This is a genomic window from Bacillus sp. FSL W8-1202 (assembly GCF_038006165.1).
GTDB classification, from domain to species: Bacteria; Bacillota; Bacilli; order Bacillales; family Bacillaceae; genus Bacillus; species Bacillus subtilis.
On sequence record NZ_JBBOUR010000001.1, the window covers coordinates 1,763,130 to 1,878,472 of the forward strand.

At 45.5% G+C, this 115,343-nt stretch carries 93 protein-coding genes, 10 pseudogenes and 2 riboswitches (2 of these 105 cut by a window edge); of the genes and pseudogenes, 80 read left to right on the forward strand and 23 right to left on the reverse strand.

Annotated elements, in window-relative coordinates; translation table 11 throughout:
- On the forward strand, positions 1–313 hold the 3' end of the coding sequence (locus NSQ09_RS09215; RefSeq protein WP_017697434.1) for a DUF3800 domain-containing protein. It extends 911 nt beyond the left edge of the window; only the last 313 of its 1,224 coding nucleotides appear in the window; its start codon lies beyond the left edge, outside the window; its stop codon occupies positions 311–313.
- Positions 314–503: 190 nt separating this feature from the next.
- Here NSQ09_RS09215 and gutR read toward each other — a convergent pair.
- A pseudogene (gutR, locus tag NSQ09_RS09220) lies at positions 504–3,008 on the reverse strand (glucitol operon transcriptional regulator GutR).
- A 201-nt stretch (positions 3,009–3,209) separates the two neighbouring features.
- Between gutR and gutB the strand changes: the two are divergent.
- The 7 genes from gutB (at position 3,210) to NSQ09_RS09255 (ending at position 10,528) form a co-directional block, all read left to right on the forward strand.
- Positions 3,210–4,271, forward strand: a complete 1,062-nt coding sequence (gene gutB, locus NSQ09_RS09225) for a sorbitol dehydrogenase (protein ID WP_015715423.1) — start codon at positions 3,210–3,212, stop codon at positions 4,269–4,271.
- Positions 4,272–4,343: 72 nt separating this feature from the next.
- Positions 4,344–5,735, forward strand: coding sequence for an MFS transporter (locus NSQ09_RS09230; RefSeq protein ID WP_272515688.1), 1,392 nt, complete (start codon positions 4,344–4,346; stop codon positions 5,733–5,735).
- A 94-nt stretch (positions 5,736–5,829) separates the two neighbouring features.
- Entirely contained in the window at positions 5,830–6,792 is a 963-nt protein-coding gene (locus NSQ09_RS09235) for a carbohydrate kinase family protein (RefSeq protein ID WP_144453547.1), read from the forward strand.
- A gap of 195 nt (positions 6,793–6,987) precedes the next feature.
- The gene (locus NSQ09_RS09240; protein ID WP_069837331.1) at positions 6,988–7,671 is read left to right on the forward strand and encodes a PspA/IM30 family protein; all 684 of its coding nucleotides are present in this window, start codon (positions 6,988–6,990) and stop codon (positions 7,669–7,671) included.
- Positions 7,672–7,736: 65 nt separating this feature from the next.
- Positions 7,737–8,762, forward strand: a complete 1,026-nt coding sequence (locus NSQ09_RS09245) for a TFIIB-type zinc ribbon-containing protein (protein ID WP_038428507.1) — start codon at positions 7,737–7,739, stop codon at positions 8,760–8,762.
- Entirely contained in the window at positions 8,762–9,526 is a 765-nt protein-coding gene (locus tag NSQ09_RS09250; protein ID WP_341031071.1) for a TPM domain-containing protein, read from the forward strand. The genes NSQ09_RS09245 and NSQ09_RS09250 overlap by 1 nt, the downstream gene beginning before the upstream one ends.
- 30 nt (positions 9,527–9,556) lie before the next feature.
- Positions 9,557–10,528, forward strand: a complete 972-nt coding sequence (locus NSQ09_RS09255) for an SPFH domain-containing protein (RefSeq protein ID WP_003234032.1) — start codon at positions 9,557–9,559, stop codon at positions 10,526–10,528.
- Between the two features lie 46 nt (positions 10,529–10,574).
- Here NSQ09_RS09255 and NSQ09_RS09260 read toward each other — a convergent pair.
- Positions 10,575–11,599, reverse strand: a pseudogene (locus tag NSQ09_RS09260) (potassium channel family protein).
- Positions 11,600–12,182: 583 nt separating this feature from the next.
- Here NSQ09_RS09260 and iolT point away from each other — a divergent pair.
- The gene (gene iolT / locus NSQ09_RS09265; RefSeq protein ID WP_341031075.1) at positions 12,183–13,604 is read left to right on the forward strand and encodes a myo-inositol transporter IolT; all 1,422 of its coding nucleotides are present in this window, start codon (positions 12,183–12,185) and stop codon (positions 13,602–13,604) included.
- Positions 13,605–13,652: 48 nt separating this feature from the next.
- On the opposite strand, the gene bdhA is transcribed toward iolT, so the two are convergent.
- Complete coding sequence (gene bdhA / locus NSQ09_RS09270) at positions 13,653–14,693, reverse strand: (R,R)-butanediol dehydrogenase (RefSeq protein WP_327841588.1); 1,041 nt, start codon at positions 14,691–14,693, stop codon at positions 13,653–13,655.
- A 436-nt stretch (positions 14,694–15,129) separates the two neighbouring features.
- Between bdhA and walM the strand changes: the two genes are divergently transcribed.
- Both walM and NSQ09_RS09280 read left to right on the forward strand, forming a co-directional pair.
- Positions 15,130–15,501 carry a cell wall metabolism protein WalM gene (gene walM, locus NSQ09_RS09275; protein WP_341031083.1) on the forward strand — a complete coding sequence of 124 codons (372 nt, stop codon included), beginning with the start codon at positions 15,130–15,132 and terminating at the stop codon, positions 15,499–15,501.
- 65 nt (positions 15,502–15,566) lie between these two features.
- On the forward strand, positions 15,567–16,613 hold the full coding sequence (locus tag NSQ09_RS09280) for a PD40 domain-containing protein (protein WP_167560245.1): 1,047 nt from the start codon (positions 15,567–15,569) through the stop codon (positions 16,611–16,613).
- A 33-nt stretch (positions 16,614–16,646) separates the two neighbouring features.
- Here NSQ09_RS09280 and NSQ09_RS09285 read toward each other — a convergent pair whose 3' ends face one another.
- The 7 genes and pseudogenes from NSQ09_RS09285 to NSQ09_RS09315 all read right to left on the reverse strand — a co-directional run bounded on the left by NSQ09_RS09285 (position 16,647) and on the right by NSQ09_RS09315 (position 22,627).
- Positions 16,647–16,805, reverse strand: coding sequence for a hypothetical protein (locus NSQ09_RS09285; RefSeq protein WP_015382979.1), 159 nt, complete (start codon positions 16,803–16,805; stop codon positions 16,647–16,649).
- Between the two features lie 188 nt (positions 16,806–16,993).
- Positions 16,994–17,203, reverse strand: a complete 210-nt coding sequence (locus NSQ09_RS09290) for a cold-shock protein (protein WP_003234008.1) — start codon at positions 17,201–17,203, stop codon at positions 16,994–16,996.
- Between the two features lie 82 nt (positions 17,204–17,285).
- Positions 17,286–18,101, reverse strand: coding sequence for an alpha/beta fold hydrolase (locus NSQ09_RS09295; protein ID WP_341031091.1), 816 nt, complete (start codon positions 18,099–18,101; stop codon positions 17,286–17,288).
- A 12-nt stretch (positions 18,102–18,113) separates the two neighbouring features.
- The gene (locus NSQ09_RS09300) at positions 18,114–19,103 is read right to left on the reverse strand and encodes a DUF4003 domain-containing protein (protein WP_041337844.1); all 990 of its coding nucleotides are present in this window, start codon (positions 19,101–19,103) and stop codon (positions 18,114–18,116) included.
- 98 nt (positions 19,104–19,201) lie between these two features.
- The gene (gene cotA, locus NSQ09_RS09305; RefSeq protein ID WP_014479048.1) at positions 19,202–20,743 is read right to left on the reverse strand and encodes an outer spore coat copper-dependent laccase CotA; all 1,542 of its coding nucleotides are present in this window, start codon (positions 20,741–20,743) and stop codon (positions 19,202–19,204) included.
- A gap of 151 nt (positions 20,744–20,894) precedes the next feature.
- Positions 20,895–22,304 (reverse strand): annotated as a pseudogene (gene gabP / locus NSQ09_RS09310) (GABA permease).
- Between the two features lie 37 nt (positions 22,305–22,341).
- Positions 22,342–22,627 (reverse strand): annotated as a pseudogene (locus NSQ09_RS09315) (hypothetical protein).
- 72 nt (positions 22,628–22,699) lie between these two features.
- Between NSQ09_RS09315 and mneS the strand changes: the two are divergent.
- The 7 genes from mneS (at position 22,700) to pbuG (ending at position 32,781) form a co-directional block, all read left to right on the forward strand.
- Positions 22,700–23,572 (forward strand): manganese transporter MneS, encoded by an 873-nt coding sequence (gene mneS / locus NSQ09_RS09320; protein ID WP_014479050.1) that lies wholly within the window; start codon positions 22,700–22,702, stop codon positions 23,570–23,572.
- A gap of 150 nt (positions 23,573–23,722) precedes the next feature.
- Positions 23,723–24,685 carry an AAA family ATPase gene (locus NSQ09_RS09325; RefSeq protein WP_341031097.1) on the forward strand — a complete coding sequence of 321 codons (963 nt, stop codon included), beginning with the start codon at positions 23,723–23,725 and terminating at the stop codon, positions 24,683–24,685.
- A complete protein-coding gene (locus tag NSQ09_RS09330) occupies positions 24,685–25,881 on the forward strand; it encodes a DUF58 domain-containing protein (RefSeq protein WP_341031099.1) in 1,197 nt (398 codons plus the stop codon). The genes NSQ09_RS09325 and NSQ09_RS09330 overlap by 1 nt, the downstream gene beginning before the upstream one ends.
- A gap of 21 nt (positions 25,882–25,902) precedes the next feature.
- Positions 25,903–28,116, forward strand: a complete 2,214-nt coding sequence (locus NSQ09_RS09335; protein WP_144453336.1) for a DUF4129 domain-containing transglutaminase family protein — start codon at positions 25,903–25,905, stop codon at positions 28,114–28,116.
- Between the two features lie 162 nt (positions 28,117–28,278).
- Entirely contained in the window at positions 28,279–29,820 is a 1,542-nt protein-coding gene (guaA, locus tag NSQ09_RS09340) for a glutamine-hydrolyzing GMP synthase (protein WP_003233970.1), read from the forward strand.
- 231 nt (positions 29,821–30,051) lie between these two features.
- Positions 30,052–30,831 (forward strand): hypothetical protein, encoded by a 780-nt coding sequence (locus NSQ09_RS09345; RefSeq protein WP_341031103.1) that lies wholly within the window; start codon positions 30,052–30,054, stop codon positions 30,829–30,831.
- Positions 30,832–31,222: 391 nt separating this feature from the next.
- Positions 31,223–31,324: riboswitch (purine riboswitch) on the forward strand.
- A gap of 134 nt (positions 31,325–31,458) precedes the next feature.
- The gene (gene pbuG, locus NSQ09_RS09350) at positions 31,459–32,781 is read left to right on the forward strand and encodes a hypoxanthine/guanine permease PbuG (RefSeq protein WP_041056897.1); all 1,323 of its coding nucleotides are present in this window, start codon (positions 31,459–31,461) and stop codon (positions 32,779–32,781) included.
- 64 nt (positions 32,782–32,845) lie between these two features.
- On the opposite strand, the gene NSQ09_RS09355 is transcribed toward pbuG, so the two are convergent.
- A protein-coding gene (locus tag NSQ09_RS09355; protein WP_087614160.1) for an IS3 family transposase occupies positions 32,846–33,996 on the reverse strand; the annotation gives its coding sequence in 2 pieces (ribosomal slippage) (positions 32,846–33,723 and positions 33,723–33,996; 1,152 coding nt in all).
- A gap of 284 nt (positions 33,997–34,280) precedes the next feature.
- On the opposite strand from NSQ09_RS09355, the gene NSQ09_RS09360 reads away from it, so the two are divergent.
- The 17 genes from NSQ09_RS09360 (at position 34,281) to purD (ending at position 51,079) form a co-directional block, all read left to right on the forward strand.
- On the forward strand, positions 34,281–35,084 hold the full coding sequence (locus NSQ09_RS09360; protein WP_121591489.1) for a hypothetical protein: 804 nt from the start codon (positions 34,281–34,283) through the stop codon (positions 35,082–35,084).
- Positions 35,085–35,211: 127 nt separating this feature from the next.
- Positions 35,212–36,564, forward strand: a complete 1,353-nt coding sequence (locus NSQ09_RS09365; protein ID WP_014478984.1) for an IS1182 family transposase — start codon at positions 35,212–35,214, stop codon at positions 36,562–36,564.
- Positions 36,565–36,819: 255 nt separating this feature from the next.
- A complete protein-coding gene (locus NSQ09_RS09370) occupies positions 36,820–36,987 on the forward strand; it encodes a Fur-regulated basic protein FbpA (protein WP_003244066.1) in 168 nt (55 codons plus the stop codon).
- A 213-nt stretch (positions 36,988–37,200) separates the two neighbouring features.
- Complete coding sequence (locus NSQ09_RS09375) at positions 37,201–37,755, forward strand: DUF2179 domain-containing protein (RefSeq protein ID WP_015482896.1); 555 nt, start codon at positions 37,201–37,203, stop codon at positions 37,753–37,755.
- Positions 37,755–37,952, forward strand: a complete 198-nt coding sequence (locus NSQ09_RS09380) for an NETI motif-containing protein (RefSeq protein WP_003219403.1) — start codon at positions 37,755–37,757, stop codon at positions 37,950–37,952. The genes NSQ09_RS09375 and NSQ09_RS09380 overlap by 1 nt, the downstream gene beginning before the upstream one ends.
- A 79-nt stretch (positions 37,953–38,031) precedes the next feature.
- Positions 38,032–38,133: riboswitch (purine riboswitch) on the forward strand.
- Positions 38,134–38,274: 141 nt separating this feature from the next.
- Positions 38,275–38,763 (forward strand): 5-(carboxyamino)imidazole ribonucleotide mutase, encoded by a 489-nt coding sequence (purE, locus tag NSQ09_RS09385; RefSeq protein ID WP_017695642.1) that lies wholly within the window; start codon positions 38,275–38,277, stop codon positions 38,761–38,763.
- On the forward strand, positions 38,756–39,898 hold the full coding sequence (gene purK / locus NSQ09_RS09390; protein ID WP_041351475.1) for a 5-(carboxyamino)imidazole ribonucleotide synthase: 1,143 nt from the start codon (positions 38,756–38,758) through the stop codon (positions 39,896–39,898). The genes purE and purK overlap by 8 nt, the downstream gene beginning before the upstream one ends.
- Entirely contained in the window at positions 39,895–41,190 is a 1,296-nt protein-coding gene (purB, locus tag NSQ09_RS09395; protein ID WP_017695640.1) for an adenylosuccinate lyase, read from the forward strand. The genes purK and purB overlap by 4 nt, the downstream gene beginning before the upstream one ends.
- Positions 41,191–41,263: 73 nt before the next feature.
- Positions 41,264–41,989 (forward strand): phosphoribosylaminoimidazolesuccinocarboxamide synthase, encoded by a 726-nt coding sequence (gene purC / locus NSQ09_RS09400; RefSeq protein ID WP_341031111.1) that lies wholly within the window; start codon positions 41,264–41,266, stop codon positions 41,987–41,989.
- A complete protein-coding gene (gene purS, locus NSQ09_RS09405; protein WP_003219409.1) occupies positions 41,982–42,236 on the forward strand; it encodes a phosphoribosylformylglycinamidine synthase subunit PurS in 255 nt (84 codons plus the stop codon). The genes purC and purS overlap by 8 nt, the downstream gene beginning before the upstream one ends.
- Complete coding sequence (gene purQ, locus NSQ09_RS09410; RefSeq protein ID WP_003243954.1) at positions 42,233–42,916, forward strand: phosphoribosylformylglycinamidine synthase subunit PurQ; 684 nt, start codon at positions 42,233–42,235, stop codon at positions 42,914–42,916. Before purS ends, purQ begins: the two co-directional genes overlap by 4 nt.
- Complete coding sequence (gene purL, locus NSQ09_RS09415; protein ID WP_129137491.1) at positions 42,900–45,128, forward strand: phosphoribosylformylglycinamidine synthase subunit PurL; 2,229 nt, start codon at positions 42,900–42,902, stop codon at positions 45,126–45,128. The genes purQ and purL overlap by 17 nt, the downstream gene beginning before the upstream one ends.
- Entirely contained in the window at positions 45,104–46,534 is a 1,431-nt protein-coding gene (gene purF, locus NSQ09_RS09420) for an amidophosphoribosyltransferase (protein ID WP_003233947.1), read from the forward strand. The genes purL and purF overlap by 25 nt, the downstream gene beginning before the upstream one ends.
- Before the next feature lie 101 nt (positions 46,535–46,635).
- Positions 46,636–47,676, forward strand: a complete 1,041-nt coding sequence (purM, locus tag NSQ09_RS09425) for a phosphoribosylformylglycinamidine cyclo-ligase (RefSeq protein ID WP_003233945.1) — start codon at positions 46,636–46,638, stop codon at positions 47,674–47,676.
- Positions 47,673–48,260 (forward strand): phosphoribosylglycinamide formyltransferase, encoded by a 588-nt coding sequence (purN, locus tag NSQ09_RS09430; RefSeq protein ID WP_041351479.1) that lies wholly within the window; start codon positions 47,673–47,675, stop codon positions 48,258–48,260. The genes purM and purN overlap by 4 nt, the downstream gene beginning before the upstream one ends.
- Positions 48,257–49,795 (forward strand): bifunctional phosphoribosylaminoimidazolecarboxamide formyltransferase/IMP cyclohydrolase, encoded by a 1,539-nt coding sequence (gene purH / locus NSQ09_RS09435; RefSeq protein ID WP_341031117.1) that lies wholly within the window; start codon positions 48,257–48,259, stop codon positions 49,793–49,795. Before purN ends, purH begins: the two co-directional genes overlap by 4 nt.
- 15 nt (positions 49,796–49,810) lie before the next feature.
- Positions 49,811–51,079, forward strand: coding sequence for a phosphoribosylamine--glycine ligase (gene purD / locus NSQ09_RS09440; RefSeq protein ID WP_128992488.1), 1,269 nt, complete (start codon positions 49,811–49,813; stop codon positions 51,077–51,079).
- Between the two features lie 37 nt (positions 51,080–51,116).
- Here the strand turns inward: purD and NSQ09_RS09445 are convergent, their stop codons facing one another.
- Positions 51,117–51,539, reverse strand: coding sequence for an Lrp/AsnC family transcriptional regulator (locus NSQ09_RS09445; RefSeq protein ID WP_080529010.1), 423 nt, complete (start codon positions 51,537–51,539; stop codon positions 51,117–51,119).
- A gap of 143 nt (positions 51,540–51,682) precedes the next feature.
- Between NSQ09_RS09445 and NSQ09_RS09450 the strand changes: the two genes are divergently transcribed.
- Positions 51,683–52,957 carry an APC family permease gene (locus NSQ09_RS09450; protein ID WP_041056918.1) on the forward strand — a complete coding sequence of 425 codons (1,275 nt, stop codon included), beginning with the start codon at positions 51,683–51,685 and terminating at the stop codon, positions 52,955–52,957.
- A 14-nt stretch (positions 52,958–52,971) separates the two neighbouring features.
- Here NSQ09_RS09450 and NSQ09_RS09455 read toward each other — a convergent pair whose 3' ends face one another.
- A complete protein-coding gene (locus NSQ09_RS09455; protein ID WP_003233931.1) occupies positions 52,972–53,199 on the reverse strand; it encodes a YgaP family membrane protein in 228 nt (75 codons plus the stop codon).
- A gap of 127 nt (positions 53,200–53,326) precedes the next feature.
- On the opposite strand from NSQ09_RS09455, the gene NSQ09_RS09460 reads away from it, so the two are divergent.
- The 3 genes from NSQ09_RS09460 to NSQ09_RS09470 are packed head-to-tail and all read left to right on the forward strand — an operon-like array spanning position 53,327 to position 56,408.
- Positions 53,327–55,069: an adenine deaminase gene (locus tag NSQ09_RS09460; RefSeq protein ID WP_095843541.1), complete on the forward strand. Its 1,743-nt coding sequence runs from the start codon at positions 53,327–53,329 to the stop codon at positions 55,067–55,069.
- A 26-nt stretch (positions 55,070–55,095) separates the two neighbouring features.
- On the forward strand, positions 55,096–56,091 hold the full coding sequence (locus tag NSQ09_RS09465) for a DUF3048 domain-containing protein (protein ID WP_095843542.1): 996 nt from the start codon (positions 55,096–55,098) through the stop codon (positions 56,089–56,091).
- Between the two features lie 2 nt (positions 56,092–56,093).
- The gene (locus NSQ09_RS09470) at positions 56,094–56,408 is read left to right on the forward strand and encodes a YerC/YecD family TrpR-related protein (protein ID WP_003219429.1); all 315 of its coding nucleotides are present in this window, start codon (positions 56,094–56,096) and stop codon (positions 56,406–56,408) included.
- 37 nt (positions 56,409–56,445) lie between these two features.
- Here the strand turns inward: NSQ09_RS09470 and NSQ09_RS09475 are convergent, their stop codons facing one another.
- Positions 56,446–58,023: an FMN-binding glutamate synthase family protein gene (locus NSQ09_RS09475; RefSeq protein ID WP_041333595.1), complete on the reverse strand. Its 1,578-nt coding sequence runs from the start codon at positions 58,021–58,023 to the stop codon at positions 56,446–56,448.
- Positions 58,024–58,286: 263 nt separating this feature from the next.
- On the opposite strand from NSQ09_RS09475, the gene NSQ09_RS09480 reads away from it, so the two are divergent.
- The 5 genes from NSQ09_RS09480 to NSQ09_RS09500 all read left to right on the forward strand — a co-directional run bounded on the left by NSQ09_RS09480 (position 58,287) and on the right by NSQ09_RS09500 (position 65,662).
- Positions 58,287–58,973, forward strand: coding sequence for a heptaprenylglyceryl phosphate synthase (locus NSQ09_RS09480; RefSeq protein ID WP_014479073.1), 687 nt, complete (start codon positions 58,287–58,289; stop codon positions 58,971–58,973).
- Between the two features lie 61 nt (positions 58,974–59,034).
- A complete protein-coding gene (pcrA, locus tag NSQ09_RS09485; RefSeq protein WP_015383008.1) occupies positions 59,035–61,254 on the forward strand; it encodes a DNA helicase PcrA in 2,220 nt (739 codons plus the stop codon).
- A gap of 23 nt (positions 61,255–61,277) precedes the next feature.
- Positions 61,278–63,284: an NAD-dependent DNA ligase LigA gene (gene ligA / locus NSQ09_RS09490; protein ID WP_041333598.1), complete on the forward strand. Its 2,007-nt coding sequence runs from the start codon at positions 61,278–61,280 to the stop codon at positions 63,282–63,284.
- 15 nt (positions 63,285–63,299) lie between these two features.
- Complete coding sequence (locus NSQ09_RS09495) at positions 63,300–64,490, forward strand: CamS family sex pheromone protein (protein ID WP_003242795.1); 1,191 nt, start codon at positions 63,300–63,302, stop codon at positions 64,488–64,490.
- 161 nt (positions 64,491–64,651) lie between these two features.
- On the forward strand, positions 64,652–65,662 hold the full coding sequence (locus tag NSQ09_RS09500) for a phosphotransferase enzyme family protein (RefSeq protein ID WP_341031132.1): 1,011 nt from the start codon (positions 64,652–64,654) through the stop codon (positions 65,660–65,662).
- 37 nt (positions 65,663–65,699) lie between these two features.
- Here the strand turns inward: NSQ09_RS09500 and NSQ09_RS09505 are convergent, their stop codons facing one another.
- Both NSQ09_RS09505 and opuE read right to left on the reverse strand, forming a co-directional pair.
- The gene (locus tag NSQ09_RS09505; RefSeq protein WP_010886431.1) at positions 65,700–66,398 is read right to left on the reverse strand and encodes an MgtC/SapB family protein; all 699 of its coding nucleotides are present in this window, start codon (positions 66,396–66,398) and stop codon (positions 65,700–65,702) included.
- A gap of 105 nt (positions 66,399–66,503) precedes the next feature.
- Complete coding sequence (gene opuE, locus NSQ09_RS09510; protein ID WP_003233905.1) at positions 66,504–67,982, reverse strand: proline transporter OpuE; 1,479 nt, start codon at positions 67,980–67,982, stop codon at positions 66,504–66,506.
- A gap of 413 nt (positions 67,983–68,395) precedes the next feature.
- Here opuE and gatC point away from each other — a divergent pair, with 413 nt between their 5' ends.
- From gatC to gatB, 3 genes are read left to right on the forward strand one after another with little or no spacing between them, the layout of a single operon-like run.
- On the forward strand, positions 68,396–68,686 hold the full coding sequence (gene gatC / locus NSQ09_RS09515) for an Asp-tRNA(Asn)/Glu-tRNA(Gln) amidotransferase subunit GatC (RefSeq protein WP_003219442.1): 291 nt from the start codon (positions 68,396–68,398) through the stop codon (positions 68,684–68,686).
- 15 nt (positions 68,687–68,701) lie between these two features.
- Complete coding sequence (gene gatA, locus NSQ09_RS09520; RefSeq protein WP_003233901.1) at positions 68,702–70,159, forward strand: Asp-tRNA(Asn)/Glu-tRNA(Gln) amidotransferase subunit GatA; 1,458 nt, start codon at positions 68,702–68,704, stop codon at positions 70,157–70,159.
- Positions 70,160–70,172: 13 nt separating this feature from the next.
- Positions 70,173–71,603 (forward strand): Asp-tRNA(Asn)/Glu-tRNA(Gln) amidotransferase subunit GatB, encoded by a 1,431-nt coding sequence (gene gatB, locus NSQ09_RS09525; protein WP_003219444.1) that lies wholly within the window; start codon positions 70,173–70,175, stop codon positions 71,601–71,603.
- Between the two features lie 14 nt (positions 71,604–71,617).
- On the opposite strand, the pseudogene NSQ09_RS09530 reads toward gatB, so the two are convergent.
- Positions 71,618–72,488: pseudogene (locus tag NSQ09_RS09530) on the reverse strand (TetR/AcrR family transcriptional regulator).
- A gap of 131 nt (positions 72,489–72,619) precedes the next feature.
- On the opposite strand from NSQ09_RS09530, the gene srfP reads away from it, so the two are divergent.
- From srfP to rlmD, 3 genes are all read left to right on the forward strand, one after another.
- Entirely contained in the window at positions 72,620–75,757 is a 3,138-nt protein-coding gene (gene srfP / locus NSQ09_RS09535; RefSeq protein WP_341031135.1) for a surfactin resistance protein SrfP, read from the forward strand.
- Between the two features lie 323 nt (positions 75,758–76,080).
- Complete coding sequence (locus tag NSQ09_RS09540) at positions 76,081–76,992, forward strand: diacylglycerol kinase (protein WP_003233894.1); 912 nt, start codon at positions 76,081–76,083, stop codon at positions 76,990–76,992.
- Between the two features lie 309 nt (positions 76,993–77,301).
- The gene (rlmD, locus tag NSQ09_RS09545; RefSeq protein ID WP_341031139.1) at positions 77,302–78,687 is read left to right on the forward strand and encodes a 23S rRNA (uracil(1939)-C(5))-methyltransferase RlmD; all 1,386 of its coding nucleotides are present in this window, start codon (positions 77,302–77,304) and stop codon (positions 78,685–78,687) included.
- A 233-nt stretch (positions 78,688–78,920) separates the two neighbouring features.
- Here rlmD and NSQ09_RS09550 read toward each other — a convergent pair whose 3' ends face one another.
- The 6 genes and pseudogenes from NSQ09_RS09550 to yeeF all read right to left on the reverse strand — a co-directional run bounded on the left by NSQ09_RS09550 (position 78,921) and on the right by yeeF (position 83,720).
- A complete protein-coding gene (locus NSQ09_RS09550; protein ID WP_128473687.1) occupies positions 78,921–79,118 on the reverse strand; it encodes a hypothetical protein in 198 nt (65 codons plus the stop codon).
- A complete protein-coding gene (locus NSQ09_RS09555) occupies positions 79,108–80,235 on the reverse strand; it encodes a Rap family tetratricopeptide repeat protein (protein ID WP_052475757.1) in 1,128 nt (375 codons plus the stop codon). The genes NSQ09_RS09550 and NSQ09_RS09555 overlap by 11 nt, the downstream gene beginning before the upstream one ends.
- 228 nt (positions 80,236–80,463) lie before the next feature.
- Positions 80,464–80,730, reverse strand: a complete 267-nt coding sequence (locus NSQ09_RS09560; RefSeq protein WP_017695620.1) for a hypothetical protein — start codon at positions 80,728–80,730, stop codon at positions 80,464–80,466.
- Between the two features lie 66 nt (positions 80,731–80,796).
- Positions 80,797–80,995 (reverse strand): annotated as a pseudogene (locus NSQ09_RS09565) (bacteriocin immunity protein).
- A gap of 240 nt (positions 80,996–81,235) precedes the next feature.
- Positions 81,236–81,691: a TIGR01741 family protein gene (locus NSQ09_RS09570; RefSeq protein WP_072557181.1), complete on the reverse strand. Its 456-nt coding sequence runs from the start codon at positions 81,689–81,691 to the stop codon at positions 81,236–81,238.
- Between the two features lie 19 nt (positions 81,692–81,710).
- Positions 81,711–83,720: an LXG family T7SS effector deoxyribonuclease toxin YeeF gene (gene yeeF / locus NSQ09_RS09575; RefSeq protein ID WP_129137497.1), complete on the reverse strand. Its 2,010-nt coding sequence runs from the start codon at positions 83,718–83,720 to the stop codon at positions 81,711–81,713.
- Between the two features lie 165 nt (positions 83,721–83,885).
- Between yeeF and NSQ09_RS09580 the strand changes: the two genes are divergently transcribed.
- From NSQ09_RS09580 to NSQ09_RS09725, 30 genes and pseudogenes are all read left to right on the forward strand, one after another.
- On the forward strand, positions 83,886–84,224 hold the full coding sequence (locus tag NSQ09_RS09580; RefSeq protein WP_024571793.1) for a hypothetical protein: 339 nt from the start codon (positions 83,886–83,888) through the stop codon (positions 84,222–84,224).
- Positions 84,225–84,236: 12 nt separating this feature from the next.
- Positions 84,237–85,157, forward strand: a complete 921-nt coding sequence (locus NSQ09_RS09585) for a DUF5655 domain-containing protein (protein WP_024571794.1) — start codon at positions 84,237–84,239, stop codon at positions 85,155–85,157.
- A 156-nt stretch (positions 85,158–85,313) separates the two neighbouring features.
- Positions 85,314–86,474: a lysozyme inhibitor LprI family protein gene (locus NSQ09_RS09590; protein ID WP_069837347.1), complete on the forward strand. Its 1,161-nt coding sequence runs from the start codon at positions 85,314–85,316 to the stop codon at positions 86,472–86,474.
- Between the two features lie 146 nt (positions 86,475–86,620).
- Positions 86,621–87,751, forward strand: coding sequence for a response regulator aspartate phosphatase RapH (gene rapH / locus NSQ09_RS09595; protein WP_017695616.1), 1,131 nt, complete (start codon positions 86,621–86,623; stop codon positions 87,749–87,751).
- Positions 87,741–87,914, forward strand: coding sequence for a phosphatase RapH inhibitor PhrH (gene phrH / locus NSQ09_RS09600; protein WP_003242557.1), 174 nt, complete (start codon positions 87,741–87,743; stop codon positions 87,912–87,914). Before rapH ends, phrH begins: the two co-directional genes overlap by 11 nt.
- Positions 87,915–88,073: 159 nt before the next feature.
- Positions 88,074–88,793: a YebC/PmpR family DNA-binding transcriptional regulator gene (locus NSQ09_RS09605; RefSeq protein WP_003233863.1), complete on the forward strand. Its 720-nt coding sequence runs from the start codon at positions 88,074–88,076 to the stop codon at positions 88,791–88,793.
- A 133-nt stretch (positions 88,794–88,926) separates the two neighbouring features.
- A complete protein-coding gene (locus NSQ09_RS09610) occupies positions 88,927–89,484 on the forward strand; it encodes a spore coat protein (protein WP_341031150.1) in 558 nt (185 codons plus the stop codon).
- A gap of 114 nt (positions 89,485–89,598) precedes the next feature.
- Entirely contained in the window at positions 89,599–90,183 is a 585-nt protein-coding gene (locus NSQ09_RS09615; protein ID WP_014479093.1) for a TetR/AcrR family transcriptional regulator, read from the forward strand.
- A gap of 176 nt (positions 90,184–90,359) precedes the next feature.
- Entirely contained in the window at positions 90,360–90,608 is a 249-nt protein-coding gene (gene cotJA, locus NSQ09_RS09620; RefSeq protein WP_003219489.1) for a spore coat-associated protein CotJA, read from the forward strand.
- Entirely contained in the window at positions 90,592–90,855 is a 264-nt protein-coding gene (cotJB, locus tag NSQ09_RS09625; RefSeq protein ID WP_014479095.1) for a spore coat protein CotJB, read from the forward strand. The genes cotJA and cotJB overlap by 17 nt, the downstream gene beginning before the upstream one ends.
- 14 nt (positions 90,856–90,869) lie before the next feature.
- A complete protein-coding gene (cotJC, locus tag NSQ09_RS09630; protein WP_003233850.1) occupies positions 90,870–91,439 on the forward strand; it encodes a spore coat protein CotJC in 570 nt (189 codons plus the stop codon).
- Between the two features lie 124 nt (positions 91,440–91,563).
- Entirely contained in the window at positions 91,564–92,106 is a 543-nt protein-coding gene (locus NSQ09_RS09635; RefSeq protein ID WP_033885035.1) for a GNAT family N-acetyltransferase, read from the forward strand.
- 22 nt (positions 92,107–92,128) lie between these two features.
- Positions 92,129–92,432, forward strand: a pseudogene (locus NSQ09_RS09640) (YesK-like family protein).
- Positions 92,433–92,546: 114 nt separating this feature from the next.
- A complete protein-coding gene (locus tag NSQ09_RS09645) occupies positions 92,547–93,176 on the forward strand; it encodes a YesL family protein (RefSeq protein WP_103031700.1) in 630 nt (209 codons plus the stop codon).
- Positions 93,173–94,906, forward strand: coding sequence for a two-component system sensor histidine kinase YesM (yesM, locus tag NSQ09_RS09650; protein ID WP_272515677.1), 1,734 nt, complete (start codon positions 93,173–93,175; stop codon positions 94,904–94,906). Before NSQ09_RS09645 ends, yesM begins: the two co-directional genes overlap by 4 nt.
- A pseudogene (gene yesN, locus NSQ09_RS09655) lies at positions 94,906–96,004 on the forward strand (two-component system response regulator YesN). Before yesM ends, yesN begins: the two are co-directional and overlap by 1 nt.
- A 105-nt stretch (positions 96,005–96,109) precedes the next feature.
- Positions 96,110–97,393, forward strand: a complete 1,284-nt coding sequence (locus NSQ09_RS09660; protein ID WP_014479104.1) for an ABC transporter substrate-binding protein — start codon at positions 96,110–96,112, stop codon at positions 97,391–97,393.
- Positions 97,390–98,319 carry a carbohydrate ABC transporter permease gene (locus tag NSQ09_RS09665; RefSeq protein ID WP_017695608.1) on the forward strand — a complete coding sequence of 310 codons (930 nt, stop codon included), beginning with the start codon at positions 97,390–97,392 and terminating at the stop codon, positions 98,317–98,319. The genes NSQ09_RS09660 and NSQ09_RS09665 overlap by 4 nt, the downstream gene beginning before the upstream one ends.
- A 3-nt stretch (positions 98,320–98,322) precedes the next feature.
- Positions 98,323–99,213 carry a carbohydrate ABC transporter permease gene (locus NSQ09_RS09670; RefSeq protein ID WP_072175468.1) on the forward strand — a complete coding sequence of 297 codons (891 nt, stop codon included), beginning with the start codon at positions 98,323–98,325 and terminating at the stop codon, positions 99,211–99,213.
- A 15-nt stretch (positions 99,214–99,228) separates the two neighbouring features.
- Entirely contained in the window at positions 99,229–100,263 is a 1,035-nt protein-coding gene (gene yesR, locus NSQ09_RS09675) for a rhamnogalacturonyl hydrolase YesR (RefSeq protein WP_017695606.1), read from the forward strand.
- A gap of 22 nt (positions 100,264–100,285) precedes the next feature.
- Positions 100,286–102,571 carry a transcriptional regulator YesS gene (yesS, locus tag NSQ09_RS09680; protein WP_328206912.1) on the forward strand — a complete coding sequence of 762 codons (2,286 nt, stop codon included), beginning with the start codon at positions 100,286–100,288 and terminating at the stop codon, positions 102,569–102,571.
- A gap of 13 nt (positions 102,572–102,584) precedes the next feature.
- Positions 102,585–103,283: a rhamnogalacturonan acetylesterase gene (gene rhgT, locus NSQ09_RS09685; protein WP_080031059.1), complete on the forward strand. Its 699-nt coding sequence runs from the start codon at positions 102,585–102,587 to the stop codon at positions 103,281–103,283.
- Positions 103,276–103,938: a YesU family protein gene (locus tag NSQ09_RS09690; RefSeq protein WP_029726631.1), complete on the forward strand. Its 663-nt coding sequence runs from the start codon at positions 103,276–103,278 to the stop codon at positions 103,936–103,938. The genes rhgT and NSQ09_RS09690 overlap by 8 nt, the downstream gene beginning before the upstream one ends.
- Positions 103,935–104,561, forward strand: a complete 627-nt coding sequence (locus tag NSQ09_RS09695) for a YesL family protein (RefSeq protein ID WP_043857962.1) — start codon at positions 103,935–103,937, stop codon at positions 104,559–104,561. The genes NSQ09_RS09690 and NSQ09_RS09695 overlap by 4 nt, the downstream gene beginning before the upstream one ends.
- Positions 104,562–104,699: 138 nt before the next feature.
- Positions 104,700–106,540 (forward strand): annotated as a pseudogene (gene rhgW / locus NSQ09_RS09700) (rhamnogalacturonan lyase).
- 45 nt (positions 106,541–106,585) lie between these two features.
- Positions 106,586–108,424 carry a rhamnogalacturonan exolyase gene (gene rhgX / locus NSQ09_RS09705; RefSeq protein ID WP_341031171.1) on the forward strand — a complete coding sequence of 613 codons (1,839 nt, stop codon included), beginning with the start codon at positions 106,586–106,588 and terminating at the stop codon, positions 108,422–108,424.
- 158 nt (positions 108,425–108,582) lie between these two features.
- Positions 108,583–109,236 carry a rhamnogalacturonan acetylesterase gene (locus tag NSQ09_RS09710; protein ID WP_237983678.1) on the forward strand — a complete coding sequence of 218 codons (654 nt, stop codon included), beginning with the start codon at positions 108,583–108,585 and terminating at the stop codon, positions 109,234–109,236.
- Positions 109,237–109,243: 7 nt separating this feature from the next.
- Positions 109,244–111,234, forward strand: a pseudogene (yesZ, locus tag NSQ09_RS09715) (beta-galactosidase YesZ).
- A 43-nt stretch (positions 111,235–111,277) separates the two neighbouring features.
- Positions 111,278–113,851: an exo-rhamnogalacturonan lyase family protein gene (locus NSQ09_RS09720; RefSeq protein WP_017695598.1), complete on the forward strand. Its 2,574-nt coding sequence runs from the start codon at positions 111,278–111,280 to the stop codon at positions 113,849–113,851.
- 121 nt (positions 113,852–113,972) lie between these two features.
- Positions 113,973–115,343, forward strand: partial view of an extracellular solute-binding protein gene (locus NSQ09_RS09725; protein ID WP_041337838.1) — the 5' portion only. 138 nt of this gene lie beyond the right edge of the window; the window shows 1,371 of its 1,509 coding nt (coding positions 1–1,371); its start codon is at positions 113,973–113,975; its stop codon lies off the right edge, out of view.

The window sequence follows — 115,343 nt, forward strand, 5'->3', positions numbered from 1 at the left end:
TGACCCTATTGTCTTATACGGGGATAGATTGAGTAATTTTGAGTTTATTAATAAGTCTGAAGATAATATATTCATACAATTATCAGATGTATTCGTTGGATTATTGGGTAAAATGCTTATTTTCTTAAATGAGTTAGACATTGATGATATACTCGAAGTAAAGGGTAAGTTAAATAAGGTTCAGAGTTTTAATTTAGAACTATTATCAGAATTACTATTAAGTTCCTTTCAAAAGAATCCGGTATTTAAAAACTTCCCAACAAATTTAGATATTTATTACAAAACCAACCTATTAATAGGCTATAAAAGTTAACTTTTTTAGAGGAAATATATAAATATATTAATGTTTAATTTAACAATCGGGCGATTTATTGTTTCATCTGAACTGCTCATTGCATTCTATCAGAAAGGCCTTATCAGTTTACTCAGCTGATAAGGCCTTTTTTTGTTTATAAATAGAGAAGGTGTGAGAGCGTTTTTCTAAGATGGACCTCACACTTTCCTTACGACAATGTGATTTCACTATTTCCTTGAAGCACCATTTCCAGTTCTTCCACCTCTCCCCGAATCCCAATCGCAGGCTCCCACGAATCAATCAAACGAATCGCCTTCTGATTAGATTCCATCGCTTTCGTTTTCTCTCCTTTACGATACAACAGCTGCGCCATTCCGTAGTGATAGTAGATCAGTTCAACTTGATTGGCGTTATGTTTGTCATAGAGCATTTGCTCAAAGGCTTCTTCCGCTTTTTCAAACTGATCACATTTCACGTAAGCGACACCCAGATTGAAATAGGCTTCTATCGTTTTTTCGCCGCCGTATGTGAAGCTGATTTCATTTGCCGCTTCGTATAATTGAATGGCTTCTACATGATAACCTTTCGCAAAGCTTAAGTCACCGCGAACCAATAGAACTCTGTGTTGAATGGTAGGGGAAATCGGTTGATTTTCGATTTCGTTTAAAATTGTCTCTGCTTTTTCCTGTTGCCCGTCTTTTAAAAACAGCCTTGCTTTGAGTGCATGTCCCCAAACCTTTAGATCATAGGCATCGTGAGCGTCTGATTGTTCAAGAATCTTCAGCCCGGCTTCTATTTGCTGAAGCGCTCCGTCTAAATCATTGACTTCCATCAATGCCCAGCCTGAGGTGTCGATTCGGAAGTACGCTTCTCGTGTGTGTTGGCCTAAGTGATGGGCGGCGTCGGCCGCTTTGCGTCCGTATTCGATTCGCAGGGGCAGGTTGATTCTGCTTAGAAAATGGCTAATGCGGGTGATGAGTTCGATTAGGATTTCTTTTTGAGCAGTTTTACTTGCCCATCTGATGACCTTTAAGATGTTTGGCCAATCTTGTTTCATTTGATCTAAATTCCGTCCCAGCAGGTAGCTCCAATAGATAGAGTTTGGCTGTTCCCGCTTTAAATGGGTTTCGGCATAATCAACATAATAGTGCGCCTAGCGCTTGCGGGCTTCTTTTTCATATTCGTGCTGTTCAGACAAGTGCTGTTCTCCGTAAGCGACAACGGTTTGGTGCTCTAAGTATTGTGTCCTGCCTTCGCTTCGTTCCGGCTGAATCAGCGCATATGACCGCATTTGTTTCATAGCGTAATGAAAACGGCGGGCGTCTAATCCGGCTGCTGCCGCCAAGCTTTTTTCATCAGGCGGCTTGCTGAAAAAGCAAAGCGTCTGCCAGAGCTTTCGTGTATCTTCGTTGCATCTGTCCCAGGTGCGGCCAAAGAGGAATTCAAACAATTCCAGCAGTGAGTAGCCTGCTTTTCCAAGCTCATGAATCAGCTGCTGAGCGGGGATGTCATCGTCTGACATATAGGCGATGCTGAGTGCCATGGCTTTCGGGTTTCCGGCAGTCGCTGAAATGAATTCGTTTTTCAGGTCAGATGATAGATGTAACAGCTGCTCCAGCTTTTCCCGTTTATTTTGAATGTTGCATGTTTGTAAGCATTGGGGCACTTCTTGCTGAAAAAAATCCAAGGCATCTGTTTGGTCAAGTCCGCTCAGCTGAATAGCTGTCATTTCTCCGAAGCTTTCCCGATAGGTTTGCTTTACGTTTTCCCGCGCTGTGAGGAGAACTTTCACGCCTTGCGGAAGGCTGGTGATAAATTCATGAATGTCACGTTCTGCAGTATCAATGCTGTCAACGATCAGCAGGATCGGTTTTTCTCTAGTGTAATTGGCTAACGCGTTGCGGACGACGAATCGTTTTTCATTGATTGATTTATCGATTTGTTCTGTGCGTCCGAGCTGATAGGCGTTCGTATTTAAAAAATCGCTAAAGCTCAATCCTTTCCAATCAGCGCTGACCCAGATGATGCTGTTGAATGCCGGCCAAACTGAAGTATCGTCGACACAGGAATAGGCGGCTTCAAGAGCAATTGTGGTTTTTCCCATGCCGGCCCAGCCGGTGATTAAACAGACTGGTGACGGAGAAAGCATCCATTGCCGTATCGCTTCCATATCAAAGCTGCGTCCGATAAAGCGTCCGGACCAGCGTGAGGGTAAATTATGCGTGATAGGCTGTTCTGTAAGCGTATTCGTTTCTTGGCTTGGTTTATCATGAAACAGCCGTTTTACTACATTTTCAATTTCATCTTCACTCGGAGCCCCGAATGATCCGTCTTTTCTCAGTGTTTTCGCTTTTTTCAAACAAGACGCTGCCCATACAGGCAATGCGGGTTTGATGACTGGGATAGTGGTGGCTTCCAGCAAGTCGGTCAACCACTCGATATCCAAGTCGGTCTTTTCGAGAATGATCCAGATCATTCCGAACAGTTTTCCGTCGTCGATTCTTCCGGGAATGTAGTTTGCCCCCATCTGTCCGATCCAGCTTTTGATCGTGTTTGGGGAGACTCCCAGCTGGAGTGCGATTTTATCTATGTAAGACTGTCCTGTTTTTTCATTCTTTTTCCTTCTGACTTTATAATCAGGATGAAGTTTTAGCGTTTTGACGCCAGGTGCCAGCAGTTGTGCAAATTGTTTTCGGTTTTCAAGTTCAGCCATAAGCCTGCACCTCCTATTAGTACTATTTTATCAATCCAGCGTTTTTTGTATATGAAAAAATAAAAGTACAGTGCCGCTGTCCTTTTATACAGCAGGAAAGGCTGTTGAACGTGTTGAAAAGCAGATAAAATGGGGGCAGTAACAGAGAAAACAAAAATGTATGCACTTACATTTTATTTTCTAAAGAAAGGAACTTGCCAAATGACTCACACAGTACCTCAAAACATGAAAGCGGCTGTTATGCACAACACAAGAGAGATCAAAATTGAAACATTGCCTGTGCCTGATATCAATCATGATGAAGTGTTGATTAAGGTGATGGCTGTCGGAATTTGCGGATCTGATCTGCATTACTATACAAATGGCCGAATAGGCAACTATGTCGTGGAAAAACCATTTATCCTTGGGCATGAATGCGCGGGTGAAATCGCCGCTGTCGGATCATCTGTCGATCAATTCAAGGTGGGAGACCGCGTCGCTGTAGAGCCGGGTGTTACGTGCGGACGCTGTGAGGCGTGCAAAGAAGGACGCTATAATCTTTGCCCGGATGTACAGTTTTTGGCTACACCGCCGGTAGACGGTGCGTTTGTCCAATATATTAAAATGCGTCAGGACTTTGTTTTTTTAATCCCAGACTCACTTTCTTATGAAGATGCTGCTTTGATCGAGCCGTTTTCTGTCGGCATCCATGCGGCGGCCAGAACGAAGCTTCAGCCCGGATCAACGATTGCGATTATGGGGATGGGCCCTGTTGGGTTAATGGCTGTTGCCGCAGCTAAAGCATTTGGGGCAGGCACAATCATTGTCACCGACTTAGAGCCGCTGCGGTTAGAAGCTGCGAAAAAAATGGGAGCGACTCATATTATTAATATACGTGAACAGGATGCACTTGAAGAGATTAAAACGATCACGAATGATAGAGGCGTTGATGTTGCTTGGGAAACAGCAGGGAATCCAGCGGCATTGCAATCCGCACTGGCTTCTGTGCGCCGGGGCGGAAAATTGGCGATTGTCGGTTTGCCTTCCCAGAACGAGATTCCGCTCAACGTGCCGTTTATTGCGGATAATGAGATTGATATTTACGGGATCTTCCGTTATGCCAATACGTATCCAAAGGGAATCGAATTTCTTGCTTCAGGCATTGTGGACACGAAGCATCTAGTAACGGACCAATATTCGCTGGAGCAGACGCAAGATGCGATGGAGCGGGCGCTTCAATTTAAGAATGAATGTTTAAAAGTGATGGTGTATCCAAATCGCTGAGTGAACAGGGAGGATCTTCGTATTCTCCCTCTTGTTTACTGGTAATGAAAACGGATTCTTGGGGTGGGAAATATGATTGAAACAGAAAAAGTAACGGCAATGAATGCGAAGCGTCAGTCAAAATCCAGCACCGGACTGTCCTGGTTTGAACGAATCGGCTATGGATTCGGCGATATGTCGTATAATATTATCTTTCAGTTTGTAAACGCATACTTATTATTTTATTATACAGACGTCGGCGGCATTCAGCCTGCGGTGATCGCAACTTTGTTTCTTGTTGTGCGTGTGCTGGATGCTATTTTTGACCCGATCATGGGATTGATTTTAGATAAAACAAATACAAGGTGGGGAAAAGCAAGGCCATATTTGCTGTGGGTGGCATTTCCTTTTGCGCTATTCACATTCTTATGTTTCACGACGCCTTATTTCGGTGAGACCGGAAATATGGTATATGCGTATGTCACTTATATTCTGCTTGGGATGTCCTTTAGTATGCAAACGATCCCGGTGAACAGCTTAACGGGGCGGATGACGAATTCTGTGGAGGAGCGAACGGTTCTGACCACCACCCGGATGATTTTGGTGTATATCGGCATTCTTTTATCCATTTCCTGTGCGACACCGCTTGCAACTACTATCGGAGGGGAGGATCAGGCGTTTGGATTTCAGATGACGGCGCTCATCTACGCGGCGGTCAGCATTGTTTTGAATCTATTCAGTTTCTTTACTGTCCGGGAGCGGATTCAGCCTAAAAAGAGAAAAAAACAAGGGATCAAAAAGACGTTATCCGTTTTATTCCAAAACAAACCCTTGCTCATGTTAATTTCATCATTTTTGGCTTTTGCGATTGGGTTTAATATTAAGCTCAGCACGATGGTGTATTATTTTACGTATAACGTAAACCATAAAGAGTTCGTGTTTATGGGCACCGTTTTATTTTTCGGGGCAGCGCTGATCAGCAATTTGTTTATTCCTTTCTTTTCTGAGAAGTGGGGCAGAAAACAAGTCATGATCATCACGGCAGCTCTATCGCTTATTTCTTATGCCGGCCTGCATTTTACGCCGTATTCTTCAATTCCACTCATTTTCATTTGGCTTTTCGCTTCGGGATTTTTCACAACGCCTTTAAATACGCTTGCTTGGGGAATGGTTGCGGATTGTGTCGATTATGCGGAATGGAAAACCGGAATTCGCGCGGATGGTGTGGTGATTTCGAGCATGAGCTTTATTAATAAGCTGGGTGTTGCGTTAGCCGGGTCATTTTCGGCCATTTATTTAGGAATCGCCGGGTATGTGGCGAATACAGACCAGACAGTTGCGTCGTTGAATGCGATCAAAAATATGAATGCTTTGATTCCGGGATTTTTCATTTTGCTTTCTATTATTCTTATCGCCTTCTATCCTTTAACGGAAAAAAGATATAAACACATCATCTCTGAGCTGGAGCAAAGGTCTGCGAGATAAATATATGTAAAATTTTTAATATTCAATGTTGTATTTATGGCAAAAAGTAATATACTGAGACTGTAATCTAGACTTTATAAATGAGTGTGATAATATGCGTAGTCATTCTGTAGTTTGTATTGGGGAATTGTTGATTGATTTCTTTTGTACCGATGTTGACGTTGATTTAATGGAAGGGCGCCATTTCCTGAAAAGTGCCGGCGGGGCACCGGCGAATGTGTCAGCAGCGATTGCCAAGCTGGGCGGAGACGCCGCTTTCAGTGGAAAAGTAGGAAAGGATCCGTTTGGGTATTTTCTGAAGCAAACATTGGACGCTGTACTCGTCGATACCTCTATGCTGGTGATGGATGAGAAAGCGCCTACAACGCTTGCTTTTGTTTCATTAAAACAAAATGGAGAGCGTGACTTTGTTTTTAATAGAGGCGCGGACGCTTTGTTTACGCTGGAGGATATTGACCAGGAAAAACTAAACGGAGCGAAAATCCTTCATTTCGGCTCTGCGACGGCACTGTTATCAGATCCATTTTGCTCAGCCTATTTACGGCTGATGTCGATTGCGAAAGACAATGGACAGTTTATTTCGTTTGACCCTAACTACCGTGAAGATTTATGGAGGGGAAGAGTCTCAGAGTTTGTAAGTGTTGCGAAAAAAGCGATCGCTGTAAGTGATTTTGTGAAAGTCAGTGACGAGGAACTTGAGATTATCAGCGGTGTGAAGGATCATGAAAAGGGAGTTGCGATCCTTCATGAGATCGGAGCCAACATTGTCGCTGTGACACTTGGGAAAAGCGGAACGCTTCTTTCCAATGGAAAAGACCGTGAAATCATTCCAAGCATTCCGGTGACATCAATTGACTCAACAGGGGCGGGAGATGCTTTTGTCGGTGCGGCTTTATATCAATTGGCAAACACGGATCAGATTCAATCTGTAGATGCTGATTTTGTGAAACTGCGTGAGATTGTGGCGTTTGCCAATAAGGTCGGAGCTCTTGTGTGCACTAAAATTGGAGCGATTGATGCACTGCCGAGCTTGGATGAGATCGAAGTTTCTTTGTAAATCATTGAAGATGTTTCTTGAAAGTCTTTGGACTTTTGGGGGCATCTTTTTTTATTGCTTACATTTTTGTTCAGGTAAAAAGTTGTATATTTTTTGTTTGAAATGTCATTTTTTATTAAAAAAGTGAAACTTTTAACGATAATAAATAGTATATGTAACAAGGGTTACCGAATTAGCTTTAGGAGGAATGATATAATGAGTATAATTGGAAGATTTAAAGATATTATGTCTGCGAATATCAATGCTTTATTGGACAAGGCTGAAAATCCGGAGAAAATGGTAGATCAATATTTAAGAAATATGAATAGCGATTTGGCTAAGGTTAAGGCAGAAACAGCAGCTGTTATGGCTGAGGAGCAGAGAGCAAAAAGAGAATATCACGAATGCCAGGCGGATATGGAAAAGATGGAAAGCTATGCAATGAAGGCGCTGCAAGCCGGGAATGAGAGCGATGCGAGAAAATTTCTTGAAAGAAAAACATCTTTGGAGTCAAAGCTTTCTGAGCTGCAGGCGGCGAATCAAATTGCTGCAACCAATGCCGCACAGATGAGAAAGATGCATGACAAATTGGTATCTGACATTGGAGAGCTGGAAGCACGCAAAAATATGATCAAGGCGAAGTGGGCAGTAGCGAAAACGCAAGAAAGAATAAACAAACTGGGCGCTTCTGTTTCAAGTACAAGCCAATCAATGTCTGCATTCGGCCGAATGGAGGACAAAGTAAATAAGGCACTTGATCAGGCCAATGCAATGGCTGAACTGAACAGCGTTCCGCAGGATGATATGGCTGATCTGACTGCAAAGTATGACACTGGCGGTTCAAGCCAGGTTGATGATGAACTTGCGGCGTTAAAAGCGAAAATGATGCTCGATAAGTAATACATAGGAGGCCGCAGCTTTCGGCTGCGGCGTCATTTTATCATAAGATGTGAGAGGGAACGGTAATGATAATATCTTATAAGTGTCCGAACTGCGGCAGTGATATGGCATTTGACAGTGAAACCGGCTCGTTATCCTGCAGCAGCTGCGGAAGACAGGACAATATTGAAAGCCTTCCGAAAGAAAACATTGCGGCACGGTTTTCTGATGATGAAGCAAAAGAATATCAATGTGAAAACTGCGGCGCCGTTTTGATCACGGAAGCTGAAACGACAGCAACGACGTGCAGCTTCTGCGGAGGTGCTGCAATACTTGCCGATCGTTTATCGGGACATTTGGCGCCGGCGAAGGTCATTCCATTTACAATCAGTAAACAAGAAGCGGAGCAGGCATTTCGAAAGTGGTGCAAAAAAGGCCTTCTGACACCAAGAGGTTTCATGTCTGCCGATCGCATTAAAAGCATCACCGGCATGTATATTCCGTTTTGGATGTTTGATTTAAATAGTGAAGTACAGGTGAGAGCAAACTGTACCAGAGTCCATCAATATGAAGAAGGGGATTATATTTGCACGGAAACAGAGCACTTTGAAGCGTTTCGTGATATCAATCTCGATTATTTGAAAATCCCTGTCGATGCCTCTGAAAAAATGAAAGACGAATTAATGGACAAATTGGAGCCTTATTCATACGAAGAGCTGAAGGACTTTCAAACGGCATATTTGGCCGGTTATATTGCGGAAAAGTACAATTATACCGATGAGGAGCTTTTTCCAAGGGCAAAAGAGAAAATCAGCAGTTATATAGATTCATACATCCATTCTACTTTTTCCGGATATACGTCAGTCAATGTGAGGGACAAACATATTCACACGAAAAACGTGAACAGCTTTTACGTTTTGCTTCCCGTTTGGATGGTCAGTTACGATTATGAAAGAGCGGAGCATATCTTTGCGATGAACGGGCAAACAGGAAAGGTTGTGGGAAAGCCGCCGATCAGTCGAGGAAAAGTGGCGGCATGGTTTAGCGGAATAGCAGGCGGGACATTTCTTGCGTTGAAGCTCGTCTCATTGATGATGGGAGGCGGATTTTGATGCGTGGATTTTTTGGGAAAGCGATCTTTGTTGTGCTGGCTGTTTTCATCATGATGCCTTTACTGAGTATCGAAGCGGCAAGAGCCTCTGAATCGCAGCAGCATGTGTACGATCGCGCTCATCTATTGTCAAAAACGGAGATCGGAAAACTTGAATCTCTCTCGGCAGAGCTGGGTGCAAAGAGAGACACTGATTTCATTATTATTACGACCAAAAGCACAAATGGTGAAGATATTGTCGATTATGCCGGCGATTTTTATGATCGTTACGGAAAAGGCAGTACAGCTATTTTAACGATTGATATGGCGAATAGAGAAGTATTCATCTCGGGCTACGAAAAAGCTGAAAAGTATTTGGACAACAGCAGGCTCAATAGCATCAGAAATACGATTTCATCTGATTTATCCAATGAAAATTATTTTAAAGCTTTTGAGACATATATTCAGCTTTCCTATAAAGATATGGGCATAAAACCGGGAGTAAACCCCGACAACATATTCTTTACATGGTGGTTTCAGCTGATTGCTGCCATCGCAGTCGGGGGAATTGCGGTTTCAATCATGCTTTATCATGCAGGCGGCAAAGTAACGGTTAATGGAAATACATATATGGATCAGCGTACGTCTGATGTGATTGATCAATACGACACTTATATTAGAACGACTGTAACAAGAGAAAGAAAACCATCAGATAAAGACAGCGGCAGCGATGGCGGTGTTACGAAAGGCGGCACGTCATACAGTGGAAGCCGGGGCAGTTTTTAAATGTAAGAAATAGAGAAAGGGAGAGGCGTAATGTCGTTTTTCAGAAATCAATTAGCGAATGTAGTAGAGTGGGAAGAATTTAGAGATGATATGATTTTTTATAAATGGAACAATCGTGAAATCAAAAAAGGGAGCCGTTTAATCATTCGTCCCGGACAGGATGCTGTCTTTTTGAACAATGGGCGGGTTGAAGGAGTCTTTCAAGATGATGGCGATTATGATATTGAATCAGAAATTATTCCATTCCTTTCAACGTTAAAGGGCTTTAAGTTTGGCTTTAACAGCGGCATGCGAGCTGAGGTGCTGTTTGTCAATACGAAGGAATTTACCGTAAGATGGGGAACAAAACAGGCGATAAATATTCCGGCAGCGGGAATGCCAGGCGGGATGCCCATTCGCGCAAACGGCACATTTAATTTCAAGGTGCAGGACTATATCAGCCTGATTGATAAAATCGCTGGCGTGAAAGATCAATATTTTGTAGAGGATATTAAAACCCGTATCATTTCTATTCTGGATCAGCTTCTCATGAAGTGGATCACAAGAGAAGGGAAAGATATGTTTAATCTTCAAGCAAACGCTTTTGATATTGCCAAGGGAATTCAAGAGGACTTAGATATGCAATTAATAAGCGACGGGATGACGGTCACTGGTTTTCAAATCATGAGCTTTAATTATCCTCAAGAGGTTCAAGATATGATTACAAAGAACGCTTCCTACGGTATGGTTGGGGATGTGAACAGATACCAGCAAATATCAATGACGGATGGAATGGCATCCGGAAAGATGAGCGGAGGCGGAGCGGCTTCGGATATGGCTGGAATGATGATGGGAATGAATATGGCCAATCAGATGATGAACCAAATGAATCAAAATCAGCAGGCACAGTCATCAGGCCCACAGTCAACTGGCAGCGGAAGCAAACCGAATTTCTGTCCAAACTGCGGAACAAAAACGGGCGAAGCCAATTTTTGTCCGAATTGCGGCCAGAAGCTTGTGTAAGACTCATACAGTGAAAAGTCCGGAGTGATCAGCGCTCGGGACTTTTTTATTTAGAAGAATAAGCGTTACCTATTGCTTGCTCCTGAACAGGCCATTTTCGAGCACCCGCTTGGATAATTCCCAGCAGCAATTGACGACGTTCCTTTATTGAATTGACGGCAATTTGAAATGTTTGCTTTGATAAAGCCGGTATGCCTGATTGTTGAAGCTTTGAGATGTCTGGTTCCGGCGGTGCTTGTTCTGCAGGATGGATATAGGCAGTATGAACGGTATCCAGATAGTTTTTGATACTTGAGCGCGCTTCTTTGATATGAAGCTGATTCGGCTGATATTGTTCAGGAATTCCGTATTTGAAAATGGTTAGAGCTTCATCCAATACAGCAACAGCTATAATGGATGATTCCTGATGCTGCGTGCTGTGGTAAAAATGAAGGATGGGGAAGGCGTTATGCTGAGCGGTCAGCTTTCCCAGTTCTGATGAGGCAGCGACAAGAAGAAAATCAATGTCGTGAAAATCTTTGCCATTCCATGCATTATGGACGATTTCTGTTCCGTCATGCCCTAGACTTAATACACTTTGGGCAAAGGAGCGTTTTTGATTAACCGCACTCAAGACGGAAATCAAATACGTGACAGAAAACGTGATCGTAAGCAGTCCTTGAGCTGTTTCAATAATCGTGACAAGCTTCCATAGGCCTCCGTTCGGAGCGAGGTCGCCATTTCCTAATGTAAACATGACATAGCCGGAAAAATAAATTCGGTCTGACCAGGAAGCCGGTTCTTTTGATTGAGTTTCCATAAGTGAGTGAGGGTCACTCGAGTAAATCAAAACCCACCCGCCCCAAAATAGACTGATCCATATCACTAACGTCAGGCATAACAGCAGAGGACCAGCCAAGTTAGAACCTTTGCGTGGTCACCGCTGATTTTGCGGCAGCCCTTCCACAGCCAGGCAGACAGGCATCTTGTGATCGGGCCGGCACCGCTCTCTAACCATAACGTGGTCCATAAAAAATCAATCATCCCCGCTGTCAATAATAAAAGGCCTGCAATGATATAACCCTCATTCATTTTGGTTGCCTCCCTTAAGTCAGCCTTCTTTTATTTTCTTCTCTATTTCCTTTTATCCTGAGTCTGAAACAATTGAACGAATGTTTGATTTTACAGAGAAAAATAGGTGGGAGTTACCCAATACTTACTCATTTTTCGATATGAACAGAAAATCACAGGATTTTTGACTTGATTCACACATTTTCATGAAGAAAAACGTTCATTTTCCCCTTGAATTGGTGATTTTCCTTTTATAGAGTAAAAAATTTTCAGAAATTTATATTGACTGAAAGCGTTTTTATAATTATGATAATATCAGATATAACAAAAATGTCACTATAACATCACTACAATTGAACTATTAAGTGACTAATAAATACCAATGAACGAGGTTATGCACAAAGAAATGACCATTGTTCTTTTAATGAGAAATGAAATCGCTTCCATCGGGATTGACATGCTAAGAAGAAGGGAAGGTTATGAGGTTATTGGATAAAAACATGAACAACTATTTTCTGAAGCCTGCTTACGAAATGTGAGGAAGGCAGCAGCCCTGGAATAAGTTTTTGACATACGCATTTTGAAAAAGACTGGGGGAAACAGTATGAATAAACAAGGCAATCAAATGTCATTTTTACGTACAATTATTTTAGTCTCCACTTTCGGCGGGCTTCTTTTTGGCTATGATACCGGTGTGCTCAATGGAGCTTTGCCGTATATGGGAGAGCCGGATCAGCTTAATCTCAATGCCTTCACAGAGGGCCTTGTCACCAGTTCACTTCTTTTTGGAGCGGCACTGGGTGCTGTGTTTGGCGGCAGGATGTCTGATTTTAACGGCCGCCGCAAAAATATTTTGTTCCTCGCTGTTATATTTTTTATTTCAACGATTGGGTGTACGTTTGCTCCAAATGTTACGGTCATGATTATTTCCCGTTTTGTGCTTGGTATTGCGGTCGGGGGTGCATCCGTAACGGTGCCTGCCTATTTAGCAGAGATGTCTCCTGTGGAAAGCAGGGGACGGATGGTGACGCAGAACGAATTGATGATTGTATCAGGACAGCTTTTGGCCTTTGTTTTTAATGCGATCCTTGGCACAACAATGGGAGAGAACTCCCATGTGTGGAGGTTTATGCTGGTCATTGCGTCACTTCCAGCCTTGTTCCTGTTTTTCGGCATGATCAGAATGCCCGAGAGTCCCCGCTGGCTTGTTTCTAAAGGAAGAAAAGAAGATGCTTTGCGTGTATTGAAAAAAATCAGGGATGAAAAGCGGGCAGCAGCTGAGCTGCAAGAAATCGAATTCGCTTTCAAAAAAGAAGATCAGCTTGAAAAAGCGACGTTTAAAGATCTTTCGGTCCCATGGGTGCGCCGTATTGTGTTTATTGGATTAGGGATTGCGATTGTACAGCAAATTACAGGTGTGAATTCGATAATGTATTATGGGACTGAAATTCTAAGAAATTCCGGTTTCCAAACGGAAGCCGCTTTAATCGGAAATATTGCGAATGGCGTGATTTCGGTATTGGCAACATTCGTCGGAATCTGGCTGCTGGGAAGAGTGGGGCGCCGGCCGATGCTGATGACAGGCTTGATCGGTACGACAACAGCGTTATTGCTAATCGGGATATTCTCACTTGTACTTGAAGGATCACCGGCACTTCCATATGTAGTCCTGTCATTAACGGTCACATTCCTTGCTTTTCAGCAGGGGGCCATTTCACCAGTGACTTGGCTGATGTTATCTGAAATTTTCCCGCTTCGCCTTCGCGGACTGGGAATGGGTGTTACGGTATTCTGTCTGTGGATGGTGAATTTTGCAGTCAGTTTCACGTTTCCGATATTGCTGGCAGCCATCGGGCTGTCCACAACGTTCTTTATCTTCGTTGGATTAGGAATTTGCTCTGTCCTATTTGTGAAGAAGTTTTTACCGGAAACGAAAGGACTTTCACTTGAGCAGCTGGAGGAAAACTTCCGCGCTTATGATTACGGAGGGGCGAAGAAGGATTCTGGGGCTGAAGTGATTGGATAATTTAAAAAAAGAATCCGCACCCGAGTGCGGATTCTTTTTGGTTCCAAATTAGTTAGGTCTGACAAGGATTTTAACTTGGTTTTTCTCTTTTATAAGAGCCCCGAAGCCTTCCTCGATCAAATCATCTAGTACGATTTTTTTCGTTACGAGTTTGTCAGCTGAGAAATAGCCTTCTTTCATTAATGACAGTACAGCCGGGAAGATGTCGCGGTATCCGATAATTCCTTTTACTGTACGTTCTTTGATCACGATATCGTTCGGATGGATTTCAGCACCTTTTTCCCAAATACTGACGATGACGGTTTCACCGGCAATTGTAGTGGACTGGATGGCTTGTCGTAACACCACTGGGACACCAGTGACTTCGAATGCTACGTCAACACCGCCTCCTGTACGTTCTGCAATCTCAGCGACTACATCGTCTGTTTTAGACGGATCTACGATGATCGCGCCAAGCTCCTCAGCTTTTTGCTGGCGTTCAGGAGAAAGCTCAACAGCGTAAATATCAGTTGCACCGGCAGCCTTCAGCGCTTCAATGACAAGAAGTCCAATCGGGCCGCAGCCGAATACAGCCGCTTTGTCGCCTGCTTTGAGTTTGCTTGAGCGAACAGCGTATAGAGCGACTGCCGAAGGTTCAACGAGCGCGCCTTGTTCATATGATAATTCATCAGGAAGTTTGAACAAAAGCTCTTCATCTACAGAGACGTATTCAGAGAAACCGCCGCCTCCGCCTGCTAAGCCGAGGAATCCCATTTGTTCATCAAGGTTGTAGGCGCCTTGGTGGCCGTGTGTAGCAAAAATCGGCTCGACTACGACGCGGTCTCCAACTTTATAATTTTCAACGCCTTCTCCGACTTCGACAACTTCACCGGAGAATTCATGCCCCATTGTGACAGGTGCCGTTTCATTTGTTAATGGGTGCGGTTTGTCAACCGGAATAAAGATCGGGCCGCCCAGATATTCGTGTAAATCACTTCCGCAGATGCCGCACCATTTTACTTTGATCTTTACTTTTCCCGGCTCCGTTTTTGGCTCTTCGATATGTTCAATACGGATATCCTTTTGGTTATGCCATCTTGCTGCCTTCATGGATTACCACTCCTATAACTTTTGATGTGAGTAATTCCGCACCGGTCAATATGAACTGTTCACAAAATCGCCATTTTTAAAACCAAAAAAGAAATGAAATTTTTATATAATATAATCTACGTTTTTTTGAAAAAAGAAACTTTGAAGAAAAAAGGGTCTCGCACACTCTTTTTTCTTTATATGAGAGTATCAATTGTTTACATAGCTATGAATTTGGTTTGAACAATACGGTAATGGTTCGTTCATATTGAATGCGACAACTACTCTATCAATAATTATAACGCTAATACTGCTATTATAATAGGATAATCTTCCATGGTTTAATTTAGCAGAGGTAACTTTTTGACTTTGTAACATTACTGTAAGGATATTGAAATAAAAAATAGCTGGTTGATCGTGTATAATCTTCCTAGATGTTAACAAACAGGGGGACGAAATGTTGAAGAAAGTCATTTTAACCGCTTTTATCTTAGTAGGAAGTACTTTGGGAGCTTTTAGTTTTTCATCAGATGCCAGTGCGAAACATGTGAACGGAAATATTACTTGGTATAATGGAGTCGGGAAAAAAGGCTCTTCAGGTAAGAAACTTGGACATTGGGATTGTGCGACCAAAATCGGATTTGATGTTCCTAGAAACGGGACAAAAATCAGAGCTTATGCAAAAGCGAAGCCTAAAAAGGTGATTACGGTTTATAAAAATGATGTTGGCAGAATGCCTAATGCAGTGCTGGATGTTAGCCCTAAAGCGTTTAAAGCGCTTGGATATCCATTAAGCAAAGGTAAAGTAGCGGGGCATTACAGCTATTAATGTACATATATAATCTGGAAAGCAAGAAGTCACATTCTTGCTTTTTCTATTGGTGGAGATAAAAGATGAAAAAAAGAATCATATTATTGTTAGCAGTGATAATAGCGGCAGCTGCCGCGGGGATTGCGTTTTATGTTACAAAGGATAAAGGCCATGAGAAGGCTGCTGATGTTTCAGTCAATACCGAAAGCGGTGATGAGCTGCTGGTTTCAATTACAGATACGGATCTGCTGACAAAGTATTATGAAAATGACAAGGTGATCCATGAGGAGAAGCTGACCAGCTATCCGGCATTTGCCTTGGATCAAAAACAGCAGGTGCTCTATTATACGGGCAATAATGAACAGAATGAAATGAGGCTTTTTAAACTTGATCTAAAGTCTCATAAAAAAACGATGCTTTATAAAGGCGCGGAGAGTGCGGACAGTTTGTTTTTATCAAAGGACCGTTCAACCATCTATTTCCGCTTAGGAAAAGCGGACGAAAGCAATTTTCGGATCGCCGCTTTTGATCTAAAAACGAAAAAGTACAAAAATCTTTATCCTGCCGCTAATGACCAGGATGACACCGTCAGCAGCTTCTTTTATAACCAAAAAAACGATTCATTTGCATTGCTTCATTATTCTGTAGAAGAAGACTACAAGAAAACAGATGAAGCAAACGAAAAGGGCATCGACCCTGAACCGACAACCATTCATTTTGCGGAAGGCCGCCAACATAAATTTAATGAGCTGAAAAGCCTGAACCAATTTATCAGCGATATTGCTGTTTCTGATGATGATAAACGTATTTTATTCACATCATATACGCAGAAAGGAACGGAGCAAACCGCTTCTATTCAGATGCTCAATGCGGATACGAAAAAGTATGAAAGCATCATCTCAAATCAAAAATCATTTAAGCTGTTAATTGACGCACAGCCGCAGTTCTCTAAGGATGGGAAGAACATTTATTTTCTTGCCGAAGCCAAGGGGGCTAAAAAACTGAAGGATGAAACAGGGCGTGAAGCTAAGGTGCGGACGATTTATTCCTATAGCCTTGAAAATAAGACCTTCAAAAAAGTATGGGAAAATCCGAATGGCATCATCAACAGCTTTTCTGTGATTAACTAATAAAAACCACTCGGCATGAGCTGAGTGGCTTTTTTAATGGATGAGGTGCAGGGCTAATGATCCGAGCCATTTAAAGATATGAATCAGAGGGACCGACAAAAACAGAAGTTCAACATAGAAGTTCATTGCAACATTCAGCTTTTTGAACGCAGCTCTTTTTTTCAAGTCTTTTTGCTGCTGGTTTGAGATCACGTTATCCCTCCTCTTATATCCATATTATACCATCAAAACAGACAAAAAAGCCCTAAACGTTTACAGTTTTGGGCTTCTTTCTTCGTATTTGGCCTCTTGCAATGAGAGGCTTTTATTCTGAAATATAGAATTTTGTCTCCGTTCGGGGTTTGTTGCTTGCGGGAGACTGCATTTGTTATAGGGAAGAACTAGCTTGTTTTCGTTTGGCTGTTGTTTTGGAGATTCACTAATGAACGGATGCCGTCGACCATTTTACTTCCGCACAAAGGGCACAATGGCGTATCACTGCTGGCGAAGTTTTTTCGGGTCCAGCCATTACAGTCTTCTTTTGTGCATTCCCAAGTACTCACATCTTCTTTTGGCAGCGGTTCTTGATTTCGTTTGTTATAGTAAGACATAAAGTCACTTCTTCCCTCATGTATTTTACTGCACATTTCTTATTGTCTCATACTTTTCCCTAATCTCCTAATTCCTTTTTCTTTATGACTTTCCAATAACCCCATCTAAAAAGGAGAGGAGTGTGCTGTTAAAAGCATCTGGCTCTTCTAAAAACGGGCAATGGCTGCTTTTAGGAAAGGTAACGAGTGTCGCGTTTGGAATATTGCTGCGCAAGTGTTCCCCAGCTGCTGTAGAGAAAAATTTCTTGTCTTCCCCGAAGCACAGCAATGTCGGCACATTGATGTTTTGGAGGGTGCCCCGGTAATCAGCGGCCGTTTGGTTAAATAAAATCGTGCTAGAAATGGCAGCCGGCTGTTTGAGGATTTCTGCCAGCATCCATTCTGTTTCGGTCTCGGCAGGCGGTTCTGCGAACATATTCTGGATGAAGCTTTCGTAGAAAGGCAGCGGGTCAGTTTGAATGGCGTGCATCGCTGTTTTTAAGCCGTTAAAATCAAATGGACCGTGTTCCCAGCCCTCCCATTGATAGTCGGAAGCGGATTGATCGATGATCACAGCGGCTTGAATGTTATCATTCCCAAATTGATTGAGATAATCCCATACGACAAAAGCGCCCATTGACCAGCCGACAAGAACGACATGATCAAGCTCCATTACATTTAGAAATTCCCTTATGTCACGGGCATATTGGGAAATGGTGTGGCCGTGAAGCACTTTGTCAGATTCGCCGTGTCCTCTAAGATCAAGACGAATACATTGATAATTAGCAGAAAGCGCCGAAAATTGTTTGTGGAAAAATTGTCCGCTCATCAGCACCCCATGTATAAACAGGATCGGCGTCCCGCTCCCGTGTGTTTCATAGTAAAGGCGTGTCTGATCTTCTAATGTGATGTATGGCATGTTTCTCCTCCTTTAGTTTCCATCATGAGTATGGCTGGCTGCTGTTGAGCTGATGATGGCAGCTGTCGCGGCTGCCTGCTGCGCTTGAATGACTGTTTCGATAGAGGTGTATAGTCCTGATTCCATCAGCAGATTTTTCTCCATATGCTCACTGAGATAGAGGCTGACAGCAATTTTAAAATTCATTTCCTTTTGCCATTTAAAAGCTTTTTCCTGGTTTAATTCGTCAGTGATGCACAAAACGGTTTTGATATCTGGCTCTTCCAGAAATGTGAGGAGAGCAAGGTCTGGATAATGATAATCCTTTGGTTTTTTGACAGATTCAGTGATCGATTGATATATCTGTTTGCAAGCGGAAACAAGCATTTCGGGCTCTTTTTCACTTTGCAAGGCCAGAATATGGCTGACCTGATGTAAGTACTGTCCTTTTTTAAAGCCGTTGGCTGCCAGCAGCTGATAGCATGTTTCCGCCTTCTGTAGCGCCTGCAAACCTTCTCCGTTTTCTCCAAGCAGTACGGCAAGCGGAACATTCTGAGTTGAAGTGAGGAAATAATGATTTTTCTTCATCTGCTGATAAACTGCTAGCCCCATGTTCATCTGTTCTTTTTGGTTTGTCGTTTCAGATTTGCCGGTGAGCAAGATTAGAGCGGAAAGGTATGTGAACATATCCCGCTTGTATCCTAGCTTCACCATTTCATTGTATACATCGATAAAAGTATGAAATGTTTGTTTTGCCTCATGCTGAAAATGAATGTCCAGAATAGATGCAACAGTAAAGCGGTGGTGTGAATTGAGTGTTGAGAAGCTGCCGATGTTTGATTTGATATAGCTGCTCAAATCATAAAAGCGCTGAAAATCAAACTCTCTTTTATTCACAATATATGCTGAAGAAATGAGCATTAATATCTGATCGTGTGAAACTTTCCATTTTAATTTTGATTTTAATTCAGCATAAATGGAAATGTATTGCTTTATTTTTTCATGTAGGTTGTGTGTCAGCATAAAAAGCAGCTCCTTTTTGCTGTTTTTACGTAATACGATAAATAGGGCCAAAGGTTTCATAAAGAAAAAACTTGCCTGCTAGAGGCAAGTTTGTCGGATTATTTATGGGGATCTGTTATATCCATCGGTCTCATCATGTCATAGTCTTCATGCTCTAGAATATGGCAATGCCATACGTATCGTCCGCTGTACGGACCGAATGTCGCCGCGATTCTCAGGACTTCACCTGCATGCGCTTGAATGGTGTCTTTCCAGCCTTTTTCACTTGGCGGCGGCGGGACAGCCGGACCGGTATAGGACAATTCTCCGCTTTCTTGATAACGGGCGATATCAAACGGCCGCCGGTCTAATACACGGAAGGAGACTAGATGCAGGTGAATCGGATGTGTTCCGCGTGTTGGGTTGATAATGGACCATATTTCAGTTGTGCCGACTTTTGGTGCTTCTGTGACGGGATCGTGCCAGCGTTTGTTATTAAGCAGAAGGACGGGTCTGCCGTATTCGTCCTGGGTGCCTGCCAGTTTTAACGTTCTGATGTTTTGTATTCTTTCATGCTGTACCGAAGGGTATGAGGCGAGGTACTTCGGCTTTCTGCTTTCGTCTTTTTGTGCCAATGGTTTTGTGACTCTGAATTGCATGATATTCGCATCTGTTTCAGGATTGACATCACCGCCGCAGCCCGCGCTGTTTGCCAAAATGATCGATTCTCCTTCATATGCTGTGAAGTCAATGATGATATCATAACGTTCAGCAGGCGCAAGGCTGAAAGAATTCAGTTTAACAGATCGCGGCAGGAGCCCTCCATCTGAACCAATCTGAATAAACTCTCCGCCATTATCGAGTGACAGGTTATAGGTTCTTGTATTGGAGGCGTTGATGACACGGAATCGGTATTTCCTTGGCTCGACTTCCAAGTATGGCCATACCTTCCCGTTGACGAGTATGGTTTCTCCGCAAAAAGCCGGAACGATTGAGGGATTAGGCAGTGACGGAGAAGGGTTTTCCGGTGCGCTCGGATAAAACAAAGAACCGTCCTCATTGATCGTGCGGTCTGTGATAAGAAGCGGCACATCGTATTCGTCTGAAGGCAGTTTTAAGCGTTTTTCCTTTGGGTCATGAATGATATAAGCACCGACAAGTCCGGCATAGACATTTAGCCTGGTGAGCGCCATGGCGTGATCGTGATACCACAATATAGCCCCGCGCTGCTGGTTTGGATAATGATAAACCTCTCTTTTGAAATAAGGTCCTGTTTGTTCAAAGTCTTTGGAAAACCAAGCCTCCGGATACCCGTCACTATCATCTGGCGTGACGCCGCCGTGTAAATGAACAACAGTCTTTACCTCGGGCTCTTCATGCTGGCTGTCACTGTGATGAATGGTGTGATCAATCGGAAGGAAATGCGTGGAAGGAAGGTTATTCATCCATTTTACATATACGTTTTCATTTCTTTTAACCTCAATGGTCGGCCCCGGAAATAAGCCGTTGTAGCCCCACAGGCGGGTTGGAGGGAGATCGCGATGGAGCTGATGGGTGCATTCCTCCATGGTGACTTCGTAGTATGTTTTTTCTTTTGATTGCTGTACTGGCTTTAGTGTATCTGGGATTGGGAGAGCATCCACAAATTTTTCAAGTGTCATTTTCATCTGTCCTTATCTAAATTTTCCAAATTGGTACTATAGTTAATGACAATAAGGACGTGATGGTTACAAAAAATCTTCGTGCTGCAGACCGCCCGAAGAAGAAAATAACAAAATCCTAAACGGCAGGCCGTTTAGGATTTGATCAGCATTAAGGCAGGATATCGGGTTGCTGCTGTGTGACTGGGTTGGCAGCCGCTTTCTCGCTCACCTTGCGTTTTCTGAACACAAGGTAAGAAATCAGAACGATTCCCGTGATGACGCCTGTCAGCAGCAGCTCGTCTCTCATGGAATCAATAAACGCCATGGACACTAAAATTCCGCAAATGGCGATGATGGTCAAGTAGGTTAGGAAAGGGAAGAGCCACATTTTGATCTTCAATGCTTCTGGGTTTGTTTTTTCGAGTTTTTTCCGCATTTTCAGCTGGGAAACAGCGATGACAAGATAGACGAGTAAAGCGATTGCGCCTGATGAGTTGACTAAGAATAAAAAGACGGTATCCGGTGAAAAATAGTTCATTACGACCGCGATATAAGAGAAAAATGTCCCGGCCACAATGGCTTGTACGGGAACGCCTTTTTTGCTCAATTTCATAAAACGGCGCGGCGCTTCGTTTCTTTCTGCAAGTGAATACAGCATTCTGGATGTGGTGTACAAACCTGAATTCAGGCAAGAGAGTACAGCTGTGAGGACGATAAAGTTCATAATCTGTGCGGCTGCCGGCACTCCTATATGCTCAAGTACAGCGACGAAAGGGCTTTCTAAAATATTTGCTGAATTTCATGGCAAAAGCGCCACGACAATGGCGATTGAGCCCACGTAAAAGACGATGATGCGCCATACAACGGATCTGGTTGCTTTTGTCACAGATTCGATCGGGTTGGATGTTTCCCCTGCTGCAATGGCAACGATTTCAGTTCCCATAAAAGAGAAGATGACAACGACAATGCCGAGCAATACGGAGCTGATGCCTTCCGGGAAAAATCCGCCTTTGCCTGTAAGATTCGATAAACCGACTGGCTCACTGCCCGGTGCAAAGCCAAAAATAAAGGCGAAACCAACGATTAGAAAAGCTATGATAGTCACAACTTTAATGAGGGAGAACCAATATTCAAACTCACCGAAAGACTTAACGGAGTAGACGTTTGTCAGGGTGAGCACAATGGTCAAGATCAAACTTGTCAGCCACAGCGGGATATCATGGAACAAGTATTGAATAATGCCAGCACCGGCAATGGCTTCGATCGCGATGACGATCACCCAGAAAAACCAGTACAGCCAGCCGATTGTAAATCCCGTCCACGGTCCGATGGCGTCGTGAGCGTATTGAGAAAACGATCCGCTCGTCGGGTTTACGGCAGACATCTCACCGAGCATTCTCATAATAAAAATCACCAATAATCCGGCTAACGCGTAAGAAACAACGGCACCCGGACCGGTCGAGTGAATCACTGAACCGCTGCCTACAAACAGGCCGGCTCCGATTACACCGGCAATCGAAATCATTGTCATATGGCGGGGCTTTAATTCCTTTTTTAATCCTGATTGAGATTGGTTCATAAGTTACCTCCTTTTAAAATGCAATCATTACTGAATATTATGATAATTGAAACTCTATCATAAATATACAGTTTGTCGAAAATTCATGTGAGAAAATATAACGTTTTATTTCAAATTTGTAGTGTTTTGTTTGCGTTTTCAGCAAATGTGTGGAAAAAATGTTTCGATTTTTATTCGCGTATGATTTTGTGTAATATTTACAATTCGATAGAATGCGAGAAGCGCTGGTGTCATTGGGTTTGATAGGCTTTTGGCGGTGCAAATAAATTGGATGGGAGAAAAAGTGTTCCATCGTCACTATTTTTCTGTGGCGGGTGAATCATGTTTCTGTAGACCCACTGCGGTTCAGCTTTGTAAGATAATAATAGGAAAACGTGAGCGGGAGGAGGTTTTGTATGGAGAGATATGATGAATTGAAAAAGGGTGAATCCGGGGCGCTGGTCAGCATTGCCGCGTATCTTGTTCTTTCCGCAATTAAACTGATCATCGGTTATCTTTTTCACTCGGAAGCACTTACGGCAGACGGGTTAAATAACACAACTGACATTATTGCTTCTGCTGCTGTGCTGATTGGCCTGCGCATCTCTCAAAAGCCTCCTGACGAAGATCATCCATACGGCCACTTCCGAGCGGAAACGATTGCATCGCTTATCGCATCGTTTATTATGATGGTTGTCGGACTGCAAGTGCTGTTCAGCGCCGGAGAATCTATTTTTTCTGCTAAACAAGAGACGCCGGATATGATTGCGGCTTGGACGGCAGCGGGCGGGGCAGTCCTGATGCTGATCGTTTATCGGTACAATAAAAGGCTGGCCAAAAAGGTGAAGAGCCAGGCGCTCCTTGCTGCGGCTGCTGATAATAAATCAGACGCATTGGTCAGTATCGGCACTTTTATCGGCATTGTGGCTGCTCAATTCCATCTTGCTTGGATTGATACGGTCACTGCGTTTGTGATCGGCCTGCTTATTTGCAAGACCGCATGGGATATTTTTAAAGAATCATCTCACTCTTTGACAGATGGATTCGACACAAAGGACATTTCCGCTTATAAACAGACAATCGAAAAAATCTCCGGTGTGAGCCGTTTAAAAGATATAAAAGCAAGATACTTGGGCAGCACGGTTCATGTTGATGTGGTGGTTGAGGTATCGGCAGATTTAAATATTACGGAAAGCCACGATATAGCCAATGAAATTGAGCGGAGAATGAAGGAGGAGCATGCGATTGATTATTCGCATGTTCATATGGAGCCTTTAGAACACAAATAATTGAGCTTCCTGCCACAGGAAGCTTTTTTGTGTGTTTTGGCCAGCTTTATTGGAAACAATTTGCTAGAATCGTTTTTTTATACAGATTGCTTTTTGTGGTAAAGTTAGGTTACATTATGATGAATTTTGTAGATGATTAGGAGGAAAAGAATGGCATATCAAGAAGACCTGCATCCTTTGCTGGGGAAAGCAGTTGAACATATTAATAGAGTAATGGTTGGAAAACGAGACATCGCCATACTCAGCTTAGCAGCCCTTCTTGCCAAAGGGCATGTACTGCTTGAGGATGTACCCGGAGTCGGAAAAACGATGATGGTCCGCGCGCTGGCAAAGTCAATCGGCGCTGATTTCAAAAGAATCCAATTCACTCCTGATTTGCTGCCATCTGATGTAACAGGGGTATCTATCTATAATGCGAAAACGATGGAATTTGAATATCGTCCCGGCCCAATTATGGGAAATATCGTGCTGGCCGATGAAATCAACCGTACCTCTCCGAAGACACAGTCGGCTTTGCTCGAAGCGATGGAAGAGGGAAGCGTCACGGTAGATGGCCATACGATGCAGCTTGCCGCTCCTTTTTTTGTGATGGCAACGCAAAACCCGGTCGAATATGAAGGGACCTATCCTTTGCCGGAAGCTCAGCTTGACCGTTTTTTATTCAAACTTCGGATGGGTTATCCGTCCTTTAATGAAGAGCTTGACGTCTTATCTCTTCAGGAAAAAAGCCATCCGATTGAGACGCTTGAGCCGGTTATTGCAAAAGAAGACTTCATCTTTTTACAGAGGGAAGTGCAAAATGTCCGTGCTGATGACAGCATTAAGGAATATATCGTTGAAATTGTGCAGAAAACGAGACAGCATCCTTCTGTTCAATTAGGCGTCAGTCCGCGCGGCTCAATCGCCCTCATGAAAGCGGCACAGGCATACGCGCTGCTGCATCATCGCGACTATGTCATACCGGATGATATTCAATATTTAGCTCCTTTCACGCTGCCGCACCGGATGATGTTTCATCCTGAGGCAAAATTTGAAGGGATTCAGGCAGAAGCGATCGTAAGGGAGATCATGTCAGCTGTGAAGGTGCCGGTTCAAAGGTCGTCGGTCCGCTGATGAATAAGAAATGGCAATGGCTCGTATATGGTTGGAAGCTGATTATATTAACTTTATTGACGGCTGCTGTTTTTTCTTATGCGATGTTTCAGGGCGGCTTTGTCAGCTGGTTTTTGTTTTACGCGTTTCTCCCTTTTGTCTTGTATGCCGGGCTGTTGGCCTTGTATCCGCTCCGTTCTTTTCAGGCTTCAAGGCAAATGGATAAAACACAATTGCATGCGGGGGACAGGCTGGGTGTAACGGTTACGCTGAGAAGAAAGCTGCCATTTCCGCTGATGTATATGGTGATTGAAGATTGCCTGCCAGAAGGTATCGAGTCATTAAATCGAGACGGAGCCGCGGCCAAACGGCTCGTTTTTCCTTGGTTTAAACGGAGCATGACGATGTCGTATGAATTAGCTCGGGTACCGCGAGGAGAGCATCACTTTCATTCTGTCAGGATGCGAACCGGGGATGTTCTTGGCTTGATTGAAAAAACAGCATTTTTTGAGCTGGATGATACCCTGTTTGTTTATCCATTCTTTCAGCGTTTTTCCTATCAGGTGAATGAGAGGCATCAGGAAGACGGTGTAAGCGGTTCTTCTCCTATTCATCAGCACCATTCCTCAGTCGCAGCAAGTGTGCGGAATTATCAGCCGGGAGACCGGTTTGCTGCGTTAGATTGGAAGACATCTGCACGGCGGAGCCAGCTGATGACGAAGGAATTTGAGCCTTCTCGCAGCAAAAATCTGTTTCTGCTGATGGACCGTTTTTCCTCAGACGCATTCGAAGAGGTCGTTTCAGTGACAGCTTCGATTCTTCATTCTGTTTTAAAAAACGGCGCGGGCGCTGGTCTGGCTTCCATCGGGAAGGAAAAAAACATTTTCCCTATTCAGGAAGGGGATCAGCATTTTAAGCACATGCTTCGGCATTTAGCCATCGCTCATTGTGATGCGGCAGACCCGATAAGCCGATATGCACGGGAAGAGCTGGGAAAGCCATCTGTTCGCCAAGCTGATCAAGTTGTTGTCACGGGACAGTTAACGGAAGATATGCTGCACCTCGCAGAAATAGGAGGCGGCCGGGTTACGGTGATACTGGCAAAAGAGAAAGATGCTGAGCTCTCTCAAGCTGAAAATGTCATGATTGAACGCATGATGAAACGCCAAATCAGAGTTCGGATCATGAGGGGCGGGCGAGTTTCGCGTGTTGTTTAGAAAGAGAGGTGACTGGTTCACATGCCGCACGATGATCACAAGGGAAGCCGTTTGAGCTTGCTGTTATTTTATTTTCTGGCTTTTTTATTGCTGTGGGAGTGGCTCAGGCCGCTTGACAGTTTTACTGAAACGAAACATACAGGCTTTTTTAGTGTCTTTATCGGTTTGACGTTTCTGCTGACTTTTTTCAGGATGAGGTGGTTTGTCACAGTTCCTTTTTGTGTCTTATTTACATTGATCTCGATACACCTCCTGTTTTATCAAGGATCTATATTCGACTTGAGCTGGGTCAGCTCTTTTTTGCAGGATGTCTATCTGAATATCACGCTGATTCAATCAGGGCAATGGAATGACATGATTCCTTCATTTCGGACCCTGCTGTTTTTTGTGCTGCTGTGGCTGCTGGTCTATCTCCTGCATTATTGGGTGATTTACCAGAGAAGAATTTTGTTTTTCTTTATGATGACAGTAGCGTATATTACGATTCTTGATACCTTTACGCCATATGATGCCACTTTTGCCGTCATCCGTATCGTACTGATCGGCTTCTTTATGCTGGGCCTTTTATACTTGGAACGCATTAAGCTGATGGAAAGAATCACACTGCCAAAAACATCTGTCCTGAAATGGTTTCTTCCTTTATCTGTATTGGTTTTGGCTGCAACGGGATTCGGACTCGCCGCTCCAAAATCAGAGCCGGCCTGGCCTGATCCGGTGCCTTTTCTTAAAAAAATCACTCATCAAGACCGCGTGTCTGCAGGGGAAAGCAAAATCGGATACGGGAATCATGATGAATCACTCGGCGGCCCGTTCCAGCAGGATGCTACACCTGTTTTTACATGGCAGGGAAAAGAGCGTACGTATTTCCGTGTGGAAACGAAGGATACGTATACCGGGAAAGGCTGGATTGAAACAGACACAGGCATGTCGTATCAGCTTAGCAATGGAAAAGTTGAAAATCTGTGGTTTGACCATAAGGTTGCGACAGAGCGCCGCACCGTCCGTGTAAAAGTCGATAAGCACTACGGGTATAACCATCTGATGTATCCGATTGGTGCGGAAATCATTCAGCCAAAGCAGGCTGTCTCACTTGAAATGAACGGCAACACGGAGCAAATTTCTCCGATCAGTGAACAAGCCGGTGAAATCAGAAATATGGGGAATTATACTGTAACGTACGATTCCCCGGTCTATAAGCTGGATGAACTGAGAAAGGTAAAAGTGAGAAAAAACAGTGAGGAGTACACATTCAGCGATCGCTACATGCAGCTTCCAGATTCACTGCCAGAGCGGGTGAGAACCCTTGCGATCAAACTGACTCAGGATCACGACAATATGTTTGATAAGGTGAAAGCGGTTGAGGACTATTTAGGGTCAAATGCGTTCACATATGAAACAGAAAACGTGACCATTCCGAAGAATGATGAAGATTATGTCGATCAATTTCTCTTTGAAACGAAAATGGGTTATTGTGATAACTTTTCTTCCGCCATGGTGGTGCTCTTGCGCTCGGCCGGCATTCCGGCCCGCTGGGTAAAGGGTTATACGTCCGGCGAATACAAAGAAGCAGGAAACAAAAATGGCAGCATCTACGAAGTGACAAATAACAATGCCCATTCCTGGGTAGAGGTGTATTTCCCGGAACAGGGCTGGGTTACATTTGAGCCGACTAAAGGGTTTACAAATCCGGCTGAATTTACTTCTTCTGACACAAAGGACTCCGGCAGCGATAACAGCAGCTCGCCGAAGAAAGCAAAAGAGAAGCAGAAAGAAGAGAAAAAACAGCCGCAAAAAGAGGAAAAACAAAAGGAAAAGCGGGAGCCAGCTGTTTCTAAAAAGCCGTCCGCTTCACATACCAATGCCGGTGCGGGCTTGTATGCAGCGCTTGCGGTTCTTGCAGTCCTCCTGGTGGCAGCTGTATTGCTGTATGTTTTCCGCTCGTTATGGATTCCTGTTTTCGCCGTGAGGAAATTGAAGCGGCGCAGCGATCAGCACGCGTTTTTTGAGGCATATGGCGCGCTGCTGAAACAACTGAAGAGAAAAGGGCTGCCGAAACGAGACAGTGAAACACTGCGTGATTATGCAAAACGAATCGATGAAAAATACGACATAGAAGACATGTCAAAGCTGACATTAAGCTATGAAAGGGCGCTTTACAGAAATGAAGATTCTTCGGCGCTATGGAATGATTCGAGAGAGTTATGGGAAAATTTAATTAAAAGAAGATGGTCTTGACCACTTATCGACGTGTTGTTAGAATTAGTGAATATTATCGGAGTCTGGGAGCGAGTTGGCCTGACTCCGGCAAACGGCCTTGCCAAAGAGGGCGGAGCGAGCTTCATATCTGTCCTCGTTTTTTTCTGTGTCAAAAAACTTAGAGGAGATTAGGTGACAACCATGACAAAGTTAGTGAATGAAATGATTCTTGTCCTTGATTTCGGCAGTCAGTATAACCAGCTGATTACACGCCGTATCCGTGAATTCGGTGTTTACAGCGAGCTGCATCCACATACATTGACGGCTGAAGAAATTAAAAAAATGAATCCAAAAGGAATTATTTTATCCGGCGGTCCAAACAGTGTGTATGATGAAAACTCTTTCCGCTGTGACGAGAAAATCTTCGAGCTTGATATTCCTGTTTTGGGAATTTGCTACGGCATGCAGCTGATGACTCATTACCTTGGCGGTAAAGTTGAAGCGGCAAGCCAGCGTGAATACGGAAAAGCAAACATCCGCATCGAAGGCACACCTGATTTGTTCAAAGATCTTCCAAACGAACAAGTGGTTTGGATGAGCCACGGCGATTTGGTTGTAGAAGTTCCTGAAGGCTTCACTGTTGACGCGACAAGCCATCACTGCCCGAACTCAGCGATGAGCAAAGCGGACAAAAAATGGTATGGCGTTCAGTTCCACCCGGAAGTGCGCCACTCTGAATACGGCAATGATCTTCTGAAAAACTTTGTATTCGGTGTTTGCGAATGCGAAGGCGAATGGTCAATGGAGAACTTTATCGAAATCGAAATGCAAAAAATCCGTGAAACGGTCGGAGACAAACAGGTTCTTTGCGCGCTAAGCGGCGGCGTTGATTCCTCTGTTGTTGCTGTTTTGATTCATAAAGCGATCGGCGACCAGCTGACTTGTATCTTTGTAGACCATGGTCTTCTCCGTAAAGGCGAAGCTGAGGGTGTTATGAAAACATTCAGCGAAGGCTTTAACATGAATGTGATTAAAGTAGACGCAAAAGATCGATTCTTAAACAAACTAAAAGGCGTTTCTGATCCTGAGCAAAAACGCAAAATCATCGGTAATGAATTCATTTACGTGTTTGATGATGAAGCGGACAAGCTCAAAGGCATCGACTACCTTGCACAAGGTACGCTTTACACAGATATCATCGAGAGCGGTACAGCAACGGCGCAAACGATCAAATCTCACCACAATGTCGGCGGACTTCCTGAAGACATGCAGTTTGAGCTGATCGAGCCGTTAAATACGCTCTTCAAAGACGAAGTGCGCGCGCTTGGCACAGAGCTCGGCATTCCGGATGAAATCGTATGGCGTCAGCCGTTCCCAGGACCGGGACTCGGAATCCGTGTTCTTGGCGAAGTAACAGAAGAAAAACTTGAAATCGTTCGTGAATCAGATGCAATCTTGCGTGAAGAAATTGCAAATCACGGCTTAGAGCGTGATATCTGGCAATACTTCACTGTTCTTCCTGACATCCGCAGCGTTGGTGTTATGGGAGACGCAAGAACATATGATTACACAATCGGAATCCGCGCCGTTACATCAATCGACGGCATGACATCTGACTGGGCGCGTATCCCGTGGGATGTGCTTGAAGTCATTTCGACACGTATCGTAAACGAAGTGAAGCACATTAACCGCGTGGTGTACGATATTACAAGTAAGCCGCCTGCGACGATTGAGTGGGAATAATAAATCACATTAATCGTTAAATTATAACTATTTAAACTCTCTTTTATTTAGTTTCAATAACTAAGTATAAGGGAGTTTTTTTATTGTATTTAATAAGGACTACAGGATTCATAAAAATGACGGATTCATGAGTATAGCCTATTTGGAAACGGTATAAGTTAAATACCAATTAGGCAAACATTTTAGTATGAGGATGTTGTCCTCGATTCTGGCTTCATGATAAGGTGATATATGGAAGTAACGTTATTTTCTTTGGAATGGAGACCAGAAAAACTTATGGAGAGGGTTTATACTCGATTTGGAATTAATATTAAGGAAAATGGCTTGATACTGACAAAAGCTTATGATGTTTATCAACCTGAAGAATTATATTATTTGTTGATTGGTTTAGAATTACAAGATTTTAAAAGCTATTTAGATGATATGGAACTAAGTGTAGAGAAAATTAAGAATGACATGCTTGAAAAAGATTTAGACGCATTTAATTTTTTACTATCTGATAACTATGAGTATGCACACCGTATTGATATGAGATACCCTCATTTATTGAAGAATTCTGTATTTCTAAGCTTATATAGTCTTTTGGAAGATGTTCTTTTCAGGTTTTTCGAAACTTGTAATTATCGTTTGAAAAAAGATGTTAAGATAAAAGAAAATGGCAATATACCAATAATTGACAAATATTTTAGAGGCATAGAAGACGTCTTGAAATTTAAGATTCCTAATAATTTAAAAAAAGAATTTTCTAATTATCGAAAAGTAAGAAATTGTATAGCTCATAAAAGAGGATATGTTACTTGGGGAGGAGTAACAGATGGAAAAATTTTAAATGCAATAAGTAACTTATTTGATAAGGGTGTAAGTTTATCTGAGAATAAAAAAGGAATTATTTTAGATGATAAAGCATGCTACATTTTTATAGCTGAGATTGAAAAGATATTTAAGTTATTATGTGAAGTCTTAATAAAAGAAGAGTTTAAAATAGGCATGCACATGGATGAAAAGTCTTAGTTTAAGCTGAATTATTTAATGGTTAAAAAGATGTTGGTTCTGCTTCTTTTTCTAATTTATTAAATACGACTTCAACTCAGTAAGTAATATCCCTCAAGTTTATACTTTTTACAAGCAATTTAAGTATTTATAGTTTGATTATTAACGGCTATATAAGGGCGTTTTAAATCACCTGATTCAACTAAAGCCAATCTCGTTTACTGTACCAGTGCATCAGGTGAGTCAGCCTTCCGAAAAAAAATAATCATAAGTCGAAAAGCCGTATGAAGTCATACATACGGTTTTTATCATTGTTACCAATTTAGTCAATAGACGAATAAACCAATTTTTTTAATAAGTAATGTTCGTTGTTTATATTGTCAATTCAAAATGAAGTTGGTACAATAGACACAGAAATCAAATAAGATGAATTCGTATAATCGCGGGAATATGGCTCGCAAGTCTCTACCAAGCTACCGTAAATGGCTTGACTACGTAAACATTTCTTTCGTTTGATATAAATAAAACACGTTTATTTATTCAAACTGAAATCCGTCTGTAGTCAAGCGTCCCAAAATTATTGGGGCGTTTTTTATTTGGCGATTTCAGGACAGAATAAATAGCAAAGAGTGAAGGGAGTAAAATAGCTTGAAAAAGTATTTTCAGTTTGATGAGCTGGGCACCAGCTATCGCAATGAAATCATTGGCGGATTAACGACTTTTTTATCTATGGCATATATTTTGTTCGTCAATCCGATTACGCTTGCTTTGGACAGCGTGAAAGATTTTCCGGAGGCGCTGAGAATTGACCAGGGTGCGGTCTTTACGGCGACAGCGCTGGCGTCTGCAGCAGGCTGTATCTTAATGGGATTAATAGCGAGATATCCGATTGCCATCGCGCCGGGTATGGGGCTGAACGCGTTTTTTGCGTTTTCTGTTGTCCTTGGTATGGGTATTTCATGGCAGGCAGCTTTGTCCGGTGTTTTTATTTCAGGTCTTATTTTCGTTGCTCTTTCTTTAACAGGTTTTCGTGAAAAAATCATCAACGCCATTCCGCCTGAGCTGAAATTGGCAGTCGGTGCGGGGATCGGCCTGTTTATTACATTTGTTGGATTACAAGGTTCAGGAATCATTACAGCGAATCCTTCTACGCTCGTCACGATCGGAAACATTCACAGCGGTCCTGTGCTGTTAACGATTTTCGGTGTGATTGTCACGGTTATTTTAATGGTGCTTCGCGTGAACGCAGGCGTGTTTATCGGGATGCTATTAACAGCGGTAGCCGGCATGATTTTCGGTTTGGTTCCGGTTCCGACTCAAATTATCGGCAGTGTGCCAAGCCTTGCGCCGACTTTCGGACAAGCGTGGATTCACCTCCCGGATATTTTCTCTGTACAAATGCTGATCGTTATTTTAACATTCTTGTTTGTCGGATTTTTTGATACAGCTGGTACACTTGTTGCTGTGGCGACACAAGCTGGTTTAATGAAGGAAAACAAATTGCCGCGTGCGGGCCGTGCGCTTTTAGCTGATTCATCTTCTATTGTGATCGGTGCCGTGCTTGGTACGTCTACAACAACTTCTTATGTGGAATCAAGCTCAGGTGTCGCTGCGGGTGCCCGTTCAGGATTTGCCGCAATTGTAACAGGGATTCTCTTTTTACTGGCTACGTTTTTCTCTCCGCTCCTATCAGTCGTTACGTCAAATGTAACAGCGCCGGCGCTTATTATTGTTGGTGCATTGATGGTGGCGCCGCTTGGCAAAATCGCTTGGGATAAGTTCGAAGTGGCCGTTCCTGCTTTCCTTACCATGATCATGATGCCGTTAACGTACAGCATTGCGACTGGTATTGCCATCGGGTTTATTTTCTATCCGATTACAATGGTGTGCAAAGGAAAAGCCAAAGAGGTTCATCCAATCATGTACGGGCTGTTTATCGTATTTATCCTGTACTTTATCTTCTTAAAATAAGGAATGAAAAACCAGCTGCACAGGGGACTGACCCCCGTTTTTGAGACAGGGATCAAAACACCTTTTAAACAGCCAATTGCCGATAATTTATCGGTGATTGGTTGTTTAGTTTCGTTTGAATACGAATATTGTTATAATAATGAATGTATTCTATGACAGTGCGTTCTACGATGGCGGTCGTGGTTCGATCAATGCTGTTAAGATAGAACGTTTCAGACTTTAGTGAGGAATGAAACGATTCGATGGAGGCATTATCAGCGGGTGTCCCTTTGCGGGACATGCTCATGGTAATGCCTTTTGTTTTAACAGCTTTCTGATACTCGTAAGATGTATACACAGATCCTTGGTCACTATGTAACACGCAGTTCTCAGGCAGTGTTGGCAGTTGATCAAGTGTGTGTAAGACAAAGTCTGTGTCCTGCTTATCTCCAATCGTAAAAGCAATCACTTCTCCATTATATACATCCAATATACTGGAAAGGTACAATTGTTTCTGTCCATAAGGCAAATACGTGATGTCTGTTACTAGTTTTTCAAGAGGATGATCAGACTGAAAGTTCCTATCTAATATATTGTCGACCACGGCATATGGCTGCCCATTCTTCTTGCGCTTTTTCACCTTAACCCGGCACTGCCACTGATTTTTCTGCATAATACGCTGAACCGTTTTATGGTTAATACACATTCTCTTTTTTAATATAGCTGTGATTTTTCGATATCCATATCGATACTGGTGCTCTCGGCACAACGTGCCGATTTGTTTTTCTAAATGGCGCTTGGGATGATCTTTCTTCAGATTCTTCTTCCAACGATAATAAGACGAGCGAGAGATACCTAAATGAATACAGATATCCTGCACGGTCATTGTGCTGTGCAATTCTTCTACAAGTTCGACTGACGTTTGGCTATCAACTTCCTTTCCAATTCGTTGTACTTTTTTAACACTTCATTCTGTTGTCTCAGATATCGATTCTCTGCCTGCAGTTTCTCTAATTCGGAAGAATACTCCGGACCTTTTCCATAAGTGTATTGCTTACCAACAGGCTGTTCAAATCGATGTGTATCACCAGCCTTATACCATCTGACCCATGTCTTAATCTGCGTATTATTTTTGATATTCAACTCCTGCATGATCTCTTTCATAGGTACGCCTGCCAATCTCATTTCTACAGCCTTCTGTTTCACTTCAACCGGATAACTCACTCTTGTCCCCATAGAAAAAACACCTCCAAGTCTAATTTCGGATAACAATCATCCGTATTCAAACTTGAAGGTGTTTTTATTTGTCTCATCTTATGGGGTCAGTCCCCAGGCAGCTGGTTTTTTTGTTGCAAAAGATAAAACCATTTCATACGATATACCGTCATGTAGATGTGCCGCCATGCTTTACTTAAATGGAAATGACTTGACTGTTCAGGAAGGCTTCGGTACCTTATATAAGTGTTTTATTTTCTTGCTGAATGGTATTCCGCCGTATTTTTTTGATAGGAGTTGCTGACATGACGGAAGAAAGAAAAGAAACGTTTGAAGAAGAAATTAACCAGAGTGAAAGAATAGATGCAGATGAAGAACCGCTATCGAGAATGTCAAGAAAGGCGAGCCGGCAAAGCAAGCAGAAGCAAAAACAAAAGCAGAAACCGCGCCAAGAACGCGGTGAATCAACTGTTAAAGACAAGCTTGCGTCTGTTTGGGCAGCCATCAACAGATATTGCGGTTTTGCGTTCTCGATTTTAAAATCACCGGCGAAAACTGTCGTAACGGATGGTTTTTCTCATTATAAGTACGGTCTGATTTCAATGCTTATATTCAGTATCATTTTTTCAATTGGGAATTGGTTTCAGTTAAAGGCAAGCTGGAATCGGCCGCTCGGTTTCGGAGAACGCCATCATGCTTTCTATGACGGGTTTTTAGTTGTTCTTGTGTATTTGCTGATCTTTTTCGCGGTAATGGTCTTTGCTATATGGGCTGTCTCCCGCTATATGATGAAGCAGAAGGTGACGTTCAGAGAAGCGGCTGCCGTATTGGGTTCATTGCTTGTACCGGTAATTGCTGTTTCAATCCTTTGGCTGATCTTTGCGATCGTGAATATCTCAATGCTGACAGTACTGTTTACGGTGCTGATCTTGTTTTCCATCTTTTTTATCATCGCGCTGTATGTACAGCGTGTGTACCAGGCGGCACAAGATGCACCAATTGATTATATCTATTGTGTATTTGCAGTGGTTGCGATAGCGCTGCTGTTTACGGCAGTGACTTGGCCGTTTATTTCTGAATATTTTACGGCGTCGCTGATTCCGCTTTAATGAAAAAACCGGCTAATCCTAGCCGGTCAGGCTGTCGAGAAAATCTCGTCAGCCTTTATTTTTCCTTAAAATATCCATTCTTCTGTAATAAAATAAAAGAAAGACTTAAAAGGACGGTGTCTTTCTCATGTTCCACACAAGAAACTCTTCTCAAAACACAGCCGAATTTGTTCTGCTTGACCAACTCGTTGAAGAGGATCACCTGCTTCGGAAAATTGATAAACACATAGACTTCTCTTTCATCATTGAAAAGGTGAAACCTTACTACAGTGAAAACAAAGGCCGCCCCTCACTTGATCCGCTTATTTTATTTAAAATGATGTTTATCGGATACCTCTATGGTATCCGTTCAGAAAGACAGCTTGAAAAAGAAATTTACTACAATATGGCGTACAGATGGTTTCTCGGATTGAACATAAACGACCCGGTTCCACACCACTCCACCATCAGCTGGAACAGACGCACACGCTTTAAAGATACAACCATCTTCCAAGACATTTTTGATGAGATCGTTCTTCAGGCCATCAATCATGACATGGTGGGCGGACGAGTCCTATTCACCGACTCCACACACCTTAAAGCCAATGCCAACAAGCATAAATACACAAGAAAAACAATTGCGCAGGATACCCAAAACTATATCAAGGATTTAAATGAAGCCATTCAAGAGGATCGGGAGGAACACGGAAAAAAACCATTAACAGCCAAAGAGGAGGTGAAAGCTGAAAAAGAGATCCGCCACAGTACAACCGATCCGGAAAGTGGCTATCTGTATCGTGAAAACAAACCAGAAGGTTTTTTCTATTTAGATCACCGCACAACAGATATGAAATACAACATTATCACCGATGCCTACGTCACACCTGGAAATGTCCATGATTCTGTGCCTTATCTTGACCGATTAGACCACCAAATCGCACGATTTGGTTTTCAAGTAGAAGCCGTCGCCCTTGATTCCGGATATTTAACGACTCCGATCTGTAAAGGATTATCTGACCGCCAAATCTTTGGTGTCATCGCACATAGACGTTATCACCCTATCCGAGGCTTGTTTCCAAAATGGAAATTTCATTATGACAGTGAACAAGACAGATACATTTGTCCAAATCACCAAACACTTACATACTCAACAACTGACCGAAAAGGCTACCGGTCATATAAATCAAATCCTGAAATATGTTCCTCATGCCCACTGCTTGAAAACTGTACAAAATCAAAGAATCGGCAGAAAGTGATTACTCGACATGTATGGGAAGATCATAAAGAAAAGGTCAGACAAAATCGCTTGTCTGTTTCAGGAAAAAACCTCTACAAAAAAAGAAAAGAAAAAATAGAGCGAAGCTTTGCAGATTCAAAACAGCTGCATGGGCTTCGCTATTGCAGGTTGAGGGGAAAACGAAATGTGAGTGAACAAGTTCTCCTCACAGCCGCATGCCAGAACATGAAGAAGATTGCCACATACCTAGCCAAGCAAGGCTAGGCATGTGGGAGCGCTTTTTCTGCATCTGAAACCTGGTGAATATCTAAAGAAACAGTATAAAACAAAAAAGCTTGTAGAAAAAACATCGTTTTCTCTACAAGCTGACCGGCTAATCCTAGCCGGTTTTTTTATGTCACACTTTTTACAAATATATCTAAAAAACATAGTTGATTTGTAGGATTAACCCGTGTATGATGGGGAAAATGCTGAAAACGTCCAGCGCAAAAACCTTTATGTTTAAGGAGGATGATGGACATGGCTGATGTACTTCGCCGAGCAATTAACCAAAAGAAGCAATTTTTAAAAACCAAATTACTGCTCTCGGAATTTTATCAAGGAAGAGGGGAACAGCTTGCTGACTACACGCTGAGTGAGCTTGAGAAAGAATACAAGTCCCTTCAGAAAATGAAAAAAGAGATCTGACAATAGATATAAAGAGGTGAGTCTGCTGAAAAGCGGGCTTTTTTGTTTTGATTTTGAAAAGGCGAGAAAGAGGGTAAACTACTACTGTTCAACTCATAAAAGCATGTCGAAATATTTTGCTTAAACTTACGGGCGAAGCTGATTGTAAACGGCTCATTTCTCTAGTAGAATATGAATGCTTTGTGCAAGCTGAAGAGTAGGGGGATGAATAAAATGATGCAAACCATCTTATCAAATGGGATAGCCATGGTTCTCATAATTCTCATTATTAATATTGTCTATGTGTCATTTTTTACGATAAGAATGATTTTAACGCTGAAAGGACAGCGTTATTTAGCGGCCGGCATCAGTACGATTGAAATACTGGTTTATGTGACAGGGCTGAGTCTGGTGCTCGATAACTTAGACCAGATTCAAAATGTGATCGCGTACGCGCTCGGCTACGGTCTTGGCGTAATTGTCGGCATGAAAATAGAAGAAAAATTGGCGCTTGGCTATATTATGGTCAATGTGATTACGAAGGAGCTCGATCTTGATCTTCCGAAGCAGCTCCGTGAAAAAGGCTACGGCGTGACAAATTGGGTGGCAGGCGGGCTTGAAGGCGACCGCACAGCCCTTCAGATCCTAACGCCGAGAAAATATGAACTCCAGCTATATGATACGATTAAAACACTTGATTCAAAAGCCTTTATTATTGCGTACGAACCAAAAACAATCCACGGCGGCTTCTGGGTCAAAGCGGTGAAGAAGAGGAGAATTAAAGAATAATGGCAAAGCCGAAGAAGAAAAAGTTTGAAGTGACAGAGCAGCAAACGATTGATGCGGTGCTTCAGCAAATGAAAGAAGAAGGATATCTGCCTGTAAGGCGAATGGAAGAGCCTATTTTTATGGAAAAAAAGGAAAATGGGTCAATTCAGATCGTTCCGTGCGGGAAAAAAATCGTATTTGAAGGGAAATTGATCTAAAACACGAACATTAGTAGAATGAATTTTTGTATCGTTCGATAATATCGTTGACATTATCCATGTCCGTTGTTAAGATAAACATGAAATCAAAACACGACCTCATATAATCTTGGGAATATGGCCCATAAGTTTCTACCCGGCAACCGTAAATTGCCGGACTATGCAGGAAAGTGATCGATAAAACTGACATGGATATATCGCAGAAGCGAACGACTGACGATACATGTACCATGCCCGGTTTGTATTGCTTCCTCATAAGTGCAATGCAGAGCGGGTATTTTTTATTTTCTGAAAACAAAAGCATTAGAAGGTGGGGAACAGAATGCAGCCGCTAGTAGGAATCATCATGGGAAGCACTTCCGATTGGGAGACAATGAAACACGCATGCGACATACTTGACGAACTCAATGTTCCGTACGAAAAAAAGGTCGTTTCCGCTCACCGGACGCCTGATTTCATGTTTGAATATGCTGAAACTGCTAGAGAAAGAGGCATCAAGGTGATTATTGCCGGTGCCGGAGGAGCGGCGCATCTGCCAGGGATGACGGCTGCGAAAACAACACTGCCAGTCATTGGAGTTCCGGTTCAGTCCAAGGCGCTGAACGGAATGGATTCACTTCTTTCCATCGTCCAAATGCCTGGAGGCGTGCCTGTTGCGACAACATCCATCGGCAAAGCGGGTGCTGTGAACGCAGGCCTGTTAGCGGCGCAAATTTTGTCAGCATTTGACGAAGTCCTTGCCCGTAAGCTGCATGAGAGAAGAGAAAATACAAAACAGACAGTGTTAGAAAGCAGTGATCAGCTTGTCTAAACAAATCATCTATCCGGGAGCTGTAATCGGCATTATCGGCGGCGGCCAGCTTGGGAAAATGATGGCTGTGTCCGCCAAACAAATGGGGTATAAAGTCGCGGTCGTTGATCCGGTGAAAGATTCCCCGTGCGGGCAGGTTGCGGATGTCGAAATTACCGCTCATTATAATGACCGTGAAGCGATTCGAAAATTGGCTGAAATCAGCGATATCATCACATATGAGTTTGAAAACATCGACTATGATTCGCTGCATTGGCTAAAAGATCATGCGTATCTCCCGCAAGGAAGTGAGCTGCTGCTCATTACCCAAAACCGTGAAACAGAGAAAAAAGCAATTCAATCCGCGGGCTGTGAAGTCGCACCGTACAGCATCGTCAAAACAAAGGATGAACTGAAACAGGCGGTACAGGAGCTCAGGCTTCCGGCAGTGCTGAAGACATGCCGCGGCGGGTACGACGGCAAAGGCCAATTTGTGTTAAAAGAAGAGGCGCAAATGGAGCAGGCAGCCAGTCTGTTAGAACACGGAACTTGCATTCTTGAAAGCTGGATTTCTTTTAAAATGGAACTGTCGGTGATCGTCGTCAGATCGGTAAACGGTGAAATTTCAACATTTCCGACAGCTGAAAACATTCACCACAACAATATTCTTTTCCAAAGCATCGTGCCCGCACGGGTAGAGAAAGGGATTCAGCAGAAGGCTGCTGATCTCGCAGTTAAGCTTGCAGATGAGCTTAACCTTGTCGGACCGCTTGCTGTTGAGATGTTCCTGACAGAGGACGGAGAGCTTTTGGTCAATGAACTGGCGCCAAGACCGCACAATTCTGGGCATTATACGCTGGACCTTTGCGAGTCGAGCCAGTTTGAGCAGCATATCAGAGCGGTATGCGGGCTTCCGCTTGGGAAGACAGATTTGCTGAAGCCGGGCATGATGGTGAATCTTCTCGGCGATGAAGTGAAGCTTGTTGAGGAAGACCCAGAGCTTTTAAAAGAGGCAAAGCTATATATATACGGAAAACATGAAATCAAAAAAGGCCGCAAAATGGGGCATATTACATTTATGAAGCAGCCTGAAGATGAATGGATTCAGGAGATCACAAATAAATGGATGAATAGAGACGGAGGACAAGCAGAATGATCGAACGTTATTCAAGACCTGAAATGTCCGCGATTTGGACGGATGAAAACAGATTTCAAGCATGGCTGGAGGTAGAGATTCTTGCCTGTGAAGCGTGGGCGGAGCTTGGCGTTATTCCAAAAGAAGACGTAAAGCTGATGCGCGAAAATGCGTCATTTGACATCAACCGCATTTTAGAAATCGAAAAGGACACGCGCCATGACGTTGTCGCTTTTACCCGCGCTGTATCCGAATCACTGGGCGAAGAAAGAAAATGGGTGCATTACGGCTTAACGTCAACTGACGTTGTTGATACGGCTCTTTCCTACTTATTAAAACAGGCAAACGATATTCTGCTCAAGGATCTTGAGAGATTTGTTGACATCATAAAAGAAAAAGCGAAAGAACATAAATACACAGTCATGATGGGGCGCACACACGGCGTACACGCTGAGCCTACAACATTCGGCTTAAAACTTGCGCTTTGGCATGAAGAAATGAAACGTAATCTTGAGCGCTTCAAACAAGCGAAAGCAGGCATCGAGGTTGGAAAGATTTCCGGTGCTGTCGGCACATATGCGAACATTGATCCATTTGTTGAACAATATGTCTGTGAGAAGCTCGGATTGAAAGCAGCACCGATTTCCACTCAAACCCTTCAGCGTGACCGCCATGCTGACTATATGGCAACACTTGCTTTGATCGCGACAAGCATCGAGAAATTCGCTGTGGAAATCCGCGGACTGCAAAAGAGTGAAACACGTGAAGTAGAGGAATTTTTCGCGAAAGGGCAAAAGGGTTCATCTGCAATGCCGCATAAACGAAATCCGATTGGCTCTGAAAACATGACAGGCATGGCGCGTGTGATCCGCGGTTACATGATGACAGCTTACGAAAATGTTCCATTATGGCATGAGCGCGATATTTCTCATTCTTCAGCAGAACGAATTATTCTTCCGGATGCGACAATTGCGCTGAACTACATGCTGAACCGCTTCTCCAACATCGTGAAGAACTTAACGGTCTTCCCGGAAAACATGAAGCGCAACATGGACCGCACTCTCGGCCTTATCTATTCTCAGCGTGTGCTGCTTGCTTTGATTGACACAGGCCTTACACGTGAAGAAGCCTATGATACAGTTCAGCCGAAAGCAATGGAAGCGTGGGAAAAACAAGTGCCGTTCCGCGAACTTGTTGAAGCGGAAGAGAAAATCACGTCACGTCTTTCTCCGGAAAAAATTGCTGACTGCTTTGATTACAATTACCATCTGAAAAATGTTGATCTGATCTTTGAACGTTTAGGTATAGCATAGAAGAAGCTTTTAGCGGCTTCTTCTAAGCCGCCGCAGTTTGAAAATTCCCAACATTCGGGTTAGGAGGCCTTCCGTGAATATTGTGAAGAATGAACTTTTATACGAAGGAAAAGCAAAAAAGATCTACAAAACCGATGACGAAAACAAGCTGTATGTCGTGTATAAAGACTCCGCCACTGCCTTTAACGGCGAGAAAAAAGCAGAAATCAGCGGAAAAGGACGCTTAAATAACGAGATTTCAAGCTTAATTTTCAAACACCTTCATGCAAAGGGCATTAACAATCACTTTATCGAGCGCATTTCGGAAACGGAACAGCTCATTAAAAAGGTAACGATTGTGCCGCTTGAAGTCGTGGTCAGAAATGTTGTGGCAGGAAGCATGTCCAAACGTCTCGGCATTCCAGAAGGCACGGAGCTTGAGCAGCCGATTATCGAGTTTTACTACAAGGATGACGCGCTGGGTGATCCGCTCATCACAGAAGATCATATTTGGCTTTTGAAAGCAGCGACTCCTGAGCAGGTAGAAACCATTAAGTCCATTACAAAAACAGTAAATGAAGAGCTTCAAAGCATTTTCGGCGATTGTCATGTCAGATTAATAGATTTCAAGCTTGAATTCGGATTAGATGCAGAAGGGCAAGTGCTTTTGGCGGATGAAATTTCTCCTGACACATGCCGCTTGTGGGATAAAGACACGAACGAAAAGCTGGATAAAGATTTATTCAGACGCAATCTGGGAAGCTTAACCGACGCATACGAAGAGATTTTCAAAAGACTGGGAGGCATTCATCATGTATAAAGTAAAAGTTTATGTCAGCTTAAAAGAAAGTGTACTAGATCCACAAGGGAGCGCTGTCCAGCATGCCTTGCACAGTATGACTTACAACGAAGTTCAAGATGTGCGCATCGGGAAATACATGGAGCTTACCATTGAAAAATCTGACCGTGATCTTGACGTGCTAGTGAAAGAAATGTGCGAAAAACTTCTTGCGAACACAGTAATTGAAGATTACAGATACGAGGTTGAGGAGGTAGTCGCACAGTGAAATTTGCGGTGATTGTGTTACCCGGCTCCAACTGTGATATCGATATGTATCATGCTGTAAAGGATGAGCTCGGCCATGAAGTGGAATACGTCTGGCATGAGGAAACAAGTCTTGACGGCTTCGACGGCGTGTTAATTCCGGGAGGATTTTCTTACGGCGATTACTTAAGATGCGGCGCCATCGCCCGATTTGCGAATATTATGCCAGCTGTCAAACAAGCAGCGGCTGAAGGAAAACCTGTTCTTGGCGTCTGTAACGGATTCCAGATTTTACAGGAGCTTGGGCTGCTGCCAGGCGCAATGAGACGCAACAAAGATCTGAAGTTCATTTGCCGTCCGGTTGAATTGATTGTTCAGAACGATGAAACCTTATTCACAGCTTCCTACGAAAAGGGAGAATCGATTACAATCCCGGTTGCCCATGGTGAAGGGAATTTCTACTGTGATGACGAGACGCTTGCAACATTAAAGGAAAACAATCAAATTGCTTTCACATACGGCTCTAATATTAATGGAAGTGTAAGCGACATTGCCGGTGTCGTGAATGAGAAAGGCAACGTATTAGGCATGATGCCTCATCCTGAGCGCGCGGTCGATGAACTGCTTGGAAGCGCCGACGGTCTTAAATTGTTCCAGTCTATCGTGAAAAATTGGAGGGAAACTCATGTCACTACTGCTTGAACCAAGTAAAGAACAAATAAAAGAAGAGAAACTGTATCAGCAAATGGGTGTCAGTGATGATGAGTTTGCATTGATAGAATCCATTCTTGGAAGATTGCCGAACTACACAGAAATCGGAATTTTTTCTGTCATGTGGTCTGAGCATTGCAGCTATAAAAACTCAAAGCCGATTCTGCGTAAATTCCCGACAAGCGGCGAGCGTGTGCTGCAGGGGCCGGGGGAAGGCGCCGGAATCGTTGATATCGGTGATAACCAAGCGGTTGTGTTCAAAATTGAATCACATAACCACCCATCAGCTCTCGAGCCTTACCAAGGCGCTGCGACTGGCGTAGGCGGAATTATCCGTGATGTATTCTCAATGGGTGCACGCCCAATCGCTGTATTGAACTCTCTTCGATTTGGTGAACTGACTTCACCACGCGTGAAGTACTTGTTTGAAGAAGTAGTAGCGGGTATCGCCGGATACGGCAACTGTATCGGCATCCCGACAGTCGGCGGAGAAGTGCAGTTTGACAGCAGCTATGAAGGAAATCCGCTCGTCAACGCAATGTGCGTCGGTTTAATCAATCATGAAGACATCAAAAAAGGCCAGGCAAAGGGTGTCGGCAACACAGTAATGTACGTAGGAGCGAAAACAGGGCGTGACGGAATCCACGGAGCTACGTTTGCTTCTGAAGAAATGTCAGACTCGTCTGAAGAAAAGCGTTCTGCTGTCCAAGTCGGCGATCCGTTTATGGAGAAGCTTTTGCTTGAAGCATGTCTGGAAGTTATCCAATGCGACGCCTTAGTCGGTATTCAGGATATGGGAGCTGCCGGTTTAACAAGCTCAAGTGCAGAAATGGCAAGTAAGGCCGGTTCTGGCATTGAAATGAACCTTGACCTGATTCCTCAGCGCGAAACAGGCATGAGCGCGTATGAAATGATGCTTTCTGAATCACAAGAACGGATGCTTTTGGTTATTGAGCGCGGACGTGAGCAGGAAATCATCGATATTTTTGACAAGTACGATCTTGAAGCGGTTTCTGTCGGACATGTGACAGATGATAAAATGCTTCGCCTGACACACAAAGGAGAGGTTGTGTGCGAGCTGCCTGTTGATGCCTTGGCAGAAGAAGCACCGGTTTACCATAAGCCTTCTCAAGAGCCTGCTTACTATCGCGAGTTTTTGGAAACGGACATTCAGGCTCTGCAAATTGAAGATGCGAATGAAACGCTGAAGGCCCTTCTTCAGCAGCCGACGATTGCGAGTAAAGAGTGGGTGTATGATCAGTATGACTACATGGTGCGCACGAATACAGTTGTCGCTCCTGGGTCTGATGCTGGTGTTCTCAGAATCCGCGGAACGAAAAAGGCGCTGGCGATGACGACAGACTGTAACGCGCGTTATCTCTATCTTGATCCTGAAGTCGGAGGGAAAATTGCTGTCGCTGAAGCAGCGCGCAACATCATTTGCTCAGGCGCAGAACCGCTTGCGGTCACAGATAACCTTAACTTCGGTAACCCGGAGAAGCCGGAAATCTTCTGGCAGATCGAAAAAGCGGCATACGGCATAAGCGAAGCGTGCAATGTTCTCAGCACACCGGTTATCGGCGGTAACGTATCGCTTTATAACGAATCAAACGGCACGGCGATCTATCCGACACCTGTTATCGGCATGGTCGGCTTAATTGAAGATACAGCGCACATTACAACACAGCATTTCAAACAAGCGGGAGATCTCGTATATGTGATCGGCGAAACAAAACCAGAGTTTGCCGGAAGCGAGCTGCAAAAAATGACAGAAGGCCGTATTTACGGCAAAGCGCCTCAAATCGATCTTGATGTAGAGCTGTCTCGTCAAAAAGCACTGCTTGACGCGATTAAAAAAGGCTTCGTTCAATCTGCGCATGATGTGTCTGAAGGCGGCTTAGGCGTAGCGATTGCGGAAAGTGTCATGACGACGGAAAACCTTGGCGCTAATGTGACTGTAGAAGGGGAAGCGGCATTATTATTCTCTGAATCTCAATCCCGCTTCGTCGTTTCAGTGAAAAAAGAACATCAAGAAGCGTTTGAAGCAATTGTCAAAGATGCAGTTCATATTGGTGAGGTAACAGCTGACGGAATTCTGGCGATTCAAAATCAAGACGGACAACAAATGATTCATGCGCAAACGAAAGAGCTTGAACGCGTATGGAAAGGAGCTATCCCATGCTTGCTGAAATCAAAGGCTTAAATGAAGAATGCGGCGTTTTTGGGATTTGGGGACATGAAGAAGCCCCGCAGATCACGTATTACGGTCTCCACAGCCTTCAGCACAGAGGACAGGAGGGTGCGGGCATCGTAGCGACTGACGGTGAAAAGCTGACGGCTCACAAAGGCCAAGGTCTGATCACTGAAGTATTTCAAAACGGCGAACTCAGCAAAGTAAAGGGAAAAGGCGCTATCGGGCACGTTCGGTACGCAACGGCTGGAGGCGGCGGATACGAAAATGTTCAGCCGCTCCTCTTCCGTTCCCAAAACAACGGCAGCCTGGCGCTTGCTCATAACGGAAACCTTGTCAACGCCACTCAGCTGAAGCAGCAGCTCGAAAATCAAGGGAGCATTTTTCAAACCTCTTCGGATACAGAGGTTTTGGCTCACCTGATCAAAAGAAGCGGACACTTCACGCTGAAGGACCAAATTAAAAACTCGCTTTCTATGCTGAAAGGCGCCTACGCGTTCCTGATCATGACCGAAACAGAAATGATTGTCGCACTTGATCCAAACGGGCTGAGACCGCTATCCATCGGCATGATGGGCGACGCTTATGTGGTCGCATCAGAAACATGCGCATTTGACGTCGTCGGCGCAACGTACCTTCGCGAGGTAGAGCCGGGAGAAATGCTGATCATTAATGATGAAGGAATGAAATCAGAGCGTTTTTCCATGAATATCAACCGTTCCATTTGCAGCATGGAGTACATTTATTTCTCCAGACCAGACAGCAATATTGACGGTATTAACGTACACAGTGCCCGTAAAAACCTTGGAAAAATGCTGGCTCAGGAATCCGCAGTTGAAGCTGACGTCGTAACCGGGGTTCCGGATTCCAGTATTTCTGCGGCGATCGGCTATGCAGAGGCAACAGGCATTCCGTATGAGCTCGGTTTAATCAAAAACCGCTATGTTGGCAGAACGTTTATTCAGCCGTCCCAGGCTCTGCGTGAGCAAGGCGTCAGAATGAAGCTGTCTGCGGTGCGCGGGGTTGTAGAAGGCAAACGCGTCGTGATGGTGGATGACTCTATCGTACGCGGAACAACTAGCCGCCGGATTGTCACGATGCTTAGAGAAGCGGGTGCGACAGAGGTGCATGTGAAAATCAGTTCACCGCCGATCGCTCATCCGTGCTTTTACGGCATTGATACTTCCACACATGAAGAATTAATCGCGTCTTCGCATTCTGTTGAAGAAATCCGTCAGGAAATCGGAGCCGATACCCTCTCATTTTTGAGTGTGGAAGGGCTGCTGAAAGGCATCGGCAGAAAATACGATGACTCGAATTGCGGACAGTGTCTCGCTTGCTTTACAGGAAAATATCCGACTGAAATTTACCAGGATACAGTGCTTCCTCACGTAAAAGAAGCAGTATTAACCAAATAAAACTTGAAAAATGACATAAAGGCAGCGCAGTTCGGCTGCCTTTCTCTTTCTGCCCTCGTTCGGGGAGATACTTTGAAAAGCGCCTTAAAGGAGTGAATAGGATGTCTGAAGCATATAAAAACGCAGGAGTTGACATCGAAGCCGGATATGAAGCTGTAAAACGAATGAAAAAACACGTGGAGCGCACGAAACGGCTTGGCGTTATGGGCAGCCTTGGCGGTTTTGGCGGCATGTTTGACCTGTCTGAGCTTTCTTATCAAAAACCAGTTCTCATTTCGGGAACGGACGGTGTCGGCACAAAATTAAAGCTCGCTTTTTCCATGGATAAGCATGACACGATTGGCGTGGATGCTGTTGCAATGTGTGTCAATGACGTGCTGGCACAAGGTGCAGAGCCGCTGTTTTTCCTCGATTATTTAGCGGTTGGCAAAGCGGACCCAGTGAAAATTGAACAGATTGTACAAGGTGTTGCGGAAGGCTGTGAGCAGTCAGGTTCAGCCTTAGTCGGCGGTGAAACGGCTGAAATGCCGGGGCTCTATACAGCTGATGAATACGATATTGCCGGTTTCTCAGTCGGAGTGGCAGAAAAGGACGAAATCGTGACTGGAGAAAACATTGAAGAGGGCCATCTGTTGATCGGCCTCAGCTCCAGCGGCCTTCACAGCAACGGCTTTTCCCTTGTCAGAAAAGTGCTTCTGGATGATGCGGAGCTGGACCTCGATACAACATATGAGCCGTTTGAACGCCCGCTTGGCGAGGAATTGCTTGAACCGACAAGGATTTACGTGAAGCCTGTGCTTGCCGCGGTCAAAAGCGGAAAAATCGACGGCATGGCGCACGTGACAGGCGGAGGATTTATTGAAAATATTCCGCGTATGCTTCCGGAAGGCTTAAGTGCGGAAATTGATCATGGCTCATGGCCGATCCCGCCAATTTTTTCTTTCTTGCAAGAGTACGGCAAGCTAAAGGAAGAAGACATGTTCAACGTCTTTAATATGGGGATCGGTTTTGTTTTGGCTGTCAAAGAAGAGCATCTGACAGATGTGATCGGAACGCTTGAAAGCCATGGCGAAAAAGCCTATTTAATCGGGCGTGTGAAAAAAGGTGAAGGCGTCACATTCGGCGGTGCGGCACTTTCATGAAAAAGTTTGCGGTATTTGCATCAGGAAACGGTTCAAACTTCGAAGCCATTGTCACGCGTTTGAAGGAGGAGAACTGGGATGCGTCAGCAGCGCTCCTCGTTTGCGACAAACCGCAGGCGAAAGTCATCGAACGGGCGGAAGCATTCCACATTCCATCCTTTGCATTTGAGCCGAAGTCTTATGAAAACAAGGCTGCATTTGAACAAGCCATCATTGAACAGCTTCGTCTTCACGAGGTTGAATTGATTGTTCTTGCCGGCTATATGAGGCTGATCGGTGATACGCTCCTTCAAGCATATGGGGGAAAAATCATTAACATTCACCCATCGCTTCTTCCGGCGTTTCCTGGAATCGACGCAATCGGACAGGCGTTCCGGGCGGGTGTGAAGGTGGCCGGAATCACCGTGCATTATGTCGATGAAGGAATGGATACAGGTCCGATCATCGCTCAAAAGGCAATCGAAATTGATGAACATGATACATTGGAAACAATCGAACAGCGGATTCACAAGCTTGAGCATAAATGGTATCCGAGTGTGATTAAACAGCTATTAGGATTAAATAACAGAGGTGAAAAGGCATGACAATTAAACGTGCGTTAATCAGTGTTTCAGATAAAACAAATCTCGTTCCTTTCGTAAAAGAACTGACAGAGCTTGGCGTTGAAGTCATCTCCGCAGGCGGAACGAAAAAGCTTCTTCAAGAAAACGGTGTGGATGTGATCGGAATTTCTGAAGTGACAGGCTTCCCTGAAATGATGGACGGCCGGTTAAAAACCCTACACCCGAATATTCACGGCGGCCTTCTGGCGGTTCGCGGCAATGAAGAGCATATGGCGCAGATCAATGAACACGGGATTCAGCCGATTGACCTCGTTGTCGTCAACCTCTATCCATTTAAAGAAACGATTTCTAAGGAAGACGTCACATATGAAGAAGCGATCGAAAATATCGACATCGGCGGACCTGGCATGCTGCGTGCGGCATCAAAGAACCATCAGGATGTCACGGTTATCGTCGATCCGGCCGATTACAGCCCAGTGCTGAATCAAATCAAAGAAGAAGGCAGCGTATCTCTTCAGAAAAAACGCGAGCTCGCGGCAAAGGTATTCCGTCATACTGCGGCATATGATGCACTGATCGCTGACTATCTGACAAATGTTGTCGGTGAAAAAGAACCAGAGCAATTCACTGTGACATTTGAGAAAAAACAATCGCTTCGCTATGGAGAAAACCCGCATCAGGAAGCAACTTTCTATCAAACAGCTCTTCCTGTCAAAGGCTCCATTGCGCAAGCAGAACAGCTTCACGGAAAAGAGCTTTCTTACAACAACATTAAAGACACGGATGCGGCAGTTCAAATCGTTCGTGAATTCACTGAACCGGCTGCTGTTGCTGTGAAGCACATGAACCCGTGCGGTGTAGGAACAGGAAAAACGATCGCAGAAGCGTTTGACAGAGCGTTTGAAGCGGATAAAACATCTATCTTCGGCGGCATTATCGCGCTGAACCGTGAAGTGGACAAGGCAACTGCCGAAGCGCTTCACAACATTTTCTTAGAAATCATCATTGCGCCTTCATTCAGCCAAGAAGCGCTCGACGTCCTGACTGCGAAGAAAAATCTCCGTCTGCTGACGCTTGACGTATCCGCCGCTGTTCAAAAGGAAAAACAACTGACATCTGTTCAAGGCGGGCTGCTGATTCAAGATTTAGATATGCACGGCTTCGATGATGCTGAGATTAGCATTCCGACAAAAAGAGAGCCGAACGAGCAAGAGTGGGAAGACTTGAAGCTTGCTTGGAAAGTCGTGAAGCATGTGAAATCAAATGCGATTGTTCTCGCGAAGGACAACATGACAGTCGGCGTGGGAGCAGGCCAAATGAACCGCGTCGGATCGGCAAAAATCGCAATCGAGCAAGCAGGGGAAAAAGCGAAGGGCAGCGCGCTCGGTTCGGATGCATATTTCCCAATGCCAGATACTGTCGAAGAAGCGGCAAAAGCGGGCGTTACAGCCATCATTCAGCCAGGCGGATCGATCCGAGATGAGGATTCCATCAAAAAAGCGGATGAATACGGCATTGCCATGGTATTCACCGGCATCAGACACTTCAAACATTAAGGGGATGAAAACGACGTGAATGTATTAATTATCGGTAAAGGCGGAAGAGAACATACGCTGGCGTGGAAGGCAGCGCAAAGCAGCCTCGTCGAGAATGTATTTGCCGCTCCCGGAAATGACGGCATGGCAGCTTCCGCTCAGCTTGTAAACATTGAGGAAAGCGACCACGCAGGGCTTGTCTCATTTGCAAAACAAAATCAGGTCGGCCTGACCATTGTCGGCCCTGAGGTTCCTTTAATTGAAGGTCTGGTGGATGAATTCGAAAAAGCGGGCTTACATGTGTTCGGTCCGTCAAAAGCCGCGGCGATCATCGAAGGAAGCAAACAGTTCGCTAAGGATTTAATGAAGAAATACGACATTCCGACCGCAGAATACGAGACGTTTACATCCTTTGATGAGGCGAAGGCATATGTGCAGGAAAAAGGTGCTCCGATTGTGATAAAAGCAGATGGACTTGCAGCTGGAAAAGGCGTTACTGTGGCTATGACAGAGGAAGAAGCAATTGCGTGCTTGCATGACTTTCTTGAAGATGAAAAGTTCGGTGATGCGAGCGCGTCCGTTGTCATTGAAGAATATCTTTCTGGTGAAGAATTTTCTCTAATGGCCTTTGTCAAAGGGGAAAAGGTGTATCCGATGGTGATTGCCCAGGATCACAAGCGGGCGTTTGACGGAGACAAAGGCCCGAATACAGGCGGCATGGGCGCCTACTCGCCAGTTCCGCAAATTTCGGAAGAAACGGTCCGCCATGCTGTAGAAACGATCGTTAAGCCGGCCGCAAAAGCAATGGTACAAGAAGGCCGTTCCTTCACTGGCGTTTTGTACGCTGGATTGATGCTTACTGAAAACGGCTCGAAGGTCATTGAATTTAATGCCCGTTTCGGCGATCCGGAAACACAGGTCGTGCTTCCGCGCATGGAATCTGATCTGGTACAGGTGCTTCTTGATCTTTTAGATGATAAGGAAGTTGACTTAAGATGGAAGGATACCGCTGCTGTTAGTGTGGTGCTTGCTTCTGAAGGATATCCGGAAAGCTACGCAAAAGGCACGCCGATCGGCAGCCTTGCTGCGGAAACTGAGCAGGTCGTGGTCTTCCATGCCGGAACGAAAGCAGAAGGCGGAGAGTTCGTTACAAACGGGGGGCGCGTCGCCAATGTGACAGCTTTTGATGAATCGTTTGAAGCGGCTAGAGACCGAGTGTACAAAGCGGTTGATGAAATATTTAAACCGGGACTCTTTTTCAGAAAAGACATTGGGGCACGCGCTTTACAGGCTGCTCAAAAATAAGTGAGGAAAACCCGCAGATTAGCTGCGGGTTTTTTTGTTATAGAAAAGCGGGATGGCAGCTGGAAGAAGAAAGCACAACGAGTGTGGTCGGTTTTCCATGGGCCATAGAGGCGTCAATAAAATCCTCAAGCGTATGTACCGATTCAGTCACGACCTTTGTCACATAGCTGTACATACCCGTGATGCGGTGGTTTTCTGCTACATCAGGATGCGATGTTGCAAAGGCGGCGTAGTGCTTACAGCTTTTTGGCTCCATGAGAATAAAAGCGGTGACATGCTTGTTTAGTTTTTCATAACAGATATTCGCGCTGTACCCGGTAATCACTCCTTGGTCTTCAAGCTTCCTCACACGCTCCGCCGCGCTTGGCGAACTGAGTCCGACAAGCTTTCCCAGCTCAACCATCGTTAATCTGCCATTTCGCTGCAAATGCGAGAGAATCTGAAGGTCTGTATCGTCCATTTGTCTGGCTCCTTTACATATTTAGGCGAATGAATGAAAATTCCTTTGATCGTAAGGTAATGCTGTTGATTTACCTTCATTGTAGCATATGGATGCCGTCTTATTTTTTCTATAATAAAGCCATCAACGGGAGAGGAGGCATCATGTTGCCAGAATTGCAGCGTTCGATCACTTGGATACAAGGGACGGCGTTAACGATTGGGGCGGTTTTAGGCTGCGGGATATTAATTCTGCCGTCTGTCACCGCGGACACGGCCGGCCCCGCTTCTTTATTTGTCTGGGTGTTCATGTCTTTTTTATCTTTTCTTCTTGTCGGCACGCTGGCCCGGCTTGTGAAAATAGCGCCCAGCGCGGGAGGAATCACTGCTTATGTGCAGCTGGCCTTTCAGAAAAAAGCCGGGGCTATTTTGGGCTGGATCATGTTAGGGTCCGTTCCGATCGGCGTTCCCATCATCGCTTTGACTGGCGCGCATTACGTCAGTTACATCACAGAGGCGGCCGATTGGCAGATTACATTGATTGCTGGTTGTATGCTGGCTATATCTATTTTGCTTCATATGAGAGGCATTCAACTATCAGCAAACATCAGTACACTCGTTATATGTGTCATTGTATTTCTGCTTGTCACTTCTATTGCTGTGTCATTGCCACACGTCACGATAGCAGAATTCAAGCCGTTTCTTCCGCATGGCTGGTCTGCCGCGGGATCTGTTTCTGTTATGATTTTTTTCTCTTTTGTAGGCTGGGAAATGATTACCCCATTGGCTGAGGAATTTCATCGTCCTGAAAAAGATGTCCCGCTCAGCTTGTTTTTGGCAGCGTCTTGTGTGGCGGGGCTGTATATCATGCTGTCATTTGTGACCGTGGGTACTCATTCATATGGAGAGAATGGAGAAATTGCATCGCTTGCCATGCTCATCTCAAAAGGAGCAGGGGAAAGCGGTGTATACGTCACGGTATGTTTAGCGCTGTTTATTACATTCGCCACCATCCATGCCAATATTGCCGGTTTTTCAAGAATGGTGTACGCATTGGCGAGAGAGGGGCACATACCCGTATTTTTTGGAAAACTCAGTGCGACAAAACGTACGCCTATTCGCGTTTTGACAGCGATGGCCGCAGTATTTGGCTTAGTGCTTGCGGCGCATGGCCTGTTTCAAATCGATTTGACGACTCTGTTGAAAGGGCCGAGCGCGGCTTTTATCGCATCTTACATATGTACAATGGCGGCAGCACTGAAACTGCTGGGCAGGAGAGATATAGGCTGGTGGATGGCGCTCGGGGCATTTGCGGCGTGCGCGGTGATTTATTCATTCAGCGGCTGGGCACTGCTTTATCCGGCAGTGCTGGCAGCTGCAGGATATTTCTATATGAAAACAAAGGGTGGGCATAAAAAAAAGCTTGATCACGTTTTATGATCAAGCTTTTCCATTTATCCGTTTTGATGCTCGTTATTTCCAGAATCGCTGTGTTGAAACATGTAGGTCACAGGACAGAAGCGCAAGATTCCCGAACCCGCTTTCATGGCCCCCATAAAGATGTAAAAGAGATGCATTCTGCACCAAGGTTTTTTCGTAAACTTTGCACTGGCGGCTGACATAATCGTCAATCCGCAGGCGATTCTGAACACGGCATTGATGAGACTGATGTTTGGCTTCAAGGAAATCCGCTCCTTTTACTTAAAAAGTTTTTTAACCGAACCTTCAAAAATTTGTAACGTTTTTATCGTGCATGATGAGGAAGGATGTGATACCATGAGTCTAATACATGTAAAGGAGAGTATGTGAATGTCCGAACGCACCTTTAACTGGAAAAACAAAGACATCAGGGCACAGGTTGATGTTGTAGACTCAAAGCTGCTTCCAACGCTCCTTTTACGGAATGCTCTCGTCTTAAATCCATATGTAAAACAATGGCTGAAAAAAAACATTTGGATTTATCAGGACCGCATTGTTTATGTGGGTCATGAACTTCCGAATAGAGCCGAAGAAATTCATACGATTGATTGTGAAGGAAAATACATTGTGCCAGGTTATATTGAACCGCACGCACATCCTTTTCAAATATATAATCCCCAAACACTGGCGGAATATGTGTCTCAATACGGAACAACGACATTTGTGAATGATAACTTATTTTTGCTTTTGCAAAGCGGAAAAAAGAAAGCGCTTACGATTTTGAATGAACTCAAAAAGCAGCCTGTCCAGTATTTTTGGTGGTCACGCTATGACCTCCAGACCGAGGTTCTGAACGAGGACCACGTCCTTCCATTTGACGTCAGAAAACAGTGGATTGAACATCCGGATGTGATTCAAGGCGGAGAAATGACCGGATGGCCTCGCCTGGTAGATGGTGATGATTTAATGCTCCACTGTATGCAAGCTACAAAGAAACAGAGAAAACGCATTGAAGGGCATTTTCCCGGCGCTTCTGATAAAACGCTTACAAAAATGAAGCTGTTCGGAGCGGATTGTGATCATGAAGCGATGACAGGTGATGAAGTGATGAGAAGGCTGGAACTGGGCTATTATGTTTCCCTTCGGAACTCTTCCATTCGCCCTGATGTAAGAAAAATCTTGCAGGAGCTGCATGAGAAGGGCTTCCGCTATTATGACCACTTCTTTTTCACGACAGATGGCGCAACCCCGAATTTCTATAAAGGCGGCATGACAAACGAGCTGATTCGCATCGCGTTAGAAGAAGGCGTACCTGCAATCGATGCCTACAATATGGCATCATTTAATATCGCAAAGTATTACCAAATGGATGATTATTTAGGAGTTGTCGGACCGGGCAGACTGGCATCGCTGAACATATTGGAAGATCCGTTAAATCCGAATCCCGTGACTGTTCTGTCAAAAGGGACCATTCTGCGTGAAGACGGCTGTGATTTGAAGGCGTTTACAAAGACGGACTGGCACAAAGGCGGTCTTGTCCCGCTTGAGCTTTCATATGATATGACGATGGATGACTTGCAGTTTTCTATGCCGATGGGCGTGAAAATGCGGAATGCGGTCATTATGGAGCCGTATATGATTGAGATCGACAATTCGATGGAACAGCTCTCGTTTGACCATGATGAAAGTTATTTGACGATGCTCGACAGACAAGGGAAATGGCGCGTCAATACGATGATAAAAGGGTTTGCCTCAAGCGTGCAGGGATTTGTAAGCTCCTTTACGACGACGGGCGACATTGTCGCGATTGGAAAAAATAAAGCAGATATGCTGCTCGCTTTTGCCCGCATGAAAGAAATCGGAGGAGGAATTGTTTTAGCGGAGAACGGAAACATTCTGCATGAAATCCCGCTTGCGCTGTGCGGCTGCGCCTCTTCGGAAGCGTATGAAGACGTGCTTGAGAAGGAACAAAAGCTGAGAGATCTTTTGACTGAAAGAGGCTATGAGTTTTGCGATCCTATCTATACGCTGCTCTTTTTGCAAAGTACGCACCTTCCGTATATACGTATTACGCCAAGAGGAATCTTCGACGTCATGAAAAAAACTGTACTCTTTCCATCGATAATGCGTTAAAATATAAAAGAGCAGGGAGCCGACATATGAAAAAATGGATGACAGTTTGCGCGCTGTGTTTCGTGTTTTTTCTGCTGGTATCCTGCCAGCAGAAGGATGCTGTCCCGGATACTGCAAAGAAGCTGAAAGCTCCTTTAACGGGGCTAAAGACTGAACAGAAGGCGACTGAACGCCGGCCTGTTGCTGTTGTGGTGAACAATCACCCGAAGGCGAGGCCGCAGTCGGGTCTGTCTAAAGCCGACATTGTCATAGAAGCGCTAGCCGAAGGGCAAATCACAAGATTTCTGGCCATTTTCCAAAGCCAGATGCCTGAAACTGTCGGACCTGTGCGGAGCGCGCGGGAATATTTCGTCACTCTCAGCAATGGCTTTGACAGCATATTTGTCCATCACGGCTGGAGTCCCGGCGCCAAAAAGCAGCTGGAATCCGGAGCTGCCGATTATATGAACGGATTGGATTTTGACGGAAGCTTATTTTGGAGAGCTGATTTCAGCAAACCGCCCCACAATTCCTATACGTCTTATGATTACATAAAAAAGGCGGCGGAACAAAAGGGTTATAAGCTGAAGCAGGAAACAAATCCGCTGCTGTTTCAAACATCAGATGCAAAACCTGCAAATGAATCTTACAATGTTCGGGTAGATTATGGAACAAAAAACGTTACAAATCTTGTCGAATACAACTATGATAAAAAAGCTAAATCTTATACAAGAAGCTCTGATGGTGTCATAACGACAGACCGGGAAACCGGAAAGCCGGTTGCAATGCAAAATATTTTCATTGTTGAAGCCAGCCATCATATTATTGATCAAGATGGAAGGCGGGACATCGACTTGGAATCAGGAGGAAAAGGTCTGTTGTTTCAGCACGGAAACGTCATTGAAACAGACTGGAAACAAGTGAATGGCAGAATTGTGCCGATAAAAGACGGCAAGTGGCTTCCGTTTGTGCCAGGAAAGACTTGGATCAATATCGTACCTGATCTTGATGCGGCTTCCATTAGTAAAGGAGAAGGTGTGTAACGATGCAAATCGATAAATTACGCGGCAAAGAGCTGGACCAGTTATTTAACTCGATCTTATCGCTGAAAGACCTGGAGGAATGTTACCGATTCTTCGATGATCTATGCACAATTAACGAAATTCAATCGCTGGCTCAGCGCCTTGAAGTGGCGCGCATGCTTCGCGAAGGAAACACGTATCATAAGATTGAAACAGAAACAGGCGCTTCCACGGCTACGATTTCCCGTGTGAAACGCTGCTTAAATTACGGGAATGACGCTTATGAAATGGCGCTTGACCGTGTGAAAGAGACGGAAACTGAGTCTTCTTCAAAATAATAAACAACCGCCCTGCCGTTCGGCAAGGGCGGTTTCTTTATGAAACAAATTGATGGATCAGGTTGTCGATATCGATGAGACTGCCATCCTCTTTCCGATAGACAACATGCTCCTTGGAAAAATGAATCGGCGAATTGATCCCTGCTGCGGCTGCAAGGTTAAACAGCCCCTCGCGCAGGGAAATAACGTAGTTGCAGACACGATGCTGTTTTTCCTCAACGCTCAACGCTTTTTGCAATTTCGGATCTGTCGTCGCCACACCTGCCGGACAGGTGTTGGTGTGGCAGACGAGAGCGCGGATGCAGCCAACGGAAAACATCATGCCGCGTGCGATGTTGACAAAGTCAGCGCCGAGGGCTAAGGCTACCGCGATTTTATCAGGAGTCAGGAGCTTTCCGGAAGCAAAGATTTTCAGCTGGCTGCGCAAGCCGTACTGTTTAAGAAGCGTGTCAACAATAGGCAGCGCTGTCATAATCGGAAGGCCGACTGTATCCGCGAGCTCGTAAAAGGAAGCTCCGGTACCGCCTTCACTTCCGTCGATCGTGATAAAATCCGGATGCTTTCCGCTTTTCTGCATATAAGAGAAAAGCTCATGCAATTCTTCAGGATGCCCTGCGACAAGTTTGATGCCGACTGGCTTTCGCCCGACATCTCTAAGTTTTTCAATAAAATCGAGCATTTCAGGAGGGTTTGAGAATTCATAAAAACGGTTCGGGCTGTCAATCGACTTTCCAGGTTCGACATTCCGAATGTCTGCCACTTCCTCTGATACTTTGGCGCCGTCCACATGGCCGCCGCGGGTTTTCGCTCCTTGTGCCAGCTTTAGCTCAAACGCTTTAATCTGGTCAATCCTGCTTTTTCTTTTAAATTCCTCCCATGAAAATTCCCCGTTTCTTTTGCGCACGCCGAATAGGCCCGGTCCGATTTGGCAAATGATATCGGCGCCGCCCTTTAAGTGATACTCAGACAATCCTCCTTCACCTGTATTCATCCAGGTTCCGCCTGCCTGGTGGAGCCCTTTTGAGAGCGCCGTAACAGCCCGTTCTCCAAGAGAGCCGTAGCTCATGGCAGACTGGCCGACTAAGCCCTTCACATAAAATGGCTTCTCGCATGTACGCTCGCCAATCACCTGTACATCATCAGGATGGAGAAAATACGGGTCTGCCTTGATATGTTCGGCATGCTCCTTGCGTTTGAACAGATTGTCAGCATCCATTTTATAGATTTGGGTTTCAATTTTTGGCGTTTGATTTACATGCATTTCTTCCCTTTGTTTTGGAAACATAGCGTTACGGATATAATAGCCAGGTTTATCAAAATCTCTTACAGATCCAAAGCCCATCATTCTGCTTTTGTATTTGCCGGAGATGACGGTTTGCTCATATTCCTTTCGTGAAAATGGCTGCTCTTCATTGTCATTGCTGTATAAATACTGTCTGAGCTCCGGCCCGATTTTTTCAAGGATATACCGAAACCTTCCGATGACGGGATAGTTGCGAAGAATTGAGTGCTCCTGCTGTTTTTCATCCTTTATGTAGATCCAGGCAAACAAGACGATCGGGATAGCGATGATCCCAATGATAAATGCGATGAGTGCTATTATGATGGTTTCCATCTCTCAGCCTCCCTTTTTATGTAACCATTTCCACAGTAGAACACTTTCCAAACAATAGCAGAAGGAATCTGGTGAAAAATGTGTGCTCCTGCCGATACAGGACTCACCATGCAGGTACTGCCATATGCTCTCTTTTTTATGAAAATAGAATCAAAACACCTTTTTCAGTGAATAACGAGATTAACGGCTTTTTCCGTTTTTCCGCGCTATGTGAATTTGTTATAATGTTTAAATGGTAACAAACGAATGGAGGAACGTATGACGTGTACGATGTAACGGAGTGGAAGCATGTCTTTAAACTCGATCCAAATAAAGATTTGCCTGACGAACAGCTGGAGATTCTTTGCGAATCAGGAACGGATGCGGTCATTATCGGAGGCAGTGATGGTGTAACAGAGGATAATGTCCTGCGGATGATGTCTAAGGTAAGACGGTTTTTGGTGCCGTGTGTCCTTGAGGTATCAGCGATTGAAGCGATCGTTCCCGGCTTTGACTTATATTTTATTCCGAGTGTATTAAACAGCAAAAACGCGGATTGGATTGTCGGAATGCACCAGAAAGCCATGAAGGAATACGGAGAACTGATGTCTATGGAAGAAATCGTGGCGGAGGGCTACTGCATCGCAAATCCAGATTGCAAAGCCGCGGCACTGACTGAAGCGGACGCCGATCTGAATATGGATGATATTGTCGCCTATGCGCGTGTGTCGGAGCTGCTGCAACTGCCGATTTTTTATTTAGAATACAGCGGCATGCTTGGAGACATAGAAGCTGTCAAGAAAACGAAGGCTGTATTGGAAACGTCAACCTTGTTTTATGGGGGCGGCATCAAGGATGCGGAAACGGCCAAACAGTACGCAGAGCATGCGGACGTGATCGTTGTAGGCAATGCTGTGTATGAAGATTTTGACAGGGCTTTGAAAACAGTAGCGGCTGTGAAAGGCGAGTAGTAAATTGTACGGATTTGGTTTATGATAGAACATATGTTTTGTATAGGCGGGTGAACAAATTTTGAATTATATTAGCAATCAATTACTAAGCGGTTTAAACCCCGTTCAGCAGGAAGCAGTCAAAACAACGGACGGGCCTCTTTTGCTGATGGCGGGAGCGGGAAGCGGAAAGACGCGTGTCCTGACACACAGAATTGCTTATTTAATGGCGGAAAAGCATGTGGCGCCGTGGAACATTCTGGCGATCACATTTACAAATAAAGCGGCACGCGAAATGAAAGAACGTGTGGAAAGCATCCTCGGACCCGGCGCGGACGATATCTGGATTTCCACATTCCACAGCATGTGCGTGCGGATCTTGCGCAGAGATATCGACCGGATTGGGATCAACCGAAATTTCTCCATCCTTGATACGGCTGACCAGCTTTCAGTGATCAAGGGGATTTTGAAGGAGCGCAATCTTGATCCGAAGAAGTTTGACCCGAGAAGCATCCTCGGTACGATCAGCAGTGCGAAAAACGAATTGACCGAACCGGAGGAATTCTCTAAAGTTGCTGGCGGCTACTACGATCAGGTGGTCAGCGATGTATATGCTGATTATCAGAAGAAGCTATTGAAAAACCAGTCGCTCGATTTCGACGATTTGATTATGACGACGATTAAACTGTTTGACCGAGTGCCGGAAGTACTTGAATTTTATCAGCGCAAATTCCAATACATCCATGTTGATGAGTATCAGGATACGAACAGGGCGCAATACATGCTTGTTAAGCAGCTTGCCGAGCGTTTCCAGAACCTTTGCGTTGTGGGGGATTCTGATCAGTCAATCTACAGATGGCGCGGCGCGGATATCACCAACATCCTTTCATTTGAAAAAGATTATCCGAATGCAAGCGTGATTTTGCTAGAACAAAACTATCGTTCAACGAAACGGATTTTGCGTGCGGCAAACGAGGTCATTAAAAACAACTCTAACCGCAAACCGAAAAATTTGTGGACGGAAAACGATGAAGGCATAAAAATTTCCTATTATCGCGGTGATAATGAATTCGGAGAAGGACAGTTTGTGGCCGGTAAAATTCATCAGCTTCACAGCTCAGGCAAGCGGAAGCTGTCTGATATCGCCATATTATACCGGACAAACGCGCAGTCCCGTGTGATTGAGGAAACGCTTCTCAAAGCGGGCTTGAACTATAACATTGTCGGCGGCACAAAGTTCTATGACAGAAAAGAAATTAAAGACATTCTTGCGTACCTGCGCCTCGTATCCAATCCGGATGACGATATCAGTTTCACGCGCATTGTCAATGTGCCGAAGCGCGGAGTCGGCGCGACATCACTTGAAAAAATCGCTTCGTATGCGGCCATAAACGGTTTGTCATTTTTCCAAGCGATTCAGCAGGTTGATTTTATCGGCGTCAGTGCCAAAGCGGCAAACGCGCTTGACAGCTTTAGACAGATGATTGAAAACCTGACCAATATGCAGGATTACTTATCCATTACAGAGCTGACAGAAGAAATTCTTGATAAGACGGAATACAGAGAAATGCTGAAGGCGGAGAAATCGATCGAAGCCCAAAGCCGTTTAGAAAATATCGACGAGTTCCTGTCTGTTACGAAAAACTTTGAACAGAAAAGTGAAGACAAGACACTCGTTGCGTTCCTGACAGACTTGGCGCTGATCGCAGATATTGATCAGCTCGATCAGAAGGAGGAAGAGTCAGGCGGCAAGGATGCGATCACCCTGATGACACTGCACGCCGCGAAAGGACTGGAGTTTCCGGTTGTTTTCTTGATGGGGCTTGAAGAAGGAGTCTTCCCGCATAGCCGTTCACTCATGGAGGAAGCGGAAATGGAAGAAGAACGCCGCCTTGCGTACGTTGGGATTACAAGGGCGGAACAGGAGCTTTATCTGACCAATGCTAAAATGCGCACCTTGTTTGGCCGGACAAATATGAACCCGGAATCTCGCTTCATTGCTGAAATACCGGATGATTTATTGGAAAACCTAAATGAGAAAAAAGAAACGAGAGCGACGTCTGCGAGAAAAATGCAGCCGAGACGCGGCCCTGTTTCACGCCCGGTATCCTACGCCAGCAAAACAGGCGGCGACACCTTGAACTGGGCAGTCGGAGATAAGGCGGGCCATAAAAAATGGGGAACAGGAACTGTCGTCAGCGTGAAAGGCGAAGGAGAAGGGACAGAGCTTGATATTGCCTTCCCGAGCCCTGTCGGCGTGAAACGCCTGTTAGCAGCATTTGCTCCTATTGAAAAGCAGTAATTGAAGAGGAAAGGAAGAAGCAGATGGACAAAGAAACAGCGAAGCAGCGGGCAGAAGAACTGCGCCGCACCATCAACAAGTATAGCTATGAATATTACACCTTAGATGAACCGAGCGTCCCAGATGCCGAATACGACAGATTGATGCAGGAGCTGATTGCGATCGAGGATGAGCACCCAGACCTCAGAACGCCTGACTCTCCTACGCAGCGCGTCGGCGGAGCCGTGCTTGAAGCGTTTCAGAAAGTCACCCACGGCACACCGATGCTCAGTCTGGGCAACGCCTTTAATGCTGATGATCTTCGTGATTTCGACCGCCGTGTGCGCCAAGCCGTCGGCGACGATGTGGCGTATAATGTGGAGCTGAAAATAGACGGTCTTGCTGTTTCTCTCCGTTATGAAGACGGCTATTTTGTCAGAGGGGCCACAAGAGGTGACGGAACGACGGGAGAGGATATTACGGAGAACCTGAAGACGATCCGCAATATCCCCCTTAAAATGAACCGTGAGCTGTCAATCGAAGTGCGCGGAGAGGCGTATATGCCGAAACGTTCGTTTGAAGCACTCAATGAGGAACGAATTAAAAATGAGGAAGAACCGTTCGCTAATCCGCGAAATGCCGCGGCGGGATCACTTAGACAGCTTGATCCGAAAATTGCAGCGAAACGAAACCTCGATATCTTCGTCTACAGTATAGCGGAGCTTGACGAGATGGGTGTGGAGACGCAAAGCCAGGGGCTTGATTTTCTCGACGAACTCGGATTTAAAACGAATCAGGAACGAAAAAAATGCGGCAGCATAGAAGAAGTCATAGTGCTGATCGATGAGTTTCAGGCGAAGCGCGCAGACCTGCCGTATGAAATAGACGGCATTGTCATTAAAGTCGATTCTCTCGATCAGCAGGAGGAGCTCGGTTTTACGGCGAAAAGCCCGCGCTGGGCCATCGCGTATAAGTTTCCTGCTGAAGAGGTCGTGACGAAGCTTCTTGATATCGAATTAAATGTCGGCAGAACGGGTGTGATCACGCCGACCGCGATTCTTGAGCCGGTAAAAGTTGCCGGCACAACGGTCTCAAGAGCATCCCTTCATAACGAAGATTTAATTAAAGAGAAGGACATTCGGATTTTGGATAAGGTTGTCGTCAAAAAAGCGGGCGATATCATCCCGGAAGTTGTGAATGTCCTCGTTGAACAGCGCACAGGAGAAGAAAAGGAATTCAGCATGCCGACGGAATGTCCTGAATGCGGCAGTGAGCTCGTCCGGATCGAAGGAGAAGTGGCGCTTCGCTGCATTAACCCTGAATGTCCGGCGCAAATCCGGGAAGGGCTGATCCATTTCGTTTCCCGGAATGCCATGAACATTGACGGGCTCGGCGAACGAGTGATCACACAGCTGTTTGAGGAAAACCTTGTCCGCAATGTGGCAGATTTATATAAGCTGACGAAGGAACGAGTCATCCAGCTCGAGCGCATGGGTGAAAAGTCCACTGAAAACCTGATCAGCTCCATCCAAAAATCAAAAGAAAATTCGTTAGAGCGCCTGCTGTTTGGGCTTGGCATCCGTTTTATCGGATCAAAGGCCGCAAAGACGCTCGCCATGCATTTTGAAAGCTTGGAGAACCTGAAAAAAGCCTCTAAAGAGGAACTTCTCGCGGTAGATGAAATCGGTGAAAAAATGGCTGATGCTGTGATCACCTATTTTCATAAAGAAGAAATGCTTGAACTCTTGAATGAACTTCAGGAGCTGGGCGTAAACACGCTCTACAAAGGCCCGAAAAAAGTAAAAGCAGAGGACAGCGACTCTTACTTTGCCGGTAAAACAATTGTTCTGACAGGAAAGCTGGAAGAGCTGTCAAGAAACGAAGCCAAAGCGCAAATCGAAGCGCTGGGCGGAAAGCTGACTGGAAGCGTCAGCAAAAACACAGACTTAGTCATCGCCGGAGAAGCAGCGGGAAGCAAGCTGACAAAAGCACAAGAGCTGAACATTGAAGTGTGGAATGAAGAACAGTTAATGGGAGAGCTAAAGAAATAAGAGGAGTGTTTTCTATTGAAAAAGACGTTGGCATTGGCGGCAACGGCGGCAGTATTAATGCTGTCTGCCTGCTCGTCAGGTTTCGGGGGGGAGAAGGAGGAAGAGATTACGCAAAAGACGGCGAAATCGTCAGAAAAAGCGATTGTCCCGAAATATAATATCTCTGACTCCTATTACAAAATGGTGCTGCCGTTTAAGGCAGGCAAAGCGCGCGGCTTAACAACGGAACAGCTGAATACTAGGCTGGACATTGACGAGTTTGAAACAGGGCTGATGCGTCTTGCCCAAGATTCTTTCTCGACTGACGATTATCTGTTCCAAGAAGGACAATATTTAGATGAGGATACAGTATTAAGCTGGCTGGCACGGAAAAAAACGGGCTCTGATTTGAAAAAAGCCGAAAAAGAAGATAAAAACTTCAAAAATGAAGGCTTGAACCCGGCGCTCCCGAGCTCTGGTTCAACAGAAGAAAAGAACGAAAGCAGCCCGATTTATTTAGCATCCATGCTTGAGCACGATTATTTAGTCAGAAAAGACAAGAATTCTATCCAGCTTGGCGGCGTCATGATCGGACTGGCGTTAAACTCAGTGTATTACTATCGTGAAAAAACTGGCGACCCGCAAAAAGAAGTGGAGATTAAAGACAGCACGCTTCGCCAGCAGGGAGAAAAAATCGCACAGGAGGTTATTAACCGCCTCCGCAAAAAAGATAACTTGAAGAATGTGCCGATTACCGTCGCGCTCTACAAGCAGGCGTCAAAAACATCGATTGTGCCGGGGAACTTCATCGCCAAAACAGAGGTCAAAGCAGGCTCTACTGATATCTCAAATTGGGATGACATCAATGAAAAATATGTATTCTATCCGGCGGATACAACCACAGCAGAAAAGTACCCGGATGACACCGAGGTCTTTAAGCGGTTCAAAAACTCAATTGAAGAATATTTCCCAAACTATACAGGCGTTGTCGGTACAGCGCTGTATGAAAATGATGAAATGAAGAAAATGAAGATTGACATACCAATGCAATTCTATGGAAAAAGTGAAGTTGTCGCGTTTACCCAGTTCTTAACGGGTGAAGTGATGGACTACTACTCTAAGAGCTCAGTTGATGTCGAAGTCAATATCACGTCCTCAGACGGACAGGAAGCGGTCATTATCCGCAATGCCGGAGATAAAGAGCCGACTGTTCACATTTATGACTGATAGAAAACCCTTGTGCCATATTGGCACAAGGGTTTTTATGTTACAATTAACAGGAAAAGGGAAATGATTTCCGCTTCTGCCGAAACACAAATCAAGGGGAGGTATGTTGATGCTGGAAATCGTGTGAAAACAATCATTATCAAATCTATAGCAATGAAAGGATGTTAGACGTGCATAAAGATATCAAAAAAATATTTCATGAAGAGCAGGTTTTGGCAGAAGCTGCAGCGAGATACGGTTTCTCAAAAGATCAGGTGCGTTTTCTGGCTGATGCGGAAAACTATGTATATGAATGCATGAAAGACAATCAACCTTATATTTTAAAGATTACCCATACGATTCGGAGATCTTCTGATTATATAATGGGAGAGATGGAATGGCTCCGTCACCTTGCAATAGGGGGAATTTCAGTAGCCAAACCGCTCCCGTCGCTGAACGGAAATGACGTAGAAGCAGTGCCGGACGGAAACGGCGGGTCATTTTTATTGAGAGTGTATGAGAAAGCGCCAGGGCAAAAAGTGGATGAATCGGACTGGAATGAAACGCTATTTTATGAGCTTGGCAGATACACAGGCAGCATGCACAGCCTGACAAAAAGCTACAAATTGAGCAATCCCGCTTTCAAAAGACAGGAATGGGATGAAGAGGAGCAATTAAAGCTGAGAAAATATGTGCCTGAAGATCAGATAAAGGTGTTTCAGCAAGCCGATTCTTTGATGAATGAACTGCGGAGGCTCCCGAAAAGCCAGGACAGCTACGGCTTGGTGCATGCGGATCTGCACCATGGCAATTTTAACTGGGATCATGGCAAAATCACGGCATTTGATTTTGATGATATCGGCTACAACTGGTTTGTTAACGATATTAGCATTCTTCTCTACAATGTCCTGTGGTATCCTGTTGTGCCATATGATGATAAAACTGCGTTTACAGAAGAATTTATGACGCATTTTATGAAAGGGTACTGGGAGGAAAATGAGCTTGACCCTGCATGGCTGATGATAATACCTGATTTCCTCCGCCTTCGCCATGTGCTGATTTACGGATTGCTGCATCAGATGTTTGACCTTAACACAATAGGAGAAGAAGAAAAAGAAATGCTGGCCGGTTTCAGAAGAGATATAGAGAATGGCACGCCGATTACAGCATTTGATTTTTCAGCACTGGTGTAGATAGAAAAAGCCAATGGGATTCCAGTCCCATTGGCTTTTATAATGTATCACACTTCACGCCGACTACGCCTTCAATGGCTTTAATGTCATAGTAGACGTCGGTCGTGTATCTGTTTTTATGGACGCGGACCTTCACTTCCATAATTGGAAAATCCTTTTCGCCCAGGTCGTCGATCCGAACGGAGTGTGCTTTGATATCTCTTCTTTTCATTTCTTTTAAAATCTCTGTCATTTTATCTTTATCAGAAAGTGACATTCTGATGCGGATGTCTTTTTCCTGCAGGCGGTCGGGGCCGATTTTTCTGACCACCCATGGGAGAAATTCCACGCTGATCAGGATGAACAGAAGACTGGCAAACGCTTCTTTATAAAAACCGGCTCCCGTAGCAAGCCCGAGCCCCGCTGCCCCCCAGATCATGGCCGATGTCGTCAGGCCGGAAATGACATCATTGCTTTTTCGCAGGATGACACCGGCTCCGATAAACCCGACGCCGGAGATGATTTGTGCCGGCAGACGAAGCGGATCCATCATGATGCGGTAGTATTTAGGGAAATGATATGCCGCATTAATACTGACGATCGTCAGCATGCATGAGCTGACTGCGATGACAATACAGGTTTTTAATCCGAGCGGCTTATTTTTTAATTCGCGTTCAAGCCCGATGACCATGCCAATCAATGTGGCAATGCCCAATTTCAATAAAATATCAGGATCAATGTACCAGCTCAACAGCAACTTCCCCCTTCTCTATGGTGTTTTTAAATAAATATGATTTTCTCACAGTATTTATAGCAAAACAAGAGCACAAAAGCCACCAAGCTGCGCTTGATGGCTTATTGCTTACTTTTTGCGTTTTAACAGCTTTTCCATGACACCGAATAATCGGTAAGAGGCTTTTGCAGGACGTTTTGTGATCATGCTGACAATGATGCCGGCAATCATACTGAGAATAAACCCAGGAATAATTTCGTACACACCGGTTGATTTTGCCAGGCCGGTTGTAATCCAGATCAACACGGTTGCAGCCCCGACAATCATGGCAGCAAGCGCGCCCCATTCGTTCATTCGCTTCCAGTACAGACTGAGCAGAATCGCAGGTCCGAAAGCTGAACCGAAGCCGGCCCAAGCGTATCCGACCAAATCAAGAATGGTGCTGTTCGGGTTCAATGACAAGAGTACCGCGATAACGGCAATGACTAAGACAGACAATCGCCCGATCATGACCAATTCTTTATCAGAAGCTTTTCGTCTGAAAAATGACCGGTATAAATCCTCTGTTACAGCACTTGCTGTGACCAAGAGCTGTGAGGAAATCGAACTCATGATGGCAGCCAAAATAGCTGACAATAAGAACCCTGTAATTAATGGGTGGAACAAGATTTTAGAGAAGATAATGAAAATCATCTCCGGATCTTTTACAGCAACTCCGAATTTATGGGCGTATGCAACACCGATTAAACCCGTCAGCACGGAACCTAGAACTGTAATGATCATCCAGCTCATGCCGATTCGGCGTGCAGGCTTCAAATCTTTAATGTTTTTAATCGCCATAAATCGGACGATGATATGAGGCTGGCCGTAGTAGCCCAAGCCCCAGGCTAAATAGGAAATAATGCTAATGACGCTCGCGCCTTTAAAAATATCCAATAAGTGTGGGTTAACAGCGCCGATTTCATGGAGAGTCGGAGCAACGCCGCCCACATGGGTAAAAGCAACGATCGGCACAAGCACTAGTGCTGCAAACATGATCGCACCCTGCACGAAGTCAGTCAGACTGACAGCAAGGAAACCGCCAAACAGTGTGTATAACACGACAACCGCGGTAGTCAGAAACAAGCCTAATTTGTAATCCGCACCAAAAGCAGATTCAAACAGCCGTCCGCCAGATACCATACCGGAAGAGGTATACAATGTGAAAAAGATCATGATGATCAATGCAGATACGATTTTCAGCAGTGATGAAGAATGCTGGAATCGTTTATCAAAGAAATCAGGAATTGTAATCGCATCATCTGCCGCTTCTGTATAAGCACGCAGCCTTGGAGCCAGCAGCAAGTAATTTGAGTACGCCCCGATTGTAAGGCCTAAAGCAAGCCATAAGGTGGACAGCCCTGTCGCAAACATCGCGCCGGGAACACCCATCAGCATCCATCCGCTCATATCGGCCGCACCGGCAGACAAAGCAGTAACGAATGGTCCGAGGCCTCTTCCTCCAAGCATGTAATCATTGATGTCAGTGGTTTTCTTGAATGCATACCAGCCGATTAACAGCATGGCAATAAAGTAAATTCCTAAAGATATAATAATTTCAATACTCACGTTTTACCCTCTCTTCATTTCTAATAATGTTGCATCACCTCTCAAATTGATGGTGCCAGTTAAGCAGCCTGGCGTAAGTGCAAAACAAAAGAAATTCTTTTGCGGGTGCACTTGGTAACTTAACCTAACAAAGTATTCCCAGCCATTCAAGCGATGAAACCTTGATCATGAGCGAGAAATACCGTTGTAAACCTAGAAGGGAATAAAGAATAAAACGCTTTCAAAAAATAATTAAAGTAAAAATATTCAGAAAAATATTTCGTTTCTCCTTCGCCTCATTTTAGTATAAAATATATAGGGTATTGTTTCGAAAACACAAGCCTGGCTTAAGGCGTTTTGTTGCTTTAAAGGGCTTGTTTTTGATATGATCAGTATTATATGACTTAACGGAGAAATATGTGGAGGTGGATCATATGTCACGAATTTCAATAGAAGAAGTAAAGCACGTTGCGCACCTTGCAAGACTTGCGATTACTGAAGAAGAAGCAAAAATGTTCACTGAACAGCTCGACAGTATCATTTCATTTGCCGAGGAGCTTAATGAGGTTAACACAGACAATGTGGAGCCTACAACTCACGTGCTGAAAATGAAAAATGTCATGAGAGAAGATGAAGCGGGTAAAGGTCTTCCGGTTGAGGATGTCATGAAAAATGCGCCTGACCATAAAGACGGTTATATTCGTGTGCCATCAATTCTGGACTAAAGGAGGGACACAAGAATGTCATTATTTGATCATAAAATCACAGAATTAAAACAGCTCATACATAAAAAAGAGATTAAGATTTCTGATCTGGTTGATGAATCTTATAAACGCATCCAAGCGGTTGATGATAAGGTACAAGCCTTTTTGGCATTAGATGAAGAAAGAGCGCGCGCATACGCGAAGGAGCTCGATGAGGCGGTTGACGGCCGTTCTGAGCATGGTCTTCTTTTCGGTATGCCGATCGGCGTAAAAGATAATATCGTAACAAAAGGGCTGCGCACAACATGCTCCAGCAAAATTCTCGAAAACTTCGACCCGATCTACGATGCTACAGTCGTTCAACGCCTTCAAGACGCTGAAGCCGTCACAATCGGAAAACTGAACATGGACGAATTCGCCATGGGATCATCTACCGAAAACTCAGCTTACAAGCTGACGAAAAACCCTTGGAACTTAGAAACAGTTCCCGGTGGTTCAAGCGGCGGATCTGCGGCTGCGGTTGCTGCGGGAGAAGTTCCGTTTTCTCTTGGATCTGACACAGGCGGCTCCATCCGTCAGCCGGCATCTTTCTGCGGCGTTGTCGGATTAAAACCTACATACGGACGTGTATCTCGTTACGGACTGGTCGCATTTGCGTCTTCATTAGACCAAATCGGGCCGATTACACGTACGGTTGAGGATAACGCGTTTTTACTTCAAGCGATTTCCGGCGTAGACAAAATGGACTCCACGAGTGCAAATGTGGATGTGCCTGATTTTCTTTCTTCATTAACTGGCGACATCAAAGGACTGAAAATCGCCGTTCCGAAAGAATACCTTGGTGAAGGTGTCGGCAAAGAAGCGAGAGAATCTGTCCTGGCAGCGCTAAAAGTCCTTGAAGGCCTCGGAGCTACATGGGAAGAAGTGTCTCTTCCGCACAGTAAATACGCGCTTGCGACATATTACCTGCTGTCATCTTCTGAGGCGTCAGCGAACCTTGCACGCTTTGACGGCATCCGCTACGGCTACCGCACAGACAACGCAGACAACCTGATCGACCTTTACAAGCAAACGCGCGCTGAAGGTTTTGGAAATGAAGTCAAACGCCGCATCATGCTTGGAACGTTTGCTTTAAGCTCAGGCTACTACGATGCGTACTACAAAAAAGCGCAAAAAGTGCGTACGTTGATTAAGAAGGATTTCGAAGACGTATTTGAAAAATATGATGTTATTGTTGGACCGACTACACCGACACCTGCGTTTAAAATCGGTGAAAACACGAAGGATCCGCTCACAATGTACGCAAACGATATCTTAACGATTCCGGTCAACCTTGCCGGCGTACCGGGAATCAGCGTGCCATGCGGATTAGCAGACGGACTTCCGCTCGGCCTGCAAATTATCGGAAAACACTTTGACGAAAGCACTGTATACCGCGTTGCTCATGCATTTGAACAAGCGACAGACCATCATAAAGCAAAACCTGAACTGTAAGGGGTGAAAAGAATTGAACTTTGAAACGGTAATCGGACTTGAAGTCCACGTTGAGTTAAAAACAAAATCAAAAATTTTCTCAAGCTCTCCAACGCCATTCGGCGCGGAGGCGAATACGCAGACAAGCGTTATTGACCTCGGATATCCGGGCGTCCTGCCTGTCCTGAACAAAGAAGCCGTTGAATTCGCAATGAAAGCCGCTATGGCGCTCAACTGTGAGATCGCAACGGATACGAAGTTTGACCGCAAAAACTATTTCTATCCTGACAACCCGAAAGCGTATCAGATTTCTCAATTTGATAAGCCAATCGGCGAAAACGGCTGGATTGAAATTGAAGTCGGCGGGAAAACAAAACGCATCGGCATCACGCGTCTTCACCTTGAAGAGGATGCCGGAAAACTGACGCATACGGGCGACGGCTATTCTCTTGTTGACTTCAACCGCCAAGGAACGCCGCTTGTTGAGATCGTATCAGAGCCGGACATCCGCACGCCGGAAGAAGCGTACGCGTATCTTGAAAAACTGAAATCCATCATCCAGTATACAGGCGTTTCTGACTGTAAAATGGAAGAAGGCTCACTTCGCTGTGACGCCAATATCTCTCTTCGTCCGATCGGCCAAGAGGAATTCGGCACAAAAACAGAATTGAAAAACTTGAACTCCTTTGCGTTTGTTCAAAAAGGCCTTGAGCATGAAGAAAAACGCCAGGAGCAGGTTCTTCTTTCCGGCGGCGTCATCCAGCAAGAAACTCGCCGTTATGATGAAGCAACGAAGAAAACCATTCTTATGCGTGTCAAAGAGGGATCTGACGACTACCGTTACTTCCCAGAGCCGGATCTAGTCGAGCTCTACATTGATGATGAATGGAAGGAACGCGTAAAAGCAAGCATTCCTGAGCTTCCGGATGAGCGCCGCAAGCGTTATATCGAAGAGCTTGGCTTGCCTGCATATGACGCGATGGTTCTGACGCTGACAAAAGAAATGGCTGATTTCTTCGAAGAAACCGTTCAAAAAGGCGCTGAAGCCAAACAAGCGTCTAACTGGCTGATGGGTGAAGTGTCAGCTTACCTAAACGCTGAGCAAAAAGAGCTTGCCGATGTTGCCCTGACACCTGAAGGCCTTGCCGGCATGATCAAATTGATTGAAAAAGGAACCATTTCTTCTAAGATCGCGAAGAAAGTGTTTAAAGAATTGATTGAAAAAGGCGGCGACGCTGAGAAGATTGTGAAAGAGAAAGGCCTTGTTCAGATTTCTGACGAAGGCGTGCTTCTGAAGCTTGTCACTGAGGCGCTTGACAACAATCCTCAATCAATCGAAGACTTTAAAAACGGAAAAGACCGCGCGATCGGCTTCCTAGTCGGACAGATTATGAAAGCGTCCAAAGGACAAGCCAACCCGCCGATGGTCAACAAAATTCTGCTTGAAGAAATTAAAAAACGCTAATAAAAAAGCAGCCCTTAGAGGCTGCTTTTTTTATGGTCAAATTGAGATAAAGACAGAGATGAGGGCCCGAAGCCTTTCAACTTCTTTGTCGTTGGTTCCGGTCAAATTGGACAGCATGCCTTTAATAATCGGCTTGCGCGGTTTATCCTGAGTCAATTCTTCCTCGATAACATCAAGTGACACGGTGATATCCTCGGACAGCGTGCTGTTTTCTTTCACTTTCTGAATGTCCTCAAGCAGCTGGTCTTTCCCCGCAGGCATCGGGTTGAAAATGTCTTTTGGCACAATCGGATTGAGTGCAGAACGGCTCAGCCCCTGTACAAGATCATCCAGTCTCTCAATAATAAAGGCTGAGATTTCTTCTGCATCGATATTAAGCTCACCGTTAAATACCATCACGTTCATATAAGAATGCACAATGCCTCTTGCCATGATGGACAGATCTGCGACGTACGGCTCGATTCCTTTTCCATAGGACGACAGCAAGGCGTTCCGGTACAGCTTATCCGTCTCCATGGTTACTTTGTAAAAGTATTGCTTGATTTCTTGATTTTCCGGAATGATATTTTCGGTAAGCAAAAGAACAATAAAATCTTTATGATCGCGAAAATCCTCAAATTGAGCGCCAATTTGCTTTTTCAAAACTTCTTTAGGCGGCTTTCCGGCGAGATCTTCTTCTATATTTTTCATTTTGTTCATAGACATACCGATATAATATTCACAGGCAGATAACAGCAGCGCTTCTTTCGATTTGAAGTGCAAATAAAAAGCGCCCTTCGAAATGCCGCATTCGCTGGCGATTTCTTGGATCGTCGTAGCTGCAAATCCTTTTTTGGCAAATAAACGAATGCTGGTTTTTATGATTTTCTCTTTTTTTTCATTCATGACGTGCTTCCCCTTAATCCTTGAAAAATTTAGTAAAATTTTCTGGTATATGAGTTGACGTTGTTGCGTTATAACGTTTAGTATTATATAGAATGACCAGTCAGTCAATAAAAAATGTAATGGAGGATATGATGAACCACGTTATTAATTTCGTTCTGAAAAACAAATTCGCCGTATGGCTGATGACGATTATTGTAACGGCAGCCGGCTTGTATGCGGGTATGAATATGAAGCAAGAGTCTATTCCTGACGTGAATATGCCTTACTTGACGATCAGCACGACATATCCGGGTGCGACACCAAGCCAAGTGGCTGATGAAGTGACCAAACCGGTTGAACAAGCCGTGCAGAACTTGGACGGTGTCAGTGTTGTGACGTCGACGTCCTATGAAAACGCATCGTCGGTCATGATTGAATATGATTATGAGAAAGATATGGACAAAGCGAAAACAGAAGCAGCTGAAGCGTTAGAAAACGTCAGCCTGCCTGATGACGCGAAGGATCCGGAGATTTCACGCTACAGCTTGAACTCATTCCCGATTCTGACGCTGAGCGTGTCCAGTGATAAAGATAATCTGCAAGAGCTGACGAAACAAGTGGAGGACAGCCTCGTTTCTAAGCTTGAAGGCATAGAAGGCGTTGCGTCCGTCCAAGTATCAGGCCAGCAGGTGGAAGAGGTTGAATTCTCTTTCAAAGAAGACAAACTGAAGGAATACGGCCTTGATGAAGATACAGTCAAGCAAGTGATTCAAGGTTCAGATGTGACAACTCCGCTTGGATTGTACACATTCGGAAATGAAGAAAAATCTGTCGTCGTCAGCGGCGATATTGAAACAATTAAAGATTTGAAGAATATGAGAATCCCGACGGCATCTGCTTCAAGTGCAGGCAGCAGCGCAGCATCTCAAGCAGCTCAGAGCGCGCAAGCGGCAGCACAGGCGCAGCAAAGCGCAAGCACAGCAGTGCCGACGGTCAAGCTTTCTGACATTGCTACAATTAAAGATGTGAAAAAAGCTGAATCCGTTTCACGCACAAATGGCAAAGACAGCATCGGCATCAACATCGTCAAAGCAAACGATGCGAATACGGTAGAGGTTGCCGACGATGTCAAAGCTGAGCTGAAGAAGTTCAAAGAAGACCATAAAGGCTTCAATTACAGCGCAACTCTCGACATGGCGGAGCCGATCACACAGTCAGTTGACACGATGTTAAGCAAAGCCATTTTCGGTGCTATTTTTGCGATTGTGATTATTCTCTTATTCTTAAGGGATATCAAATCAACATTAATTTCGGTAGTTTCAATTCCATTATCATTGCTGATCGCACTCCTTGTGCTGCAGCAGCTTGATATCACATTGAATATTATGACGCTCGGCGCAATGACCGTTGCCATCGGACGTGTAGTCGATGACTCCATCGTTGTCATCGAGAACATTTACCGCCGCATGAGACTCAAAGATGAGCCGCTCCGCGGAAAAGCATTGGTTCGTGAAGCGACGAAGGAAATGTTTAAACCGATCATGTCATCGACGATCGTGACAATCGCGGTATTCCTGCCGCTCGCACTTGTTGGCGGACAAATCGGTGAATTGTTTATTCCATTTGCCTTAACGATTGTTTTTGCGCTTGCCGCATCACTGGTGATTTCGATCACCCTTGTGCCGATGCTCGCACACAGCCTGTTCAAAAAATCATTAACGGGCGCGCCGATTAAAGCGAAAGAACACAAACCTGGCAGACTTGCAAACATCTATAAAAAAGTATTGAACTGGGCGCTGAGCCACAAATGGATCACGTCTATCATCGCTGTTCTGATGCTCCTTGGAAGCTTGTTCCTCGTACCGTTAATCGGTGCCAGCTATCTGCCGTCCGAGGAAGAAAAAACAATGCAGCTCACATACAGCCCAGAACCGGGTGAAACGAAAAAAGAAGCCGAAAATGAAGCTGAAAAAGCAGAAAAAATCCTGCTTGACCGCAAGCATGTCGATACGGTTCAGTATTCATTAGGCTCTGGCAGCCCGCTTGCTGGAGGAGATTCTAACGGTGCGTTATTCTATATCAAATATGAAAGCGACACACCTGACTTTGATAAAGAAAAAGATAACGTTCTGAAGGAAATCCAAAAGCAATCTGACCGCGGAGAATGGAAGTCACAGGACTTCAGCTCTTCAGGCAATAACAACGAATTAACATACTATGTGTATGGCGATTCTGAAAACGATATTAAAGATACGGTCAAAGACATTGAAAAAATCATGAAAGATGAAAAGGATCTGAAAAACGTAAATTCAGGCCTTTCCAGCACATATGATGAGTACACATTTGTCGCTGACCAAGAAAAACTAAGCAAACTCGGTTTAACCGCGTCTCAAATTTCTCAGGCCTTAATGTCACAAACATCGCAAGAACCGTTCACCACCGTGAAAAAAGACGGCAAAGAGCTTGATGTGAACATTAAGACAGAAAAAGACGAGTATAAGAGTGTGAAAGATTTAGAGAATAAAAAGATCACTTCCGCGACTGGCCAGGAAGTCAAAATCGGCGATGTGGCAAAAGTGAAGGAAGGATCGACATCAGATACTGTGTCAAAACGTGACGGAAAAGTCTATGCGGATGTCACAGGTGAGGTTACATCTGACAACGTCACAGCCGTATCAGCTGCTATCCAGAAGAAAATCGATAAGCTTGACCATCCTGATAACGTATCGATTGACACAGGCGGCGTATCAGCGGATATCGCTGATTCCTTCACGAAGCTCGGTTTAGCGATGCTGGCAGCAATAGCGATCGTTTACCTTGTGCTCGTGATTACCTTCGGCGGAGCACTAGCGCCATTTGCGATTCTGTTCTCATTGCCGTTCACAGTCATCGGTGCCCTGGTCGGACTTTACGTATCAGGTGAAACGATCAGTCTGAACGCAATGATCGGTATGCTCATGCTGATCGGTATCGTTGTCACGAATGCGATTGTCTTAATTGACCGCGTGATTCATAAGGAAGCGGAAGGCCTGTCTACGAGAGAAGCGCTCTTGGAAGCCGGCTCTACACGACTCCGTCCGATCCTGATGACAGCCATTGCGACAATCGGCGCCTTGATTCCATTAGCCCTCGGCTTCGAAGGCGGAAGCCAGGTCATTTCAAAAGGACTCGGCGTCACGGTTATTGGCGGCTTGATCAGTTCAACGCTTCTGACGCTCTTGATCGTGCCAATCGTATATGAAGTATTGGCGAAGTTCCGCAAGAAAAAACCCGGAACGGAAGAAGAGTAAAAAAACAAAAAGCCTCAGCTCTGCTGGGGCTTTCAGCTTGTTGAAAAACCCTCGCATTCGTTGTCAGGTCTGCGCGTCGGTGCTCACGAATTCTACATTCGCTCCGCTCCAATGCTCCCCCTTCCTAGACTACAAGGGTTTTCAATCAAGCTGAAAGAATGTTAAGGATGACAAAAGCTCAAAACAAGAATCAGTTTTGAGCTTTTGTGCGTTTTCACCTGTAAGATTATGTACATTTTGTTGCGATTTTTTTAACTCATAGTATAATTAAAGGTTGTTAGTGTAAAAATGGATCGGATACTCTTAAGTAGGATGATGAGATAATGAAACGTGCACGCATAATATACAATCCGACTTCAGGACGGGAGATCTTTAAAAAGCATCTTGCCCAGGTCCTGCAAAAATTTGAACAAGCCGGCTATGAAACCTCCACCCATGCGACGACATGCGCAGGAGACGCTACACACGCTGCCAAGGAAGCGGCATTGCGTGAGTTTGACCTGATCATTGCGGCAGGCGGAGACGGAACGATCAACGAGGTCGTCAACGGGCTTGCGCCTTTAGACAACCGTCCGACACTCGGTGTCATTCCAGTCGGCACAACAAACGACTTCGCCAGAGCGCTCGGCATTCCGCGAGAGGATATTTTAAAAGCGGCAGATACGGTCATTAACGGCGTTGCCCGCCCGATTGATATCGGACAGGTCAACGGCCAGTATTTTATCAATATCGCCGGAGGAGGCCGTCTGACGGAGCTGACGTACGACGTGCCAAGCAAACTGAAAACAATGCTCGGCCAGCTTGCTTATTATTTAAAAGGAATGGAAATGCTGCCTTCACTTCGTCCGACAGAAGTCGAGATTGAATATGACGGCAAGCTGTTTCAAGGTGAAATCATGCTGTTTTTGGTCACGCTGACAAATTCCGTCGGCGGGTTCGAAAAGCTCGCGCCGGATTCCAGCCTGAATGACGGCATGTTTGATTTGATGATACTAAAGAAAGCAAACCTTGCTGAATTTATCAGGGTCGCAACGATGGCGCTCCGCGGCGAACACATCAACGACCAGCACATTATTTATACAAAAGCGAACCGCGTGAAAGTCAATGTATCAGAAAAGATGCAGCTGAACCTGGACGGCGAGTACGGCGGCATGCTGCCGGGCGAATTCGTGAATCTGTATCGACACATTCACGTCGTCATGCCGAAGGAGAAAGCGGAACAGCTGGATGACTAAAACTTGGCTTTGTAAGCCAAGCTCAGAATGTTGACAAAATCCTAAAACAGTTTTCGTTTTAGGATTTTGTCATCTTTTCAGCGTGATTGAAAACCTTTGAAGTCTAGGAAGGACGAGCATTGGAGCGTACTTCCGCAGGATGCGGTGACAGCGGCGTTTGAGCAGGACGCTCTAGTTTTTAGCCGCTGGTCTTTTTACGTGAGCACCGAAGCACAGGACTGACAACGAATGCGAAGGTTTGCCTACACGCTGAAACTTGGCTTGAATAGGCCAAGTTTTTCTTTCGCTTAAAACAAGAGGTGAACATACATGAAAATGAAACCCCCAGTAGAAAAAAACGAATACTACGACGTGACATTTGAGGATTTGACACACGAAGGAGCGGGTGTCGCAAAGGTCCAAGGCTTTCCGATCTTCGTGCCGAACGCCCTGCCGGAGGAAAAAGCCCAAATCAAAGTGACACGCGTCAAAAAAGGGTTCGCCTTCGGCCGTCTGATTGAGCTGAAGGAAGAAAGCCCGCATAGAACGGACGCCCCATGCCCGATTTACAAGCAATGCGGAGGCTGTCAGCTTCAGCACATGACCTACGAAGGACAGCTCCTGTTTAAACAGAAACAAGTCAAAGACGTCTTAGAACGCATCGGCAAGCTGGACCTTTCAAACGTCACCGTGCACCCGACACTCGGCATGGAAGACCCTTGGAACTACAGAAACAAAGCACAGGTGCCGGTAGGAGAACGGGAAGGCGGACTCGTCGCGGGATTTTATCAGCAAAGAAGCCATGACATCATCGAAATGAGCGCCTGCCTGATCCAGCAATCCAAAAACGATGAAGCCGTCCAAGCCGTCAAAGACATTTGCGCCAAATACGGTGTCAAAGCCTACAATGAAGAACGCCACAAAGGCTGGCTCCGCCACATCATGGTCAGATACGGCGTTGTTACGGGCGAAATGATGATCGTCTTCATCACAAGAACGAACGATTTTCCGCATAAAGCGAAGATCATCGAAGACATCACAGCGCAATTCCCGCACGTCAAATCCATCGTGCAAAACATCAACCCGAACAAAACAAACGTCATCTTCGGGAACGAAACAAACGTCATCTGGGGCGAAGAATACATCTACGACCTCATCGGAGACGTCAAATTCGCCATCTCCGCCAGATCGTTCTATCAGGTCAACCCAGAGCAGACAAAAGTGCTCTACGACAAAGCGCTTGAGTACGCTGAGCTTCAAGGGGAAGAAACCGTCATTGACGCCTACTGCGGCATCGGAACAATTTCTCTATTTCTGGCAAAGCAGGCGAAAAAAGTGTACGGTGTAGAAATTGTGCCGGAAGCGATTGAAGATGCCAAACGCAACGCTGAATTAAACGGCATCACAAACGCTGAGTTCGCGGTCGGTGAAGCGGAAACCGTGATTCCAAAGTGGTATGAAGAAGGCATCACGGCCGATACGCTAGTCGTCGACCCGCCAAGAAAAGGCTGCGACGAAGCCCTCCTGCGGACAATTGTGGAGATGAAGCCGAAGCGGGTAGTGTATGTGTCCTGTAATCCTGGCACGCTTGCGAGAGACCTGCAGGTGCTTGAGGATGGCGGGTATGAGACGCGCGAAGTGCAGCCTGTGGATATGTTTCCGCATACGAATCATGTGGAGTGTGTTGCGTTGCTTGAACTTAGAGAAGGCAACTAACCCTTGGGGGGTTTTGCCTTTTTTAATTGTTATAACTGGAAAGGCTAAACTTCATGGTTTTTCTTGAATAATTTTATAGTTAGATCACTAATTTTAGATATATGCCACTCAAGTGAGGTCATCGTTTTGTGGATTTCAAGCAGAAGTTGATCAGCATCTTGAACATCAACATTCTATCACCTTGTCACCTATTTCTTCAGAAAAAGAGACACAGCCTAAGCTGCGTCTTGTCCTTAATCAAGCGTTCCGTTTTCTGCAATCGTTATTTCCTTATCAAAGATGGCTTTGTCTGCTAGGGAGTTCGTTGAATCGTTTGCAGCTTTGCTTGTCATGTTTCTAGATGCTACGTTTACTTCATTTCCCAAGGAAGAACTGATAAAGCTTACTCCGATCAAAGCAATTACAGCGCACAAAGTCAGTTTAAATTTCATACAAACAATCCCCTCTCTGAATTTGTTTGCGGGCATGAACCATCTTTTTGAAATAGATAACAGAATCATCCATCTGCCCAATTTCAGTATAAAACTTTGCGGCTAATAATGCCAACTCTTCCATATAAGGATATCCTTGGGATGTCTCTAATTTGTTGAAAACATTTAATAAAATGGACGTTTCTCCTTTTTTGATAAACAGTGCCTGCAATCCTTCGAACATGATTTTAAATAGGCCATCGTCGAATTTACATGCGAAGCGTACGCCTTTTCTGAAACAATCCATTGCTTGGTCTTGTTTATGTTGAAGAAAATAAATTAAGGCTAAATCGTGGTAAGCTTGTGTCAAGTTGTTGAAATTTGATTTTTTGAATTGGAGTATCGATTGCTCCATGTATTTTGCTGCTTTCGTCAATTCGCCCATTTTAAGATAACAATTTCCGATATTGAATAAAGCTTGGCCGTAAATTCGCTTGTTTTTGCTTTCAAGCAGCCGTGCGCCTTTTAGTGCCTGTTCGAGGTGAGGGAGCGCCTTTTCATGACTTTCTAGGTCATCGTAGTTTCCTGCGATCACAAAATGGCATTGTATGCGGCGGACTGAGTAAAGGTCGTGCGTTTTATAAATGTTATACGCCTGAGAAGAATAGTGCATGGATACATGGGTTTGTTTCATATGATAAAACACTTCAGCCATTTTAAAATAAAATTCTGCCCGCTCGATTTCATCTGAAATATAAGGAATTGTATTTTCCGCTTTTTGATAGAATGTAATGGCACTTAAGAAATTGCCCTCTTTGAATTCATACATTCCTTGAAAAAAGTAATAGTAGTATTCAACGAGCTTCTCCATCTTCCTGTTGCTGCCTTCAATTCTCTTTAAATATTCTGATAACTCCATTTGGTTTCCTTCAGATGGAATCACATAGTCAATCATAAGCTGATGGCGAAATCCAATGAGCTGATAGTAAATCAAGAGGTCTTGGTCTTCTTCCATGACGTCAATGTCCCGCTCGATCTCAGCTTTAAGCATTTCAGCGTCAGTCACATTAAACTTTTGAATATGCCGGTTCCACTCATTAATTTTCATCCCAACGTGCGGAGACGAAATCGTGCCCAAACTTCTCACCCTTCCTCTTCTCACTAATTATGTAAATTTTATCAATACAGAAATTTAATAGGAAGGGGTTGAGAGACCGTAAAAAAAGTTTTCGGTGCTGTCCGCAAATGGCTGTTCGGGTGTTTTGCGTTATATTTGGTTTTGTGTGGGTTAGTGCAATCTCAGTTTTCGAATTTTAGATTGCGGTGATTATGACTTACCAGTTTCATCATACTTTTTTAACAGCTTTTAAGTTTTATGCATTTCTCTGAGCATTGGATTCATGTAGTCGCTAGCTGATTCTAGGTAAGCTCTTGTCAAAGTGTCTAATTTGTTTCTAATTTTAGAAAAGCCTTCTTCATATTGTTCCTCAGATGAATGTTGGATAAAGACTATTGCTTCTTGGTATCTTTTTAATATGTTTTTGACCATTGGAGTTGGATTATTTTGATGAATTGTTTTTATTGCTGCGATTGTTAAATTAATTTGTTTTATTAATTCTTTTCTTACTGTCAAGGTGATGCTCCTTTTAAATTTCTATTCCATTTGAGAGTTGCTATATCTGTTTAATGGTTTGATAGACTACTCATCTTTATAATTTAGAGCAATTTTTACAACTTGTTCCGCTGTGTAATCTTCATTGCTCCAGAAAATTAAATCACTTGATGCCGGATGAGGAACATTTTTCTCTAATAAATCGAGATATTCACTGACTTTCTCATCATCTAATGTTGGGTTCATTTACAAGAAAGATCAACTCTTCTTTTGTCAGTTTATCCATTGTTTACCCTCCAATAGATTGTATCTACATTGATTTTCCAAATGACTTTATTTCTTCTGGTAATGTTATAGGTTGTTTGCATATTGATAGATAATTGTCTTGAGAAAAGTTAGCCTCATTATAGAGTTTATTAATTGTATTTATAATCAATATATTCATATGGAAAACCTCTAAAATTTCTTTATTTTAGATTGGTTTATAAAAAATAGCTCAGCAGAGTAGGGCTGAGCCATTTTTTAATTATAGACCGAGGTAACTAATTACAAATTCTTTATCATCCTCATCTTCAGGCAAAATACCAAGGTTTTTATATTCCCATATTGCGATTCTTTCGTATCCATCTAATTCTGAGGCTAAAATATCATCATAATTATAATCTAATTGGAATTCTCCGCTACGATCCAATGTTAGTGTAAGGTTAGTCCAAACATCATCGTTATTATTTCTGTGTTCAGTTCTTAATTCTTCAAAAAGTTCTCTTAGTTCTCTTAACAACATCTTGAAAATATCCTTGCTTACGTTGTAATGGCTAGGTATATCTTGTGAATAAATAATTTGATTATTTTCTGGTGTTCTGAAGTGAAAAAGAACCATTGTGGAATCATCTAATACTTCTGCATAAAGATATATCTTTGTCCATTCACCAGGTATGATGTCATTGAGTTTCTCTCCAATAAGTTGATACAAATCTTGCATCTTCCTAGTTTCCATTCTTTTAACCCCCAGGCTGATTTTTAATAGAGACGCTTATTTCTTTTCTGCTCCCAATTTTGTAGGTTACATCGAAATATGATGGTCTAAGTGAATCCCCAGAATAGACTGGTTCTATTTGAACTGCTACTTTTTTAGGTGGTTTTTTGCTTAGAGCTTTTGCCCACTCCTGCTCCATCTCATACCATTTCCCGCCACTCCTATTAATCTGAGAATTCATCGGCACGATATTGTCGAACTGGCCTGAGCCTTTGAATTGGGTGGCGATTAAATGGCCGCCGTCATCGTCGGGCTTTCGGTCTTGGGGCTTTCCAGCATTCGTCTGTGCATATTGGTTTCGTTTTGCTTCTCCCAGCTGCAAGTCTGCTTTGACACTTGTAATTCTACCATAGTTGTCAGTCGTGTATGTGTAGCCTTCTTTTGTTTTGTAGATGACATTCGGCTTCAGTACTTTCTTTCTGCTCCATCTTGCGAAATGCTCGCCGTATTTGACGGTTACCGGCGGTACATGTGGCGCTGGAGTTCGTTTTCCGCTTGATGACGTTCCGTATGGTTTCGGAAGAATGACCTTGGCGAATTTTTGCAGTCCCTCTTTAAGTGTGACCCCGTTGACCGCGTTGTAAGGAACGCCCGCCGGCACTAAGTCGTGACGCGGATGATACGGGAGAATATCAGCTAGAGTGAGATCTCCGGTTTGATTTAATTTGGTTTTGACGTGTTTTTTTGATACTTCTATGCCTGTGTTTACTTTTTGTTTGATGTGATCAACGGTTTGTTTTGAGACTGTTATGGCTTTTTTGGCTGTTGCAGATTTGCTTGCTGCTGTTTTGACTTTCGCCGTCACTTTGGCGGCTGTGCCAGTTTTTGAGACGGCGCCAACACCTTTTGTGCCGACAATTGATGTGACAACAGTGCCAACCGCATATGACACCCATCTTGCTCTTGAGTAGGTGTCACCATTCACCATGTCTTTTTGATACGATTCTTCGATTGCCGCTGAAATGGCTTCATACGTTTTGATCGGGTGAGCCATCGCTCCCGTAATCGCTTCAACGGTTCCGCCCGGATCTGTGACCATATCCCACAGGCCTACGACCGCGTCTTTCCCGGAATCATAAAGGCCGACGGCAACCCCTTTGAAGCCTGCTTCAAGTTCACGCGTGTTTTCGATTTGGGTGAAGTATCTCTGTTGTTCTGCTGTCAGATTTTTATAGCCGATCGTTTTTGCCATTTCGTAGAATTCATCGGCATCCGCATAATCGTAGTTTTTCAGTCTTTCTTTTAATTTTTCAATCTCGCGTTCCTTCGCTTCCTCTTTTTTAATCTTCAAGTAAGCCTCAGTCCGCGTTTCAATGTCGCCTTTTTTCTTATGTATGTCGCTCTCACGGTAAGCCTTGGCGTTGTAGTGGATGGGTGTGGCGTTTTTGCCTTTGCCCGTTGCTTCTTGGAGCTTTTGGAAGTCGGATTTGATGAATTGTTCGTTTGGTTCTGACAGGGCGTATTCTGTCTTCAGGTCTTCGTCCAAGGCGTCCAATTTTTCCAGTGTTTTTTTGCGTTTGTCGTTGGCATCTGCCAGCTCGTCTTTGAAGGTTTCTGTTGAAAACAGGTCGAGCGGGAGGATGTCGTCGATATCGTTTAAGATATCTTTCATCGCTTTTTTCTGTTCGGACATGATGGATTTTGATTTTTTATTGGCATTTGCCAGTTCGTGCTCCAGGAAGGATTCTTCGATGTATGCGTCTGAGAGGCCTTTGTCTTCGGCGGCTCCGGCGATGCTGTTGAAAAATGCGATTTTCATGTCGATGTAGTCGATCCATTGGTCGGTGACGCCGAAGTGGTCGTGATAGAAGGCTTTGATGTTGCTGGCGCCTTTTCCTGAAAATTCGCTGTCACTGAGATCAGATACGCTTTTTAACGCTTTTCTCAAATTTACCATTTGCGTTCTTAGTTCTTTATACTCTTTTGCACGGTCTGTCGCTTCCGAAAGCAGTGTTTTCGCTTCAAATACTTTCATGACCATTTCCCTTCTTTTGTTCACTCAATATCAAAATTTTACCACGGGGTGGGATGAGGGTGGGGTGAGAACGTGTTTTGGTGGAAAAATGAGTCATTTGGCATGTGTCTAAGTACACGGTTTTGATATGATGATGATAGATCAATTAAAAGGGGAAGAGCTCATTTGGATAAAGATTTCTTAATCATAAAGATCAAGGATATTCAAAAAGGCGACACGCTAACGAACCGCGCCTGCGGGAACTGGGATATGAAATTGTCCAGAGCAAAAGAATGTAAACTGGCAATTGTTGTTCGGAGCGGTGTGATTTTAAATGTTTACAAGATCGTTGACGCTTGGGAATCAGATGAACCCGCCAAGCTCACTAAAACGAATAATAGAGTTCGGTTTCAATTGGCAGAGTGCCGTGACTATTCTTATATGATTGGCGGTACGCTGAAAACGAAAACGCAAAATCCGGTTTCGAGTCTATCCTTAGAAACCTTAATGGAACTAGTAAAATAAAAGGAGCCCGGCATGTATCTCTATAAAGTAAACAGCCAAAACCAAATCGAAGATATTCGCGAGAAACCGTTTAAAAAAGAAAAAGAGATTCAGGATTTATGTGAAATCAATCTTCAGCGGATGTTGGGGCTCAGGTTTGTGAAATCTGAATTCAGGATCAGCAATTTCCGCATTGATACGTTAGCGTTTGATGATGAGACAAATGCTTTCGTGATTATCGAGTATAAAAATACGAAAAACTTCAGTGTTGTTGACCAGGGCTACGCCTACTTAGCGGCAATGCTCAATCATAAAGCAGATTTCATTCTTGAGTACAATGAGAATCATGATCTTCCGTTAAAGCGGGATGATGTGGATTGGTCGCAGTCGAAGGTCATTTTTATTTCACCTGTTTTTACGGTGTATCAAAAGCAATCCATCCATTTTAAAGACCTGCCAATTGAATTATGGGAGATTAAAAGGTACGAAAATGATCTGATCCAGTTGAATCAAATGAAGGCTGATGGCGTCTCCGAGTCGATTAAGACCATTTCGCAGCAAAGTGAGACCATTCAAGAGGTTAGCAAAGAAATAAAAGTGTTTACTGAAGAGGATCACCTTGCAGATAAGCCGTTTGACATCATAGAGCTTTATCAGAAGCTAAAGGAATTCATTTTTAATTTGGACGATCATATTTCAATCAAACCGACCAAGCTTTATATTGCGTTTACATCTAGTAAGCGAAACTTCGTTGATATTCTACTTTTAAAAAGCGGACTTAAGGTGTGGGTGAATATGAAAAAGGGAGAATTGCATGATCCCGAGGAGAAAATGCGCGATGTCTCTGAGACCGGTCACTGGGGAAATGGAGACTATGAGATTTTCATAAAAGATGACGAACACATTGAATATATTATGGGGTTGATCAAACAATCCTATGAGAAAAATAAGTGAGAACTTCCATTGAGAAGTTCTTTTTTATTGTGGCATAGCTAAAGAAGAATTCATTTCAGTCTCTTTCTGCCTATGTAAAAATCAAATGTACAAACCTACAAAAGACCTATAAAATAAGAAAGCTACCATGAGAGAGCAGAAGGGTGAGAAGAGACAATGAGTTATAAATTGGGTGCGCTGCTTTTATCTATTTTATTCCTATTATCGGCGTGTTCTGATAGCGGAGCTTCTGATAAGGATCAGGAAAAGCAAGCAGTGAAGAAAGCGAGCGTTGCGATGCTGACGGAGCAGGAAGTAAAATCAGCTTTGAAAAACGATATAGATTCGATCTTCAATGCATTTGATAAAGCGGGAACAGAAAACGGCTGGAGCACGGCGAATAAGGCTGATTTCAGCAAGCTGCGGTCTAGTCTGTTGCCTTATGCAACAGAGACGTTTGCAGATCAGACCTTAAAGGATTTGGCTGGGGAGTACTTTTGCGAGTGTGATGCTCCTTTTCAACCCGGCACTGATTTTGATGTGCGTTTTACATATGAACAGAACAAGAATAAGATAGATTCTACATCAATAGATCCGGCAACAGAATTAAACAACATGGGCACGTTATGGACGTTTGAATTGGTGAAGGAAGATGGCGATTGGAAGATCAACAAATGGGACAGCAAGTCGCTTCAAGGGGATGATATCAAGCTGACAAAAGAAGAAGCGAAAACGATTCTGTCTAGAAACGGTGAAACGGCGGAATTTGTGAAGTCCTATGAATCGAAGGCTGCCGGCGGAACAGCTTATCTTTTCAATGTGAAAAGTTCAAATGGGGAAAGACAGGCGGCGATCAGCTCAAAGGATACCAGTATAGTGAGTGATAATGAAGACGAGACTGAGGCTCCGGAGCAAGAAAAAGTTCAAACGGCTGAGGAAACCGAGTCATCAGATAACGCGGATACACAGAGCAGTGAGCAGGAAAAGAGAAACACAAAAGCAGATTATGCTGCCAAATTGTCAGCGACAGAACAGAAAGAAAAGCACAATGACTATCAAAGTGATTATCAGATGATTGAGGATTACGGTTACAATTATCAAATGTGGGACGGATTGCTGAACGAGATATACGGCGTGCTGCAAAAACAGCTTCCTGCTTCAGACATGGCGGCATTAAAAGTGAAACAGCGCCAATGGATAAAGGATAGGGATGCTGCGGCCCAGAAACGATATGATGAGGAGGGCGGCGGTTCATTATCCCGAGTCGTCCAAACGGAAGAGCTTGCCAAACAGACGAAAGAGCGCTGTTACGAGCTCGTGAATACGTATATGAAATAAGATTGATATGGACCCTTGCATAAAGGGTTCTTTTTTACGAAGAAAACAAATTGACAGGATGAAAAAACAATTTCTTCCTTCTGTATTGTTTTCAAAATTTGGGATTGATAGAATATGACATATCTCATAGAGAAGGAGGGAAGCCGTTGAGTCAAGCCATACCGTCTTCGCGTGTGGGTGTTAAGATTAATGAATGGTATAAAATGATTCGCCAGTTCAGTGTTCCGGATGCTGAGGTTCTGAAAGCGGAGGTGGAGCAGGACATTCAGCAAATGGAAGAAGACCAGGATTTGCTGATCTATTATTCTCTGATGTGTTTTCGGCACCAGCTGATGCTGGATTATTTGGAGCCGGGACAGCCTTACGGGAATCGCCCTACAGTGACAGAACTTTTGGAAACAATTGAGACCCCTCAGAAAAAACTCACAGGCCTTTTGAAATATTACTCTTTGTTTTTCCGCGGCATGTATGAATTTGACCAAAAAGAATATGTGGAAGCGATCGGGTATTATCGCGAGGCGGAGAAAGAACTGCCGTTTGTGTCAGATGAAATTGAGAAAGCGGAATTCCATTTTAAAGTGGCCGAAGCGTATTATCACATGAAGCAAACCCATGTGTCGATGCATCATATTCTTCAAGCCTTAGACATTTATCAAAACCATCCCTTATACAGCATTAGAACGATACAAAGCTTGTTTGTGATCGCCGGCAACTATGATGATTTCAAACATTATGATAAAGCGCTCCCGCATTTAGAAAAGGCGCTGGAATTGGCCATGGACATTCAAAATGACAGGTTTATCGCCATTTCTCTATTGAACATCGCGAACAGCTATGACAGATCAGGAGACGATCAGATGGCTGTAGAACATTTCCAAAAAGCGGCGAAAGTAAGCAGAGAGAAAGTGCCTGATCTGCTTCCGAAAGTCTTGTTTGGATTAAGCTGGACATTATGTAAAGCGGGCCAAACACAGAAGGCGTTTCAGTTCATAGAGGAAGGATTAGACCATATCACAGCACGTTCTCACAAATTTTATAAAGAATTGTTTCTGTTCTTGCAGGCCGTGTACAAGGAGACTGTTGATGAACGAAAAATTCATGATCTTTTAAGCTATTTCGAAAAAAAGAACCTGCACGCTTACATTGAAGCATGTGCCCGGAGTGCTGCCGCTGTTTTTGAAAGCAGCTGTCACTTTGAACAAGCCGCTGCGTTTTATCGGAAAGTGCTGAAAGCCCAAGAAGATATTCTAAAAGGAGAGTGTTTATATGCCTATTAAGAAAAAAGTGATGATGTGCCTGGCTGTTACTCTAGTTTTCGGAAGCATGTCGTTTCCAACCCTGACAAACTCCGGCGGATTTAAGGAATCAACAGATCGAAATACGACGTATATCGATCATTCCCCTTACAAACTCAGTGATCAGAAGAAAGCCCTTAGCTAGGGCTTTTTCTTGCTTTACGGAAGACGTTCCATTTTCCACATCGCGGCATTCCTTCTATTTCTAACGCAAGACACTCGAAACAACCAAACCATTTGAGGTATAATGGATAAAGTGAATAACAGTATTTAGATTGATATATATGAAAGAGAGTGGAACATCATGGGCCGTAAGTGGAACAATATTAAAGAGAAGAAGGCGTCTAAGGACGCAAATACGAGTCGGATTTATGCGAAGTTTGGCCGTGAGATTTATGTGGCGGCGAAACAGGGCGAGCCTGATCCGGAATCCAACCAGGCGCTGAAGGTTGTGCTTGAGCGTGCGAAGACTTACAGCGTGCCGAAAAACATCATTGAACGTGCGATCGAGAAGGCGAAGGGCGGAGCGGAAGAGAATTACGATGAGCTTCGTTATGAGGGCTTCGGGCCGAACGGATCAATGATTATCGTTGATGCGCTGACGAATAATGTAAACCGTACGGCGCCGGAAGTGCGTGCGGCGTTCGGGAAAAACGGCGGAAACATGGGTGTGAGCGGATCTGTTGCTTACATGTTTGACGCGACGGCTGTAATCGGTGTGGAAGGCAAAACTGCTGACGAAGCGCTTGAAATCTTGATGGAAGCGGATGTTGATGTACGTGACATTTTAGAAGAGGATGACAGCGTGATCGTATATGCTGAGCCTGATCAATTCCATGCGGTGCAAGAGGCGTTTAAAAACGCGGGTGTCGAGGAATTTACAGTAGCGGAGCTGACAATGCTTGCGCAAAGTGAAGTAACGCTTCCGGATGATGCAAAGGAACAGTTTGAAAAATTGATTGATGCATTAGAAGATTTGGAAGATGTTCAGCAGGTATATCATAACGTTGATTTAGGTGAGTAAGGAGTGAGCAGGCTGTTATGGCCTGCTTTTTTTGTCCTGGAAATTGTTTTAGCTGTATGTAGGCGGCCGCCTATACGATCTATAAGATATTCTCATACTCTGGACTGTAACCTATGTGAAGGAGAGAGTGAATATGACTGATACAAGACATATGTATGGCGGACCTGGTTTTGGTCATTATCAGGGCTTTGGTATTGGCCACCCGGGCTATGGCATGCAAAGCACAGGCTATCCGGGCTATGACATGTATGGAGGCCACCCGGGCTATGGCATGCAAAGCACAGGCTATCCGGGCTATGGCATGCAAAGCACAGGCTATCCGGGCTATGACATGTATGGAGGCTACCCGGGCTATGGCATGCAAGGCTACCCAGATCACGGCATACATGGAGAAGTCGGCGGCTATCCGGGATATGGTGGGTACGGCGGTTACCCAAGCGGCGGCTATGGAGGCTCTCCGGGAGCTGGAAGCTATCCGAGCATGCACCATGAAAATGATGGACATCACCACTATTATCACCATCATCATGATGGAAAAGATAATCTTCATCACCATCATCATGATGGAAAAGATAATCTTCATCACCATCATCACCATGTTGGAAAGGATAATCATCACCATCATCATGATGGTCATTATGGCCACCATCACCACCATATGGGCCACTGGGGAAAAGACGGTTATAAATAAAGAAGATGATGATAAAAAGAGGACACTCTTGCAGATCAAGAGTGTTTTTTTAGCTTTTTTCTTGACTGTTCAGTCTGGAAACTGGTAACATTTGTTTCAGGAGGTGATCGTCTTTTGGGGAGGAATAAAGAATTTGATACGGCGCTTGTTCTTCACAGGGCGATAGAGGTTTTTGGAGAGTATGGCTACGAAGGAACGTCTCTTCAGGATCTGCTCTCTCATTTAGGCATTGCGCGCCAAAGTTTGTATGATACGTATGGCACGAAGCGTGATTTGTTTTTGTCCGCTGTGAAAACGTATCTTGAAGGGAAAAACACTGCCGTTATGGAAAGGCTTGAATCGCCAGGATCTGTAAAGGAAGCCATTCGTAATATTTTTCAAGAAGGTGTCAATGCTTTGAGGGATCCTGAACGGGCGAAGGCGTGCTATATCATTAACAGCGCGATTGAACAGATTCCGCATGACCCTGAGCTTGCCCGGTATTTTGACAGACAATCCAAGCAGCTTGAGGACGCTTTTTATCAGGCGCTTTTAAGGGCGAAGGATCAAGGAGAATTGAATGGCGAAGATACTGATATAACTGCGCTTGCCCGTTACCTGAATCAAAGCAGGCTGTCTCTGACATTTGTTGCGAAAGTGACGGCTGATATGGATCGGCTTCAGAACCATGTTGACGTGAGTTTATCAGTGCTTGATTAACATGTGGTAAAGGATTCTTTGCCCATGTATGTACTTTTTAGACTGAATAGTCTAGAAAGACCTTCGGCGCTTCCGAAGGTCTTCTTATTGAAAAAGCTAAGTCGTGTTTCAGTCATAATCATGCCTCCTGCCTCATACCTATTAAGGTCATTGTTTTTGAGAAAGGAGGAGCCGGAATGAAGGATATGCAGCCGTTTACGCCTGTCAAATCATATACGCCCTTTCACAGCCGTTTTGATCCCTGTCCGCCCATAGGGAAGAAATATTACAGAACGCCCCCTAACCTTTATATGACCTTTCAGCCTGAGCATATGGAGCAGTTTTCGCCGATGGAGGCTTTGAGGAAAGGCACCCTTTGGAAGGATCTCTATGATTTTTATGAAAACCCTTATCGAGGGGGAGACGCACATGGCAAAAAAGGTTGACGCCGAATATTATCGTCAGCTAGAGCAAATACAGGCTGCTGATTTTGTGCTTGTTGAGCTGAGTCTTTATTTAAATACACATCCTCATGATGAGGATGCGCTGAATCAATTCAATCAATATTCCGGCTATTCAAGGCACTTAAAAAGACAGTTCGAATCCTCTTACGGACCGCTTCTGCAGTTCGGCAACAGCCCCGCGGGCAAGGATTGGGATTGGGGAAAAGGGCCATGGCCGTGGCAAGTATAAGGAGGAATGCCTGAATGTGGGTGTATGAAAAGAAGCTGCAATACCCTGTCAAGGTCAGTACGTGCAACCCGACGCTGGCGAAGTATTTGATTGAGCAGTATGGCGGAGCGGACGGCGAGCTGGCCGCAGCTCTCCGGTATTTGAACCAGCGTTATACGATTCCTGATAAGGTCATCGGCCTTTTAACAGATATCGGCACGGAGGAGTTTGCCCATTTGGAAATGATTGCGACCATGGTCTATAAGTTAACAAAAGACGCCACACCGGAGCAGCTGCGTGAAGCTGGGCTTGGCGATCATTACGTCAATCACGACAGCGCGCTTTTTTATCATAATGCGGCGGGCGTGCCGTTTACCGCGAGCTATATCCAAGCGAAGGGCGATCCGATTGCCGATTTATACGAAGATATTGCCGCAGAAGAAAAGGCGCGGGCGACGTATCAATGGCTGATTGATATTTCGGATGATCCTGATTTAAACGATTCCCTGCGTTTTTTGCGTGAGCGTGAAATCGTACACTCTATGCGCTTCAGAGAGGCGGTTGAAATTTTAAAAGAAGAACGGGATAAAAAGAAGATTTTCTAATAGGCAGATTGGCCTCTCTTTCATACACCCTTTTACATACAGAGAAAATGGTCTGTTTTTGCAGTTTGGTCTGCATTATAATCAAGGTGTGTGTGCAAGCTTACTTTTTGATTGGGAGGCCTTTATGTCAGCTTTTAAGATTGAGAACGAAACGATTGCAGATGGATTTTACGCGTGTCCGGCCGTCTATGAGGATGCAGAATCGATTACCGGGTTGCTCGTCCGAACAGCTGAATGGCTCCGGGATCGGGGTTCTAACCAATGGAGCGGACTTCTAAAAGGGCAAGATATACATGATATCACGGGGTCAATTGAAAAGGGACATGTGTTTGTGTTTAAAAAAGATGAAGAGCTTGCGGCTGTCGTGATGCTGCTGCCTGAACCGAGCGAGTGGGACTGGGCGCTTTGGGGAGACGATGGGCATGAGGAGTCCATTTATTTGCATCGCCTCGCAGTAAGCCGCCGGTTTGCGGGACAGGGGCTTGGAGCCCGCGTCCTTCAATGGGCGGAGACGGGCATACACTTTCCGGGAAAAACACGGATCCGGCTTGACTGTGTCGCTGATAACGACGCCCTGCATTCCTTTTATCGGCGTATGGGATATGAATTCATGGGTGCTGATGCGTCCGGATATCATTTGTTTGAGAAAGAGATTACGGCAGAATAAGCGTCCTTTGCAGGGGGCTTTTTTGTCTTTTCTAAAAGGGAGGGCAGGCGATGTTGTGGCCAATTTTATTTGTGACAGGGATTGTGACGGCTTGTCTGTTTGCTGGCGTATCCGTTTTGATGCGGATGAGATTTCCTGACAAAAGTCGGCCGGAATGGATGTTGGCCGGGCTGATCGTCCTTGGTGTGTTTGCGATCTGGTACAGCCTCGTGTATGTACGCGGCTGGGAAGGGGCTGCGCTCGGAATGCTTGGATTCAATGTCATTTTCGGAGCCATTGCCGGATATTTGATCGATAAGGCCATCCGGCGTTACAGGAAAAGATAAGGCTGCTGCCGTCTCTCATCATGTCGAAATTTTCACAGACCGGCAGGAATTTTCTTTCGAAAGGAGAAATACATATTACTTTAAAATGAAAGCGTTTTCCAAAGCGGGAAGGTGATGTTGATGATACACAGTGTGACAAATGGGCTGAATCGTTTTTGTACGTGGGTGATGAGACTGGCCTATTTGAATGTGCTTTGGATTTTGTTTTCTCTTGCAGGCCTGGTTGTGTTTGGGCTGATGCCCGCTACTGCCGCGATGTTTACAGTGGCGAGAGAATGGGCGAAGGGGAATACAGATGCCCCGGTGTTTTCTGTCTTTTTTCGGGCGTTTAAAAAGGAATGGCGGGCATCACAGATCCTCGGGCTTATCGTTGTGACGGCTGCCCTGTTTCTGTTTGCGGATATGCGGATAGCGGCTCAGATGGACCAGCCTGTGCTCGTCAATGTATTCCTGAGCATTAGTTTGATTTTCGCGTTTGTTGTGCTGTATGTGTTCCCGGTATTTTCTCATTTTGACGTAAAAATCAGAGAGGTGCTGAGCATCAGCTTTTTCATTGCCTTCAGCCGTCCGGCGGTGACGCTTTTGATGGCGGCGGGCGCTGTCGGTGTGCTTTGTCTCGTTCTGTTTCATGTCACGTTTCTATTGTTTTTCAGCGGGAGTTTACTCAGCCTGATCTTAACGAAGCTGTCCTTTAAAGCGTTTCGGTCAATGGATCAGCGGCAGGAGAAAGAAAAGGCGGCATGAAGAAAAGAGTTGCTGGCTGGTACAGGCGGATGAAGATTAAGGATAAGCTGTTTGTGTTTCTATCGTTGATTATGGCCGTATCCTTTCTGTTTGTATACAGCGGGGTCCAGTATGCCTTTCATGTGTATGATGAGCAGATTTACCGCAAGTCCTCGGAGGTGCTTCGGATGTCTTCTGAAAGGATCGAAGACGAGCTGAAGAAGATAGAGGATGTGTCATATGAAATCATTACGGACGAACAGATTCAGCGCATCCTGAGCATGCAAAATCGCGATGATACGTACGATCAGTATCAAATGAAGCAGGAGCTGTGGGATCAGCTGGCGGGATATGCCAGCGATGAAAAGTACATCGATTCCATTCATGTGATTGATGCCCGCGGCTCAGAGTATTCAGCCGGAAGCAGTTCTTCAGATCTTTTGCAGCAGGAGCAGGAAGAGGTATTTAAGCGAGCGAAAGCGAAAAATGGAAGAAATCTTTGGATGACGCTCGGCGGGTCAGATCCTGTCCTGATTTCAGCACGGCAGATCAGGTCCTATCACCAGCTGAGTTTGAACGGCTTGGGCATGGTGCTGATCCAGGTCAATGTAAAACAGATGATTCGTGATGTGCCGAAGGATTGGGGCGATTCAGTCGGAGACATTATGATTGCTGACCAAGGCGGTAATTTGGTGTATACGGCACATGCATCAGCGCATGTTCCTGAGGCAGCAAAAGAGACGCTGAAGCACCCCGGTTATGACTTGATAAAAAAGAATGGCAAACGTTACTTTATTTCTTACCTTCAATCATCCTACCAAAATTGGAGCTACTATAACGTTATCCCCTTTGATCAGATGTTCGCAAAAATTTCCTTTATGAAAACAGTGATCGGCACATGCTTTCTCCTCTTTTTCTGTGTGGTTTTGCTTTTCGGAAGGAAAATCGCCAACAGCATCACGGAGCCGATTGAACAGCTTGTGACCGCGATGAAATCGGTACAGCACGGCGGCATTGAAGCAGGTGTGTCGCTTTCTCTGCCGGAACATACACAGGATGAGGCCGGCATGCTGAACCGTCATTTTACTGTCATGATGAAACGGATTAATGAGCTGATGGAAGAAAATGTGGAAAAACAGCTCATTATTAAAGAAACCGAATTGAAAGCACTGCAAGCCCAGATCAATCCGCATTTTTTATATAACACGCTCGAGTCCATCAATTGGCTGGCCAAGGCGAATCAGCAAAAGCAAATCTCAAAAATGGTGGAATCGCTCGGTTTTCTTCTGCGAAACAGCATACATATGAAAAAGGATATCGTGACCATTCAGGAGGAGGCGGACATTGTACGTCACTATATGACTATTCAGCGATTTCGATTTGAAGAGCGCCTGAATTTCACGTTGGATATTGACGATGATGTGAAGCATTGCCTCATTCCGAAACTAACGCTCCAGCCGCTTGCGGAAAATGCGATTCAATACGCGCTTGAACCCTTTACAAGGCCATGCGCCATCCGGATTCAGGCGAAAAAGACGAAGGGCTGTATCTGTATTACGGTCGAAGATAACGGCCCTGGCATGGATGGACGGATTCTTGAATCAACGGGCGGAAGAGGAATCGGACTGTGGAATATTCGCGAGCGCATCAGCCTGACATTCGGAGAGCCATACGGATTGCGGATTCAGAGTGAGCATGAAAAGGGAACGAGGATTGTGATCACAATACCGTGCCGAAATGAGGTGGTGTGATGTATAAAATACTGCTGGCTGATGATGAGAGGATTATCCTTGATGGAATGGCGGGAATCATTGAGTGGGAGTCGCTTGGCGCCTCATTGATCGGAAAAGCGCAGAACGGACATGAAGCATATGAAAAGATTGTACATAAGCAGCCGCATATCGTCATCACAGACGTCAAAATGCCTGGCATGGACGGGCTTGAGCTGATCAAAAAGGTGTCAGCCGCCAGCCCGTCGGTGCAATTTATCGTCCTGTCCGGGTTTGGAGAGTTTGAGTACGCAAAGGAAGCCATGAAATATGGGGTGAAGCATTATTTGCTGAAACCCTGCAATGAACAGCAGATTATCAGCTCGCTGGAGGAAATCATTGCTGAGCTGAAGCGGCAAGATGTGCACAAAAAGAAAACAGCCCATCTGAAACACGAGCTCGACCATATCCGTTCCTTTGCAGCCGATCAATACTTGGAAGGTTTGATCGCCGGTGTGGCCCAGCTGTCTCCGCCGCCTTCACTTGCCGGAAAAAAGATCCGCCTCTTGATCTTAAAAGGGGAACAATCTATTGATGCCGCAACCAGAGAGGCACTCGGGTCGGCACTGACAGCGGTTTGCAGCAGCGGAGAATGGACCGTACTCGCCGTAGAGGAGAACGCCGCTGAAAAGGTGGCGGAGGTTTTTGCCCGCAAGATGGCCATCAGTCAGGCGGGAGAACTCCGGCACGCGGGGCAGCTGTTTCGTGACACAGCTGAAGCGTCTGGTGACCTGCATGGGAGCGCAGTGATTTCGAAAATGATCAGGCTTATTGCCGACGAGCTCGGAAATCCGAATCTGTCCTTAAAATGGGCGGCGAAGGATATGTTGTTTATGAATCCTGATTATCTCGGGAAATTATTAGGAAACAGGCGAGAAATTTTCCCAATATGTTACACGAGTGCGTCTTGAACATGCGATGAAGCAGATGAAAATGAGGCGGGACGCGAGTGTATCAGAAATTGCTGAAGAAATCGGGTTTGGCGATAATCCGAAGTATTTCAGTCTTGTTTTTAAAAAATATACCGGTCTGACACCGTCAGAATTCAGAAGAAAACAGGGAGGCGCTTCCGCAGGATAGCCATCTCTGTTTTTTTGACTTTCGCCACTGTTTTTTGAGTGTTTCGCCCTATCCGAACGCTTTAAAATAAAATGTAAGCACTTACATTAAAAAGGGGGGATTGGTTTGAATAAGATTTGTTACGTGCTGTTATCCCTTGTCTGCGTCTTTTTGTTCAGCGGATGTTCAGCGGGTGAAGAGGCCTCGGGAAAAAATGAAGACGTTACACTCAGAATCGCGTGGTGGGGCGGGCAGCCAAGGCATGATTATACAACAAAGGTAATTGAACTTTACGAGAAAAAGAATCCTCACGTCCATATTGAAGCGGAATTTGCGAACTGGGATGACTACTGGAAAAAGCTCGCGCCCATGTCTGCCGCCGGCCAGCTTCCGGATGTCATTCAAATGGATACCGCTTACTTAGCCCAATACGGAAAGAAGAACCAGCTGGAGGATTTAACGCCGTATACAAAGGATGGAACGATTGACGTCAGTTCAATCGACGAGAATATGCTGTCGGGCGGAAAAATCGACAATAAGCTATATGGATTTACGCTAGGTGTCAACGTGCTGTCTGTGATTGCCAATGAAGATTTGCTGAAAAAAGCCGGTGTGTCTATCAATCAGGAAAACTGGACGTGGGAGGATTACGAGAAGCTGGCGTATAATCTTCAGGAAAAAGCCGGTGTCTACGGTTCTAACGGAATGCATCCGCCTGATATTTTCTTCCCTTATTATTTGCGCACAAAGGGTGAGCGCTTTTATAAAGAAGACGGCACTGGCCTCGCGTATCAAGATGATCAGCTGTTTGGCGATTACTTTGAACGGCAGCTGAGGCTGGTGAAAGCGAAAACGTCCCCAACACCTGATGAAAGCGCACAGATTAAAGGGATGGAAGACGATTTTATCGTCAAAGGCAAGTCAGCGATTACATGGAACTACTCCAATCAATATTTGGGCTTTGCCAGGCTGACAGACTCGCCGCTGTCTCTCTATCTGCCGCCGGAGCAAATGAAGGAAAAGGCGCTGACATTGAAGCCGAGTATGCTGTTTTCCATTCCGAAAAGCTCTGAGCATAAAAAAGAGGCAGCGAAATTTATTAATTTCTTCGTGAATAATGAGGAAGCGAACCAGCTGATTAAAGGCGAGCGAGGCGTTCCAGTCTCCGACAAGGTGGCGGATGCGATTAAACCGAAGCTGAATGAGGAAGAAACCAACATCGTGGAGTATGTAGAAACCGCGTCAAAAAACATCAGCAAAGCCGATCCGCCAGAGCCTGTGGGAAGCGCGGAGGTCATCAAGCTGCTGAAGGATACGTCAGATCAGATTCTGTATCAGAAGGTATCGCCGGAAAAAGCCGCCAAAACGTTCCGAAAAAAGGCCAATGAGATATTAGAGAGGAATAATTGACGGGAAATGGGGCTGACGCAATGAAAAAAAGCCGGAGTATAAGAAAAGACAATCTAGCGGGATATGCTTTTATTTCTCCGTTTATCATCGGGTTCCTATGCTTTACGGTGATCCCGATGGGGGCGTCCCTGTTTCTGTCCTTCACGAGCTATGACTTGTTTACGGCGCCGAAATGGATCGGGCTCGACAACTTTAAGGAAATGTTTACGGGTGACGAAAAGTATTGGCAGTCTCTGAAGGTGACATTTACGTATGTGCTTGCCGGGGTTCCGCTCCGCCTCGGCTTCGCGCTTTTTATCGCTGTCATTTTAAACAATGCAACAAAAGGAACGGCCATTTACAGAACGCTCTTTTATCTGCCTTCGATCATCGGCGGGAGCGTCGCCGTGGCAATTATGTGGCGCAATATTTTTGGCAATGACGGGGTCATCAATGCGCTGCTGTTTTTTGTCGGGATTGATCAAAAAATTCTTTGGTACCAGAATCCGACAAGTGCGCTGTGGACATTGATTCTGCTGTCCGTCTGGCAGTTCGGGTCGTCAATGCTGATTTTTCTGGCCGGGCTGAAAAACATTCCGTCTTCGTATTTGGAAGCGGCAAGTGTGGATGGGGCAAATCGGGTGCAGCGTTTCTTCAAGATCACGCTTCCGATCCTCACACCGATTATTTTCTTTAACCTAGTGATGCAGACGATTTCTGCTTTTATGACATTTACACCTGCCTATATCATTTCGAAGGGCGAGGGCGGGCCGCTTGACGGGACGCTTCTGTATTCGCTCTATTTGTTCCAGCGGGCGTTTAACTATTTTCAAATGGGCTACGCATCGGCGATGGCGTGGGTCATGCTTGTCATTGTCGGGCTGATTACGCTCATATTGTTTAAAACATCGTCATATTGGGTTCATTACGAGTCAAAGGAGGAATGACGGATGGAGCCGGTCAACGAGCCTGTCAGAAAAGCCCCGGTTTTAGAAAGAAAAAAAGCCGGGCGTGTCAGTCCCAAGCGCATACTGTTCCATGTTTGTACGGCAACGCTGGCGGTGTTGCTGCTGTACCCGGTTATTTGGCTGTTTGTCAGCTCGTTTAAAGAAAGCGCCAGTATTTTTACAACCTCACATTCTCTCATTCCCGACCCTTTTATTCTCAGTAACTATGCTGAAGGGTGGAAGGGCATTGCGGGACAGCCGTTTCTGACGTTTATTAAAAACTCGGCGATTATTGTCGGGCTGTCAACAATCGGTGCCGTCATGTCATCGGCTGTCATTGCGTACGGATTTGCGCGTATACCGTTTAAGGGAAAAAAATTTTGGTTTGCGTGCATGATGGGGACGTTAATGCTGCCTCATGAAGTGTTGATGATTCCGCAGTATATTATGTTTGCGAAATTAGACTGGCTGAATTCCTTTAAACCAATTGTCGTTCCGCAATTTTTCGGGCATGCGTTTTTTATCTTTCTGATGATCCAGTTTATCCGGACGATTCCCGAGGAGCTGGATGAAGCCGCGCGAATCGACGGATGCGGACGCTTTGCCTGCTTTTGGCGGATCATTCTCCCGCTGATTGCCCCCGCGCTTGCGACGTCTGCGATTTTCTCCTTCTATTGGAAGTGGGAGGAGCTGATTCAGCCGCTCTTGTATTTGAATAAGCCGGAGCTTTATCCTGTTTCACTTGCGCTGAAGCTTTTTCTCGATACAGAGTCGGCTTCGAACTGGGGCGCGATGTTTGCCATGTCGGCCGTCTCGTTATTGCCTGTGATTCTTGTTTTCTTTTTGTTTCAGAAATATATCGTTCAGGGCATCAGTACGACCGGATTAAAATAAAAAGGAGTGTTGCAGATGGCACAGCTTATCTTTGATGAAGAAAAGGTGACGTCCGTCATTGACCGGATCGTGAAACGGACATTTCAGATGGATTTTGCGTGGGATTGGCCGGGCGGCGTCGCGTTTTACGGTGTGGCGGAGGCCTATGAAGCGACGGAAAACGAGGAATATATCAATCTGTTAAAAACGTGGGTGGATGAACAGTTGGAGGATGGGCTGCCGCCGCTTTCGATCAACGGAGTTTCCATTGGGCATACGCTTTTGTTCCTCCACAAGGTGACGGGTGATGAGGTGTATTTGGAAACAGCGGCCGAGATGGCGGAATATGTGCTGCATAAGGCGCCGCGCTTTGGCGAGGGTATCCTTCAGCATACGGTGAATGCAGCAGAATACGTGTTTCCTGAGCAGGCATGGGCGGATACGCTGATGATGGCTGGGCTGTTTATGCTGAGAATCGGGCGGATCATGGAGCGTGAGGATTATTTTGAAGACGGCCTGCGCCAGTTTCACGGACATGAGGACGTGCTTCAGGACCCTGTCACGAATTTGTACTACCACGCCTGGGACAACAAAGCGCAAAATCATCTGTCGGGGATTTATTGGGGCAGAGCGAACGGCTGGGCGGCACTCACGATGGCAAAGGCGCTCCCGCTTATTGAGGTGACACATCCTTCCTTTATGATCATCGACGGATCGCTCAGAGACCAGCTGAGCGCGCTTGTCCGGCTTCAGGATGAATCAGGGCTGTGGCATACGATTTTGGATGATCCGGATTCTTATCTGGAGGTTTCGGCATCAGCCGGTATTGCTTCTGCTCTGATGTCGAGCGGAAAGCTGTATACAAAATATGTGCAGAAATCGCTTGCCGCCATTTTGGATGCGGTGGAAGAGGACGGACGGGTCAGCAAGGTATCGGCCGGGACAGCCGTCATGAAAAATGCCGAAGGATACAAACAGGTGCCTTACAAACGAATACAAGGATGGGGGCAGGGACTTGCGCTGACGTTTCTTGCTGATGTTTTGAAAACGAAAAAACGCGTGTATCAGTAAAGACAGTGGCGGGGGGAAAGGGATGAAAAAACAGCCTCAACAGAAGGAACGGGTTTCTCGCTGGAAGGGAACGTATTTCAAAAGAAACTTTGTCTTCATTTTGCTGATTGCCTGTATTCCCGGATTGCTGACTGGCGGCGCAATCTACTTTCTTTCGATCGACAAGGTGGAGAAAGAGCTGCAGAGATCGCATGAAACACAGGTGGCGCGTGAGGTCAGCCGAATGGATGAGAAGCTGGGAGTGCTTGAACTGGCACTCACCCAGATGGCCTACGATTCTTCACTGATGAACGGATTGGCCGAGAGGGATTTGGAGAAAGACTTTACGTTCTCCTATCAATTAACGAAAAAGCTGTTTCTTTTGCGGGACCAGCAGCCGCTGATCGAGCAGGCTTCCATCTTTCTGAACAGCCCCCGGCCACTTGTGCTGAGCCCTGAATACAGCGCTTTGACAGAACAGGAGGCGCTTCGCAAGTATCGCTCGCTGCTTGCCTCAGACCACAGCATTTATTGGAAACGGTCGGGAAACCAAGCGATGCTGATCCAGCTCATTCCGGGCGCGGCGGAGAAACCGTTCGGCGCGATCATGCTGGCGGTTGATCCGAAAGAAATGGAATCAATCCTGCAAAGCTTGTCCCCCTATCCTGATGGCAGTGCGCTGCTTTTAGATCAAAATCAAGAGGTGCTGTTTCATGAAGGGGAAAAAGATTTTGAAAAGACTTTACTTCAAGAGATAAAAAAACAGCCTGCTGAGAACGGCCATTTTCAGTTGGAATGGGAAGGCAAGGTGTATTCTGTCTCCTTTGGAGAAATGAACCGGATGCATCAGCAATGGACCTTTGTGTCAGCGGCGCCTCTTTCAGCTATTACAGCGCCGATGGTGTTTTTATCAAAAGTGATCATCGTGATGCTGGTCATTTGCATCGGTTTGGCGGTATGCATAACATGGTATGCATCAAAAAAAATCTATCGTCCCATTCAGCATTTGCTTGGCTTGTTTACCGGAGGAGAGAAGAAAGTATGGCAGGCGTCCGGGCAGGATGAATTCAAGTGGATTGAAAAGAGATGGCAGGATCTATCCCTTGAAAGCCGGAAGCTCCAAGAGCAGCTCCTGCGGCAGACGCCCCATATGAAAAAAAGTTTTTTGCAGCACCTCTTGCAGGGGGATTTTTACTATGACAACGAGGACAGTCTCAGATCTCGGATGGAGGAGGCCGGCTGGAACATCGGCGAAAACGTGTTTCATGTGCTGGATCTTCAATTGACAGGACTCCGCTGTGAAAAAAGCATCTTCTGTTGCGATGATGAACAGCTCGCTGTGTTTACACTGACTAATATCGCTGAGGAATTGGCGGATAAACGCGTTTTTCAGCTCTCCATACTTGATATCGGCCGGCTTTCTATCACCGTTCTTGTGATGAAAACAAACAGCTCTGATCTGAAGGCATATATAACGGAGCTGGCACGCCAATTTGGGAATGTAACCGGACTATGCCTGACCTCGACATTGAGCAGCGAGACGGAGCGTGTCACGGAAATTCCTTCTTTATTTCAGAATGTGAAAAGCGGCAAATCCTGCAGGCAGTTTGCCAACCGGAATCAGGTCATTGATTTGCAGGCCGACTTCCCTCAGGATGAGCAGTTCGCTCCTTATTACCCTTTTGAACTGGAAAAACAAATTGTTCAGGCTATCCGGCTGGAAAGAAAACAGGAGGCCGAGGAACTGATTCGTGTATGCATGGAGGAACTGGCGGAAAAGGCGGCCATAGACAGGCATGTGCATTCCGCCCTGATTCAGCTGTTTTCCCGCATTCAGGAGGATATTTTGCATTCAGGGATCAATCCCAGCGAACTGTTTCAGCACCGGAATCCGTTTCTTGATATTTCAGAATTGCGCGAACCTAATGAAGCGGCGGCCTGGCTAATGGATGCAGTGGTGACGCCTTACCTTTCCAAGCTTGAGGGCAGAAAAAACAGACAGCAAAAGCAGCTGGCAGAACGTGTGATTGCGATGATTCACGAACAGTACATGGCGGACATTTCATTGGAAAGCTGTGCCGATGCGCTTGGCATGAATTCATATACGTTAAGCAAGGCATTTAAGCAAGTGACCGGTATTAATTTTATCGATTATGTGACCCAGATCAGAATCGAAAAGGCGAAAGAACTGCTGGTCAATACGAATAAAAAAATTCATGACGTGTCAGAAGAAGTCGGCTACCGCCACAATTACTTTAACCGGATTTTTAAAAAACAGGTCGGCATGCCGCCGGGTGTCTTCAGGCAAATGTATCAGGAAACGCCGTGAAAGGAGAGAACATGTGATGAAGAAACCAATTCAAGTATTTTTAGCGGGAGATTCCACTGTGAGTGACTGCCCGCCTCATGAAGCGCCGATGGCGGGGTGGGGGCAGGTATTCGGGCAATTGTTTTCTGAAGAGGTAGTGGTGCACAATCATGCCAAAGGAGGAGCGAGCACCAATTCTTTTGTGGAGGAAGGAAGGCTTCAAGCAATTGCCGAACGCATCACACAAGGCGATTATTTGTTGATTCAATTCGGCCACAATGACCAAAAACCGCGGGGGACGAAGCCGTACTCCACATTTCAGCAGTTTCTTACCTTGTTTGCAGATACGGCACGCGAAAAGGGCGCGCATCCTGTGTTCGTCACATCGGTGCAGCGCCGCCGCTTTGATGAAAACGGACGGATCGAGCATACGCTCGGTGAGTATCCCGATGCGATGAAAGCACTGGCGAAGGAGCTCGATGTACCTGTGATTGATCTGCTTGCGAAAACAAAGGTGCTGTATGAAGCATACGGGCCGGAGGAGTCGAAGCGATTGTTCGTTTGGTTTCAGCCGAATGAACATCCGAATTACCCGGACGGCATTGAGGACAATACGCATTTTTCGGAAGAAGGTGCAATGGAGGTTGCGAAGCTTGTGGCAGAAGGCATTGAAGAGCTCGGACTTCCGCTTAAGGACCATCTTGTGAGCCGGGAGGGGAAAGAACATGTATAAGGAAGGCGCGTGCCTGTACCACAATCCGCTCCGGTCAGTTAGTGATGTAAAGGACTGGCGGATGGAGGGAGGCGGACAGATCTCATTTGACGATCACAGCTTGCACCTGTCACATGTCCAGGACGAAGCGCACTTTGTCTTTTGGTGTCCGGAAACCTTTCCAGACGGCATCATTGTGACATGGGACTTCTCTCCGATCGAGCAGCCGGGATTGTGTATGCTGTTTTTTTCTGCTGCGGGAATGGGAGGCGAGGATTTGTTTGATCCAAGTCTCCAGAAAAGAACGGGAAAATACCCCGAGTATCATTCGGGGGACATCAACGCTCTCCACCTGTCGTATTTCCGCAGAAAATACGCGGGGGAAAGAGCGTTCCGCACCTGCAATTTAAGAAAAAGCCGCGGTTTCCACCTCGCCGCAATGGGGGCCGATCCGCTGCCTTCTCCAGACGACGCTGATTCTCCGTATCGTATGAAGCTGATCAAAGACAAAGGCTATGTGCACTTTTCAATCAATGGTCTGCCCATTCTTGAGTGGATGGACGACGGCAGCACATATGGGCCTGTGTTAACAAAAGGAAAAATCGGGTTCCGGCAGATGGCCCCCATGAAAGCAGCTTACAGGGATTTTGCCGTACATCAAGCGGTGAGAAGATGAAGACGACTGTAACGGACGCGCTTTATGCAGGCTGCGAAGCGGTGGTGAAAATAGCATGGCTCAACGGGCTGTGGCTGTTGTTTACACTTTTGGGCGGCGTTCTTTTCGGATGGGCGCCGAGCACAGCCGCGATGTGTGCCGTTATAAGGAAATGGCTGATGGGGCAAAAGGATGTCCCGATATTTCCGTTATTTCTCGATACCTATAAAAAAGAGTTTCTCAAGGTTAATGCGATCGGATTGGCGTTTTCGGCTCTTTTGCTCATATTGTCCGCGAACTATCATTATTTTTCTGCCAGTACGGATTGGCTGTCCTTTGCCGTAACAAGCTGCACGCTGCTTGCAGGGCTTTTGTATATCATCGCGCTGATGTATGTGTTTCCCCTTTATGTGCATTACCAGCTCCCGCTTCGCAAATATATACCGCAGGCACTGCTGTTTGGCGCCATGAGGCCGCTGACGACCGGCTGTATGCTGATCGGGTGCGGATTTATCCTTTATTTGCTGTATACGCTTCCTGGCCTGATTCCGTTTTACGGCCCGTGTTTATTTGGGCTTGTGTTGATGTTTTTTGCTCTTAGGGGATTTCAAAAGACGGAGGCCCGGCATCATCAAGCCGGGTAACAAAAAAATGACAAATACGCAAAAAAGTGCAGTGTCCGAAATAGGCAGATGCAAAAAAGTGAAATTGAAGACAGCTCACACAGCGCATAAAATCCAATTTAAGTAAGCGCTTACATATAAATGAGAAGGAGCTGTCTGATGATTACACGAAGGAAACGCATGTTTACCGCTGTTACGTTGCTGGTCTTGTTGGTGATGGGAGCCTCTGTATGTCCTGTGAAAGCTGAAGGGGCAGCGCGGCAGATGGAAGCGCTGAATCGGGGGCTTGTAGCGGTCAAGACGGACGGGGGCATTTTTGTCAGCTGGCGGTTTCTTGGAACCGAAAACGCATCTGTTTTGTTCAATGTGTACAGAGACGGGCAAAAACTGAATGCTGCGCCTGTCAAAACAACGAACTATGTGGATAAAAACGGATCGGCGGGCTCAACGTATACGGTTCGGACTGTTGTAAACGGTACCGAACAGCCGGCTTCTGAAAAAGCCTCCGTATGGGCGCAGCCGTATCATTCCGTCCCGCTGGATAAACCGGCTGGCGGCACGACGCCAAAGGGTGAAGCTTACACGTACAGCGCTAATGACGCAAGTGTTGGCGATGTGGATGGTGACGGGCAATACGAGCTGATCCTGAAATGGGACCCGTCTCAAAAGACAATTCACAGGATGGCTATACGGGTGACGTGCTGATTGACGCGTATAAACTGGATGGCACAAAGTTATGGCGGATCAATCTCGGCAAAAACATCAGAGCGGGTGCGCACTACACCCAATTTATGGTGTATGACCTTGATGGTGACGGAAAAGCGGAAGTGGCAATGAAAACGGCAGACGGGACAAAAGACGGCACGGGCAAAGTAATTGGAGATGCCAATGCAGATTACAGAAATGAACAGGGGCGTGTGCTTTCAGGCCCTGAATATCTCACTGTGTTTCAAGGTTCAACCGGGGAAGAGCTTGTCACCGCAAATTTTGAACCGGCGCGCGGCAATGTGTCGGATTGGGGAGACAGCTACGGCAACCGTGTTGACCGTTTTCTCGCCGGCATTGCCTACCTTGATGGACAGCGGCCGAGCCTGATCATGACCAGAGGGTATTACGCTAAAACCATGCTAGTTGCCTATAACTTCAGGGATGGAAAGCTGTCAAAGCTTTGGACGCTGGACTCCTCAAAGTCAGGAAATGAAGCGTTTGCTGGACAGGGGAATCACAACCTGAGCATCGCGGACGTTGACGGGGATGGAAAAGATGAGATTATTTTCGGCTCAATGGCTGTTGATCATGACGGGAAAGGCATGTACTCGACCGGCTTAGGCCATGGGGATGCCCTCCATACAGGAGATCTTGATCCGGGCCGGCCGGGGCTTGAGGTGTTTCAAGTTCATGAGGACAAAAATGCAAAATACGGCTTATCTTTCCGGGATGCTGCAACCGGAAAAATCCTTTGGGGCGTTTATGCCGGCAAGGATGTAGGCCGGGGAATGGCTGCTGATATTGACCCGCGTTATCCGGGACAGGAAGTGTGGGCAAACGGTTCTCTCTACTCAGCGAAAGGGGTCAAAATCGGAAGCGGGGTTCCGTCCTCGACCAACTTCGGCATCTGGTGGGACGGCGATCTGCTCCGGGAACAGCTGGACAGCAACCGAATTGATAAGTGGGATTATCAAAACGGCGTATCGAAAAATGTGCTGACTGCATCAGGCGCAGCGGCTAACAACGGCACAAAAGCAACACCGGCGCTTCAGGCTGATCTGCTCGGTGATTGGCGGGAGGAAGTGGTATGGAGAACGGAGGACAGCAGTGCTCTTCGCATTTACACGACGACCATTCCGACTGAGCACAGGCTGTATACGCTGATGCACGATCCGGTGTACCGGCTTGGCATCGCCTGGCAAAATGTCGCCTATAACCAGCCGCCGCACACAAGCTTCTTTTTAGGAGACGGCATGGCGGAACAGCCAAAACCAAATATGTATACGCCTTAACTGAAAGGGGGAAGGAACGGGCTGCGTGCAGCCCGTTCCCATCAAATGAAACCAAAAAAGAGGCAAATGGAATACTTGACCAGAGGTTTGATTGCGGTAAAGACAGATCAGGGCGTGTTTGTCAGCTGGCGTTTTCTCGGCACGGACCATGAGACGACGGCTTTTCACCTTTATCGGGATGGAAAGCGGATCACCCGCGATCCAATCGCTGAAAGCACTAATTTTCTCGATCAAAACGGAACGGCTGACGCTGTTTATCAGGTGGCGGCCGTCAATAAGGGAAGGGAAGAAAAACTGTCCAAAGAAGCTCCAGTCTGGCGGGAAAATGTACTGGAGGTTCCGCTTGCCAAACCAGAAGGCGGTGTGACGCCGGATGGAAAGCCGTACACCTACAGCGCCAATGATGCCAGCGTCGGGGATGTGGACGGGGATGGAGAATATGAAATCATCCTGAAGTGGGACCCGTCCAATTCAAAAGACAACGCTCATGACGGGTATACAGGGGAGGTGCTCATAGATGCCTATAAACTGGACGGCACCTTTTTGTGGCGCATCAACCTTGGCAGAAACATCAGGGCAGGCGCTCATTACACGCAATTTATGGTGTATGACCTGGATGGTGACGGAAAAGCAGAAATAGCCATGAAAACAGCTGACGGCACAACAGACGGGAAAGGACATATCATCGGTGATGAGCATGCCGATTTTAGAAACGAACAGGGCAGAATTTTGTCCGGTCCGGAATATTTGACCGTGTTTAAAGGAGAAACCGGTGAGGAACTCACGACCGTGGAATATGAACCGCCCCGCGGCAAGCTGGAGGATTGGGGAGACGGCTATGGAAACAGGATGGACCGTTTTCTCGCCGGGATCGCTTATTTGGATGGGGAGCGGCCGAGCCTTGTTATGGCGCGCGGCTACTATACGAGAGCCGTGCTCGTGGCATACGATTTCAGAAACGGAAGGCTCAAAAAACGCTGGGTATTTGACTCCAACCATCCGGGACATGAAGCGTACGCAGGACAGGGGAACCACAGTTTAAGCGTGGCGGACGTCGACGGAGACGGAAAAGATGAAATCATATACGGCGCAATGGCTGTCGATCATGACGGAACCGGCCTGTACTCAACGGGGCTCGGGCACGGAGACGCGATGCATGTAGGGGATCTGGACCCGTCACGAAAAGGGCTTGAAGTGTTCCAGGTGCATGAGGACGCCACGAAGCCGTACGGACTGTCGCTGCGAGATGCCGGAACCGGTGAGATATTATGGGGCGTCCATGCTGGAACTGACGTTGGCCGGGGCATGGCGGCTCATATTGATCCAAGCTACAAAGGATCGCTCGTCTGGGGAATTGATCCGCCGGGCAATGATGGCATGTCGTATGGGCTTTTCACGAGCAAAGGCGAAAAAATCAGCGACAAAGCGCCCGCTTCAGCCAATTTCGCCATCTGGTGGGACGGTGATTTGGTCAGAGAACTGCTTGATCATGACTGGGACGGAAAGATCGGCAGGCCAAAGATTGAAAAATGGGATGCTGAAAACGGCTGTCTGAAGACGGTATTTCAGCCGGCCGGCGTGCTATCCAACAACGGCACGAAAGGAAACCCGGTTCTTCAGGCCAACCTGTTCGGAGACTGGCGGGAAGAAGTGATATGGAGAACGGAAGACAGCAGCGCGCTCCGTATCTATACAACGACACATCTCACCCGCCACCGCTTTTACACGCTGATGCATGATCTGGTTTACAGGCTCGGCATCGCCTGGCAGAATACCGCCTACAACCAGCCGCCGCACACGAGCTTTTACCTCGGAACGGGAATGAAAAAACCGCCGAAGCCCGCCCTGTACATAGCGGGAAGTAAAGCGGAGGCGCCGCTGTAGGAGGACTAAGGGATAAGACGCAAAGGCTGAACGCTACGACAAGATGATTAACGAACGGGCAGGACGAACCAATGCTCAAGCGCTGTACGCACCGGTCTTTTTCAAGGGAAGAGCTATCCGTGAAGGAAGCTGTATAAAAAACGAGGGGGAATGAAAAAATGGCAAATCATATTTATCTTGCCGGCGATTCGACTGTTCAAACGTATGGAGACAGCACAAATCAAGGGGGCTGGGGGCAGTTTCTCGGCTCGCATCTGCCGGAGCATATTCAAGTGATCAACAGAACGATCGGGGGAAGAAGCTCGAAAACATTTGTGGAAGAGGGCAGGCTTCAGGCAATCCTTGATGTGATTGAGCCGGATGATTGGCTGTTCGTGCAGATGGGCCATAATGACGCGTCGAAAAATAAGCCGGAGCGCTACACCGAGCCCTATACTACTTATAAACAATATTTAAAGCAGTATATCGCAGGCGCGCGGGAAAAAGGCGCCCATCCGCTTCTCATTACCCCCGTAGCCCGCTTTCATTACGAAAACGGCGTGTTTTTGAACGATTTTCCTGATTACTGCATTGCCATGAAGCAGACGGCTGAAGAGGAGAATGTCCAGCTCATTGATCTGATGGAGAAAAGTCTCGCTTTCTTTACTGAGAAGGGCGAGGAAAAAGTGTACACCTATTTTATGATTTCAGAAGGGATTAATGATTACACGCATTTTACAAAAAAAGGCGCAAATGAAATGGCGAAACTTGTGGCAAAAGGCATAAAGGAGCTCGGCCTGCCATTGACAGAATCGATCATCAAAGAAAGGTGAAAATGGGATGAGAAAACTGTATCATGGCGCTTGCTATTATCCGGAATTATGGGATGAAGAGACGATTCAGCAGGACATTGACATCATGCGTGAAGTTGGCGTAAATGTTGTGCGGATCGGCGAATTTGCCTGGTCTGTCATGGAACCTGAAGAAGGAAAAATTGACGTCGGTTTTTTCAAAGAAATCATTGCCCGGCTGTATGAAAGCGGGATCGAAACGATTATGTGCACGCCGACGCCTACCCCGCCAATTTGGTTCTCACACGGCCGGCCCGAACGCATGCATGTCAATGAAAAAAGAGAGATCATGGGGCATGGCTCCCGTCAGCATGCCTGTACGAACAACCCGTATTTCCGAAAAAAAAACCGCCATCATCACCACAGCCATCGCCAAGGAGCTTGGCCGGCTCCCTGGGCTGATCGGATGGCAGCTAGACAATGAGTTTAAATGCCATGTTGCAGAATGTATGTGTGAGACATGTTTGCGCTTATGGCATGACTGGCTCAAAAATCGCTACGGGGTGATTGAGCGCTTGAATGAAGCTTGGGGAACCGATGTGTGGAGCGAAACCTATCAGACGTTTGAGCAAGTCCCGCAGCCGGGACCGGCCCCGTTTCTGCATCACGCTTCCCTAAGCACCATGTATCAGCTGTTTTCGATGGAGATGATCGCTTCGTTTGCGGATGAACAGGCCAAAATCATCCGCTGCTATTCAGATGCGCCGATCACGCATAATGGATCAGTCATGTTCAGCGTGGACAATGAGCGAATGTTTCAGAATCTCGATTTTGCCTCCTATGACACGTACGCTTCGCAGGAAAACGCCTCTGCCTTTTTATTGAACTGTGATTTATGGAGAAATTTGAAACAGGGGCGCCCGTTTTGGATTTTGGAAACGAGTCCGTCGTATGCCGCCTCGCTTGAAAGCTCCGCTTACCCGCACGCAGACGGGTATTTGCAGGCCGAAGCCGTATCGTCCTACGCCTTAGGAAGCCAGGGGTTTTGCTGCTGGCTATGGCGACAGCAGCGTTCAGGCAGCGAGATTTCCCACGGTTCGGTTCTCAGTGCCTGGGGCGAACCACCATCGGCTACCAAAATGTGCTGGCGGTTGAGCGGGCAAGAAAGGAATCGAGCCTATTATTCTATCGACTGAACCCGTTCAAGCCGAGGCGGCGATGACTTACTATGACAGAGCAAAAGCATTTATTAAAACTGAGCCTCACCGGGGACTCCGGCATCGTTCGCTTGTGACGCATTTTTATGAACGTATTCTCAACACGGGGATTCACCGTGATCTTATTCCGGAAGGCGCTCCACTGGACGGCTATCGCTTGCTGTTTACGCCATTTGTGCCGTATTTGTCTTCTGAATTTATCAAAAAAGCTTCGGCATTCGCTGAAGCGGGCGGCATCTGGATCACCGGGCCGCTGACAGGAGGACGCACATGCGAGCATACCATTCATACCGATTGCGGACTTGGCGAACTTGAGAAAACGTCAGGGATCAAAACACTTTTTACCTTTCCGATGAATGAGAACGTGAATACAGGAAAAGCGTTTGGCATCACGGCGCCGCTCGGACTGTGGAGCGCGGTGTTTGACACAGAGAGCGGAAACACCCTTGGCACGGTTGAAGCAGGACCGGGGGCGGGCCATGCTTTTCTGACGGAACGGAATTACGGCGAGGGGAAAATTGTCATGCTGGGCTCGCTTCCATCCGGAAAAGAAGGGGATGCGATGCTGGAAGCGCTCGTCAGGCATTATGCGGAGGAAGATGTTATTTCCAGCCGGTCGGATGTGACACCCGGCACGATCGTTGCCCCGCGTATAGGCGAAAACGGCCTTGTGTGGATCGTTGTGAATATGGATGGAAAAGGCGGGAGCGTGACATTGCCGGAAGCGGGAATGGATTTGTTGACGAACTGTTTGACCAAAGCGGGGAGACTGGCAGTCGGACCGCATGAATACCGTGTGATTCAATTTGACAATCACAGCTGATTCTTTGCATCGAATCAGCTTTTTTCTATGGAGGGAGAGGCCGATGAAAAAGATCAAATGGTTATCAGAACAGCCAAAGTTGACAAGCGGCGTGACGTGGGGCGTGCCATGGAAAAAAGGAGAATTAAAAAAAGGAGACCGTCTGGCGCTTATGAATGAAAACGCGGAAACGCGATATGTGCAAAGCGAACCGTCGGCCTATTGGCCGGATGGGAGCATCAAGTGGACGAAGCACGCGGCGGTGTTTGGCGGTCAGGAAAACCAAAGCTTTACAGTTCGCAAAAGAGAAGTGCCGCAGCCAACTGAATCGCTCAGCATTCATGAGACAGAGCATGATATCCAAGTGAATACAGGAGCACTCGTTTGTACCATTCATAAAACAGGATCTGATTTCATTCAATCATTGCGGATCAACGGAAAGCCGATCGCCGCAGGCGGGAGGCTCGTTGCAATAAGAGAAACGAGAAAAGAGTCGGCGGCGGAAACGGTTCTTTTGCATGAAAGGTCTGTCAGCTTTATCAAACGGGCGGCGATTGAGCAGAGTGGTCCTGTCAAAGCAGTAGTCAAAATCGAGGGAGTGCATGTGCTCCATAAAACGAATGAGGAATGGCTGCCGTTTGTCATCCGATTGACGTTTTATGCCGGGCTGTCTGAGATCGGCCTTGTGCACACGCAGCTGATTGACAGGAGCGGTAAACAAGAATTCATAAAGGGGCTCGGCATCGAATTTGCCCTTTTTTTGGAGGGAGAGCCGTACAACCGCCATTTCCGCTTTGCGGGAGAGAAAGGGATATACAAAGAACCCGCCCAGCTGTTTGGCACACGTAAATTCAATGAACGGTATCCGCTTTATGAAAAACAAATCAATGGCGAAATGCTGTCTCCAGATGAAGAGCATAAGGAATGGTTTGCACATGGCACACAGAATGCGGTTTGGGACGATGTCAAGCTCGTGCAAGATTCCAGCGATCATTACAGCCTGTCAAAACGGACCGGAAAAGATTATGCGTGGGTTGGAATGCTGCATGGCAGCCGGGCGAAGGGGCTTTGCTATGCGGGCGGAGAAAATGGCGGTGTGGCTCTCGGTCTGCGGTATTTCTTTGAGAAATACCCTTCAGCACTGGAAATCACAGGTCTTGCCGGCAGCCGCCCCAAAATGACCGTCTGGCTTTGGCCCCCGGACGGCGAAGTGATGGATTTGCGGCATTATACAGGAAACACCCACGTGGTCAGCGCGTATGAAGGCTTTGATGAAATGCGCTCTGATCCGACAGGCATTGCGAACACAAATGAAATCAGCTTGGCGTGCTTTTCGCACATGCCGTCTGACGAAGTCCTCAATGCGCTCGCTGACAAATGGCAGGCGCCGCCGCTCATTGTATGCGAGCCGGACGTCTATTACGAATCAAAAGCACTCGGGGTTTGGAGCATCATTGACACATCCCATCCGCTCAAAAAAGAGCTGGAAGAACAGCTCGATGCGGCCTTTCTGTTTTATAAAAAGGAAGTAGAGCAACGCAGATGGTACGGTTTTTGGCATTATGGCGATGTCATGCATACGTATGACCCGATCCGGCATATGTGGCGGTACGATCTCGGCGGATACGCATGGCAAAACAATGAGCTCGTTCCGACCCTATGGCTGTGGCAGGCGTTTTTCCGCTCAGGCAGAGAGGATATCTTTCGCATGGCTGAAGCCATGACCCGCCATACGAGCGAAACGGACAGCTTTCACCTCGGTGAATACGCAGGACTTGGTTCACGGCATAACGTTGTGCACTGGGGATGCGGCTGCAAGGAAGCGAGAATCAGCATGGCCGGGCTTTATAAATTCTATTATTATCTGACGGGTGATGAGCGGACGGGAGATCTTTTGACAGAAGTGAAGGATGCCGATTATGCCCTCGTCAAAACCGATCCGATGCGCGCTTTTTACGAGAAAGGCAAGCACCCGACTCACGCCAGAACGGGACCGGACTGGGCGGCGTTTTGCTCGAACTGGCTGGCGGAATGGGAGCGGACCGAAAATCCGGAATATCTCAAAAAAATCGAAACGGGAATCAACTGTCTGAAGTGGCTGCCGCTCCGCTTATTATCCGGCCCGACATTTGAATATGACCCGGCGACCTCGATGCTTCATCACATGGGAGACGGCATTGCGGGCGGATATCATATGATCATTGCCTTCGGCGCGCCGCAAGTGTGGATGGAGCTGGCTGAGCTTCTTGATGACCGGGAATGGGAAGATATGCTGAGTGAATTCGGCGAATTTTACACACTAAGTGATGAGGAAAAACGGAAAAAAAGCGGAGGCGCTCTTCATGACGGGCATTTTCACTGGCCGATGTTCGCCGCCGGTATGACAGCCTACGCCGCAAGAAAAAAACAAGATCCTCATCTCGCCGCCAAAGCGTGGAATCTTTTGCTAGATGATAAGCTCAGCCATACGCCGCTTCCGATCAAACCGGAGCGCATCGAGACATGGACGCAGCTAGAGGAGCTTCCATGGGTGACAACGAACACTGTCTCTCAATGGTGTTTAAATGTCATAGCGGCGCTGGAACTGATCGGTGATTCCCTTCCGGCAAAAAAAGAAACATCGGGCAAAAAAGGATAACAGCCGGAATTTCATAGGAGAAATGGTGCAAAAAATGAAGATTGCAAGAATTTATGTAAGCGCTTTATATTGAGAGGGGCAAAGGGGAAATGCACATTGAAAAAAGGGGGACTTACGCATCATGAAAATAAGAATGCGAAAAAAATGGATGGCCTTGCCGCTTGCTGCCATGATGATCGCCGGATGCAGCCATTCGGAAACATCCAATTCAGCAAGCGATTCGAAAGATACGATCAAAATTATGGCGCCGCTTTTATCGCCGGAAAGCCCGAGTGATAAGAGTCCTTCATTAAAAGCGCTCGAAAAATACACAGGCAAAGAGATTAAGGTCACATGGGTGCCTGATTCATCCTACAACGACAAATTCAACATCGTCATGGCTTCAGGAGAGATGCCTCACGCGATTGTCATTAAAGATAAGTCAGCCGGCTTTATCAAGTCTGTCAAAGCAGGGGCGTTTTGGGAGCTGTCTCCTTATTTAAAAGACTACAAGAATTTAAGCCAGGCAGATGAAAAGATTTTGAAGAACAGCTCGGTGAACGGCGAGGTGTACGGAATCTACAGAACGAGGGATCTGATCAGGGCGTGTATGATCATCAGAACCGACTGGCTGAAAAATGTCGGTCTGGATATGCCGGAAACGCTTGATGATTTCTATGAAGTGCTGAAAGCCTTTAAGGAAAAAGATCCTGACGGAAACGGCAAGGATGATACGTACGGCATGGTCGTGCCGAAATGGATGGGACTCGGCAACGGAAGCCCATGGGATGTTCTGCAAATCTGGTTCGGCGCTCCGAACCGCTACGGTGTTGAAAACGGAAAGCTGATTCCGGATTTTACAACGAAGGAATACATGGATGCGCTCACGTTTTTTAAAAAGCTCTATGATGAGGGATTGATCAATAAGGACTTTGCTGTCATGGATTCTGCGAAGTGGAATGATCCGGTTGTAAAAGGAAAAGCGGGTGTCATCGTTGATACAGGCTCAAGAGCGTCTCAAATCCAAAGCGCGATGGAGGAGGCGGATGAGTCGAACAAGGATATCATTGATATCGTCGGCTCGCTTGAGGGACCGAATGGCAAGCGCACCTTCCCGACATCTGGTTATTCAGGCATGATCGCGATACCAAAATCAAGCGTCAAAACCGAAAAAGAGCTGAAAGAGGTGCTGTCCTTCCTCGATAAGATGAATGACAAGGAAGCGCAGATTCTCACGAACAACGGAGTGAAGGGCCGCAATTACGAGCTCAAGGACGGCGTATTCACCTCACTTGAAAAAAACAACAAATCTCTCCTGTATGAGCATGAAGGCTTGGCACAGTTCAGCATGTCGATTCCGAAAAGCGAGTATTACATCGAAGACCAGAAAACCAAGCTCTTCCAGCATCGCAAGGACATCATAACCGAAGGAGAAAAAATAGCGGTCTTTAACCCGGCTGAGTCGCTTGTATCTGATGTCTATACCCAAAAAGGAGCCCAGCTTGACAACATC

Bases quoted from the DNA above. Each gene is read 5' to 3' on its own strand.
- NSQ09_RS09235 (WP_144453547.1), top strand. From the start codon at position 5,830: ATGCGTAGTCATTCTGTAGTTTGTATTGGGGAATTGTTGATTGATTTC.
- NSQ09_RS09460 (WP_095843541.1), top strand. From the start codon at position 53,327: ATGTCCGAACGCACCTTTAACTGGAAAAACAAAGACATCAGGGCACAG.
- NSQ09_RS09465 (WP_095843542.1), top strand. From the start codon at position 55,096: ATGAAAAAATGGATGACAGTTTGCGCGCTGTGTTTCGTGTTTTTTCTG.
- purN (WP_041351479.1), top strand. From the start codon at position 47,673: ATGAAAAAGTTTGCGGTATTTGCATCAGGAAACGGTTCAAACTTCGAA.
- NSQ09_RS09570 (WP_072557181.1), bottom strand. From the start codon at position 81,691: ATGCAAGATTTGTATCAACTTATTGGAGAGAAACTCAATGACATCATA.
- cotJA (WP_003219489.1), top strand. From the start codon at position 90,360: ATGAAGGATATGCAGCCGTTTACGCCTGTCAAATCATATACGCCCTTT.
- NSQ09_RS09590 (WP_069837347.1), top strand. From the start codon at position 85,314: ATGAGTTATAAATTGGGTGCGCTGCTTTTATCTATTTTATTCCTATTA.
- NSQ09_RS09295 (WP_341031091.1), bottom strand. From the start codon at position 18,101: ATGCCATACATCACATTAGAAGATCAGACACGCCTTTACTATGAAACA.
- NSQ09_RS09245 (WP_038428507.1), top strand. From the start codon at position 7,737: ATGATAATATCTTATAAGTGTCCGAACTGCGGCAGTGATATGGCATTT.
- purL (WP_129137491.1), top strand. From the start codon at position 42,900: ATGTCACTACTGCTTGAACCAAGTAAAGAACAAATAAAAGAAGAGAAA.
- NSQ09_RS09360 (WP_121591489.1), top strand. From the start codon at position 34,281: ATGACGGAAGAAAGAAAAGAAACGTTTGAAGAAGAAATTAACCAGAGT.
- purB (WP_017695640.1), top strand. From the start codon at position 39,895: ATGATCGAACGTTATTCAAGACCTGAAATGTCCGCGATTTGGACGGAT.
- NSQ09_RS09240 (WP_069837331.1), top strand. From the start codon at position 6,988: ATGAGTATAATTGGAAGATTTAAAGATATTATGTCTGCGAATATCAAT.
- NSQ09_RS09475 (WP_041333595.1), bottom strand. From the start codon at position 58,023: ATGGAAACCATCATAATAGCACTCATCGCATTTATCATTGGGATCATC.
- NSQ09_RS09325 (WP_341031097.1), top strand. From the start codon at position 23,723: ATGGCATATCAAGAAGACCTGCATCCTTTGCTGGGGAAAGCAGTTGAA.
- guaA (WP_003233970.1), top strand. From the start codon at position 28,279: ATGACAAAGTTAGTGAATGAAATGATTCTTGTCCTTGATTTCGGCAGT.
- NSQ09_RS09695 (WP_043857962.1), top strand. From the start codon at position 103,935: ATGAAGACGACTGTAACGGACGCGCTTTATGCAGGCTGCGAAGCGGTG.
- ligA (WP_041333598.1), top strand. From the start codon at position 61,278: ATGGACAAAGAAACAGCGAAGCAGCGGGCAGAAGAACTGCGCCGCACC.
- NSQ09_RS09255 (WP_003234032.1), top strand. From the start codon at position 9,557: ATGTCGTTTTTCAGAAATCAATTAGCGAATGTAGTAGAGTGGGAAGAA.
- NSQ09_RS09720 (WP_017695598.1), top strand. From the start codon at position 111,278: ATGAAAAAGATCAAATGGTTATCAGAACAGCCAAAGTTGACAAGCGGC.
- NSQ09_RS09610 (WP_341031150.1), top strand. From the start codon at position 88,927: ATGACTGATACAAGACATATGTATGGCGGACCTGGTTTTGGTCATTAT.
- purF (WP_003233947.1), top strand. From the start codon at position 45,104: ATGCTTGCTGAAATCAAAGGCTTAAATGAAGAATGCGGCGTTTTTGGG.
- NSQ09_RS09280 (WP_167560245.1), top strand. From the start codon at position 15,567: ATGAAAAAAAGAATCATATTATTGTTAGCAGTGATAATAGCGGCAGCT.
- NSQ09_RS09230 (WP_272515688.1), top strand. From the start codon at position 4,344: ATGATTGAAACAGAAAAAGTAACGGCAATGAATGCGAAGCGTCAGTCA.
- NSQ09_RS09365 (WP_014478984.1), top strand. From the start codon at position 35,212: ATGTTCCACACAAGAAACTCTTCTCAAAACACAGCCGAATTTGTTCTG.
- NSQ09_RS09710 (WP_237983678.1), top strand. From the start codon at position 108,583: ATGGCAAATCATATTTATCTTGCCGGCGATTCGACTGTTCAAACGTAT.
- purE (WP_017695642.1), top strand. From the start codon at position 38,275: ATGCAGCCGCTAGTAGGAATCATCATGGGAAGCACTTCCGATTGGGAG.
- purH (WP_341031117.1), top strand. From the start codon at position 48,257: ATGACAATTAAACGTGCGTTAATCAGTGTTTCAGATAAAACAAATCTC.
- NSQ09_RS09470 (WP_003219429.1), top strand. From the start codon at position 56,094: ATGCAAATCGATAAATTACGCGGCAAAGAGCTGGACCAGTTATTTAAC.
- bdhA (WP_327841588.1), bottom strand. From the start codon at position 14,693: ATGAAGGCAGCAAGATGGCATAACCAAAAGGATATCCGTATTGAACAT.
- phrH (WP_003242557.1), top strand. From the start codon at position 87,741: ATGCCTATTAAGAAAAAAGTGATGATGTGCCTGGCTGTTACTCTAGTT.
- NSQ09_RS09690 (WP_029726631.1), top strand. From the start codon at position 103,276: ATGTATAAGGAAGGCGCGTGCCTGTACCACAATCCGCTCCGGTCAGTT.
- gatC (WP_003219442.1), top strand. From the start codon at position 68,396: ATGTCACGAATTTCAATAGAAGAAGTAAAGCACGTTGCGCACCTTGCA.
- rhgX (WP_341031171.1), top strand. From the start codon at position 106,586: ATGAAACCAAAAAAGAGGCAAATGGAATACTTGACCAGAGGTTTGATT.
- NSQ09_RS09645 (WP_103031700.1), top strand. From the start codon at position 92,547: ATGTTGATGATACACAGTGTGACAAATGGGCTGAATCGTTTTTGTACG.
- rlmD (WP_341031139.1), top strand. From the start codon at position 77,302: ATGAAAATGAAACCCCCAGTAGAAAAAAACGAATACTACGACGTGACA.
- NSQ09_RS09670 (WP_072175468.1), top strand. From the start codon at position 98,323: ATGGAGCCGGTCAACGAGCCTGTCAGAAAAGCCCCGGTTTTAGAAAGA.
- NSQ09_RS09550 (WP_128473687.1), bottom strand. From the start codon at position 79,118: ATGAAATTTAAACTGACTTTGTGCGCTGTAATTGCTTTGATCGGAGTA.
- NSQ09_RS09370 (WP_003244066.1), top strand. From the start codon at position 36,820: ATGGCTGATGTACTTCGCCGAGCAATTAACCAAAAGAAGCAATTTTTA.
- yeeF (WP_129137497.1), bottom strand. From the start codon at position 83,720: ATGAAAGTATTTGAAGCGAAAACACTGCTTTCGGAAGCGACAGACCGT.
- NSQ09_RS09450 (WP_041056918.1), top strand. From the start codon at position 51,683: ATGTTGCCAGAATTGCAGCGTTCGATCACTTGGATACAAGGGACGGCG.
- mneS (WP_014479050.1), top strand. From the start codon at position 22,700: ATGGAGAGATATGATGAATTGAAAAAGGGTGAATCCGGGGCGCTGGTC.
- cotJC (WP_003233850.1), top strand. From the start codon at position 90,870: ATGTGGGTGTATGAAAAGAAGCTGCAATACCCTGTCAAGGTCAGTACG.
- gutB (WP_015715423.1), top strand. From the start codon at position 3,210: ATGACTCACACAGTACCTCAAAACATGAAAGCGGCTGTTATGCACAAC.
- NSQ09_RS09445 (WP_080529010.1), bottom strand. From the start codon at position 51,539: ATGGACGATACAGACCTTCAGATTCTCTCGCATTTGCAGCGAAATGGC.
- walM (WP_341031083.1), top strand. From the start codon at position 15,130: ATGTTGAAGAAAGTCATTTTAACCGCTTTTATCTTAGTAGGAAGTACT.
- yesS (WP_328206912.1), top strand. From the start codon at position 100,286: ATGAAAAAACAGCCTCAACAGAAGGAACGGGTTTCTCGCTGGAAGGGA.
- NSQ09_RS09635 (WP_033885035.1), top strand. From the start codon at position 91,564: ATGTCAGCTTTTAAGATTGAGAACGAAACGATTGCAGATGGATTTTAC.
- NSQ09_RS09375 (WP_015482896.1), top strand. From the start codon at position 37,201: ATGATGCAAACCATCTTATCAAATGGGATAGCCATGGTTCTCATAATT.
- NSQ09_RS09300 (WP_041337844.1), bottom strand. From the start codon at position 19,103: ATGCTGACACACAACCTACATGAAAAAATAAAGCAATACATTTCCATT.
- NSQ09_RS09250 (WP_341031071.1), top strand. From the start codon at position 8,762: ATGCGTGGATTTTTTGGGAAAGCGATCTTTGTTGTGCTGGCTGTTTTC.
- NSQ09_RS09335 (WP_144453336.1), top strand. From the start codon at position 25,903: ATGCCGCACGATGATCACAAGGGAAGCCGTTTGAGCTTGCTGTTATTT.
- NSQ09_RS09380 (WP_003219403.1), top strand. From the start codon at position 37,755: ATGGCAAAGCCGAAGAAGAAAAAGTTTGAAGTGACAGAGCAGCAAACG.
- NSQ09_RS09290 (WP_003234008.1), bottom strand. From the start codon at position 17,203: ATGTCTTACTATAACAAACGAAATCAAGAACCGCTGCCAAAAGAAGAT.
- cotA (WP_014479048.1), bottom strand. From the start codon at position 20,743: ATGACACTTGAAAAATTTGTGGATGCTCTCCCAATCCCAGATACACTA.
- iolT (WP_341031075.1), top strand. From the start codon at position 12,183: ATGAATAAACAAGGCAATCAAATGTCATTTTTACGTACAATTATTTTA.
- NSQ09_RS09540 (WP_003233894.1), top strand. From the start codon at position 76,081: ATGAAACGTGCACGCATAATATACAATCCGACTTCAGGACGGGAGATC.
- yesM (WP_272515677.1), top strand. From the start codon at position 93,173: ATGAAGAAAAGAGTTGCTGGCTGGTACAGGCGGATGAAGATTAAGGAT.
- NSQ09_RS09345 (WP_341031103.1), top strand. From the start codon at position 30,052: ATGGAAGTAACGTTATTTTCTTTGGAATGGAGACCAGAAAAACTTATG.
- purS (WP_003219409.1), top strand. From the start codon at position 41,982: ATGTATAAAGTAAAAGTTTATGTCAGCTTAAAAGAAAGTGTACTAGAT.
- srfP (WP_341031135.1), top strand. From the start codon at position 72,620: ATGAACCACGTTATTAATTTCGTTCTGAAAAACAAATTCGCCGTATGG.
- cotJB (WP_014479095.1), top strand. From the start codon at position 90,592: ATGGCAAAAAAGGTTGACGCCGAATATTATCGTCAGCTAGAGCAAATA.
- NSQ09_RS09330 (WP_341031099.1), top strand. From the start codon at position 24,685: ATGAATAAGAAATGGCAATGGCTCGTATATGGTTGGAAGCTGATTATA.
- NSQ09_RS09585 (WP_024571794.1), top strand. From the start codon at position 84,237: ATGTATCTCTATAAAGTAAACAGCCAAAACCAAATCGAAGATATTCGC.
- NSQ09_RS09605 (WP_003233863.1), top strand. From the start codon at position 88,074: ATGGGCCGTAAGTGGAACAATATTAAAGAGAAGAAGGCGTCTAAGGAC.
- yesR (WP_017695606.1), top strand. From the start codon at position 99,229: ATGGCACAGCTTATCTTTGATGAAGAAAAGGTGACGTCCGTCATTGAC.
- purM (WP_003233945.1), top strand. From the start codon at position 46,636: ATGTCTGAAGCATATAAAAACGCAGGAGTTGACATCGAAGCCGGATAT.
- NSQ09_RS09500 (WP_341031132.1), top strand. From the start codon at position 64,652: ATGTTAGACGTGCATAAAGATATCAAAAAAATATTTCATGAAGAGCAG.
- gatA (WP_003233901.1), top strand. From the start codon at position 68,702: ATGTCATTATTTGATCATAAAATCACAGAATTAAAACAGCTCATACAT.